Raw genomic sequence first — 115,343 nt, 5'->3', positions numbered from 1 at the left:
ATGCAATCGGACCAGGTGGCCTGATGGGAGTGGGGCTTGGAGAAAGTCTGCAAAAATACTTTTACCTGCCGGAACCGCAAACGGACTTTATTTTTGCAATCCTCGGAGAAGAACTCGGGTTTATCGGCGGGACATTTGTGATCGGGCTGTTTCTGTTGCTGTTCTGGCGCGGCATAAGAGTTGCTCTGGAAGCCCCGGACCCATTTGGGCGCTTCCTGGCGCTTGGGATTGTATCCATGCTGATCATCCAGGCAATGATTAACATCAGTGTGGTGATTGGGCTAATTCCGGTGACGGGGATTACCCTGCCATTTTTAAGCTATGGCGGTTCATCGCTTACACTCACCTTATGTTCGGTAGGTATTTTGTTAAATATCAGCAGAAATTCCAAAGTGTAACAGAACAAAAGCGGAAGCCTGTCTTAGCTGTCCCTATCCAAATACGTAATAGCTTATAACTTCCTAAGAACTGAAAAGAGACACTGGAAAAAATTTACCGGCAATTTTTCCGAAAAAAACTGAACAAACTGGGTAAAGAGCACTATCAGCCGTCAACCATTATGTGGTATAATTCAACTAACATCATAGAGGGGGCGGCAAGTGAATTTGCTTTTCACTCTATAATTTGGGGATAAAGGAAGAAATGGGGATGAGCGAAGAAAAAATTGTTTCGATTGAAGACCGAATTCCGAAATTGAAACAAGCCCGCAAAAAGAAGGCAAATCGGCGCCTGATCTTTTATCTGTCTATCTTTTTTATTTTAATAGCTGTGATCGTTTATTTACAGTCTCCTCTTAGTCATGTTCGTTCTTTTGATGTGACAGGCAATTCCTTTTTAACGGATGAAGAGGTGTTGAATCTCGCAGGAATGGCTGCCGGGACGAACATCTGGACAATTGACAGGGAGGCGATTTCCTCCTCTGTTTTGGAAAGTCCGATCATTGAAGAGGTTGAGGTAGACCGGCAATTGCCTTGGACGGTGCAGATCAAGCTCACGGAGCATGAACGCGTAGGCTACAAAGAAGAAGAAAACCATTTTTATCCGGTGTTGGGTAATGGAACGGTTCTAACAGAAATGGAACAAAACACCTATAATGGCGATGCCCCCCTATTAGTGGGGTTTTCGGATCAAGAAATGTTCAAGCAGATGACAGCCCAGCTTCAGGCATTGCCTGAGAGTATACTGGGTATAATCTCGGAAATTCACTGGCAGCCCTCAGACGGTGATAACCATTCCATAATGCTTTATATGAATGATGGATATATGGTCAGCGGAACGATCCGGGAATTTGCAGAAAAAATGCAAGTTTACCCTTCGATTGTTTCCCAGCTTGAGCCGGGGTCTGAAGGGATTATTCATATTGGTGTTGGAGCCTATTTTGAGGCATTCGGATCTGCAGAAGAGACTGCTGACTCGGAAAACGAGGCAGATGCGGAGGAAGACAGCACGCAGGATGAATAGTTTTCCAGTAAATAAATTTTAGATGAAAGTCAGCAAATCGAATGAACATACGAAAGGTATATTAAACCGGAGAGCCTTCGTTGTCCCGTGATTTTGCCATTTGTGCTTTAACCTTGGCAAAAAACCGGAAACTTGCAAATAAATTTAAGAAAAATAAAGGAAAATGCCGGTTTTATCTAGAATTACTAATTACATTTTCCTTTTTGAGCAAATTCCGATAGAATACTAGATAAAGAAAAAATAATAATGATGAATTGAAAAGTATTACCAGGTGACAGATGCTTAGGAATCAGGAGGTGCCTTTCTTTTGAACAACAGCGAAATACTAGTAAGTCTTGATATAGGTACGACAAACATTAAAGTAATTATTGGTGAAGTGCTGCAGGATTCACTTAACATCATTGGTGTCGGCACAGCGAAATCAAATGGAATGAAAAAAGGCGCAGTTGTGGATATCGACCAAACAGTCCATTCCATCCGAAATGCAGTGGAACAGGCGGAACGCATGGTCGGCATGCAAATTGACAGTGTCGTTGTCGGCATTAATGGAAATCATGTACAATTGCAGCCGTGTCACGGGGTTGTTGCTGTCCAGAGTGAAAATCGGGAAATTGAGGATGAGGATGTTACCAGAGTGATTGATGGCGCTCAGGTAATTTCCATGCCGCCGGAACGGGAAATCATTGATGTCATTCCCAAGCAGTTTATTGTGGATGGACTTGATGAAATCACCGACCCCCGCGGGATGATCGGTGTCCGCTTGGAAATGGAAGGAACGATTATCACCTGTTCCAAAACAGTTTTACATAATCTTTTAAAATGTGTAGAGCGTGCTGGACTGCAGGTTTCTGATATCTGTCTGCAGCCGCTTGCCGCAGGAACGATCGCCCTTTCCGATGACGAGAAAAATATGGGAGTTGCTCTTATAGACGTTGGCGGCGGATGTACAACGGTTTCCATTTTCCAAAATGATCAGCTTACAGCCACAAGTGTGGTCCAATTAGGCGGGGACAATATCACAAAAGATTTGTCTGTTGGTCTAAGAACCTCTACGGAGGATGCAGAGGATATCAAACTGAACCATGGTCATGCATTTTATGACACGGCACAGGAAGATGAAACATTCGATATCTCGATTATTGGAAGCAATGCAAAACAAACCTTTAACCAGGTTGAACTCGCAGACATGATTGAAGCAAGACTGGAAGAGATCTATGCTTATGCAGAAAGAGAAATCCGCAAGATGGGGTATCAGGGAATCCCGGGAGGCTATGTGCTGACAGGCGGCACGGTGTCCATGCCGGGAGCTCTGGAACTGGCCGAGGATTTATTTCCTGCCAATGTCCGGATTGCCATTCCCGATTATATCGGGGTCAGGGAAGCACAGTTTACCGCAGGGGTAGGAATCTTGAAATTTGCCTACCGCAATGCGAAAATACAAGGAAAAGAACTTTTTCCGGCAATCGGCATAAATGAAAATGAACCACAGCCGAAACCAAAAAGATCTAAGAAACAGGCGAACAATACAAAGGAAACAGCCGGGAACAAGAAAGATTCTAAAGTGGCTAATCTGTTTAAATATTTCTTTGACTAATATTATGCAGAGACAAGCAGTCATATTCCCGGAAACATCCGTTCATAATGCTCGTAATTTTGCAAAGTAGGAGGAACGCAGTATGTTAGAGTTTGATACGAATATGGAAGAACTTGCGACGATTAAAGTAATTGGAGTTGGCGGGGGCGGCAATAACGCCGTTAACCGGATGATTGAACATGGTGTCGAAGGGGTGGAATTCATTGCGGTCAATACAGACTCCCAGGCACTTAATTTATCCAAAGCGGAAGTCAAAATCCAAATCGGAGATAAGCTGACACGCGGGCTGGGAGCAGGCGCCAATCCGGAAGTTGGCAAAAAAGCAGCAGAAGAAAGCAAAGAACAACTGGAAGAAGTACTCCAGGGTGCAGACATGATCTTCGTTACCGCCGGTATGGGCGGAGGCACCGGTACAGGGGCAGCTCCGGTCATTGCACAAATTTCCAAGGATTTGGGCGCGTTAACGGTAGGCGTCGTTACCCGGCCATTTTCGTTTGAGGGCCGCAGACGCTCAACACAGGCCATTTCCGGTATTGACGCATTGAAGTCAAGTGTAGATACACTGATTGTTATTCCAAACGATCGGCTTCTGGAGATTGTGGATAAAAATACACCGATGCTTGAGGCATTCCGTGAAGCAGATAATGTTCTCCGTCAAGGGGTACAGGGTATTTCTGATTTGATCGCCAAGCCTGGTTTGATTAATGTCGACTTCGCGGATGTGAAGACGATCATGATTGACAAAGGGTCCGCGTTGATGGGCATTGGAATTGCCACTGGAGAGACAAGAGCTACGGAGGCTGCGAAAAAGGCAATCTCCTCCCCGCTCCTGGAAACTTCCATCGATGGAGCAAATGGTATTTTAATGAATATTACCGGCGGCACCAACCTGAGCTTGTATGAAGTGCAGGAAGCAGCTGATCTGGTAACTTCAGCTGCAGATACGGAAGTGAATGTCATTTTTGGTTCGGTAATCAATGAGAACCTGAATGACGAAATTATTGTTACTGTCATTGCGACAGGTTTTGATGAAACGATACAAAAGCCCGAAAATCAGCCAAGGCAGCAGCGACCGGTCATAAACCAGCAACAACAAGCAGCAACCAGGGAAGAACAGCCGCGTGAGCCAAGGCAGCAGCCGCAGCGTTCCAGACAAGAAGAAGACACCCTGGATGTTCCGACATTCTTGCGTAACCGCAATCGAAACAGATAATCAGAAGAAAGCTCTCTTCGTAAGTTTTGTTGCTTATTTATTTTGTAGTTGATGGGAAAATGTGACATAGGCTGCCGCTGCGGGGTCTCGCCTATGCTTTTCATCCCGTAGGAGTCTCGGGGTATTTCCTCCGCTAACGGTGTGCTTTTTAAAAGCAACCAATAGTTCCCACTCTGTTGGTGGTTGATGGGGGGGGGGTGACGATACTCGACTCCTGCGGGAGGAATGGCCTCGGTGAGACCTCGCAGTGCGATAGCACAAGGGGGCTCAACAGCCACCCTAAGGTGCGCGTAGTATATTTCCGCAGCGGCGATTATGAAACCCATTAATTTACGTAGCAGATATTGTGATAAAAACAACAAACTTTTTTCGATGGGGCGAGTAATCGCAGTCCCAATTCGTTACAAAACAGCATAAAAGAAAGAAAGCAAATGGATGGCCAAGCCGTCTGTTTGCTTTTTTTATATGCATTTTCGACTGCCCGGGTTTCCAAATCTCTTTCCGACAAAGTCCCCGATAACTAGTGGAAATTAGTTCCCCGTCTCATACAGGAAGTGACAGACTTTGCTTATGATGTCCGGTATACTACGGATAAATCAGAGAAATGGGAAAAGCGTTGGTCAGATTTGGTTGGTTTTATGTCAGGTCGACCAGTATTCACAGCTGCCCATTTTTACAGTCTGCCTGATTTTTACGCTGCTCTAAGTGGAAGTCAGAAGGGAAGGAAGAGTTCAGTGACTATTTATCTTGATGCGGTCTGGGCATTGAATTTTTTCCTGGATATGATGCTTTTAATGCTAACACAGGCACTGGCACGGGATGGCACCGGGAGAATCAGGATAGCTGCAGGTGCTTTGATCGCCTCGCTTCTGGTGCCGGTCACGATTTATTTTCCTGATTCCTTTTTCTCAAGCCCATTGGGAAAGTTTCTGTACTCCATTATTATTATTATTTGCGCCTTCGGATACAGCAACTTGTACCGAATGGCTAAGCTGCTTGGGTTATTTTATTTCGTCACATTTGCCATAGGGGGGGGATTAATCGCTGTCCATTTTTTATTTCGGAATCCGTTTGGTGTTTCGGCAGATGGCATTCTTACGTATAACAGTGGCTATGGAGACCCAATCAGCTGGCTGTTTGTCGCCGCCTGCTTCCCGGCCGCGTGGTATTTCACAAAATCCCGTATGGACAAGCATGGCAATGAAAAAATCCGCTATGATCAGCTCTGTCCGGTGACCATACAACTGAATAATCAGGGCTTTTCGACGACCGGCTATATAGACAGCGGCAATCAGCTGACAGATCCACTCACAAAAAAACCTGTCATTATCTGTGATCAGCCTTTTTTAAGCAGGTGGTTTACCGAGGAAGACTGGAAGCGGCTTCAGACAGCCCATGAAACATTGAGATTTGATCAGCTTCCGGAAAAATGGGAAAAACAGATTCAGCTTGTACCCTATCAAGGTGTGCAGGGATCAAGCATGTTTTTATTGGCGATTCGGCCCGAGCAAATCATCATCCACTATGGTGAAGAAAATATTATCACAAACAAAGTGCTGATTGGGATTCAGTTTGCCGATCTGTCAAAAGATGACAGCTATCATTGCCTGCTGCATCCGCAAATCATAAAATCAGCATCTGTATACTCGGCATAAAGGAGAGAGATTCTATGAAAGTATGGAAGTTGCGTCTAAGGTTATGGTGGTATAAACTGCTTTTCAAACTCGGCCTAAAATCCGATGAAATTTATTACATAGGCGGAAGTGAAGCTTTGCCGCCTCCGCTTTCTAAAGAGGAAGAAAGGGAATTGCTTATCCTCTTGCCAAAAGGAGATCCATCGGCAAGGTCTGTGCTGATTGAGCGCAACCTGCGTCTCGTCGTTTATATTGCCCGCAAGTTTGAAAACACCGGAATTAATATAGAAGATCTGATCAGCATCGGCACGATTGGACTGATTAAGGGAGTTAATACGTTTAATCCGGAAAAGAAAATAAAACTGGCAACCTATGCCTCCAGGTGTATCGAAAATGAAATTCTGATGTATTTGCGCCGGAATAATAAATTGAAGTCTGAAATATCGTTTGATGAACCATTGAATATTGACTGGGACGGCAATGAACTTTTGCTGTCTGATGTCTTGGGCACAGACGAGGATATCATTACCAGAGGACTGGAGTCTGATGTGGATAAAAGTTTATTGAAAAATGCTCTTTCCCAGCTGAATGACCGGGAAAAACAGATTATGGAACTAAGGTTTGGTCTGGTTGGTGAAGAAGAAAGAACCCAGAAAGATGTTGCCGATATGCTGGGCATCTCTCAGTCCTATATTTCACGTTTGGAAAAAAAGATTATTCGCCGCCTGAAAAAAGAATTTAATAAAATGGTTTAGCCCTAGAGGCACAAGCTAAGAGCGTCTTTTTGCCGCCCAGTACCGCCTTAGTATCCTGCATAAAAACCCTCCCGCCCGGAGATACTGTTCCTTGAACAGCATCACCAACTGGGAGGGTTGAACTTACATGACAAGACATAAGGTTGAGATATGTGGTGTTGATACATCGAAATTACCCGTTTTAAAGAATGAGGAAATGCGTGAACTATTTATCAGAATCCAACAGGATGGAGATTTATCAGCAAGAGAGGAATTGGTAAATGGCAATTTAAGACTGGTATTGAGTGTCATTCAGCGATTTAACAACCGTGGAGAATATGTTGATGACCTGTTCCAGGTAGGGTGCATCGGTTTAATGAAATCCATTGATAATTTTGACTTATCGCATAATGTCCGTTTCTCCACTTATGCTGTTCCAATGATTATTGGGGAAATCAGACGGTACCTGCGGGATAATAATCCGATTCGTGTATCCAGATCACTACGGGATATTGCCTACAAAGCTCTGCAGGTAAGGGAAAAGCTGATCAGCAAGACATCAAAAGAACCGACCCCGATGGAACTCGCCGAAGAAATGGGGATTTCCCATTCGGAAATTGTATTTGCACTGGATGCTATCCAGGATCCGGTCTCCTTATTTGAACCAATATATAACGATGGCGGAGATCCAATCTTTGTGTTGGATCAGATAAGTGATGAGAAGGATAAAGATTCCACATGGGCAGATAAACTCTCCCTGAAAGAGGGGATGTTCCAATTAAACGAACGGGAAAAAATGATATTAAATAAACGGTTTTTTCAAGGAAAAACCCAGATGGAGGTAGCTGATGAGATCGGTATTTCTCAGGCTCAGGTGTCAAGGCTGGAGAAATCGGCGATCAGCCAGATGAATAAAGAGATGTTTGAATAACTAACGTTTACGAAATAAAAAGGATACAAACGCTTTAAGGTTTGTATCCTTTTTATTTATGGAATAAACGCACGAACCGGGATTTCCATGAAATAATCAGCATCTGCCGCATATATTTTCTATAAAGGGGGATAAACATGGTGAAACTATCGGAACTGCAGTTGAAAGAAGTTATTATTGTAGATGATGGAAGCAGAATTGGCCATATCTCTGATCTGGAAATTGATGCAGACCGTGGTAAAATCTTGGCGATTGTCATTATGCTTAAGGAAAAAAAAGGCGGGCTTTTCGGAAAGCCGGATGAACTGCTGATTCATTGGGAGCAGATTGTCCGCATTGGGGCCGATGTGATTTTGGTCAAGGATGTGCAAGCGCCGGATTTGTATGCTGCTGCCTCTTTTTCAGATAAAGAGTAGCGATTAGCGCAAAATATGATAGAATAAGACAAAAGAGCAGTTTCAGGAGGGGATCCGATGCGGGAACCATTTCAACAAGAAAATCATGAATCTTTTCTAACGATCAAAAAATGGCAGGAGGCTGACCCCAGATTAAAAGCGGGTTTTACAACAAGAAACGGCGGGGTTAGCCCAGACCCTTTCACTACTCTTAATCTTGGACTGCATGTTTCTGATGAAAAAGAAAAGGTGCTCACAAACCGGCAGATGCTGGCAGAAAACCTGGAAATGCCACTCACAAACTGGGCGGCGGGGGAGCAGATTCATCAAACCAACGTGGAAAAACTAAGCCGCAGTGACCGGGGAAGGGGAAGCACGGATCATCAGCAGGCGATAAAGGGGACAGACGGATTTATAACAAAAGAACGGGGAATCCTCTGCACCGCCTTCTTTGCCGATTGTGTTCCGTTGTTCTTCTTTGACCCTGAGACTGGATTTATTGGCATCGCACATGCAGGCTGGAAAGGAACCGTCAACCGGATGGCGGAACAAATGGTTGAAAAGCTCACAGATGAAGGGGTGAACCTAAAAAGTCTGCTCGTTTGTATCGGTCCATGTATCTCCAGAGGTTATTATGAAGTGGATGAGCAGGTCATACGTCAGATTCCGGCAGCAGACCAGGAAAAAGTAATCACAGTGCAAGGGGAAGGACGGTTTTTACTTGATTTAAAACAATTAAATGTAGAAATTCTTTTACAAGCCGGGGTATTACGTAATAATATAGACGTAACAACTTATTGCACGTATCGGGAGGAATCTCTGTTTTTCTCGCATCGGCGGGATAAAGGGAAAACTGGAAGAATGCTTGGATTTATCGGCTATTCTAGGTAATTTTCTTTTAATACGGTCGGATATAAAGCAAGTTTTCTTAAGTGGAGGCAAAAGAGAAACATGACAGCAGCAGCAAATCTGGAACAAATTCGTCATCATATCAGAGAAGCCTGCGAAAAAAGCGGCAGAAATCCGGACGATATCACACTTATCGGGGTGACGAAATATGTTACAATAGAACGAACCGAAGAGATTATTCAGGCAGGTGTTGAGAATCTTGGCGAAAATCGTCTGGAAGGCTTTCTGGAAAAATACCAGCATTTTACAGACAGAGTAAACTGGCATTTTATCGGCACCCTGCAATCGAGAAAAGTGAAAGACGTAATCAATCAGATTGATATGCTTCATTCCCTTGACCGGAACTCACTCGCGAAGGAAATCAATAAGCGGGTGAATGAGCAGTTGGATTGCTTTATTCAGGTTAATGTCAGCGGTGAAGTCTCCAAGCATGGATTGGATCCGGAAGAGGTAGTGCCATTTGTGGAAGAGATGGCAGCATATGAAAATGTCCGCATCATCGGGCTGATGACAATGGCACCGCATATTAATGATGAGCTGCGCTTAAGAGAGATCTTCCGGACGCTGGCGAAGTTAAGGGATGAAGTCTCAAGCATGCAGCTTTCCCATGCCCCTTGTGCTTATCTTTCCATGGGGATGAGCAATGACTACCGGATTGCCATTGAGGAAGGGGCAACCCATGTACGAATCGGGTCAAGCCTGACAAATTCCTGATGTTTAGTGAGGTGAAACGATGAGTTTTAAAGATAAGCTTAAAAATTATTTTACCATGGACGATGAATATGAATATGTGGAAAAAGCGGAAGAACCGCCAAATAAAACGGCGGGAAAGCAGGCAGGTCAAAATGTCGTAAGCCTGACCAGCATGCAACAGGCTTCTTCCAAAATGGTGCTTTGTGAGCCGAGGTCGTACAATGAAGCCCAGGAGGTTGCCGATAATGTTGTTAACCGGCGGGCGGTGGTAGTTAATCTTCAGCGGGTGGACAACCATCAGGCAAAACGGATTATTGATTTTCTCAGCGGCACTGTTTATGCCCTGAATGGGGATATCCAGAAGCTGGGCGCAGAAACATTTCTGTGCACGCCGGATAATGTGGATGTTTCCGGGACAATTTCCGAGCTGTTCTCAGATGAAGAAGAAACAGGAAAAGGATGGTAATGAATAAATGTTTGAGTTATATACATTTTTGAGTATGGCATTAAACGTGTACAGTTTTGCGCTTATCATTTATATTTTAATGTCATGGTTCCCGGGGGCACGCGAGTCTTCTTTTGGGGAAATGCTAGGCAGGATATGCGAGCCGTATCTGGAAATATTCCGCAAATTCATCCCGCCGATCGGCATGATTGATTTGTCACCGATTGTTGGCATCTTTGTTTTGCAATTTGCAGGCATGGGCCTGGCAACCTTACTCTTATAGGGTGGCTGAAATGGATATTTATCAGCATTTTCGCAAAGAAGAACAGGGGTTTGTCGATCAGGCCCTCTCCTGGAAAGAAGAGGTGGAGTGGTCTTATCAGTCCAGACTGACGGATTTCCTTGATCCGAGAGAGCAGCAGATTGTCGAGATGCTCACAGGGACCAGACAGGATGAGTTGAAAATTTCCCTGTATGGCGGCGATCCGCATACGGAACGGTGTCGGATGATCATTGTCCCCTGGTATGAAGAGATCAGCGAGGACAGCTTTCAACTCACATTGCTTGAAGCTTCTTTTCCAGCGAAGTTTATTCGTCTGGAACATCGGGACGCAATGGGAGCATTTCTTTCCCTTGGCATCAAGCGGAGCAAGCTCGGCGACATCGTGGTTGGAGACGGTGTTGTGCAGATCATTGCGGCAGCAGAGATTGCTCCCTACATTCAAACCAACCTGACTTCCATAAAAAAAGCAAAAACTGATTTTCGAGAAAAACCGCTTTCCAGTTTACTGAAAAAGGAAATGAAGTGGGTTGAGACGGATAAGACGGTTTCCTCGTTAAGATTAGACGTTATACTGAAGGAAATTTATCCCATTTCCCGAAAAGAAGCAACAGAAGCGATCAGCAAGCTACAGGCTAAGGTAAATTTCCGGGTGGTTGATGACAGCAAATTTGAACTGCAGGAAGGCGACCTAATCTCTCTTAGGGGGAAAGGAAGAAGTAAGCTGGTCAGCATCAATGGCCGGACGAAGAAAGACAAATGGAAAATAACTGCAGCTGTTTTAGCAGATAATTAAATATTTTACTGTATAATCATGAATGCTGAGCGAAAAGTCATGCTTTCCCAAAATAACTTTCCTTGCTTGCAGGAATTTTGTCGTCTGATGGCGAATGAATAGGAACAGATCAATTTATTAGGAGGTGGCCTCTGTGCCATTAACACCGCTTGATATTCACAATAAAGAGTTCACCCGGGGTTTTCGCGGGTATGATGAAGATGAAGTGAATGAATTTTTGGATCAGGTGATCAAGGATTATGAAACGGCAATCAGAGAAAAAAAAGATCTGCAGGAAAAATTGGATCAGCTGAATGAAAAACTCGGACATTTCACCAATATCGAAGAAACGCTGAATAAATCGATTCTTGTAGCACAGGAGACAGCAGAAGAAGTGAAAGGCAGTGCGACAAAAGAATCCAAGCTGATTATCAAAGAAGCCGAAAAAAATGCCGATCGCATTATAAATGATGCTTTAAGTAAATCACGCCGCATTTCTATGGATGTGGAAGAATTGAAGAAACAGGCGAAAGTTTTCCGAACTCGCATGCGCATGCTCGTTCAGGCTCAGCTGGAAATGATTGACACCGATGACTGGGACAGGCTGTTTGACGAGGAAATGGGTGAAGATCTCGAATTACTCGAAACAGAGTCTTAAGCCTTGACGTATTAGGGATTTTTACATATAATTCATAAAGATAACAGGTAAAATAATAATGCAACCGCGTTGATGGAGCCAGTATAAAAACAATTGCTGCCTTAGCGAGCCGGGAAATGGTGGAAGCCTGGTGCAGAAATGTTTTTTGAAGATCACTCCCTGAGTTTCCATTCTGAAATGAGTAGGAATGGACGGCTAATCCCGTTACAGATATCAAGTGAATTCAGGACTGGAAACCGGGCCTGAATTTATAAGGGTGGTACCGCGAGTCTTCTCGTCCCTTTTGGGATGATGGAGGCTTTTTTTAATTTAGGGCTGTTTCATGAAAAATTTGTGGATAATCTCACAAATGTATATAGTCTGCGATGTAACCTACCGCTACGGAAATACATTCCGCTTTCCGCGGGCGGCCGGTGAGCCCCCTTGTGCTGTCGCACGGCGGTGTCTCACCTGTGCCTATCCCCCCGCAGGAGTCTCCATGTATTTCCTTCGCTGGTAAGAGTGTTTAAAATTAAACAACAGCGCCCCCTGTTGATGGTTGATTTTCGCTGTGAGTAGCTACTCCTGCGGTCTAGTCCTGAGCAGGAAGTGGATTTTAAACACAAAGTAGTTGAAAGATGGAAAACACAACAAGTCAGCGGAGGAAATACCCCGAGACTCCTGCGGGAAGAAAAGCTTAGGCGAGACCCGCAGTGCGATAGCACAAGGGGCTCGGCAGCTTCCCGCGGAAAGCGAGGGGTATTTCCGGAGCGGCGGGACAGAGGCTATGTCGCCGTTTCCATCAACTGCGAGATAAATAAGTAACTTTAATATTCAAATTCAATAATAGGAGGAAATAAAATGGATTATAAGGACACATTGCTAATGCCAAAGACCGCCTTTCCTATGCGCGGGAATTTGCCGAATAAGGAGCCGAAGCGGCAGGAGTATTGGGATGACACCAACCTTTATGAAAAGGTGCAGGAACGCACGAAAGGAAGACCGCTGTTTATCTTGCATGACGGCCCGCCATATGCCAATGGCGATCTGCATATTGGTCATGCACTGAACAAGATTCTAAAGGATTTTATCACCAGATATAGATCGATGTCCGGGTATCATGCCCCCTATATCCCGGGATGGGACACCCATGGGCTGCCGATTGAAACGGCGCTGACCAAAAACAAAAAAATCAAGCGCAAAGAAATGAGCATTGCCGAATTCCGGCAAAAATGTGCAGAGTACGCGCTCGGCCAGATTGACAGTCAGCGCAAGCAATTCAAACAGCTTGGCGTCCGAGGTGACTGGGACAATCCGTATGTTACACTAACGAAGGATTATGAAGCTGCCCAGATTAAGGTTTTTGGGGAGATGGCCAAAAAAGGCTATATCTATAAAGGGCTCAAACCTGTTTACTGGTCTCCTTCCTCGGAATCCGCGCTTGCTGAAGCGGAAATTGAATACAAAGATAAACGCTCTCCATCGATTTATGTTGCTTTTGAAGTCACTGATGGCAAAGGCCTCTTGGATGGCGGAGAGAAATTTATCATCTGGACGACGACCCCATGGACGATTCCGGCTAACCTCGGCATCAGTCTGCATCCGGAACTGCAATATGTGGTAGTGAAAGCACACGGAGAAAAGTATATCCTTGCTGAAGAACTGCTTGCTTCTGTGACAGAGGAATTAGGATGGGACTCACCAGAAGTGGTAAAAACCTTTACCGGCAAGGAAGCAGACAAAGTTGTAGCAAGGCATCCTTTCTATGACCGTGATTCGCTGGTGATGCTTGGGGAACATGTCACGACAGATGCCGGGACAGGATGTGTTCATACTGCACCGGGTCACGGGGAAGATGACTTTGCTGTATCCCGTTCTTATGGCATTGAACCATTATCCCCTGTAGATGACAAAGGTGTATTTACAGCAGAGGCTCCCGGGTTTGAAGGATTGTTCTATGATACGGCAAACAAAAATATTACCGAGAAACTGGAAGAAGTAGAAGCATTGTTGAAGCTCAGCTTTATCACACACTCCTATCCGCATGACTGGCGGACGAAAAAACCGACCATTTTCCGGGCAACTTCCCAATGGTTTGCTTCCATTAAGGATTTTCGCCAGGATATTCTTGACGAAATTAACCGGATCAACTGGTACCCATCCTGGGGGGAAACTCGGCTTTATAACATGGTTCGCGACCGTGAAGACTGGTGTATTTCCCGGCAGCGGGCATGGGGAGTGCCGATTCCTGTATTTTACGGCGAGGATCAGACGCCAATCCTAACCGATGAAACAATCAGCCATGTGTCTGACCTTTTCAGGGAGCATGGTTCCAACATTTGGTTTGAACGGGAAGCAAAAGATCTTCTTCCGGAGGGATTCACTTCTGAACACAGCCCGAATGGGGAGTTTACCAAGGAAATGGATATTATGGACGTATGGTTTGATTCCGGCTCCTCTCATGAAGCAGTGCTGACACAGCGCGAGGACCACCGCCGCCCTGCGGATGTCTATCTGGAAGGAAGCGATCAATACCGCGGCTGGTTTAACTCATCCCTGTCCACTGCTGTCGCTGTTACAGGCAAGGCGCCTTATGAGAATATTATCAGTCATGGGTTTGCTTTAGACGGAGAAGGAAGAAAGATGAGTAAATCAATCGGTAATGTAATCGTTCCTTCAAAAGTGCAAAAACAGCTGGGTGCCGATATTTTGCGTTTATGGGTTTCTTCCGTTGATTATCAGGCTGATGTCCGTATCTCTGATGATATTCTGAAACAAACATCGGAAGCTTACCGGAAAATCCGCAATACCTTCCGTTTTATGCTGGGTAACCTTGCTGATTTTGACCCGGCTCGTGACCGCGTTCCGGAAGCAGAGATGGAAGAAGTGGACCGCTATATGCTGCATCGTTTGCAGCAGGTGGTTAAGGATGTGCGAGCCAACTACGAGAAATACGAGTATTCGCCGATCTTCCATCAGATCCATAATTTCTGTACGGTGGATCTCAGCTCATTCTACCTGGATTTTGCCAAAGATGTGCTTTATATTGAAGCAAAAGATAATCATCGCCGGCGCAGCATTCAGACCGGGTATTATGAGATCCTTACAGCATTGGTCAAACTGCTTACCCCGATTATCCCGCATACTGCAGATGAATTGTGGGAGCATATTCCGGGTGCCGAGGAGGAAAGTGTGCAGCTCACAGATATGCCTGAGCCTCGTCAGGTTCAGCAAATGGATGAACTGGAAGGCAAATGGGATCATTTCATGCAAGTAAGAGATGATGTCCTGAAGGCGCTGGAAGAAGCACGAAATAAAAAAGTTATTGGAAAGTCGCTGGAAGCTAAAGTAACCATTGTTCCGCGGGATAAGGAGACCAAAGCGGTACTTGAGTCTCTCTCCTATTTGCAGCAGCTTCTGATTGTATCAGAAGCGAATGTCACTGACAGCAGCCCAGAGGCACAAGCATATAGATATGTGGACGTGGCGGTGGAAAAACACCCAGGCGAAAAATGTGAGCGCTGCTGGGTTGCATCCGATACGGTTGGAGAAGACAGCGACCATCCGGGACTGTGCTCCCGCTGTGCTGCGGTCGTTAAAGAAAATTATGCCAATTAAATGGCTAAAATATCCCTCTTGCAGCAAGAGGGATATTTTATCATTTTCAGTCATTCCTTCGTGCGCTATTGAAAGATCGTGAAGGAAGGACTAAGATATATCCATAAGATGCCGGGAGCAGAGAAAACGGAGGTACCTTCATGTTCAAGTATTATTTGCTTGCAGGAATCATCATAGCGATTGATCAGCTGACAAAATGGATTGTTGTCCGAACAATGGAAATCGGGGAGCGGATCCCTGTGTTTGAGAACTTTTTTTATCTGACTTCCCACCGAAACAGCGGGGCGGCATGGGGGATATTGGAAGGGCAGATGATGTTTTTCTATATTATTACGGTCATCTTTGTCATCGGTGCAGTTTATTATATGGAAAAATATGCCAGAGAAGACAAACTCCTGGCTATCTCCCTGGGGCTGGTTCTCGGGGGAGCGATTGGCAACTTTATTGATCGGCTTCTCCATCAGGAAGTGGTTGATTTCTTTGATTTTTATCTATTCGGCTATAATTTCCCTATTTTTAATGTGGCAGATTCCGCTTTAACCATTGGTGTGATTCTGGTGATCATTGCCACTATTTTCGACGAAACACAGAAAGGAAAAACGAAAAAATGACAGTTTTTCAGCATACCGTTACCAAAAAACAGGCATCTCAGCGCCTTGATAAATTACTGGCTAATCTCCAGCCGGAGCATTCCCGTTCCCAGGTGCAATCCTGGATCGCGAAAGAACTTGTAACCGTTAATCAAACTGTCGTTAAGGCAAATTACAAATGCCAGACAGGGGATGTGGTGCAGTGGGAGCTTCCGGAGATGGAGCCACTGGACATAACTGCGGAAAATATTCCTCTGACTATTTTGCATGAAGATTCGGACGTACTGGTTGTAAACAAACCGCGCGGTATGGTCGTGCATCCGTCTGCAGGCCATGCGAGCGGCACATTGGTCAATGCACTCGTTTACCACTGCAAAGATCTTTCCGGGATAAACGGAGTGGAGCGCCCGGGAATTGTCCATCGGATTGATAAGGACACAAGTGGCCTGCTGATGGTGGCCAAACATGATCAGGCTCATAAACATCTTTCCGAACAGCTTCAAGACAAGAAAATCACCCGAAAGTATGAAGCGATCGTTCATGGGGAAATCCCGCATGAAACCGGCATGATCGATGCGCCGATTGGCCGGGATCCGAAAGACAGACAGAAGATGGGAATCGTGGAAAATGGCCGACCAGCGATCACCCATTTCCGAGTATTAAAAGCATATCCGGATTATACGCATGTGGAATGTCAGCTGGAAACAGGGAGAACCCATCAAATCCGCGTGCATATGAAATATATCGGCTATCCTCTGGCAGGGGATCCCAAATACGGGCCGCGTAAAACATTGGATATCGAAGGCCAGGCCCTGCATGCGCGAACACTCGGTTTCACTCATCCGAGAACAGGGAAATGGATGGAATTTGCCGCAGAACCTCCTGCCTATTTTCAGGAAGTGCTGGATTATATAGAGAAAAAGTATTGACAGGTGCTCACTCGTCTGTAATAATAAAACAAATGCATAAGACCCTTTAACAATAGTCCCGTGAGGCTAAAAAGGTTACGGTAGCTGCAGCTATTCAGCGATGTATGTGAATCCCTTTTTTCCTTCGCGGAGAAAAGGGATATTTTATTTTTATGCTGGGTATGGAGGTAGAAAGATGAAGAAAAAAGCAGATATTCTCGATCAGCCTGCGATCAACCGAGCGCTGACACGAATTGCCCATGAAATCGTCGAGAAAAACAAAGGTGTGGACAACCTTGTGCTGGTTGGAGTGAAAACCAGAGGAGCGCCATTAACGAAAAGACTGCAGGAGAAAATCAAACAGATTGAAGAGGTCACCGTTCCAGTGGGAGAATTGGACATTACCCTCTACCGTGATGATTTGGAAAAGGCCTACGAGCAGGAGGATCCGCTTCTGAAATCTGTTGATATTGATACAAATATTTCCGGAAAACATGTTATCCTGATCGATGATGTACTGTACACCGGCAGAACAATAAGAGCGGCGATGGACGCAGTCATGGATACAGGCAGACCATCAGCTATCCAGCTGGGAGTACTGGTGGACCGGGGACACCGCGAGTTGCCCATCCGGGCAGACTATGTAGGAAAAAACATTCCCACCTCCGAACAGGAAGTGGTCGTTGTACATCTCAAAGAGACCGATGAAAAAGACCAGGTTTCCATCTATGAAAAGAACTAAACGTAATGGCGGATGCCAGTAAAATAAGCATCATGAATTAAATAAAAACCTTTAATTAAATCCAGAGAGATTCATAAGGTTGCAGCAGACGGCGTGTTTTTTAATGGACACGTATGCCTCTTTGCATCTTTATGCAAAGAGGCTTTTTTTGTGGAAAAATACAGGGAATGAATTCCCCCTGTGCAGATACATATCAGAACAATGGAGGGGTTAAGATGACACAACAAATGATCATGGACGTAAATGAAAGACCAAAGCGAAGCCAGTGGCTGCTTCTGAGCATTCAGCACTTGTTCGCCATGTTCGGCGCGACCATACTCGTTCCTTTTCTCACAGGATTATCTCCTGCGGTGGCGCTGATTTCCAGTGGAGCGGGAACGTTGGCCTATCTTTTGATAACGAAGGGAAAGATTCCTGCCTACTTAGGATCCAGTTTTGCGTTTATTGCGCCGATTATTGCGGCAAGTAGCGTGGCCGGTCCTGCCGGTGCAATGATAGGATCATTTTTTGCCGGTCTGCTCTACGGTCTGGTGGCACTGCTGATAAGACTTCTTGGCACCGACTGGCTGATGCGGATTCTCCCACCGGTGGTTGTTGGTCCGGTGATTATCGTGATCGGTCTCGGGCTTGCACCAACAGCGATTGACATGGCGATGAATCAGAATGGTGTGTATAACGGGGAATTTATTACAGTAGCTTTGTTTAGCCTTGCTGTCACCATTATTGCCTCGATTTTCATTAAAGGATTTTTTGGTCTGATTCCAATACTGCTGGGAATCACTGCAGGCTATCTGTTTGCACTTGGCCGCGGGATTGTGGACACTGCGCCGATACAGGCAGAATGGGCAGCCATCACCTCTGCTGGTTCGGTCGGTGAATTTTTGGGGGCTTTCTTTCAGGTCCCGGATTTTATCCTTCCATTTGTTGATTATGCACCTGGGGAAATCTTCTCCTTCCAGCTGCTAGCGATTATGGTGCCGATTGCCTTGGTTACGATCGCCGAGCATATTGGCGATCAGATGGTCCTGTCCAAAGTGGCAGACCGTAATTTTCTTAAAAAACCTGGTCTGCATCGTTCGATTATGGGCGACGGGGTTGCAACGATTATTGCTTCCTTTATCGGCGGACCGCCAAATACCACCTACGGGGAAAATGTTGGGGTGCTGGCGATCACCAGAATCTTCAGTGTGTTTGTGATTGCCGGAGCAGCGGTACTTGCCTTAATGTTTGGCTTCATTGGAATTGTAACAGCTTTGATCAGCTCAATTCCTGCACCGGTGATGGGCGGGGTCTCCATTCTTCTTTTTGGCATCATCGCCTCTAATGGTCTCCGAATGCTGGTGGATAACCAAATCGACTTAAGCGACAAGCGAAACCTGGTCATTTCCTCTGTCATTCTGGTAATCGGTGTCGGCGGGGCATTTATTCAAGTAACAGAAAATGTGCAGATTGCTGGTATGGCACTGGCTGCGATCATCGGAGTGGTGTTAAATCTGCTGCTTCCTGACAAAGAGAGTACAAGGAAGAAGAGCGGATTATTTACAGAAACCAAGCAGTCCGGCGTTAAGAAGCATGTATCTTAATCCAAAGGAGAGAGGGAAATGCGACATTTTCTTTCTGTTCAGCAGTTAACAAAGGAACAAATCATGGATATTTTGCAGTCAGCCGATACGATTAAGCAGGCTGTTCCTGCACTGCCACAGCAATTGTTTGCAGCAAATTTATTTTTTGAACCAAGTACAAGAACGAGGATGAGCTTCACCGCAGCAGAAAAGAGACTGGGGATGGAAGTGCTGGATTTCCAAGCGGCGGGGTCAAGCACCGAAAAAGGGGAGTCATTCTATGATACGGTCAAAACATTTGAAGCAATCGGTGCAAATCTTCTTGTCATCCGGCATCCATCTGATGACTGGGCCAGTGAAATTCCAGCCGATCTTTCCATTCCAGTAATCAATGGGGGAGCGGGAAAGAGAGAGCATCCGACACAGTGTCTGCTAGATTTGTTAACCATTTATCAGGAGTTTGGACGTTTTCAAGATTTGCAGGTTGTAATTGCCGGAGATATTAAACACAGCCGGGTGGCCCGCTCAAATGCGTTCGCTTTAAAAAGGCTCGGGGCGAATGTTCATTTATCGGCACCGCCAGGGATGGGAGACCCGGAGCTGTCGTTTCCCTATATATCCATGGACCAGGCAGTCAAGAACTGTGATGTCCTGATGCTGTTAAGGGTGCAGCGGGAAAGGCATGAGACAGAAGTTGAGACCGTGTCCTATTTGCAGCAGTACGGGCTAACACTTGAGCGGGAGGAGCAAATGAAAATACATGCGATCGTGATGCATCCCGCTCCTGTCAACAGAGGAATGGAGATAGACGCAACGCTGATGGAGTGCGGAAGGTCAAGGATCTTTAAGCAAATGGAGAACGGTGTGTATATCCGGATGGCCGTAATAGCAAACATTTTGCAGGAATGGGGGATATTGGATGAAACTGCTTTTAACAAATGCGAAGCTGCTGGAGGAAAAGGAAGGCCGTGACATTCTGATTGAAGGGGGAAAAATAAAGAAAATCGCCCCATCGATTGCCGGGGAAGCGGATGAGGTGATTGACTGTGAAGGGAAAATCGCCGTGCCCGGGTTCATCGATGTGCATATCCATCTAAGGGAGCCTGGCGGGGAACATAAGGAAACAATTCGAAGTGGAACATTGGCTGCAGCCAGGGGCGGATTCACCACAGTGTGCGCCATGCCCAATACCAACCCGGTGCCTGATAATCAGGAACACACCCAGGCACTCCTGGACAAAATAAAAAAAGATGCAAAGGTGCGGGTATTGCCTTATGCGGCGATTACCAAAGGATTAGAGGGCGAAGCATTAACCGATATGGCTGAACTTGCTGAGATAGGTGTCTTTGCTTTTACCGATGACGGGGTGGGCGTGCAGGATGCTGACCGTATGTACCGTGCCATGGAGCAGGCGGCTGCTTGCGGCAAGCCGATTATTGCCCATTGTGAGGAAAATTCGCTCGTATATGGCGGCGTGCTGCACGATGGAAAAATCAGCCGTAAGCTCAGTTTGCCTGGCATTCCTTCCTTAAGCGAATCTGTACAGATTGCCCGTGATGTCCTGCTTGCCGAGGCTGCTGGCTGTCATTATCATGTCTGCCATGTTAGCACAAAAGAATCTGTCCGGGTGATCAGGGATGCCAAAGAAGCCGGAATTAACGTGACGGCAGAAGTCACGCCGCATCATCTTTTACTAAATGAGGAAGACATTGCGCAAGATGACGCAGATTTTAAAATGAATCCGCCGCTCCGTTCCAAAGCGGATCAGGATGCACTGCTGGAAGGGCTGCTGGATGGAACCATTGACTTAATTGCCACTGATCATGCCCCACATGCCAAGGAGGAGAAAGAGCTTGGTTTTTTAGAGGCACCATTTGGCATCACAGGGCTGGAGACGGCATTTTCCCTGCTTCATACCAAGCTGGTGCTGCCAGGGACAATTACACTAAAGCAGCTGATCAATTGGCTGACGGTTAAACCCGCTAAAATTTTTCATCTGCCATACGGAGAATTAAAAGAGGGGGCGTCAGCTGATATAACGGTGCTGGATCTGCAGACAGAAACCGTCATTGACAGGGAAGGTTTGCTTTCAAAAGGAAAAAACACGCCATTTCACAACTGGAATGTCACTGGAATACCAGTATTGACGATTGCAAAGGGAAACACAGTATACAGGAGGGATGAACATGTCTAAGCGACAGATAGTGCTGGAAGACGGGACTGTTTTAATCGGGAACGGATTTGGCAGTGAAAAAGACGCCTTGGGTGAAGTGGTTTTCAATACAGGGATGACCGGCTATCAGGAGATTCTTTCTGACCCTTCATACTGCGGGCAGATCGTGATGATGACCTACCCGCTGATCGGAAATTATGGCATCAATCGTGATGACTTTGAAACGGTGAACCCGTTCATTCACGGAATGATCGTAAAAGAAGTGTGTGATGCTCCCTCCAATTTCCGTAAAGAGGAAAGTTTAGACACGTATCTGAAGAACAATAGCATTCCGGGGATTTCAGGGGTTGATACACGCAAGCTGACAAAGATTATCCGCAAACACGGAACGATGAAAGCAGCTATCACCTCACTTGAACATCGTGCTGAGGAGGTACTGGAATACATAAAAAACAAGCCGCTAAAGCGTGATCAGGTCTCGCATGTCTCTACTGTGAAACCATATGTTGTGCCAGGACGCGGCAAGCGAATAGTGGTTGTGGACTTTGGAATGAAGCACGGAATTCTCCGGGAACTGACCAAGCGCAGCTGCCACATCACTGTCGTTCCGTATAACTGCAGTGCCGAAGAAATATTGCGCTTGAAACCGGATGGGCTGATGCTGACTAATGGGCCTGGAGACCCAAAAGATGTGCCCGAAGCAATCGAAATGATTCAGAACATCCTTGGAAAGATTCCGCTGTTTGGGATTTGCCTTGGTCATCAGCTGCTCGCCCTGGCAGCAGGTGCAGATACCGATAAAATGAAGTTTGGCCACCGGGGCTCGAATCATCCGGTAGCTGATCTTTCCAGAGACAAAACATTCATGACTTCCCAGAACCACAGTTATGCTGTCAAAGCGACATCGCTTGTAGGAACGGAACTTGCCGTAACCCAGGTTGCGTTAAATGACCGATCTGTGGAAGGGATCAGGCATAAAATTCACCCTGCCTATTCCGTGCAATATCATCCGGAAAGTGCTCCAGGTCCTGAAGATACAAGTTTCTTATTTGATGAATTTCTCAACATGACGGCTCAGCATGAAAGGGAGGGGTTATATGCCTAAAAATAACGGCATCAAAAAAATTCTCGTCATCGGTTCTGGTCCGATTGTGATTGGGCAGGCAGCTGAATTTGATTATTCCGGAACTCAAGGATGTCAGGCGCTGAGGGAAGAAGGGTATACGGTCATTCTTGCTAATTCCAATCCGGCGACGATCATGACCGACCACACGGTGGCAGATAAAGTATACATGGAGCCGCTGACGGTAGAATTTCTAACCAAAATTATCCGTAAAGAGCAGCCGGATGCCCTGCTGCCGACATTGGGCGGCCAAACTGGACTGAATTTGGCAGTTGCATTGGATGAGGCGGGGGTCCTCGCTGAACATGATGTTACCTTGCTTGGTACCTCTTTGCAGGCAATCCAGCAGGCTGAGGACCGGGAGCAGTTCCGGGATCTGATGCTTGAGCTGGGGGAGCCCGTGCCGGAAAGCTCGATTGTCATGTCGGTTGATCAGGCGCAAAAATTTGCTGAGACAATCGGCTATCCTCTGATTGTCCGTCCTGCCTACACACTTGGCGGCACTGGAGGAGGAATGTGCTGGAGTGAGGAAGAACTGGTCGAGGTGACCCGGAATGGACTGGCGCTTTCCCCTGTTGGGCAATGTTTGGTGGAGAGAAATATTGCCGGTTATAAAGAAATCGAATATGAAGTGATGCGGGATAAAAAGGATCAGGCGATTGTCGTTTGCAATATGGAAAATGTCGATCCTGTCGGCATACATACAGGCGATTCAATTGTGGTTGCCCCCTCTCAGACATTAAGCGACAGAGAGTACCAGATGCTGCGCAACGCTTCATTGAAGATCATTCGCGCCCTCGAGATCGAGGGCGGATGCAATGTGCAGCTTGCACTGGATCCGCACAGTTTTAACTATTACATTATCGAAGTGAACCCTAGGGTCAGCCGCTCTTCAGCTCTTGCGTCCAAGGCGACCGGTTACCCGATTGCCAAAATGGCGGCAAAAATCGCGGTTGGTCTTACCCTTGATGAGATTATTAACCCAATCACCGGCAATACCTATGCCATGTTTGAGCCGGCACTGGATTATGTAGTTACCAAAATTCCACGTTTCCCTTTTGACAAATTCATCTTTGGCGACCGTTATCTGGGAACGCAAATGAAAGCAACAGGGGAAGTGATGGCCATCGGCAGAAGCTTTGAAGAATCACTGCTGAAGGGCATCCGCTCGCTTGATATCGGGACCGAAGAGCTTTGGCTGGACAGTCTGGCGGTGTTGCCGGGTGACAAGCTGAAAAAACATCTGAAAAAAGCAGGCGATGAGCGGATTTTCATGATCGCTGAAGCCTTCCGACGGGGCTTTAGTGTGGATGATATCGGACAGGTGACAAAAATTGACCGATTCTTTCTCGTTAAAATCGCCAAACTGGTGCAGATGGAACAGGAATTACAGGATAACCGGCTGTCATCTACTGTACTGAGAAAGGCGAAGGAGCTGGGAATTTCCGATGAACAAATCGCTCGTCTCTGGAACATCGATGCCGACGCTGTTTATCATGAGCGGATGAGGGAGCATATTTTCCCAGTTTACAAGATGGTGGACACTTGTGCAGCGGAATTTGAGTCCGCCACTCCATATTATTACAGTACTTATGAAGAGGAAAATGAAGTCCTGCCGAGCAAGCAGAAAAAGATCCTTGTGCTTGGTTCCGGTCCGATCCGCATCGGTCAGGGGATAGAATTTGACTATGCCACCGTTCATTCCGTCCTGGCTATTAAAGAAATGGGATATGAAGCAATCATTATGAATAATAACCCGGAAACGGTTTCGACGGATTTCAGTATTTCTGACAGGCTTTATTTTGAGCCGCTGACATTGGAAGATGTGATGCATGTCGCAGAACTGGAGAAGCCTGAGGGAGTTGTTGTCCAATTCGGCGGACAAACCGCAATTAATTTGGCAGAAGGGCTCGTCCGGCGCGGAATAAAAATTTTGGGCACCAACCTGGAAGCGATCGACCGTGCTGAAGACCGGGACAAATTCGAGGCGTTTTTAGAGGAACTGCACTTGATGAGACCTGCAGGCAAAACGGTGCGCGAGTTGAATGATGCGTTACAGGTGGCAAGTCGAGTCGGCTATCCAGTACTTGTACGCCCTTCCTATGTAATCGGCGGAAGCAGAATGGAAATCGTCTATAACGATGAAGAGCTGAAGGGATATTTGAAGAAGTCGGGAAATCAGAAGTGGACACACCCGATTTTGATAGATAAATATATTACCGGCATCGAAGTGGAAGTCGATGCAATCAGCGATGGTGAGAATGTGATCATTCCGGGGATTATGGAACATATTGAACGATCCGGTGTCCATTCAGGAGACTCGATTGCTGTCTGGCCGCCGCAGCGAATCAGTGAGCAGGTTAAAGAGCAATGTCTGGAGGCTGCCATTAAAGTAGCCCGTGGTCTGAAGGTAAAGGGTTTAATCAATATCCAGTTTATCGTACAAGGGGAAGAGGTCTATATCCTGGAGGTCAATCCGCGTGCCAGCAGAACGATCCCTTTCTTGAGTAAAATTACTGGTGTTACCATGGCCAATATTGCTACCAAGTGCATTCTTGGTTCAACGCTGAGTGAGATGGGTTATCAGACAGGGGTTCTGCCTGAAATGGAAGAGGTTGCCGTCAAAGTCCCGGTGTTTTCCTTTGAAAAACTGCGCAGTGTGGATACGATATTAGGACCGGAAATGAAGTCAACCGGTGAGGCTATTGGTTTCGATAAAACGCTGGAAAAGGCGTTATATAAGGGGTTGATCGCCTCGGGTCTTGAGGTTCCGCTTGAAGGTGCCGTCCTGTTGACTGTTGCAGATAAAGATAAACCGGAAATGCTCCAGATAGCCAGACGATTCCATCAGCTGGGCTTTAAAGTTTTTGCAACCAAAGGCACCGCAGCAGCGATTTCTGCATCGGGCTTGCCGGTAACGGAAGTGGCGAAGATTGGCGCAGGGGCCTCTCCGGATGTGCTTTCCGTCATCAAAAAAGGTGAGGTGCAATTCGTGATTAACACACTCACCTCCGGCCAGCAGCCGCGCTCCGACGGATTCATGATTCGCCGGAGTGCCGTGGAACATGGAATTGCCTGTTTAACCAATTTAGACACTGCTCAAGCAATTCTAAATGTAATCGATTCGACTACTTTTCATGCCAAACCGATGGAGAAAAAGGTGATTGCCCCATGATTAAAAAAGAAATGGTAAGGGTTGAATCTTCCAGTCTGGTAGCCCGGGACACTGTGAAAATGGTGTTAGAAAATGAGTATATCAGCAGGCTGGCTGTACCTGGCCAATTCCTGCATGTGGAGGCAGCTGGTCATACACTGAGGAGGCCAATCTCCATTGCGGATGCAGACAGGGAGATCGGGACGGTGACTATTATATTCAGGGTGACCGGCTCAGGCACCAAACAGTTGGCTTCATGCCAGCCTGGGATGACATTAACGGTACTGGGGCCAAACGGAAATGGTTTTCCTTTTATGCAGGCAGGGTCTCGTGTGCTGTTAATCGGCGGAGGAATTGGTGTGCCGCCACTCTACTATCTTGGCAGGTCTTTGGCAGTAAAGCCATGCACCGTTAAAGCAATACTCGGATTTCAATCAGCTGCCGATGTATTTTATGAAAAGGAGTTTCGGGAGTTTGCCGGGACGGTGATTGTGACCAATGATGGTTCTTTTGGAGAAAAGGGTCTGGTCACCGATGTCATCGAACAAGCGGGCAGTTTTGATTACTACTACACATGTGGACCGACCCCCATGCTCCAGGCAGTCACAAGAAAACTGAAAAGAAAGCCGGGATTTGTTTCCATGGAAGAATATATGGGCTGCGGAGTCGGTGCCTGCTTTGCCTGTGCCATCCCGGCCAGGGACGGCGGATACAAAAAAATCTGCAAAGATGGACCGGTCTTTCCCGCGGAGGAGGTGCGGTTATGACAAATTTGGCGGTAAAACTTCCCGGCTTAAGTTTGAAAAATCCTGTCATGCCTGCGTCAGGATGCTTTGGATTTGGCCGGGAATACAGTAAATTTTATGATCTGGGCAAATTGGGTGCGGTGATCATAAAGGCAGCTACAGGATCAGAGCTATTTGGCAATCCGACACCAAGAGTAGCCGAGACGCCTTCAGGTATGCTCAACGCGATCGGCTTGCAAAACCCGGGGGTTGAAAAAATTATTGAGCACGAACTGCCGTTTCTCAGTCAGTGTGAGATTCCCGTGATTGCCAATGTGGCAGGAAGCATTATAGACGAATATGAAATGGTAGCCAAAGCTTTTAATCAGACAGACATGGTAAATGCCCTGGAATTGAATATCTCCTGCCCAAATGTAAAACAAGGCGGAATGCAATTTGGAACTGATCCAAAAATGGCAGCGATGGTCACGGAGCGAGTAAAGAGGGTAAGCAATCTGCCGGTATATGTAAAATTATCTCCAAATGTCACAGATATCAAGAAAATGGCAAAGGCAGTGGAGGCGGCCGGTGCCGATGGTATTTCGATGATCAATACACTGACCGGAATGCAAATTGATTTAAAAAGCAGGAAGCCGCTGCTGGCCAATCAGACAGGCGGATTATCCGGTCCGGCGATTAAGCCGGTAGCTATCCGAATGATCGATGAGGTGAAACAACATGTCTCTATACCGATTATTGGAATGGGAGGTATCAGCTCTGCAGAAGATGTTCTGGAATTTTTGCTGGCTGGTGCCGATGCGGTTGCTGTCGGTACCGCAAATTTCCAAAATCCCCTGATCTGTCCGGAGATTATCGAGGAATTGCCAGGAGTGCTCCATCGGTTTGGTTTCGATTCCGTTGCTGACGCAGTCGGAAAGGGAGGTTCTCATGCCCATGTGTAAGACGATTTATCTGGCGCTGGATTTTCCTGACTGGAAGCATGCGAGTTATTTTCTGGAAAGCAATCAATTAAAAGGGGTGCCGGTAAAAGTAGGAATGGAACTGTTTTACCGGGAGGGCCCTCATGTGATTGAGAAACTGAAGGAAAATGGGCATCCGGTCTTTCTTGACTTAAAATTGCATGACATCCCAAATACGGTACAACATGCTATGCATAACCTGGCAAGTCTGGAAGTGGATATTGTTAATGTCCATGCACTGGGCGGGGGAGAGATGATTAAGCGGGCCAAAGAGGGGCTGGTCTCGGGAAAGAGGCATAGTCACGAGACAAAGCTAATTGCCGTGACACTTTTGACCTCCCATGATGAGATGACGATCAAGAATGAACTTAAGATGTCAGGGAAAATGGAAAACAACTCCAAGCATTTGGCACTAATAGCCAAAGAGAATGAAGCAGATGGCGCCGTCTGTTCGGCTTATGAAGCATCACTAATCAAGGAGGTCTGCGGGGCAGATTTTCTTGCCGTGACACCAGGAATCCGCTTGAAAGGAAGTACTCCTGATGACCAGAAAAGAATTGCCGACCCCGGTTTTGCCCGAAAAAATGGTGCAGATATCTTAGTTGTCGGCCGGAGCATTACACAGGCAGCATTACCATATACAGCCTATCAGCAGGCAGTAAAGGAGTGGAAGCATGGATTACCGCTATGAAATCGCCAATGACCTTTTGGCCATCAAGGCCGTACAAATTAATACAGATGATTATTTCACCTGGACATCCGGCATAAAGTCGCCAATCTATTGTGATAACCGTCTTACTATATCCTATCCTTCTATACGAAAAAGGATTGCTGAGGCTTTCGTGACGATGATCAGCGAGAAGGGGATAGAACCTGATGTGATAGCCGGCTGTGCAACTGCAGGCATTCCGCATGCCGCCTGGCTGGCTGAGGAACTTGGGATCCCCATGGTATATGTGCGCTCCAAACCAAAAGGGCATGGCAATGGGAAGCAAATCGAAGGGGAACTCTTGCCGGGTCAGCAGGTTATTGTCATCGAAGACCTGGTGTCCACAGGTGGGTCCTCACTTAATGCCGCAAAAGCCTTGCAGGAGCATGGTGCTGAGGTAATCGGTGTTTTGTCCATTTTTACATACGGTCTAAGGCAGACAGCAGAAACATTTGCTGGAGAAAATATAGCTTTAGATTCCATAACAGGCTTTGACCAGCTTATGAACGTACTGAAAGAAGCAGGCATAATGGATGAGAAAGAAAAAGCCGAAATGCTCACGTGGAGAGATCAGTTGCTGTAACAAAAGGCTTTTTTTAAAAGAATGTTGTTTTATCACAATATCCATAAACTGCGCCGTAAATCAGTGGGTTTCATGAACGCCGCTGCGGAAAGCGAGGGGTATTTCCGCAGCGGCAGCCTATCTCGCAGTTTCCCATCAACTACGAAATAAAAAGTAAAAAAACTTATTAAAATAGCCTGGCTAAAAAAGAATGCTCACATCAGTGATCATTCCTTTTTGCATAACACCATCCATTCATCAATGGTGAACCCGGCAATGCTTCCGTCTGTCATTTCAATTTGAAAATAGTCACGGATATGCTGGTCGGCATTTGTTATAAATGCAGTAATCTCCTGTTTCTCTTCCTCTGTATCCACTGTACGATTGAGCCATTCCTCATAAGGCAGCCGCTTCTTTCTCTCTTCACTTTTTGCAATAGTAAAATTGCTTTCCTGTAAAAGCTCTCTCCATTTACGGATCGTCAATGAACAGACATGGCTTGAATCTCGCTTTTCTTCCAACGTATTAATAAAGTAATTAAGCTCTGTGTTCTCTGCTGCTACATTGTCAATAAGCAGGAAACTTCCACCGGCTTTTAGTACCCTGTTCGCTTCCTGGAGAAACAAAGAGGGATTAGGAAAATGATGTGCTGCTATTCTGCATGTCACCACATCAAATGTCTCGTCCAGAAACGGCAAATCTTCTGCATCGCCAAGGACGTATTCGATATTCGAATAGGCAAGAAGATGCTGGGAAGTATGTGCAAGCATCTCCTTCGTTAAGTCACTGGCAATCACCTGCTTAACAAAGGGAGCAAGCTGTTTTGCCACATGCCCTCCCCCTGTTGCAATATCCAGTATCTTCATGTCTTGTTGCGGGTTGAGCCATTGGGTTAGTAACGGCAAATCTGCCCCTTTTGCATGTGTCGTGCTGGTGACGTACGCTGCTTTATTTTTGGCAAACTTCTGTTTTACAACTTCTTTTTCTCTCATCTGCTCGCTTCCCTTCCTAATCTATAATCACAGTATACGCTCACAGTCGCAATAAGGAAAATATTGATTTATAATTAATAGTGATAACAAAAACAAATCATAGAGGGAGAGCCTAATGAAAATTGACGACTACGCTTTGCTGGTTAAGCTGAGTGAGGTGGGGACCATCAGAGGTACGGCAAAAGCAGTACTGATTTCCCAGCCTGCGGTCACACAGCGGCTCAAATACATTGAAGAATACATGGGGCAGCCGATTTTTATCCGGACACCGAAGCGGCTGATCCCCACTCCCGCCGGGGAAATGATTTTAGAGCATGCACAGGCTGTCCTGGAACAGGAGCAGGCGATGAAAAACAGACTGGCTCAGTCGAGTACAGAGGTGCAGGGTACATTGTCTGTTGCCTGTTCCTCACTGATCAGCCAGCGGTTTCTGCCTGCCATTCTCCGGGACTTTACCACTGCCTACCCAAAAGTTGCGATTGATTTGGTGACAGGGATCAGTGAAGACATTAAACGCAATCATAAAAACTATCATGTTTGCATCATCCGCGGCGAGAAGCTGAAAGAAAGCACCTGCATCCGCTTATTTAACGATCCGCTGTACATGTTTGATACCGAGCCATTTCCAATGCATACATTGAAAAAGCGTCCGCTGATTTCCTTCAGCAGTGATGACAGCATGCATGAGCTGGTGGATAACTGGCTTTACCATCACCAAGGAGACATCAAGCCAATCCGAACCTTGACCGTGGACCAGATTGAGACCTGTAAGCAATTTATGAAACAGGGACTGGGTATGGCCGTGCTGCCGGAAAGTGTCTCTCATGATTTAAAAGATGACTATCCGAATGTCCCGCTGATGCTGGAAGGAAGGCCGGTGACAAGAGATACGTGGGTGTGTTATCAGGAAGGGGTGAGGGAATTGCCCCAGGTTGACCAGTTCATCCAGGCGATCTCCAGTAAATTATCTCTGTAATGTTTAATAAAAACCGAAATAAGGAATAACCTAGGTAGAAAAGAAAAAAGGAGCGTATCATAATGAGCGACGTACTATTTACATCAGCAGCAACAGCAAAAAACGGAAGAGATGGTCATGTAAAATCAAAAGACGGACAGCTTGATTTTAACCTGGTCAACCCTGCAGGAAATAAATCAGGTGAAGAAGGAGCAAACCCTGAGCAGTTTTTTGCCGCGGGTTATGCTGCCTGTTTCGACGGGGCATTAAATAATGTAGCAGGGAAGCAGAACAAAGAGGTTGAGTCGGAAACAACCGCAGAAGTCAGCTTTATGAAAGATCCGGAAGACGGCGGATTTAAACTTGGTGTAACCCTGACCATTGAAATGAAAGGGGTCAGTCAGGACGAAGCGGATAAATTAGCAAAAGATGCTCACGATTTCTGCCCGTATTCCAAAGCGACCAGAGGCAATATTGAGGTTAAATTGAATCCGAAAGCAGTGTAAACAAAAGCGGATGATTCTTCCCGGAATCATCCGTTTTGCTTTTTCCTTTTAAGTTTTTCAATTGTTTTTTCCTCCGGTGTCACAAACAACGTTTTCTGGTTATCATAGATAACATAGCCAGGCTTGGCACCATTTGGCTTTTTCACATGACGGATTTTTGTATAATCCACCGGAACAGACGAGGATCCTTTTGATTTGCTGAAATAAGCGGCAATTTCCGCTGCTTCTGCCAATGTTTCTTCACTGGGGTCGCTGTTTCGGATCACCACATGGGAACCAGGAATGTCCTTGGTATGCAGCCAGATCTCATCCTGGCGGGCAATCCTGTTGGTGACATATTCATTCTGTTTATTATTTTTCCCGACGAGAATTTCCGTGCCGTCTGTTGCCATATAGGTTTCTGGCACGGGCTTTTTCGGTTTGTTCTTTTTCTTTCCGGTCTTTTGTTTTTTCAGGTATCCTTCTTCCCGCAGTTCCTCGCGAATTTCTTCTATATCTTCCATAGCGGCTGAATCGATTTGCTGCAGCAGCTGGTCAAAATACCGCAGTTCCTCATTCGTTTTTGTTATTTCTTTTTCTACAGCCTGTTTGGATTTTTTCAGTTTTTGATAGTTTTTATAGAAGCTTTGGGCATTTTCGCTTGGTGTTTTATTCGGGTCCAGCTCGATCACAATCTCCTGCTGTTCCGGATGATAATAGTCGACGACGGTAACCGTTGCATCTCCCTGTTTGACAAGATGCATATGGGCTGTCAGCAGTTCGCCATACTTTTGATAGTGATCCGCACTTTCTGCTTTCTTCAGGGTCTGTGCATGTTTTTTCAGCTTTCGTTTGTTTTTATCTCTTTCATTTTTTAAAAATCGGTACAAATCCTTCGCTTGCTGTTTGACACGGTCGCGCTCCGCCTTGCCGGAATAAAAGGTGTCAAGCATGGTGCTGGCAGTAGTAAAATCTTCTATTTCTCCGCTAGTCTCCGTTAATGGCAGGACATGAAAATCTTCTTTTTTCCCGCGGTAGATGGCTGGAGCATACTGATCATGTGTGATTTGTTCCTGGACCTTAAGAAACTCGGTTTGATAGGTAGCTGATGTGCCGAGACTGGCTCTTTTTGCGATCTCCTTAGTAATCAATGGCGAGAAACCTTGCAACATCCCGACCATTTGCTTATCAAGCTGTCCGGCATTGAAATCCAGTTTGGCGATAAACTGCTTACCGCTCAGTGTCAATGGATTGGATTTGTTTTGCTTGGGCGGCTCGATATACGTATGTCCAGGGAGAATCGTCCGGTGACGGTTCTGGGCCATGGAGATATGTTTGAAGCTTTCAATAATATGCCCTTTGTCCTGATCGATGAGCATCACATTGCTGTGCTTGCCCATTAGCTCGATGATCAGCGTTTTGGAGGAGACATCCCCGATTTCATTCCGCGTTTTGACGGAAAAAGTGACAATGCGCTCCATTTCATCCTGCTCAATTGCTTCCACTATCGCCCCGGAAAGGTGTTTCCGGAGCACCATGCAGAACATGGGCGGCTCCAGTGGGTTTTTATAAGAGTCTTCGGTTAAATGAAAACGCGCATAGGAAGGATGAATCGACAAAAGCAGGCTGTGATTCTCTCCCTGGCTGCGGATTGTCAATATAAGTTCTGTATTGGTCGGCTGGTAGATTTTCGTTATCTTTCCCGGGACCAGTTTGTCTGCTAATTCTTTCGTTACGGCTCGTGTAACAATACCATCAAATGGCATAGGATCACCTCACCGGCAATTATAGCATTTTTCCGGACAAGTATGCATACATATTAGAGAGGATGTTCAAAAAGTCCGGTAGCAATGACGCGTCGAATTTCTTCTTTGGCTTGTTTCTCCGTTCCTTGGAAAAGAAAATCACTTTTCCTGCGTGCGAAAGCGTCTGCTCATGTATCTGAATGCATACATTTCGCTACTCGAAACTACGCCGCGATCTGAACTTCTCGGTCCTTGTTATCCTCCTTTTTGAACATATATTAGGTGAGAAGTCAGAAACGGCGAGCCTGCGGGGATTTGGAGGAATCAATATGAAATGGTACCAGCTAGACATTGATCGCATTGAACAAAAATTGCATGTGACTGCAAACAGGGGATTAAGTGAAAAGCAAGTAGAACAGCGGCGCAAACAATACGGGGAAAATCTGCTTGCCTCTCAGCAGCACACATCAAAATGGCTTACATTTATCAAACAGTTTCAGGATTTTATGGTGCTTGTCCTTTTGGCTGCCACGTTAATTGCCGGGCTTTTGGGTGAGTTCGTTGATGCGATTGCCATTATGGTGATTGTCCTTGTCAATGGGTTTATCGGTTTTTTTCAGGAACAGAAGGCGGAGAAATCGCTGGAAAAACTTAAAGAATTATCCGCTCCAATGGCCAATGTTTTTCGGGATGGGAAATGGGAAAAAATTTCCTCCCGTGATGTCGTAGTAGGGGACATTGTAAAAATTGTTAGCGGGGACCGGATTCCGGCTGATATCCGCGTCATTAAATCCAATAGTATGGAAACAGAAGAGTCGGCGCTTACGGGTGAGTCGCTGCCGGTAATGAAGCATGCCTCAGCAATTGTAAAGGACGAGCTAGAGGCACAGGATCAAGCAAATATGGGGTTTATGGGAACAATGGTCACACGAGGGTCCGGTACCGGCATTGTTGTTGGCACCGGGATGGATACGGTTATGGGACAAATTGCTACCCTGATGGTGCAAACCGAAAAGCAAGTGACCCCACTGGAACGCCGGCTTGCAGAACTCGGGAAAATCCTGATTGTCCTTGCTTTGATCCTGACCGCCCTTGTGGTTATGCTCGGCGTTTTTCAAGGTCATCCGGTCTACCATATGTTTTTGGCGGGCGTATCTCTGGCTGTTGCGGCAATACCTGAAGGACTGCCGGCAATCGTTACAGTAGCACTTTCTCTCGGTGTTCAACGGATGATCCGAAAAAAAGCAATCGTACGCAAACTGTCTGCGGTGGAAACACTTGGCTGCGCCTCCGTCATTTGCTCGGACAAGACTGGTACAATGACCGAAAACCAGATGACAGTGAAAGAAATCTACCTGAATGGCAAGCAGCTATATGTCACAGGTGACGGCTACAGCACACAGGGCGATTATTTTTTCAATCAGCGCAAAGTAAACGATGATTTCCCCAACTTAAATAACATGCTGCTTTATGGCATGCTTTGCAATCATGCAGAACTTCAAGTAAAAAAAGGCAAATACCGGGTGGAGGGTGACCCAACGGACGGGGCACTTCTGGTCGCTGCGCGGAAACTGGGACTGACACAAGAAACCGGGGAGAAATACCGGGTGATTAAGGAAATTCCGTTTGACTCGGATCGCAAGCGGATGAGTGTAATTGTGGAAGATGAAAACGATATGCGCTTTTTAATCACGAAGGGTGCCCCTGATGTGCTGCTCCCAAGATCGGAATTTTTTGTGGATGATACAGGAAGACAGCGGATCCAGCAAACCGACCGTGCGCGTATTGACGGGGCAGTGAGCCGGATGGCGGATAATGCGCTGCGCACGATTGCGGTGGGAATGAAGCCGATCACCAAGCAGGATACACTGGAAACGGAATTTCTGGAGCGTGATTTAACTTTCATCGGACTGTATGGGCTGATGGATCCGCCAAGAAAAGAAGTAAAGTCGGCAATTGCCGAGTGCCGCCAGGCCGGGATAAAGACGGTAATGATTACAGGCGACCATGTCAAAACAGCGAGGGCTATTGCACGGAATTTAAATCTTTTGCCGGAAAACGGTATGGTTCTCGAAGGACATCAGCTGAGCAAAATGTCATCAGCCGATCTGGGGGAAGTCATCGAGGATACGTATGTATTTGCCAGGGTTACACCGGAGCATAAGCTGAAAATCGTCAAAGCTTTTCAGGAAAAAGGGCATATTGTTGCCATGACAGGGGATGGCGTCAATGATGCACCAGCCATTAAGGCAAGTGATATCGGCATCAGCATGGGCAGGAGCGGTACAGATGTTACCAAGGAAGCTTCCTCATTGATATTAATGGACGACAATTTTGCTACGATAAAATCGGCGATCCAGGAAGGGCGGAATATATATGAAAACATCCGGAAATTTATCCGCTACTTGCTTGCATCCAATGTTGGTGAAATTCTCGTCATGCTGTTTGCGATGCTGCTTGCTCTCCCGCTTCCTCTTGTGCCGGTACAGATTCTTTGGGTGAACCTGGTGACAGACGGCCTGCCGGCGATGGCGCTCGGACTGGATCAATCAGAAGATGATGTAATGCGGCGCGGACCGAGGAATTCAAGGGAAGGCGTATTTGCCCGCGGGCTTGGCTATAAAATTGTCAGCAGGGGAATTTTAATCGGCGTGGTAACGTTAATTGCCTTTATGTTTGCGTACCAAAACAACCCGGACAATCTGGTTTATGCACAGACAATTGCATTTACTACACTGGTAATGACCCAGCTGATTCATGTGTTTGACTGCCGCAGCGAGACATCGGTATTTTCCAGAAATCCATTTGAAAATATCTATCTCGTCTTTGCCGTATTATCATCACTTTTGCTGCTTCTGGTAGTTATTTATTGGGAACCGCTGCAGCCTGTTTTTCATACAACCTTTTTAAGCATTCGAGACTGGGTGTTTATTGTCGCCCTGAGTGCCCTCCCTACAGTATTGTTTGGCTTTACAAAAAAATAGCACCAGTTGCCCGGACCGTTCATGACTTTATAGATCGGTCCGGGCATTGTTTTGGCTAAACTTTCTGCAGGCGGAGTAAATCAAGCCTTAGTTTTCATTTATGCTGAAAAAGCGTTATAATAAAAGTTACGCATGCAGGAGGTTCAGTAAGCCGGAGAAAAAGAGCGTGATTGCGAGCAAAATAAAGGATATTCAGAGAATCTTAAGTAAATAGTTGAATTTCGGCCATGATTATCCGTATAATAAACATATCCACAAAATAGAGAGAAAAGCTGGATAAAGAAAACTCAGGACTTAGCCACACTTAACGCGTGCGGCCATTGCCTGAATTTATACAGGATAAGAAAGCTTTTCTATTCTTATCTTGAAACAAAGGGGGAGCGAATTTGGGTCTGAAATTAATTAATATTGGATTTGGCAATGTCGTTTCAGCAAATAGGGTCATTTCCATTGTTTCACCGGAATCTGCACCAATCAAACGGATTATTACGATAGCAAGAGATAATAATAAATTAGTAGATGCTACATACGGGAGACGGACACGCGCCGTTATTGTGACGGACTCAGACCATGTTGTCCTGTCTGCTGTCCAGCCGGAGACCGTGGGACAGCGTGTAATCTCAAGTGAAGAAGAGGCCGACGAATAATCGTGGCGCATGATCGTTTTTGACAGACAGGTTCAAATAACTCCTGTTTTTAAAATGCGGAGGTTTTCCATAACTAGGAGGAAATACTTTGATTGATGAGAAAGGAATTTTATTTGTTTTATCCGGACCTTCCGGGGTCGGCAAAGGGACTGTAAGAAAAGCGCTTTTCGAACAGGATACCGATCTGCGCTATTCCATTTCTATGACAACAAGAAATAAGCGTCCCGGCGAAACAGAAGGAATCGACTACTTCTATAAGTCGCGTGAGGAGTTTGAACAGCTGATTGACCAAAATCAGCTGTTGGAATACGCAAAATATGTCAATAATTATTACGGGACACCAAGAAAGTATGTGGAAGAGACACTGGAAGCCGGTAAAGATGTTTTTCTAGAGATTGAAGTGCAAGGTGCTTTGCAGGTAAGGGAAAACTTTCCGGAGGGTGTGTTTATCTTTCTTTTCCCGCCGAGTCTGGATGAACTGAAAGAGCGGATCGTCAGCCGTGGTACAGAAACTTCCGATTTGGTGCTGAACCGGCTGAAGGAAGCGAAAAAAGAAATTGACTTAATGGATGCCTATGATTATGTGGTGGTGAACGATCAGGTTGACCTCGCAGTAGCCAAGATACAGGCAATCATTCAAAGCGAACATTTGAAACGCGAACGCATTGCAAAACAATACAAACGATTATTGGAGGCGGAATAATATGATGCTGGATCCATCGATTGATGAACTGCAGGAAAAAATCAAGTCAAAATACACAATCGTCACATTGTCAGCCAAACGGGCCCGGCAAATGAGCGAGACAAAGGAAACCCTGATCGATAACCCGAAATCCCATAAGTTTGTCGGCATGGCGCTGGAAGAAATTCTGGCAGAAAAGCTGACAGTAGATTAAAAAACTATTTATAGATGGTCCTTTTCTGATTTTTGCTGTGAAATAACATGCGCCGCGGAAAGCGAAGTGCATTTCCGGAGCGGCAGGCTAAGCTACTTTTTCATCAATTAATAACTGCAAATACAACAACAATCCCTGCTTAATTAAGCGGGGATTGTTGTTGTATTTGCCGTCTGCCTTTTTCTGGGCTGAGGGCAATCGAATTAGCATCAGAGCCATTTTATGTTATAACTAAGGGAGAGGAAAGATTGGGAGGCGGAAGAGAAAAATGTGGAAAGATAAAAATATTATGCTTGGTGTTTCGGGCGGAATCGCGGCATATAAAGCATGTGCGTTGACGAGCAAATTAACCCAGACAGGGGCTAATGTAAAAGTAGTTATGACCGAACATGCCGCTGAGTTTGTTTCTCCATTAACATTTCAGGCTTTATCACGAAACCCGGTTTATATAGATACCTTTGATGAAAAAGATCCGCAAAAAATTGCCCATATTGATGTGGCCGACTGGGCTGACATTGCCATCATCGCCCCTGCTACCGCAAACATTCTTGGGAAAATTGCAGGCGGCATTGCAGATGATATGCTGTCCACCATCATGCTTGCAACAAGTGCTGAAGTCTATATTGCCCCGGCAATGAATGTACATATGTATGCCCACCCCGCTGTGATCCGGAACATGAAACAGCTTGAGGAATGGGGGTATCATTTTATTGAGCCTGGAGCCGGCTATTTGGCATGCGGTTATGTAGGAAAAGGCCGCCTGGAGGAGCCCGAAAGCATCATCGAGGCGATTGGACGGCATCAATCCGCCTCAAGCATGCTCACAGGTAAGCGTGTGCTCATTTCCGCCGGTCCGACGAGGGAGCAAGTTGACCCTGTGCGCTTTTTCACCAACCGCTCATCAGGAAAAATGGGCTTTGCACTTGCAGAGGCTGCAGCTCTGTTTGGTGCGGAAGTAACTTTAGTTGCAGGGCCATCTGCACAGGCGGTTAATCACTCACGTGTTCGCCGTGTGGATGTAACCACAGCAGATGAGATGTATGACGTGATGCATCAATTTTTCCCGTCAAGTGATATTGTCATCAAGGCTGCAGCTGTTGCCGATTACCGGCCGAAACAGGTCTATCAGGAAAAAATGAAGAAACAGGAGAGCGACTGGCAGGTAGAAATGGAGCGGACGCGCGATATTCTGCAGTCACTGGGCGAGAAGAAAAAGCAGCAGTATCTTGTGGGGTTTGCTGCCGAAACGTCCAGCCCGCTGGAATACGGACTGCAGAAATTAAAGAAGAAAAACCTTGATGCGATTGTGATCAATAATATTGCCTCCAAGGGCTCCGGGTTTGACGGAGACACTAATGCCGTTACCTATGTAAATAAGCTGGAACAAAAAGAAGAAATCGAACTTGCTTCGAAACGGGAAGTGGCCGAAAAACTGCTGGGATTGATTGACCGGGACATGAAGGATGGATTTTCGTGAAGATAGCAAAAGTAATTGTCGACGTGCCGGCAAGTTCAATTAACCAGACGTTTGATTACCTCATTCCGGAGCGGTTTCAAGACATTTTGGCTGCCGGCATGCGAGTGATTGTTCCGTTTGGTCCGAGAAAAGTAATGGGATTCGTCGTCGGAAAAACGGATGAATCATCGTTCGGAAAATTAAAGGAAATCGAGGATGTGCTCGATTTAACACCAGCCCTGACTGGTGAATTGCTGGAACTCGGCAAATGGGTTGCCGAAGAGACACTGAGTCTTCATATCACTGCCCTGCAGGCCATGCTTCCACAGGTCTTAAAAGCACAATATAAAAAAGAACTCACGCGTATGGGAGAAGAGAGACTGCCGGATGCTCTGGAGGAGCTGTTTGCCGGCAGGGATGTTATTCTCTTTGAGGAATTCACTGCTTCATCTATCCCTTACAGTCAGCTGCAAAAGAGTGTCCAGGACGGGGTTATTTCGATTGAATACCTGGTGAAATCGAAAATTACCAAAAAGCAAGTTACGATGATCGAACCAGCAAAAGAGCCGCATCAGCTGGAGGAAGCAATGCAGGATTTGTCAAAAAACGCTAGAAAGCAGCAGCAGATGCTATTCTATTTTATCGATAACCCGGCTCCTGTAGAAAAAAAGCAGCTTTTAAAAATGCTTGATCTCACCGACAGTACGTTAAATACATTAATCAAAAAGCAATTACTTACAAGCAAGCGAAAAGAAGTATACCGCAATCCATACCGTGATGAAACATTCGCCGAAACTGTCGCACTTCCGCTGACTCCGCAACAGGAAGAAGCAATTGGGCTGATGAAAGACTCGATAGCTGACCGCCAGCATGATGTCTATCTTTTGCACGGGGTAACGGGAAGCGGCAAAACGGAAATTTACTTGCAGGCGATTCAGGATGTGATCGAGCAAGGGAAGGAAGCAATTGTGCTGGTGCCGGAAATTTCGCTTACCCCGCAGATGGTCAAGCGGTTTAAAGGCCGTTTTGCCGGCAATGTGGCTGTCATGCACAGTGCGCTGTCTGCCGGAGAGAAATATGATGAATGGCGCAGGATCCAGCGTAAAGAAGTTCAGGTGGTGGTGGGTGCACGGTCGGCCATCTTCGCCCCGTTTGAAAATATCGGCATCATTATCATTGATGAGGAACATGAAACGACGTATAAACAGGAAGACCAGCCCCGCTATCATGCCAGGGATGTTGCGATCCAGCGCGCCAAAACCCATGCCTGTCCCGTCGTGTTGGGCAGTGCCACTCCCACATTAGAATCTTATGCCCGCGCAAAAAAAGGAGTCTATAAGCTGGCTGTGCTCACCAAGCGGACAAATGAGCAATCAATGCCTGCGGTGGAAGTGGTTGATATGCGACAAGAGCTTCATGCAGGCAACCGGACGATGTTTTCCCGAAGACTGAAGGAGCAGATTGAAACACGCATTCAAAAAGGTGAGCAGGTGGTTCTCTTGTTAAACCGGAGAGGCTACTCCACTTTTGTCATGTGCCGGAACTGTGGCCATGTAAAGGAATGTCCGCATTGTGATATTGCTCTTACTTATCATAAGAACAGCAACCGGCTGAAATGCCATTATTGCTCCTATGAAGAACCAATGCCAATTAATTGTCCGGAATGTGCGAGCGATCTGATCCGCTATTTTGGTACAGGCACACAGCGGGTCGAAGAGGCGCTGACCCAACTTATCCCTGAGGCCAGCGTGATCCGCATGGATGTGGACACCACCAGACGAAAAGGAGCTCATGAAAAGCTGCTGAATCAATTTGCCAATAAACAGGCCGATATTTTGCTTGGAACCCAGATGATTGCCAAGGGACTGGATTTTGATAATGTGACGCTGGTTGGTGTGCTTACCGCTGATTCGATGCTGAATCTGCCGGATTTTCGTGCAGCGGAAAAAACATTTCAGCTTCTCACCCAGGTGAGCGGGCGCGCAGGCAGGCATGAGCTCTCGGGAGAGGTGACAATCCAAAGCTATACACCGGATCATTACAGCATTGAACTGGCAAGCGAGTATAATTTTCAGGAATTCTTTAAAAAAGAGATGGCCATGCGCAAAACGTTCTATTATCCGCCGTATGTATTTCTTGCCCTGCTGACCATTTCCCATGAAAATCAGGTCACAGCTGTGCAGACAACGCAAAAAGTGGTACAGATGCTTCTTGAAAAGGTGTCAGGTGATACAACGATCCTCGGTCCCACCCCTTCGGCCATCACGCGTGTGAAAGATAGATATCGCTACCAATGCATGGTAAAATATAGAAATGAACCAAACTTGCGTGAAAATATTAACGAAATCCTAGGGTCTTTTTCCGAAGAAATGCGCAAAAATGATCTGTTAATAACAGTGGATATGCAGCCATATCACCTCATGTAGCAAAATGCTCAGAAAGAAAGAAGGTATCGATCATGAAACGAATTGTGTTTATGGGCACCCCGGATTTTGCCGTCCCGGTTCTAGGGACACTGGCAGACTCGGCATATGAGGTCGTGCTTGTGGTTTCCCAGCCGGACAGGCCGAAGGGCAGAAAGAAAGTCATTACCCCACCGCCTGTAAAAGTGGAAGCGGAGAAGCGGCAAATTCCCGTGTTTCAGCCGGAAAAGTTAAAAAATGAATATGAAACCATACTGGAATATAAGCCTGATCTGATCGTGACAGCTGCGTATGGACAAATTCTCCCGAAAGCATTGCTCGATGTACCTGAATACGGCTGCATCAATGTCCATGCTTCCCTGCTGCCGGAGCTGCGTGGTGGAGCACCAATACATTACGCAATTCTTGAGGGGAAACAGGAATCAGGCGTTACGATTATGTACATGGAAGAAAAACTCGATACAGGTGATATCCTGACACAGCAGGCTATGCCAATCGAATCGGATGATCATGTCGGTTCCCTTCATGATAAACTCTCCCGGACTGGTGCCGATCTTCTTGCTGACACGCTGCCACAGCTGTTTGCGGGCAAATTGACGCCGGTTCCGCAAAATCAGGACAAGGCTACGTATGCCATGAACATAAAGCGCGAGCAGGAGAAAATTGACTGGAACCTGAGTGTACAAGAAGTCTACAATCACATTCGCGGCCTGCATCCATGGCCGGTTGCATTTACTTCATATAAAGGAAAGGTTATGAAAATCTGGTGGGGTGAACTGACTGCCCAGACCTTTTCCGGTAAGCCTGGAGAGATTGCTGAAAAAGAAGCGGATGCGTTTATCGTCATCTGTGGTAATAAACAAGCAATAAGGATAACCGACATTCAGCCAGCCGGAAAAAAGCGAATGACGGTCAAGGAATATCTGCGCGGCTCGGCCGATCGGATCGAAACTGGTGTTATCCTGGGGGAGCCACAAAATGAGTGATTTCACCGCAAGAAATGCCATGCTCGATATTCTGCTTCGGGTTGAGAAAGACAAAGGGTTCAGCCATCTTCTGATCGATCATCAGCTTCGTTCCGGCAAAGTGAATGTGAAAGATGAAGCCCTGCTGACAGAGGTTGTCTACGGAACACTGCAGCGAAAATATACGCTGGATTATTATCTGGAGCGTTTTGTCGATGCGAAAAAAAAGATCGCCCCGTGGGTGCGAATGCTGCTCCGTATGTCGGTTTACCAAATGGTGTTTCTGGATCGCATACCGGACCATGCGATTATTCATGAGGCTGTGGAGATCGCTAAAGAGCACGGTCACAAAGGCACTGCTTCGTTCGTCAACGGCGTGCTCCGCAATGTGCAGCGAAAAGGGGTGGCAGACCCGTCGGAAATCACCGATCAGGCAAAGAGGCTTTCCGTGATGACAAGTCATCCGATGTGGCTCGTTAAGCGCTGGATCTCTTTTTATGGATATGAGACGACAGAAGCGATGTGTCAAGCCAATCTGCAGCATAAAAACCAATCCATCCGCATTCAGCCGCTCCGGATCAACAGGGAAGAAGCGATGAAGCAGCTGCAGGAACAGCAATTTGACATTCGGCCTTCAAAGTTTTCAGCACAGGGCATCATCATTGACAAAGGAAACATATTAAAATCGAATTTGTTTAAAGAAGGTATGGTAACGGTTCAGGACCAGACATCCATGCTCGCTGCTGAAATGCTTGATCCCGAAACCGGCATGCAGATACTCGACGCATGCAGCGCCCCGGGAGGGAAAACTACGCATATTGCAGAAAAAATGAAAAACAAAGGAAAAATTCATGCCTATGACCTGCATCGTAAAAAGGTAAAATTGGTAGAGCAGAAAGCTGCTGAACTCAACCTGACGATCATTGAAGCAAAACCCGGCGATGCGAGAAATTTAAGGGAAGAGCATGAGGATGAGACGTTTGACCGGATTCTAATTGATGCTCCGTGTTCCGGACTTGGCGTAATCAGAGGAAAACCGGAGATTAAATATGATAAACAAGAAGAGGATGTAGAGCGGCTTGCTCAGATTCAGTTGGATATTATCCGTAGCGTCGCCCCTTTACTGAAAAAAGGCGGCAAACTGTTGTACAGCACATGCACGGTCGATATGAAAGAAAATGAAGACACAGTGAAACAATTTCTCGAGGGGAGCCCGGCATACGAGCTGGATCCGGATTTCCGTGCCAATCTGCCGGAAGAAATCAGAGATGCTCAGCCGTCGGGCAGGTACGGATTGCAGATTTTTCCCCAGACATTCGGGACAGACGGTTTTTTCCTAACGAGAATGATTCGAAAAAAATAAGTGATTCTTGTTCTTTTCCGGAGAAAATTGTGCAATACTTGAGACAGGAGAATCTTCAGGTTAAAGGGGTGATGGGATGAAAGGCCAATTTCTCACAGATACCGGCCAAGTCAGAGGACATAATGAAGATGCCGGGGGAATTTTTTACAATGCGGACGGTCAGTTTATGGCTGTGATTGCTGACGGCATGGGGGGACATCAGGCTGGTGACGTAGCCAGTCAGATGGCTTTAAAGCTGATTGGCGAAAAATGGCAGGAATGCAATGAGCTAAGTTCCCCTGAAGAGACGAAAGAATGGCTGGTTAAGGCGATTGCCGATGTGAACGAAACAGTCTATCAGCATGCACAGAACAACGAGGAATGTCATGGTATGGGCACAACAATTGTTATTGCCGTTTGCATTGATGATGTAGCCACAATTGCGCACATTGGCGATAGCCGCTGCTATATGTTTAATGAGGCAGGATTTCAGCAGATAACGGAAGACCATACTCTGGTAAATGCCTTGGTGCAATCCGGCCAGATTTCCAAAAAAGATGCCCAGGAGCACCCGCGCAAAAATGTGGTGCTAAAAGCATTGGGCACGGAGGATCAAGTCACAGCAGACGTTACTTCCATCGGGTTTGAACAAGGTGATAAATTATTATTATGTTCAGATGGATTAACCGACAAGATGGAGGACGAGGAAATAGCTGAACGCATCAAAGAAAACGATGGTGAGCTGCATGAAGCGGCTGAGCAGCTGATTAACCTGGCCAATGAACGCGGCGGAGAGGACAATATTTCCCTCATTATCATCGAGCATGGCCTTTTGGGGGAAGAAGGTGAAAGGGAATGCTGAACGGACACCTGTTAAATGACCGCTATCAACTGAACAAGACGATAGGCGGGGGCGGGATGGCCGATGTTTATTTGGCATGGGATACGATATTAAACCGGGAAGTTGCGATCAAAGTACTGCGGATGGAATACGCCAATGATGAGGAGTTCCTTGCCAGGTTTGACCGGGAAGCCCATTCCGCGATAAGTCTTGCCCATCCGAGCATTGTAAATATTTATGATGTCGGGGAAGAGGACAATATTTCCTATATAGTTATGGAATATGTAGAAGGGATGACGCTTAAGGAATACATACAGCAGCATGGCCCGCTTGATGTCCAGGAAGCGCTGGACATACTTAAACAGATTGCAGCCGCCATTGCCCACGCCCATGCAAATGATATTGTGCACCGTGATATAAAACCGCAAAATATCCTGATTGATTCCTATGGAGAAGTAAAGGTAACCGATTTTGGGATTGCTATTGCTTTAAGCGCCACTTCCCTGACGCAGACCAACTCGATTCTCGGGTCTGTGCATTATCTGTCACCAGAGCAGGCAAGAGGGGGAACAGCAACAAAAAAGTCGGATATTTATTCAATTGGAATTGTATTGTTTGAATTACTAACGGGGAGATTGCCTTTTTCCGGGCAGTCGCCTATTTCGATAGCCTTAAAACACTTGCAGAATGAAACTCCTTCTGTCAGGAAATACAATCCAGGGATCCCGCAGAGTGTGGAAAATATTGTACTAAAGGCCACTGCGAAAGATCCCTTCCACCGCTATGACAATGTCTATGACATTTCAGATACACTGGAGGGTGCGCTTGATCCGGACAGACAGAATGAGGCGGTATACACTCCGCCGGTTGAAGCAGGGGATGAAACAAAAGCTATCCCGGTGATTACGGATGACAGACTGGTGACAAACAATGATCAGGAAACCGTGGTTCACCAGGGAGACGCTGCCACAAAAAACTTTTCAGCAAAAGGGGAAACTTCTGCCCCTCCTGCAGACGGTAAGAAAGAAAAGAAGAAGAAAAAGAAGAAAAAACCGAAGCAGAAACGAAAGAAAAAATGGCTGATCGGACTTGCCGTGTTTGTATTGTTGCTTGCAGCCACCGTGACAGCACTGTTCGCTTATCCAGGGTTTCTGCTGCCGCAGGATGTAACCATTCCAGATGTAACAGAACTCGAGGCAGATGATGCCCAAGCACAACTGGAGGGTTTGAATTTACTTGTGGAACAAGAATCAGTCTTTTCCAATGAATTGGAAGAAGGACAGGTTACAAGAACCAGTCCCCAGGCGGGAGATACGGTAAAAGAAGAATCACAGGTTACTCTATATGTCAGCCAGGGCCCGGAAACCGTGGCGTTTGATGATTACGTCGGCAGGGATTTCAGCCAAGTGGACCGGCTGCTGGCCGGACAAGGATATGAAGTGATCCAGTATGAACAATACTCCGACAGACCTGCGGGGGAGATCATCACACAAATTCAGCCCGAGCCTGACAGTGAAGTGGTTCCAAGTGAGACAAGAGTTATTTTTGAGGTAAGCATGGGTCCGGAGCCGGTGACTTTGAGTAATCTGGTTGGTATGACAGAACAGGAAGCAAGGACATATTTGGAAAATAATAATCTGACCATGAATGTTACGCAAGAAAGTTCTGACACAGTCCCCGCGGGTGAAATAATCCGGCAAGACCCTGCCGCAAACGCGGAAATTGAAGATGGCTCAGCGGTACAGGTCTATATTTCCACAGGTCCAGAGGAATTGCCGCCTGCATCCCATACGATTACCTATACGGTACCTTATGAGCCCCCGGAATCGGAAGAGAACAATGGAGGAGAAGGATCTGGTGGAGAGTCTGAAGAAGGGTCCGAAGAAGGATCTGAAGAAGAATCCGCAGAACCGGTGGAGCAAACCGTCCGCCTCTATATTGGTGACATGAATAACGATATTTCAGAAGTCTTTCAGGAAGAAACGATTACCGAAGATACGGAGTTCACCTTTACACTGACTATTCCGTCAAACGAGACGGCAGAGTATTTAATAATGCGGGACGATGAAGAGCTTACCAGCCAGACAGTATCATATGAAGAGGGTGAATAAATGGCTGACGGCAGAATTATCAAAGCTTTAAGTGGTTTTTACTATGTGCAGTCCAGCGGGCAAATCTACCAGTGCAGAGGCAGAGGGCTTTTCCGTAATAAAAAAATCAGTCCCCTTGTCGGTGATTTTGTTGCATTTGATATCAGCGGACCAGAAGAAGGATATATAACAGAGATCAAGCCGAGAGAGAATGAACTGGTTCGCCCGCAGGTTGCGAATATTGACCAAGCGATTATTGTCAGCTCGGCCACCAGTCCGGACTTCAGTACGATGCTTCTGGATCGGTTTCTTGTACTGATTGAATCCAAGCAAATCAGGCCGCTCATATTCATTACAAAAATGGATACTCTCGCAGAAGAGGATAAAAAGGATATAGAAGCATACCGAAGCAGCTACCAGCAAATCGGGTATGAAGTAGAATTACTTTCCTCCAAAGAGCCGGATTTGCTGCCTGAAATGAAGAGCCATTTTAAAGATCGGGTGACAGTATTTGCGGGACAGTCAGGTGTGGGAAAATCTTCTCTGCTCAATGCGTTAAATCCCTCGCTCCTCCTGAAGACCGCGGAAATTTCGAAAAGTCTCGGCAGGGGCAAACATACAACAAGACATGTAGAGCTGGTGAGGGTTTACGACGGCTGGGTGGCTGATACGCCCGGTTTCAGTGCTCTGGAGTTCGGGGATCTGAATTCAGAGGAATTGCCGGATTGCTTTCCGGAGATGGAAGAGCGGAAGGGGGCATGCAAATTTCGCGGATGCCTGCATAACAAAGAGCCGAAATGTGCTGTCAAGCAAGCGGTGGAGGATGGAGAAATCCCCCGCTTCCGCTATGAGCATTATCTGCATTTTTTGGAAGAGATCCAAATGAGAAAGCCGAGGTATTAATGATGACGAAAATAGCTCCATCAATACTAGCAGCTGATTTTGCAAAATTAAAAGAAGAGATACAGGATGTAGAAAAAGGCGGGGCGGATTATATTCATGTGGATGTGATGGATGGTCATTTTGTTCCGAATATCACGATCGGTCCGCTGATCGTGGAGGCAGTCCGTCCGGTTACATCGCTCCCCCTTGATGTGCATTTAATGATCGAAAATCCCGATCAGTACATCGCAGCGTTTGCTGAAGCAGGTGCTTCGATTATCACGGTTCATCAGGAAGCGAGTGTGCACCTGCACCGGACTATCCAATTAATCAAAAGCAATGGAGTAAAAGCAGGGGTTGTCATTAATCCGGCAACACCGGCGGAATCCCTGCTGCCAATATTACCGGAAGTCGATTTGGTGCTGGTGATGAGTGTTAACCCAGGTTTTGGCGGACAACAATTTATCGAACAAAGTCTCTCGAAAATTGAAAAACTGGCTGCATGGCGCAAAAAAAATAATTTCTCCTATGAAATAGAAGTAGATGGCGGAATTAATGCGAGTACTGCCAGAACCTGTACGGCGGCGGGAGCCGATGTACTGGTGGCCGGAAGCGCGATTTTTAAACAATCCGACAGACATCACGCGATCCGTGAACTGGTGACGGCAGCAGAAGGGAAGTAACATCTATGACCAGTGTCGGAATTGTCGGCAGCGGGCCAGCAGGGCAGCTCCCTGATTTGCTTTTGTACACAGACGAGATTGATTACTGGATTGGTGCAGACAGCGGTGCCCTCTTGCTTATGGACCATCAAATTTCCGGAGATTATGCGGTGGGCGATTTTGATTCCGTTACAGAAAAGGAAAAAAAGCAGATTCGCTTACTTTTCACCCATATGGAAGAATATCCGCGGGAAAAAGATGAAACAGATCTGGAATTAGCGCTGCAACAGGCTTATGCCATGGAGTCTGATACCATTTATCTGTTTGGGGTCACCGGCGGCAGACTGGATCACGAAATAATCAACATCCAGCTTTTGTACCGAATGATGCGAGAGGGAATACGCGGTGTTCTGGTCGATGCATACAATCAACTGGAACTGACTGCTCCCGGCACCCATACGATTACCCGGGAGGAACGATTTCCTTATATTTCTTTTATCCCTTTTACACCGCATGTAAAAGGATTGTCGCTAACGGGCTTTCAATATCCGTTGGTCAATAAGGATATCACATGGGGATCCACCCTTTGTATTTCAAACAAGCTTCTTTCAAATAATGGTACTTTTTCTTATGAGGAAGGCATACTATTACTAATAAAGAGTCGTGACATTTGATTTTACCAGGCTTTGTTTGTAATCAGAGGAGGGGGAACTCATGAAATTTTATACTATTAAACTCCCAAGATTTATTGGCGGATTTGTAAAGATTGTAATTGGCACGTTTAAAAAAGATAAGTAGGCAAGAAAACCTGCAGGACAGAAAACGTATGTCCTTAACGCTGGATGAGGGAAAAAACGCCCGCTTCTGGGGGTTTTTTTTGCCGATGCTTTACAGCAAACAAGCTTTTGTCAGTACCTGACGGAAGCTTCTTTTTTTTGCAAAGCTTTATTCGTAAGCTTTGTTGCTTTTTATTACGTAGTTGATGGAAACTGTGCTGTAGCCCGCCGCTGCGGAAATACCCCTCGCTTTCCGCGGGAAGCTGCCGAGCCTCCTCGCGCTGTCGCGCTGTGGGGTCTCACCTATGCTCATCATCCCGCAGGAGTCTACGGGTATTTCCTCCGCTAATAGTGTGCTTCGTTGCTTTACTGCTTGCTAAATTTAAAAGAGCAAATCCACTTTTGATGGTTGATTTCCGCTGTGGGCAGCCGCGCACCTTACAGCCCCCTCGCGGTAAACCGCCGCTGCTGAGGTCTAGGCTCGTGCTGACTCCACAGGAGGCTGTTGCCGTCCGCTCCGATCAAGGATGCAGGCTTCTGTTAATTGATTTTAAAAAACAACACCATCAGCGAAGGAAATACATGGAGACTCCTGCGGGAGGAAAGGCCTAGGTGAGACCCCGTAGTGCGCCAGCACAAGGGGGCTCACCAGCCTCCCGCGGAAAGCGGAATGTATTTCCGTAGCGGCAGGAGTTATGTCACAGTCTAAAGATATTGTGAAAAACAATATTCTTTTAGAAAACAGCCCTTTGTAAAGGATTCAGGCAACGAAAAAAAGCACCTTGTCGGGTGCTTTTTCCAAGTAAGACTAATGTTATATTAGACACGCTCTACTTTGCCTGATTTAAGGGCGCGAGCAGAAACATAAACACGTTTAGGTTTTCCGTCCACCATAATACGCACTTTTTGTACATTAGCTTTCCAATTACGCTTGCTGGAATTCATAGCGTGAGAGCGATTGTTTCCAGTACGGGTTTTACGTCCAGTAACAACACATTTTCTAGCCATGGCAATCCCTCCTACTCTAACATGTGTCATTTTTCATTCTTACTTAATTTATCACAACTTCGGGGAGATTGCAATCTATTTTACCAGCTCAGAGGCTGCAGCTTGTCTTATACCGGAGATGCCGAATGTCTATAAAGAGAAATACCTTGACAGAACGCCTTTTTTCGTTCATGGTTAGAAGGGGCTGAATTACATAGCAAGCTTTTTTACTGAGGATGAAAATGGTTACATTTTTGCGGAAACAGATAAACATCGCTTTTAAAATCGGGTGACGTATAGTAAAATATGTTTATATTAGCGCAGGCGGTTAAGGAGGATTACGATGTCAATTGAACTGAATACAAATGATGGTCAGGTAACCATCACCAATGATGTAATCGCAACAATTGCAGGCGGTGCTGCAGTGGAATGCTACGGCATTGTCGGGATGGCATCCAAAAGCCAGATCCGGGACGGGATAGCCGAAATTCTGCGAAAAGAAAACTTCTCCAAAGGCGTCGTTGTACGCCAGGAAGAGGAACACTTGCATATTGATATGTACATTATCGTCAGCTACGGGACCAAAATATCCGAAGTGGCACATAATATGCAGGCACAGGTAAAATACACATTAAGCCAGTCGCTTGGGCTGGAAATTGACTCCGTAAATATCTATATTCAAGGAGTTCGAGTGGCAAAGGATTAACCTTTGCCGGTTTGTTTGTAAAGGAGGAAGCATAGTGACACTTCAACAATTGGATGGGAGCACATTTACAAAAATGGTACTCTCCGGGGCGCGTCATCTCTCAAACAATGCAGAAAAAATTGACGCATTAAATGTTTTCCCTGTGCCTGATGGAGATACCGGGACAAATATGAATTTATCAATGACTTCCGGGGCAAATGAGGTCAAAAATCTCGGCAGTGAGGATATATCTAAAGTCGCCAATGCCTTTGCAAAAGGGCTGTTAATGGGTGCCAGGGGAAATTCAGGAGTGATTTTATCACAAATCTTCCGCGGATTTGCCAAGGGAATGGACAAAAAGCAGACACTGACCGCTGGCGATTTGGCTCATGTCTTTGAAAGTGGAAGTGCTACGGCATATAAAGCGGTAATTAAGCCGGTGGAGGGAACCATACTTACCGTTGCCAAGGATGCTGCAGCCAAAGCAGCTGAATTGGGCGATGAAGAAACAGATATCATAACTCTTATGGAAGCCGTGCTTGCTGAGGCAAAGGCTTCACTGAAGCGCACCCCGGATTTATTGCCAGTACTGAAAGAGGTCGGAGTTGTGGACTCCGGCGGACAGGGCCTCGTAACGATTTATGAAGGATTTCTCGCCGCTTTAAAAGGGGAAGAACTGCCTGCAGCAGACTCAAGCGTTGATATGGACGAAATGGTCAATGCTGAGCACCATAAACATCAGGACTTCATGGATACATCAGAGATTGAATTCGGCTACTGCACGGAATTCATGGTGAAATTTGAAGAGGACAAGCTGGCTGAACATCCGTTTATTGAAGAAGATTTCCGCAATGAACTGTCCGGACATGGTGATTCGCTGCTGGTTGTCTCGGATGAGGATGTCGTCAAGGTACATGTACACGCAGAATATCCCGGCAGCGTTATGACCATTGGCCAGCGCTATGGCAGTTTGATCAATATGAAAATTGAAAACATGCGGGAACAGCATACAGCAATAGTCGGTGACAAGAAAGCCGGGCAGGCTCCAAAGGAAAAAGCAGAATATGCGATTGTCACGGTGGCGATGGGAAGCGGATTGAAGGAGCTCTTGGAAAGCCTAGGTGCAACAGTGGTCATCGAAGGCGGACAAACCATGAACCCAAGCACCCAGGACATCACGACTGCTATTGAAGAAGCCAATGCGAATAATGTTTTAATTTTACCTAATAACAAAAATATCATAATGGCTGCAGATCAGGCGGCAGAGCTTGCCGAGGGAAGTGTGCAAGTGGTGCCGACGACCACTATTCCAGAGGGCATCAGTGCGATGCTTGCTTTCCATCCCGATGTGGATATCACCGAGAATAAACAGGCGATGGAAGCTGCCGGCAAGCAGGTAAAAACCGGACAGATAACCTATGCTGTAAGGGATACTAAAATTGACGGCATGACCATTGAGAATGGGAATTTTATGGGAATTGCAGACGGGAAAATCAGGGCATCCCATCATGATAAGGCAGAAGCAGTAAAACAGCTCTTGAAAGAAATGATTACTGATGAGGATGAAATATTGACAATTCTTCGTGGTGAAGATGTGGATGAGCAGGAAGCGGACGAGCTCATCCGATATATCGAGGAAAATTTTTCCGATATTGAAGTGGAAATACATCACGGCAACCAGCCAATCTATTCTTATATTTTTTCCGTGGAATAAGGAACAAAAGCGGAAGCGACCGTTTAGCGACGTATGGGCTGGACTGAGCCGGAGGAGATAAAGGAAACACGGCGACCGGAGGGAGCCGATGTTGACTTATCGTACGGAGGTGAGGGAAGTCCACTAGTCGCTGGGCGCTGGAGCTGGACGTGGCATATCCTGATTCTGGCTATCCACTACGAACAGGAAGTTATAATTTTCTAAACATAAAAATTCGCCCTCGGCTTGAGGGCGAATTTTTATATACCTATAATCTTAATGAGAAAATCACCAAGAAACAAGAATGAAATAACTGCCAGTGGAACAGACAGCTCTTTCCATCTTCTCTGAGCAATTTTAGCAATTGGGTAGGCAATAAATCCAAATGCCATTCCGTCAGCAATGCTGTAGGTGAATGGGATCATAACGATGATCAAAAGACCCGGCAGTGACTCTGATAGGTTTTCCAGTGGAAGATGACGGATGCTCTGTGCCATCAGCATGCCTACAATAATCAATATCGGACTGATTGCTGTGTCCGGAATCATTGTAATCAAGGGAATGATAAAAATCGTTCCAAGAAATAGCACACTTGCTATGATGGCCGTGATCCCGGTTCTCCCTTTTGAGGCGATTACAGCAGCATTCTCCGCAGCAGATATCGTTGGAGAGGTGCCGAAAAACGCACAGCTCAGAGAAGAAAAAGCAGTCACCTGATAAGCTTTCCGGTAGCTTCCGTGCCTGTTCAGCATCTCCAGCTGTCCATGGAGGATCCCCATGTTTTCAAATATAAGAATCATCGCAAGCGGAAACACGCTGACCCAAAACGCCAGTTCACCGAGTGCTGAAAACGACGGCAGAAATAGCTGTGCCTCGGCAAGGATATTGCCTGTGTTTTCATCAGCCGGTTCAATAAGCCCGAAAAGATAAGCGATTAAAGTGCCTAAAACCATTGTAATAAGAAAATTGGCCGGGATGTTCCGGATAAACAAAAAGATGGCCAAAAACAATGTCAGGACTCCAGCAACTACCTGAGGAGAAGTAAAATTCCCAAGTGCAATCACTGAATTTTCACCGCTGACGACCAAGCCGTTTTTCTCCAGGCCAAGCAATATTAAAAACAAGCCAATTCCGGCGGTTATCCCGTGCTTCAAAGAATCAGGGATCGCATCGCGTAAAATACTCCCCAATCTGCTGAAGGCCGTAATCAAGAACAGCAGTCCGGCGACCAGCACCACAGCCAGTCCTTCCTGGAATGTCAGTCCGGATCCTTGCACAATCGAATAGGCGAACAATGCATTGATGCCCATTCCCGGAATAACGATCAGCGGGAGTTTGGCGAAGAGCCCCATTAACAGGGTCCCTGTAAAGCATGCCAAAATGGTCGCAATCATCCCGCTTTCAAGCGAAATGCCTGCTTCACTCAAAATGGAACCATTGACAATCACAATATATACGGTGGCAAGATAGCCGATGATCCCGGCTGTCCATTCTGTCCGCAGGTTCCCTTTCGCGTAAAGACCATTATGATGTTTTTCAGAAGACATATATTTTCCTCAATTATTTTGCTATCCCTCTCCCACCCGATTATAAATCTATAATCCACAAATGATTATTATAAACTTTTTTGTTATACTTTACAATAGAAGTTAAATTATACGAAGACTAGGCGGTGGCAATAATGAAATACAATTCGGTGTTTGATATTATTGGTCCGGTGATGATCGGTCCGTCCAGTTCACATACTGCAGGGGCTGCACGAATTGGCAAGGCGGCCCGCAATCTGTTTGGAAAAGAACCCCAATGGGCGAGAATTCATCTGTATGAATCCTTTGCCAAGACTTACAAAGGACACGGGACAGATTTTGCGCTGGCAGGCGGGCTGCTGGGATTTGAAACAGACGACACCCGCATGAGCCAAGCATTGGAGCTTGCTGAGAAAAAAGGGCTGGAAATTGAATTTATTGAAGACAGCGCTAAGGCAGACCACCCAAATACGGCCCGGCTGATTATCGGGGACGGGAGCGATCAGCTGGAACTGGTCGGCATCTCGATTGGCGGAGGTAAAGTGGAAATTACGGAACTGAACGGGTTTGAACTGCGGCTTTCCGGTAACCACCCGGCCATTTTGATTATGCATAATGACCGTTTTGGTGCAATCGCATCCGTTACAGAAATACTTGCAAAATACGAGATTAATATCGGGCATATGGAAGTGAACCGCAAAGATGTCGGAAAAGAAGCCCTGATGGTGATTGAAGTTGATCAAAATGTTAAGGACAGCATTTTAAAAGAATTGGAAAATGCGTCTCATATTATTCAGATTGCTAAAATCGCAAACTGACAGGAAGGGGAGTTTTATTATGTTCAGAACAGCTGCGGAACTAGTTGAAATGGCGGAAAAAGATAATATCGCCATTTCCGAGGTGATGATTCGCCAAGAAATGGAAGTCAAAGATAAAACACGCGAAGAAATTTTTGCAGAAATGGAGAAAAACCTCCAGGTGATGGAGAATGCGATTGAAGAGGCCCTGGAGGGAGTGGAGTCAGTTACTGGCTTAACGGGCGGGGATGCTGTCCTGATTCAAAACTACATGAGGGAAAAAACTCCGCTTTCCGGTAATTTGCTCATGGATGCGGTATCTAAGGCAATGGGCACCAATGAAGTGAATGCCGCGATGGGCACAATTTGCGCCACCCCGACAGCGGGCAGTGCAGGCTGTGTGCCGGGAACGTTGTTTGCGGTAAAAAATCAGCTGAATCCGACAAGGGAGCAAATGATCCGGTATTTGTTTACAGCAGGGGCATTTGGCTTTGTCACCGCTAATAATGCATTTATCTCCGGCGCGGCAGGCGGCTGCCAGGCTGAAGTGGGCTCAGCCGGAGCAATGGCCTCTGCAGCGATTGTGGAAATGGCGGGCGGCACACCACAGCAGTCTGCTGATGCATTTGCCATCACCCTGAAAAATATGCTCGGTCTTGTATGCGATCCGGTTGCCGGACTCGTTGAGGTGCCATGTGTTAAACGGAACGCGGCCGGATCCTCCCTGGCAATCGTGTCAGCGGATATGGCACTTGCCGGTGTAAAAAGCAGAATCCCATGCGATGAAGTAATTGGCGCTATGTACCGGATTGGCAAGCAGATGCCTACTTCCTTGAGGGAGACAGGAGAAGGCGGGCTTGCCGATACACCGACAGGGCGCCTCTTAAAAGAGAAAATTTTTGGAATGTCGGTATAGAGAGAGTGAAGGAATATGCTGGAAGATGCGGTAACAGCGGTAAACGGTGTCGGAGAAAAACTGGCAGAGGATCTGGCGGCAATGCATATTGTGACCATCCGTGATCTGCTCGACTATTTTCCATACCGTTATGACGTGTATGAGATAAAACCGCTTCGTGAATTAATTCATGACGATAAAGTAACCATTGAGGGAAGGGTTGTGCATGAACCCTCCCTCGCTTTTTATGGAAAAAAACGATCAAGGCTCTCCTTTACGGTAGAGACGGAAAATGTGGCGATTAAGGCGGTCATGTTTAACCGGGCGTTTGCCAAGAAGCAAATAAACCCGGGAGATACGGTTACCTTAACGGGAAAATGGGATGCACATCGCCTGCAGATTACTGTCAGCAATTATAAAAAAGGAGCGGCAGACCAGCAGGCAAAAATGCAGCCGATGTATTCGGTGAAGGGTGATGTGAGCAACTACAAACTGAAGAAGATCATCCAGCGGGCACTCGGGGATTATGGCAGAGAAATTGCGGAGATTTTACCGGAACGATATTTACGGGATTATAAACTGCCTGGCCGCCAAAAAGCATTGATGACCATGCATTTTCCAAAGAACCGAATAGCTTTAAAGCATGCACGCCGGCGGTTTATCTATGAGGAATTTCTGCTGTTTCAGCTGAAAATGCAGCTGCTTCGCAAACTAAAACGCGAGGCAACAAAAGGAAATGCTCAAAGGTATCAGGCCGATCAGCTGCAGGCATTTATCGCCGGATTCCCTTTTACCCTGACAAAAGCTCAGAAAAAAGCATTGAATCAGATTCTATCTGATATGAAGTCATCATATCGGATGAACCGGCTGCTGCAAGGGGATGTCGGGTCTGGTAAAACAGCGGTTGCTGCCATTTGCCTGTATGGCTCGATTACAGCGGGAAGACAAGGAGCACTGATGGTACCGACGGAAATCCTTGCTGAACAACATTATCAATCACTAACGGAATTATTCGGAGGAGATGCGAATATTGTGTTATTGACCGGCTCGGTAAAGGGGAAAAGGCGCAAGGAGCTGCTGGCTTCTCTGGAGAGTGGTGAGGTGGATATTGTGATCGGAACCCATGCCTTAATTCAGGATGATGTGTTTTTCTGTGATCTAGGACTGGCCATTGTGGATGAACAGCACCGGTTTGGCGTAGAACAGCGGCGGGTACTGAGGGAAAAAGGACTGAAGCCGGATGTGTTATTCATGACTGCTACCCCGATACCAAGAACCCTTGCGATTACCGCGTTTGGTGATATGGATGTCTCGGTGATTGATGAAATGCCGGCTGGCAGGAAAGCGGTGGAGACATTTTGGGCCAAGGAGAACACTTTTGAACGGATTCTTGGCTTTATCGAAAAGCGTGTTTCCGAAAAAGAGCAGGCATACGTCATTTGCCCGCTGATCGAGGAATCGGATAAATTAGATATACAAAATGCGGTGGACCTCTATCATCAGCTGCAGGAATTTTTCCCTCCTGAAGTGCGTGTTGGTTTGATGCATGGCCGGCTGCCGGCGGAGGAAAAAGAAGCGGTGATGAAACAGTTTGCGGAAAACGACATCCATGTGCTTGTTTCCACAACAGTCATCGAGGTCGGTGTGAATGTGCCAAATGCTACGATGATGGTCGTATATGATGCCGAGCGGTTCGGTCTTTCCCAGCTTCACCAGCTGCGCGGCAGGGTCGGACGAGGTGAAAAGCAAAGCTACTGTATTTTAATTGCCGATCCAAAAGGGGAAGTCGGCAAAGAAAGAATGCGGATTATGACCGAAACGACAGATGGCTTTGAACTGTCTGAACAGGATCTGAAATTAAGGGGGCCCGGGGACTTTTTTGGCAAAAAACAGAGCGGAATTCCGGAGTTCAAGGTCGCTGATATGATCCACGACTATCGTGCGCTGGAGACAGCAAGAAAGGATGCGGAAGAGATCATTGAAACGAATCTCTTGGCAAAGGATCCATCTTTCACCCCATTGGAGCATTATCTGGAAAACCAAATCCTTCTGACAGAAAAACTGGATTAACTGTATGCTTGCATAATTAATGCAGCTATTATATATTACTGTTAGTACCAAGTCTTAATTTCAGGAACGTTTTGGATGGGATCGGTCAAATTGAGAAAAAGCAAAGCAGAACGCCAGCAACTATTAAAACAAACCATTGATGAAACTCCATTCATTACGGACGAGCAGCTCAGCAGACGGTTTGGAGTGAGCATTCAAACCATCCGCCTGGACCGTTTGGAGCTTTCCATTCCGGAACTCCGTGAACGGATTAAAACAGTTGCCAGCAGTAATTGGAATGAGACAGTCAGGGCATTGCCGCTCGAGGAAGTCATCGGCGAGGTGATTGATCTGGAGTTAGACAAGCGGGCGATATCCATTCTTGATATCCGGCCGGAACATGTATTTTCCCGCAACCAGATTGCACGCGGGCATCATCTGTTTGCCCAGGCCAATTCGCTGGCAGTAGCGGTTATCAATGATGAACTCGCTCTGACAGCGAAATCTGAGTTAAAATTCACACGCCAGGTGAAAGAAGGAGAGCGTGTGATAGCTAAAGCGACAGTAAAAGGAAGAAATGAAAAAGGTTTAACTATTGTCATGGTAGACAGTTTTGTAGACAACGAGAAGGTGCTTGCCGGACAGTTTCACATGTATCAGGCAAATGAAAATAAAGGGGAATAACGCTTATGAGACTAGCAATTGATGCCATGGGAGGCGATCATGCCCCGAAGGAAATTGTGTCAGGCGCAATGGATGCTCTTGACCAGATAAAAGGATTAACGGTTACCCTGGTAGGGGATGAAAAGCAAATGAAGCCATACGTGAGTCATTCGGAGCGTGTGGAAATTATACATACAGATGAAGTGATCACCAGTGAGGACGAGCCGGTCAGAGCAGTAAGACGCAAAAAGAACGCCTCACTCGTGCTGATGGCAGAGGAAGTGAAACAAGGCAAAGCGGATGCCTGTATTTCCGCGGGAAACACTGGAGCACTAATGAGCGCAGGTCTGTTTGTTGTCGGCAGAATTCCAGGAATTGACCGGCCTGCCTTAAGCCCGACCCTTCCTACGATTGACGGAAAAGGGTTTTTGCTTTTGGATGTGGGAGCAAATGTTGACGCCAAGCCGGAGCACCTTCTGCAGTACGCTGTGATGGGCTCCATTTACACCGAAAAAGTTCGGGGAATTTCTAATCCAACTGTCGGTCTTTTAAACATCGGCACCGAAGATGGCAAAGGAAACGAACTCACGAAAAAAACCTTTGCGCTTTTGCAGCAAGCGCCAGTAAACTTTGCGGGCAATGTGGAAGCGAGAGATATTTTAAGCGGGACCGCGGATGTCGTGGTAACTGATGGATTCAGCGGCAATATTGCGCTTAAAACGATCGAGGGCACCGCAATGACGATGTTTTCTATGCTGAAGGAAACATTTATGTCTTCGATGAAAACCAAGCTTGCTGCCGGGATGGTAAAAAGCGACTTGAAAAACCTTAAACAAAAGCTGGACTACTCGGAATATGGCGGTGCGGGACTGTTTGGGCTGGCCGCACCCGTTATTAAAGCCCATGGATCATCCAATCGCAGAGCTGTACTTAATGCAATTAAACAGGCAAAACACATGGTGGATTACCGTGTTACCGATACTATCAGAAATACAGTGGAAACAATGAACAGGGAGAAGGAGGAATCCGAATGAAACGTGTAGCATTTATGTTTCCCGGCCAGGGTTCCCAGGCAGTTGGAATGGGTAAAGAATTTTATGATGAATTCCCGGGGATTAAGGAAATGTACAGGGAAGCCGATCAGGCACTGGGAAAAAGCATCACAGACATTATGTTTAACGGACCTGATGAAACATTGACAGAGACGGAGAATGCTCAGCCGGCTTTACTGCTCTCAAGTATCGCCGCTCATACCTTGCTGCTAAAAGATGAGGTGCAGCCTGTGATGACAGTAGGACACAGTCTTGGTGAATACAGTGCTCTGGTCGCAGCGGGCGCCATTTCACTGGAGGACGCATTGCCGCTGGTGGCGACTCGCGGAAGGCTAATGGAAGAAGCTTTTCCAAAAGGGCAGGGCACCATGGCAGCAGTCCTTGGCTTGAAGGAAGAGGAAGTTGCTGATGCTCTTCAAGAAGTGAAGGATGAAACAGTTGATCTTGCCAATTTAAATTGTCCGGGTCAGATCGTTATTTCCGGTTCCCAACAGGGCGTAGAACAAGCCGGCAGCATATTAAAAGAGCGCGGTGCCAAACGGGTGCTTCCACTGAATGTCAGCGGACCGTTTCATTCCAGGCTGATGAAACCGGCTAATCAGGAATTTGCCGAATATCTGAATGAAGTGGATATCTCCGATGCAAATATTCCCGTATATGCCAATGTATCGGCAGAACCAGTCACAGACAGTGAAGAGATGAAAGACTTGCTGTTGAAACAATTATATTCACCAGTGCAGTTTGAAGCGTCGATCCGCCGGATGCTTGATAAAGGTGTGGAAGCTTTTGTAGAGGTCGGAAATGGCAAGGTGCTCAGCGGCCTGGTGAAAAAAATCAGCCGGCGGACACCCGTATTTGCTGTACAGGATATCGAATCATTGAATAAATTCATCTCATGGTACCGGGAGGAGGAACAGTAATGCTGAACGGAAAAAATGCATTGGTAACCGGGGCTTCGCGTGGGATCGGCCGGGCGATTGCGCTGGAACTCGCCAGACAGGGTGCAAATGTCGCTGTCAATTATGCCGGCAGTGCCGAGAAGGCGCAGGCAGTTGTCGATGAAGTGACAGAGCTTGGAGGAAGCGCATTTAAAATACAGGCCGATGTAGCTAATGAGGCGGATGTCAAAGCGATGATGAAAGAGGTCGTCAGCGGGTTCGGCAGTCTCGATATTCTAGTGAACAATGCCGGTGTAAACCGGGATAATCTGCTGATGCGAATGAAAGAAGAAGAATTTGACCAGGTTATTAATACGAATTTAAAAGGCGTTTTTCTCTGCACCAAAGCTGTTACCAGGCAGATGATGAAGCAGCGTTCCGGCAGAATTATCAATGTCTCTTCTATCGTCGGGGTGAGCGGCAATCCCGGCCAGGCTAATTATACCGCAGCCAAAGCAGGGGTCATCGGGTTAACCAAAACCTCAGCCAAAGAGCTCGCTTCCCGGAATATTTTGGTCAATGCGGTAGCACCCGGTTTCATTTCCACAGATATGACCGATGCACTCTCAGAGGAACAACATGCGGGAATGCTCGGCATGATTCCGCTGGAGAGGCTGGGGAAACCGGAGGATGTAGCCAGAGTCGTGCGTTTTCTGGCAAGCGAAGATGCAAATTATATTACTGGCCAGACGATTCATATTGACGGCGGCATGGTGATGTAATAAATGAGCAGCCTTGAAAGGGGGTGAGGGCAAGTGGCAGATGTATTTGATCGTGTAAAAGCAATTATTGTGGATCAGCTTGACGTGGAAGAAGAAAAAGTAACCATGGAAGCATCATTCAAGGATGACCTGGAAGCTGATTCACTTGATGTAGTGGAGCTTGTAATGGAGCTTGAAGATGAATTCGATATGGAAATTGCTGATGAAGAGGCGGAAAAAATAAATACGGTTGGTGACGCTGTGAATTACATAAACAGTGTTCAGTAAAAAGATTATCCAACCATTGAAAATAGTTTTGTAAAACAGAGAGTCCTGCATTCGCAGGGCTTTCCGTATATTTTGACTAAAGGTGGCATTTAGCATGAATGTGACACAATTGGAAGAAACAACCGGCATTTCATTTAATAATCATGCTTTGCTGAAACAGGCATTTACACATTCATCCTATGTGAATGAGCATCGTGAAGAAGCGACTTCGGACAACGAACGGTTGGAATTTTTAGGAGACGCCGTTCTGGAATTGGCAGTATCGCAGTATCTGTTCCGGAAGAACCCCAATATGCCGGAAGGAGAAATGACCAAATTGCGTGCTGCAATTGTCTGCGAACCATCACTGGAGAATTTCGCCAGGGATTTGGGTTTCGGCGACCATATGCTGCTTGGCAGAGGAGAAGAGCAGACCGGCGGACGCGACCGCCCATCCTTGCTAGCAGATGTCTTTGAGTCATTCCTGGGAGCCTTGTATTTGGATCAGGGATTTGCCGTGGCGCTGGAGTTTTTTGAGACTCATGTATTTCCGAAGATAAAAACCGGTGCTTTTTCGCATGCGATGGATTATAAAAGCCAGCTGCAGGAACTGATTCAGCGGGACAAGAATCAGACGATCAAGTATGTGATTGCCGAGGAGAAAGGGCCGTCCCATGACCGGGAGTTTGTTGCAGAGGCTTCTTTGAATGGAGAAGTCGCCGGAAAGGGAACCGGACGCACCAAAAAAGAAGCGGAGCAGCGGGCAGCAAAGGCAGCATTGGATAATTATAATACCTGATGAAAAAAGGCTGTCCCTTTCATATAAAGGGAACAGCCTTTTACTTCATCCTTTCCTTACTTCACGCAATTCTTCAATAAATGCCTGGGTTTCTGCGGCACTCAGACTGCCTTTTTGCAGGATCAGATCATACATAAGCTTAATATCATCGTACTTATCGATATCATAATCTTCCGGGTCTAATAGACTCCGATTCACCACATTCAGTCGATCAGCCAGTTCATTAAGAATAAAAGCAAGATTTTCTTCCGATGGATATTCCAAATTCATATTAACACCTCTCCACTCTTCTTTTGCGGCTAAGTTTATGATAAAATAAATGCGGTAAAAAGCCAAATTATTTTTAGCATAAAAAATTATACACCCATACATACAATGAAGGCTTTTGCCATTAAAGCTTGGTGAACAGCCAGGTTTTTCCAAAATAGGAGAATGTATATGCATTTAAAACGATTGGAAAGTGTAGGCTTTAAATCATTTGCCGAGCGCATTAACGTGGAATTTGTGCCAGGAGTCACCGCAGTGGTCGGGCCAAACGGAAGCGGAAAAAGCAATATCACCGATGCCATACGCTGGGTGCTTGGAGAGCAGTCCGCCAAATCACTGCGCGGTTCCAAAATGGAAGACATCATCTTCCAGGGCAGCGACACGAGAAATGCGCTCAATGTAGCAGAGGTTACCTTGGTTCTTGATAATCAGGACGAAGCACTTCCGCTTGATTATGAGGAAGTAAGTGTTACGAGACGAGTCTACCGTTCCGGTGAAAGTGAATTTTATATAAATAAACAGTCGTGCAGATTGAAGGATATTATCGATTTGTTCATGGATTCCGGTCTCGGTCGGGAAGCGTTTTCGATTATCAGCCAGGGGAAAGTGGAAGAAATTTTAAGCTCAAAGGCCGAGGAAAGAAGGACCATTTTTGAAGAGGCGGCCGGTGTGCTGAAATATAAGCAGCGCAAGAAGAAAGCAGAATACAAGCTGGCCGAGACACAGGAAAATTTAAATCGGGTGGAAGACATTATCCATGAGATAGACCAGCAGATGGAACCACTTGAGGAACAGGCGGAAACGGCAAAAACATACAAACGGTTGAAAGCACAGTTAAAAGAAGAGGAAATCTCTCTATTAATTACAGAAATCGAATCCCTTCACGACCGGTGGCAATCATTATCCAACAAATTGGAAAGCGATAAAAATAAGGAAATAGCCATGAAAACAGAGATCCAGCAAAAGGAGGCCAAGCTGGAGAAAGAACGTCAGGAAATCCAGCAGCTGGATGAAGCGATTGATGCCTTGCAGGAACAACTGCTCACATCAACCCAATCGCTGGAAAAATATGAAGGAAAGAAACGGCTTTTCAACGAGCGGACAAAACATTTTACCGAGAATAAACAAAAGCTTGAGACACAAAAAGAGGAAACGGCCAAGCGTATCGGCAGACTGCATGAAGAAGTCACTGCAGAAAACAAAAAACTGCATGATTTAACGGAAGTGAAAAGTGCGACAAGCGAGAATGTCAAACAGTTAAAGTCAAGACTTACTGCAGATAAGCAGGATATTGCCGACAAACTGGAAGAACTAAAATCGGAATACATTGAAGAGCTGAATGAGCAGGCTGCCAAGCGGAATGAAAAGCAATCCATTCAGCAGCAGCTGACACAGCTGACAGGAAAAACGGACAGACAGACAGAGAAATTTGAAGGACTACTGCAATCAAGAAAAGAGCTAAACAGGCAAGGGGAAGAGCTTAAGCACGAACTGAACCAGCAGGAAAAGGCCTGTGAAGAAAAGGAAGATGATATCCGCAAGCTGAAAGAAGAACTGAAGAAAATGCGAGCGGCTTTTCAGGAGTCCCAAGCGAAACAGAATCAAGGGTACCAATATATCGAAAAACTGAAGTCGAAAAAAGAAATGCTGGAAGAAATGAAAGATGATTTTCAGGGCTTTTTCCATGGAGTGAAAGCTGTATTGAAAGCAAGAGAAGATCGGCAATTAACCAATATCCATGGCGCAGTTATTGAATTAATGGACATTCCGAAAAAGTATCTGAGAGCGATGGAGAGTGTATTGGGCGGGCAGGCACAGCACATTGTCGTGGATGACGATCAGGCGGCCCGGCAGGCAATTGCCTGGCTGAAGAAAACAAATAGCGGGAGAGCGACATTTCTGCCGCTGGCCTCGATTCAAGAGCGGTTTGTGACAAGGGGTGTGCTCGCTGACATCGAAAGTCATCCTGGTTTTATTGGGGATGCTGCCAGTTTAATTGACACACACCCTGACTATCAAAAAGCAGTGAAACATCTGATGGGACATGTCCTGATTGCTACAGAGCTAAAAAGTGCCAATGAAATTGCCAGACTTTCCGGCAGAAGATACCGGGTGGTTACCTTGGAAGGGGATGTGGTGAACCCGGGCGGCTCGATCTCCGGGGGTGCCCAGAAAAAAACCGGGCAGTCTTTGTTTACCAGAGAAAAAGATTTGCAGGAAGTAACAGAAAAGCTGAAAGATTTTCAGGCGAAAATGACCAACTTTGAAAAAAACGTCCAAAACCAAGAGCAGCAGATCAGCGAGAAGGAAAAACTGCTCACAAAGGAAGAAGAAGCGGAGAGAGAGGAAAACGAGAAGCTTGCCGATTTGCGTAATGTCTCGAAGGAACTGGATATGAAGTTAAGGGCATTGAATGATAATCTCACCCTGTATGATCAGGATAAACAGCAGTATGATGAGGACAGGCAAACCTTGAATGAGCGGGAAGAGCGATTAAATACGGAATTAAACGAACTGAAAGAAAAGCTGGAAGCGATGCAAAGCGAAATAAATGGATTAACCGAGCAGGAAAGCGCCTGGCAGGAGAATAAACAAAAATTGGAAACACAGCTTCATGAGCAGCAAGTAACACTCGCTGAACAGGAAGAGCGTGTAAAAAACCAGCGGGAACGTGCACGGGCTTCAGAAGAGGAACTGCAAAAAGCAGATCAGCAATATAACAGTGTTCATAATGATTTACAGGAATTGGAAGAAATGCATCATTCCGAAGAAACTGAAGAAGAAATGGAAGAAACGATTGCCAGAAAGAAACAGGAGAAAGCGGCATTCACTGCCGAGATCCAGGAGAAGCGTGCCGAACGCTCCACTCGTACTCGAGATTCAGAGGATCAGGAAAGGGAACTGAAGGAAGAAAACAAAAAGCATCAGCAATTTATTCAAAATATCCAACAGCGGGAAGTTCAAGTCAACCGGCTGGATGTTGATCTGGAAAACAGGCTGTCCCATCTGCAGACCGAGTATACCATCACCTATGAAAAAGCGAGCCAGCTATATGATAAGGCCGAAGATCCAGAAGCGGCTAAATCGGCTGTAAACGAACTGAAGCAAAAAATTGATCGTCTGGGAACGGTTAACCTCGGGGCAATCGAGGAATTTGACCGCATTACAGAGCGGCACGATTTTCTCATCGAACAGAAAAATGACTTGGTGGATGCAAAAGAAACACTCTTTGCAGTGATTGCAGAGATGGATGAGGAAATGATTACGCGATTTGATGATACATTCAAGCAGATTAAAGAGGAATTTGCTCACGTTTTCCGCCAGCTGTTTGGCGGCGGCCGAGCGGAATTGAAATTGACGGATCCGAACAACCTTCTTGATACCGGGGTGGACATTGATGCCCAGCCTCCAGGGAAAAAGCTGCAGCATCTCGGGCTTTTATCGGGAGGCGAGCGTGCCCTGACAGCCATCGCTTTGTTGTTTGCCATTCTAAGGGTGCGCCCTGTGCCATTTTGTGTCTTGGATGAGGTGGAAGCGGCCCTGGATGAAGCAAATGTAACCCGGTTTGCAAAGTATGTCAGACTGTACAGTGAGAAAACCCAGTTTATTGTGATTACCCACCGAAAAGGCACGATGGAAGAATCGGATGTCCTCTACGGTGTAACCATGCAGGAATCCGGAGTGTCAAGACTGGTATCCGTCCGTCTCGAGGAAACAAAAGAACTCATTGAATCCTAAGGAGGAATAGCCATGAGCTTCATGGATAAATTGAAAACCAGGTTCAAGAAAACGGAAGAAACCGAAGAGGTCTCCACAAAGTATAAGGAAGGGATGAAGAAATCAAGAAATTCTTTTTCCGGAAAAATAAATGATCTGATTGCCCGCTATCGAAAAGTCGATGAAGAGTTTTTCGAGGAGCTGGAAGAAGTGCTGATCGCAGCAGATACCGGTGTCATGACGGTGATGGATCTGATTGACGAACTGAAGATGGAAGTGAAACGACAGAACATCAAGGACACGAAGGATATCAAAGATGTCATTTCAGAAAAACTCGTGGAAATCTATTACGGTGATGACGATGAAGAGGTGGAAACACTCAATCTTAAGGAAAATGAATTGTCGGTTATCCTGGTCGTTGGCGTAAACGGTGTGGGGAAAACCACCTCTATCGGCAAATTGGCCTACCAGCTGAAACAGGAGGGCAAAAGGGTAGTCCTGGCTGCCGGAGATACATTCCGTGCCGGTGCGATTGAACAGCTGGAAATATGGGGAGAACGTGCGGATGTCGATGTGATCAAGCAGGGGCCGGGAAGCGATCCTGCTGCCGTGATCTATGACGGGATTAAAGCAGCCAAATCCAGAGAGGCAGATGTACTGATCTGTGATACTGCCGGCAGACTTCAGAATAAGGTCAATTTGATGAATGAGTTAACGAAGGTAAAAAGGGTGATTGAGCGTGAAGTCCCCGGAGCTCCGCATGAGGTTCTGCTCGTATTGGATGCTACTACCGGCCAGAACGCGTTGAATCAGGCCAAGACTTTCTCCGAAGCAACCAACGTATCCGGGATTGTATTAACAAAACTGGATGGAACAGCTAAAGGCGGGATTGTGCTTGCCATCCGCAATGAATTACAAATCCCGGTCAAATTTGTCGGACTCGGCGAACAAGTGGAAGATCTGCAGAAATTTGATGCCCATGCCTTTGTATACGGGCTGTTTGCTGATATGCTGGAAGAGGCATAGCTGCTGGGAACCCGCTGGAACCCTTCTTGACAAAACAGCAGGATGTCCGTTATGCTTTTGTAAAGGAATTTCACTTAACAAGAGGTGAAAGATTTGCTTGAAAAAACAACAAGGATCAATTACTTGTTTGATTTTTACCAGAATCTGCTGACAGCCAAACAGCGAAACTATATGGAGATGTATTATGCAGATGATTATTCATTAGGTGAGATTTCCGAGCTGTTTGAAATCTCCAGGCAGGCGGTTTATGATAACATCAGACGAACCGAGAGTATGCTTGAAGCCTATGAAGATAAACTGCAATTATACGAGAAATTCCGCGAGCGTGAGTCACTGATCAGCAGAATCGAACAAGCTGTTACGGAGGTCCGGGTACGCGAATGGCTCCATCAATTAAAAGAACTGGATTAGGGGGACACCTTCTATGGCATTTGAAGGATTGGCCGACCGTTTACAAGGAACAATAAAGAGAATTACAGGCAAGGGGAAGGTTTCCGAGCAGGACGTAAAAGAAATGACTCGTGAAGTCCGGCTCGCCCTCCTGGAAGCCGATGTCAATTTTAAAGTTGTCAAACAATTGATTAACCGCATCAAAGAACGGGCGGTGGGGCAAGAAGTAATGGAAAGCCTGACACCCGGTCAGCAGGTTATTAAAGTCGTCAAAGAAGAACTGACGGAATTAATGGGCGGCGAGCAGAGCAAGATTGCCGCTTCAGACCGTCCGCCCACTGTCATTATGATGGCGGGTTTGCAGGGTGCCGGTAAAACAACAACTGTTGGTAAGCTGGCCGCCCATCTGCGCAAGAACCATAACCGCAAACCACTGCTCGCAGCCGCGGATATTTACCGCCCTGCAGCGATTCAGCAGCTGGAAACACTTGGCAAGCAGCTGGATATGCCGGTCTTTTCGATTGGAACGGAAGCGAACCCTGTGGATATTGCCAAAAAGGCGATCGAAAAGGCAAAAGAAGAACATTACGACTATGTCATCATCGATACCGCTGGCCGGCTCCATGTAGACGAGGATTTAATGGATGAACTGGCGCAAATCAAAACCGCCGTGACCCCGGATGAGATTTTTCTCGTAGTGGATGCGATGACCGGGCAGGATGCGGTGAATGTTGCGGAAAGCTTTAACGAACAGCTGGACGTTACCGGGGTAGTATTGACCAAGCTTGATGGGGATACGCGCGGTGGTGCGGCTCTGTCCATCAAAGCTGTCACCGGGAAACCAATTAAATTTGCCGGTATGGGGGAGAAACTCGATCAGCTCGAAGCCTTTCATCCGGAACGCATGGCCTCACGGATTCTCGGGATGGGGGACGTCCTTTCCCTGATTGAGAAGGCCCAGACCAATGTCGATGAAAAACAGGCAAAGGATCTGGAAGAGAAGATGCGCACCATGTCGTTTACCTTTGATGACTTCCTGGAACAAATGGGACAGGTAAAGAATATGGGGCCGCTGGATGAACTGATGGCCATGATTCCTGGTTCAGGCAAAATGAAAGGACTGAAGAATGCGCAGCTTGATGAAAAACAGCTCGTACATGTCGAGGCGATCATTCAGTCGATGACGAAGAAAGAACGTCAGGATCCCGGTCTTATGAATGCAAGCAGGAAGAAACGGATCGCCAAAGGTTCGGGGACTTCGGTTTCCCAGGTCAACCGTCTGCTGAAGCAATTCGACGAGATGAAGAAAATGATGAAGCAAATGACTAATATGCAAAAAGGCAAAAAAGGGAAAGGAATGAATCTTCCCTTCATGTAATGGAAAAACCCTTTACAGACTAAAAAGTTTCTGTTAGAATTTAAATCTGTGAGAAACATTGAATGGAGGTGCAAGCAAATGGCAGTTAAAATTCGTTTAAAACGCATGGGATCCAAACGGAATCCATTTTACCGCATTGTTGTTGCCGATTCCCGCGCTCCGCGTGACGGCCGGTCTATTGAACAAATTGGGACCTACAATCCTGTAGTGAATCCAGTTGAAGTTAAAATAGATGAAGAAAAAGCGCTTGACTGGATGACAAAAGGCGCGAAGCCAAGTGATACTGTCCGCAATCTTTTCTCAAAAGAAGGCATCATGAAGAAATTTCACGACCAAAAAAATCAATAAAGCAGTGGTGATATCATGAAAGCCCTAATAGAATCGATTGTCACGTCGCTTGTGGACCATCCGGATGACATCGTCGTGACAGAAACAGAAGAGGAAGCGAAAATTGTCTATCATTTAACGGTGAACCCGGAGGATGTCGGCAAGGTTATCGGCAAAAATGGCCGTATTGCCAAGGCCATCCGCACTGTTGTATATGCAGCCAAGGCGGATGGCAACAAGCGGATTTATTTGGATATTATGTAAAGGGGAAGGGAAAACCTTTCCCTTTTTACACAGTTAAGAAAGTATAACTGCTTTCTTACTGCATAAGTGCAACGAAGGCATTCACCCAAAGGCTAAGGTATTTGCCAAGTTTTCTAATAAAATCAGGAGTTTTTTAAGCTGCTATGAATGGTGCCGAACGGATGCATTTTTTGAGAGCGGGGAAAAACAGTGCAGATAATTAAGCGGATCCAGATCAAACAGATTGTTACGGAAAAGAGCAAGAAAAAATTATATGAGAACTTTTATGAACATAAAATGCGGCTTGAACAAGAGTGTCAACAACTAAGGTTTGAACAGCGGAAGATGCAGAATAAAGCCGGGGTATCCAAACAGGAGATAGCCCAGCGCTTTGGTCAGGAGCTCGACAACCGAAAAGAAAAAATGAAGCTGATCGACTTCAAAATCGAGCAGCTGGAACTGCTGGAAATGGGCAGTGAGATTACGGAAAAAGAAGTTGAAGCTCTTGTTGAGGTGGAAGAAGGTTCGCATTGGGAACAGATAATGAGTGAACAAGCCATTGTCATTAAAGACGGTATAGTGGTACGAATTGAGAATTAGCAGGTGATAAAATGACAGAGAAATGGTTTAACACAGGAAAAATTGTCAATACACACGGGGTGCGAGGTGAAGTGAAGGTACTTCGCATCAGTGATTTTGAAGAGCGTTTTGAGCCAGGTAATGTCCTGTGGGCAGTAATGGAGGATAAGGAGCCAGTGCAGCTTGTCATCTCCGGACATCGAAAACATAAAGGATTTGATCTGCTTCAATTTGAAGGCTATGCCAATATTAATGATGTTGAAGTCTTCAAAGGAGCAAATTTAAAAATAACAGAAGAACAGCTGACTGAATTGGAAGAGGATGAATTTTATTACCATGAAATTATCGGCTGTGCAGTCTCAACGACAGAGGAGCGGGACCTTGGTGTGATTAAGGAAATTCTCTCACCAGGAGCGAATGATGTCTGGGTGGTAAAGCAGCCCAGGGGAAAGGATATCCTGATCCCCTACATTGGCGATGTGGTCAAACATGTAGACACAGAGAATAAAAAGGTAGTCATTGAACCAATGGAGGGACTGCTTGACTAATGCATATCGATATATTAACCCTGTTTCCCGAAATGTTTACAGGGGTATTTCAATCCTCGATTCTGAATAAAGCTCATGAAAAAGAGAAATTCAGCTATGATCTGGTGAATTTTCGCGACTATACCGAAAACAAACACCAAAAAGTTGACGACTATCCGTATGGCGGGGGTGCTGGGATGGTCTTGACTCCTCAACCGGTCTTTGACGCGGTGGACGCTGCGGTAAATAACAGGCAGACGAAGCCGAAAATTGTCCTAATGTGCCCACAAGGGGAGACCTACTCGCAAAAAAAAGCGGAAGAACTCGCACAAGAAGAGCATCTGATTTTGATATGCGGGCATTATGAAGGCTATGATGAGCGAATACGCGAACACCTGGCTACAGAGGAACTGTCGATTGGTGATTATGTTTTGACCGGCGGTGAACTGGGGGCAATGGTGGTCGTTGACAGTGTGGTCCGCCTGCTGCCGGATGTGCTTGGGAATATGGACTCCGCACCGGAGGACTCGTTTTCGACAGGGCTGCTGGAACATCCTCATTATACCCGCCCGTCAGATTTCCGCGGTATGAAAGTTCCTGATGTGCTGACATCAGGTGATCATGAAAGAATACGGCGATGGCGCAGAAGCGAGGCATTGCGGCGCACCTATGAACGGCGACGGGATTTATTGGAGAAACACCCTCTCACGGATGAGGATGCCCGGCTGCTGGAGGCTATCCGAGAAGAGGATTAGCATTTTTGGCAGACGGTTTGGCGAAAAGTTAAGTTTTCTTAGATTGACAGTTGAAGTCTCACTTGCAGTATGGTATATTAATTGTTGTGCTTAGAGTTTCGGCTTTAAGTGAAAAACGATGTTCCGCTGTTCCCTAGAGAATAATGAGCATTGGTTTGGAAGGAGTGAAGCAGGATGCAAAAACTAATTGCAGACATCACAAAAGATCAACTTCGTACCGATCATCCTGATTTCCGTCCTGGTGATACGCTGAAGGTTCACGTGAAAGTTGTTGAGGGAACCCGCGAACGTATCCAGGTTTTCGAAGGCGTGGTTATCAAGCGTCAAAACGGAGGAATCAGCGAAACATTTACGGTAAGAAAGATTTCCTATGGAGTTGGGGTTGAACGTACATTCCCATTGCATTCCCCAAGGATTGACAAAATCGAAGTGAGCCGCCGCGGTATTGTGCGTCGTGCGAAGCTGTACTATCTTCGCAATCTGCGTGGAAAAGCAGCGCGGATCAAAGAACGCCGCTAATCGGCAGAACCGCATAAAGAACAGGAAAGGAGCTTGGCAATTCGCACAGGCTCCTTTTTGTATTTTGTTGTTTCCTGAGAGAATGTTTCTGTAGACTGCGACGTAAATCAGTGAGTTTCATGATGGCCGCTGCGGAAATATACTACGCGCACCTTAGGGTGGCTGGTGAGCCCCCTTGTGCTGTGCACTGCGAGGTCTCACCGAGGCCATTCCTCCCGCAGGAGTCTCCGTATATTTCCTCCGCTGACTGATGTGGTTTTTGACTCTAATGCTGTTTAAATCAACTACTACTCTTAATAGTTGATTTCTGTTGCTGACAGTGGCTTTCCCGCAAGAATCCACTGCCGTCAGCTCCAATCAACCATCAACAGAGTGGGGAGCTATTTGATTGCTTTTAAAAAGCACACCGTTAGCGGAGGAAATCCCCCGAGACTCCTGCGGGATGAAAAGCATAGACGAGACCCCGCAGCGCGACAGCGCGAGGAGGCTCGATAGCTTCCCGCGGAAAGCGAGGGGTATTTCCGCAGCGGCAGGGTAAGTCGCAGTTTTCCATCAACTACGAAGGTTATAAGCAATAAAACTTACGAAAAAACCTTTTTCTGCTTCCTTCCTGATTTCACAGAAGGAAAAGTTGAATGATTGAATCGAACTGGATAAAATAAAGGGAGACTGCAGTCGCCTGGAGGGGAATAGATGGCTGAGAAAAAGAAAAGCGAGTTGTTTGACTGGGTAAAAGCGTTACTGATTGCATTTGGGATTGCTTTCATCGTTCGAATGTTTTTCTTTGCGCCGATTGTTGTGGACGGACCGTCGATGGCGCCGACATTGACAGATGGCGACCAGATGATTGTGAACAAATTTATTTATAATGTCAGTGAACCGGAACGATTTGATATTATTGTTTTTCATGCCTCTGCTCAGCAGGATTTTATTAAACGGGTGATCGGCTTGCCTGGTGAGCATGTCGCCGTTGAAGACAATGTATTGTACATTAATGGTGAAGAGGTGGAAGAGCCATTTATGGAAACGAAAGACGGAGCCAAGCATTCCATGACAAGTGATTTTTACCTGGAACAATTGCCCGGCGGATATGAGACAATTCCGGAGGGGCATTTGCTCGTGCTTGGCGATAATCGGGAAAACTCGACAGACTCCAGGATGCTCGGGCTTATCTCTATGGACCAGATGGTTGGCAAAGCCAGTCTGATTTACTGGCCGCTGGACCGGATTCAGATCATCCGCACTCAGGAAAATGAAGGAGCAGGATAACAATGGCGATACAATGGTTTCCAGGCCATATGGCGAAAGCAAAAAGGGAAGCGGAAGAAAAGCTGAAGCTGGTTGATTTCGTAATGGAATTGGTGGACGCGAGAGCCCCTGTATCTTCTCAGAATCCCATGCTGCAAAAGGTGCTTAAAGATAAACCGAAAATGATGGTTTTAATGAAGAAAGATTTAGCCGACAGTCGTGAAACAGACAGGTGGATTGCTCGCTTTAAGGAAAAAGATATTCCGGCCATTGCTATCAATGCGGGTAACAAAGCAGATATCAAACAGGTAGTTCAGCTGGCCAAAGAACTTGGCCAGGAAAAGATGGATAAACTTCGGAAAAAGGGTATCCAGCCTCGTCCATCCCGAGCGATGATTGTGGGCATCCCCAATGTTGGCAAATCCACCTTGATCAATCGACTGGCGAACAAAAAGATTGCCAAAACCGGAGACAAACCGGGAGTGACCAAACAGCAGCTCTGGATTAAAGTAAGGAAGGATTTTGAACTGCTGGACACTCCGGGGATCCTGTGGCCGAAATTTGAAGATGAAATGGTTGGCTACCGGCTGGCTGCAATCGGTACGATCAAGGACAGCATCCTGGCAATAGAGGATATTACTGCTTTTGCCCTCATGTTTCTGCAACAACATTATCCAAGGCTGCTGGAAAACCGGTATGGAGTAGATCCGGAAACAGAAGATATGGCAGAGCTGTTTGAGACGATCGGACAAAAACGCGGAGCATTGGAAAGCGGAGGCCGTGTGAATTTCACGAAAGTGTCAGAACTGGTGCTTGAGGACCTCCGTTCAGGGAAAATCGGCAGCATAACCCTGGAGACCGTTTCCGGCTGATGGCATGCACCTCCTGAGGGGCATGCCTTTATTCACGCTTTTTTGTTTTAAGGAAAGCCGGAGTATGCCGATAATAGAAAGAGAGACAGGTGGCAGGAATGGAAAAATCAACAATTAAAGCAATCAAAGAACGATTCCATACGGGAAATATCAATGAGGAATGGTTGAGCCATTTGAGACAGGATGGGAGAAAAGGGGTACAGCAGCTGATTCGCTCGTATGAAAGGCAGCAGGCAAAAGCGCAGGAACTGAAAAATAAATTTTTACATATGACTCGTTATGAGCAGCACGGTTATGCAAACGGAAAGCGCCTGATCGCCGGGGTTGACGAAGTAGGGAGAGGACCGCTCGCCGGCCCTGTGGTTGCCGCAGCTGTGATTCTTCCTGAAGATATCAACCTGCTTGGACTCGATGACTCCAAACAGCTGTCGGAGGTGGCACGAAATAAATTTTATTCCCTGATCAAGCAGCAGGCAGTCTGTTATGGGATAGCTGTTGTAGGCAATGAAAAAATTGATCAAGTAAACATCTATGAAGCTGCAAAACTGGCAATGCATGAGGCCTTGGGTCAGCTGGACCCTCGACCGGATCATGTATTAGCAGATGCAGTCCCGCTTACAGGACTGCCCTGCAGCTCGGAAGCCATTATAAAAGGAGATGCCAAAAGTATTTCCATCGCCGCAGCCAGTGTCCTGGCAAAAGTTTACCGGGATGAATTAATGAAAGAAATCCACCACTCATACCCCGCCTTTGATTTTGCCTCCAATATGGGCTATGGTACGAGAAATCATATGGAAGCATTAAAGCGGCAAGGGGCTTCTCCGTTTCACAGGAGATCTTTTGCACCAGTACGGGAAGTGTTGCAGCGATAATTCGAGAGGGGGATCCGGATGGGTGTTTATGAAGTCAGTGGGAATCGGCTTTCCAGCGTGCAGCAAACCGGGCTGACTCTTCGTCCCGGGCAAATCATTCAAGGGAAAATTCTTAAGCTTTATCCGGGAAACAAGGCGCAGATCCAGCTTGGCGCGCATAAAATGACCGCCCAGCTGGAAGCTTCTCTGTCGGCAGGGAATGCGTATCACTTTCAAGTTCAATCGACTGGCAAGATGGTGCATCTGAGTGTGCTTGGCGAGTCGGGGAGGAACAAGGAGCGGGAAGGTATCAACCATCTGCTCAAACAGCTGAATTTGCCAATGGGAAAAGCCAATGCAGTGTTTGTAGAAGGATTGGTCCGAGCAGGTATTCCGTTTGATAAACAGCAGCTTGTCCGTGCATTTGGGTTTCTCGGAGGTACTGCCAATAAATCAGCTGCTCAGCAGATACTTCAGCAGATGGTCCTGCACAAATACCCGATGACACAAGGAGTTTTTCAGGCATTGTCAGCTGTTCAAACCGGCAGTTTAACCAATCATACGCAGGCACTGCTTGAGCAAGTTGACCGGCAGCCCGGGCAGCAGCAGCTTGCCGGACAATTGCGAAGCATTCTGGGTGGAGGCACTTCGGGAGACAGTGCTTTCCTTGTACAGAATATTAGGCAGGAAGCCATTCAGAATAACCAAACTTTATTTACCATATTAAGGGCTGCAGGGGCCATAAAAAGCGGTATCCCTTTTTCCCAATGGAAAACTGCTTGGCAATCATCAGCCGGCCAGGCTCCAGTCCAGTTTTCTCAAGCAAGCGCGATTTCCGGGCTTGAGCAGCTGCAGGCAAGCAGGCCAGAGCTGCAGGTCGAAGCAAAGCAGTTTCTCCAAACTTGGGGAGGCAGGATTGCCGAATCAGTTCGGGCTAATGCTCCGCTTGCCGAAGCAGATTTCATCCAGTTAAAACAGCATGCTGCCACACTCACAGCACAGGGAGCAAAGCAGGTGGCACAAGCGCATTTGCAGAACACATCAGCATCCATACAGCAGCTGATGCAAATGATGGAAACCCTGGGAGATGACACATCGTATGCCAGAATCGCAGAAAATTTAGTAAACGGAAGCCAGAGTCAGCTCCTGCCAGCGACTGCATTGCGCCAAAATTTGATCACCCATATGAATCAGATACTGCTTTTTACCGGGCTTTCTTATGAACATCAGATTGCAAATGATCAGCTTCCCTCCCAGCTTCCGGTAAAAGCAATGCTTATGCAGTTGCTGCAGCAAGGAGATGGAGGTACAGAGCAAGCCCGAAATCTGCTGAACTTTATTAATGGTATGCAATTGCAGTCCGTCCAGGAGACAAGCCATTACATCCATGCGAGCCTGCAGCTTCCGCATGAACCACTTGGTCTGAATGAGGATTTGCTTCTGGAATTTGAGGGAAGAAAAACAGAGGATGGAGAAATTAGTCCAGACCACTGCCGCATATTGTTCTATCTCGATTTGCAGCATGTAAATAAAACGGTAATTGATATGCATATCCAAAAACGATCTGTTTCTGTTGCCGTATTTAATGATAATGCATCATCCGGGCACCGGTTCAAGGAGTTAGAACAGCAGTTAAAATCAGGCTTGGATTCGTTGAATTATCAGCTGGGTGCGGTCACTTTTAAACCCCTGACCGAGGAGTTTAAAGGGGAAACGGGGAGCAGCCGAAAGCAGGCCGTGTTCAACTATAAAGGAGTTGATTACCGCGTATGACAGAGAAAAGAAAAAAAGCAGCAGCACTAAGGTATGACGAAACCCGGGAGCATGCCCCGGTTGTATCCGCTGCAGGAAAAGGGCTGCTTGCTGAACGCATTCTTGAAAAAGCGACAGAAAATAATGTGCCGGTAATGGAAGATGCATCACTGGTTGAATTGCTTGCAGAATTAAACATTAATGAAGCGATCCCTGAGGAATTATATCAGGCCGTAGCAGAGGTTTTTGCCTTTGTATACCAGGCAGACCGGAAAATTGGAAAACAATAGCAGTCCGAATTTAGTTTGCGTCTTTCTCAATATGTTGTGAAATGTGTCGGTTTTTAATACAATAGAAATGCAGTGAATTTTGATGGGAGGATTAAGGATGAACATTCATGAGTATCAAGGCAAAGATATTTTGCGTGAGTATGGAGTAAACGTTCCCAATGGACATGTTGCCTATACGGCAGATGAAGCCGTAGAAGCTGCCAAGAAGCTGGACAGTGCGGTTACCGTGGTAAAAGCACAAATCCATGCTGGCGGCCGGGGAAAAGCCGGCGGTGTTAAAATTGCGAAAAACCTGGATGAGGTGCGTACATACGCGGAAGAAATTCTGGGCAAAACCCTGGTGACCCACCAAACAGGACCAGAAGGGAAAGAAGTTAAGCGGTTACTAATTGAAGAAGGTTCCGACATTCAAAAAGAATATTATATCGGTGTGGTTCTCGACCGTTCGACTTCCCGTGTCGTTATGATGGCATCAGAAGAAGGCGGAACGGAGATCGAGGAAGTGGCAAAAGAAACACCGGAAAAGATTTTCCGCGAGGTGATTGATCCGGTTGTTGGTCTGGCAGGCTATCAAGCTCGCAGACTGGCATTCAATATCAACATTCCCGATGAATTAATCGGCAAAGCAGCGAAGTTCATGGTTAAATTGTATGAGGCATTTGTTGATAAAGACTGCTCGATTGCGGAAATTAACCCGCTGGTAACTACCGGAGACGGAGAAGTGCTTGCACTGGATGCAAAACTCAACTTTGACGAAAATGCTATGTATCGTCAAAAGGATATTCAGGAATTGCGTGACTTGGATGAGGAAGATGAAAAGGAAATCGAAGCATCCAAATATGATTTAAGCTATATTTCCCTTGATGGAAACATTGGATGTATGGTAAATGGCGCAGGACTGGCTATGTCGACCATGGATATTATCAAATATACCGGCGGCGAACCGGCTAACTTCCTTGATGTTGGGGGCGGTGCGACTGCAGAAAAAGTGACGGAAGCTTTTAAGATCATTTTGTCCGATTCCAATGTAAAAGGTATTTTTGTAAATATTTTCGGTGGCATTATGAAATGTGATGTGATTGCTGAAGGGGTAGTGGAAGCAACCAAACAGGTCGGCCTGGAGATCCCGCTCGTTGTTCGTCTGGAAGGAACCAATGTCGAACAGGGCAAGAAAATTCTCGAGGAATCCGGTCTGAACATTACATCAGCAAGCTCGATGGCAGACGGCGCCGAAAAAATTGTTTCCTCGGTGAAATAGGTTTATCATTCGCAGGTTAAAAGTGGCTGAAAAATTGGACAGAACATACAGAAAGGGCGGACGAAAATGAGTATTTATATTGATAAAGATACAAAAGTGATTGTCCAGGGGATTACTGGCGGCACGGCTAAATTTCATACCAAGCAGATGCTTGAGTATGGCACAAAAATTGTTGGCGGCGTGACACCGAAAAAAGGCGGCACAGAGGTCGAAGGAGTACCAGTGTTCAATACTGTAAGAGACGCAGTCGAACAAACAGGAGCGAATGCATCGGTTATTTATGTGCCTGCTCCCTTTGCTGCAGATGCGATAATGGAAGCCGTGGATGCAGAACTGGATCTGGCTATCTGCATTACCGAACATATTCCTGTAATGGATATGGTGAAAGTCAAGCGGTATATGGAAGGGAAGAAAACACGGCTGGTCGGACCAAACTGCCCAGGTGTGATTACAGCAGACGAAAGTAAAATTGGCATTATGCCGGGATACATTCATAAAAAAGGCCATATCGGCGTCGTTTCCCGCTCTGGCACATTGACCTATGAAGCGGTACACCAGCTGTCTGAAGCAGGCTACGGACAAACTACAGCAGTAGGCATCGGTGGCGACCCGGTCAATGGCACCAACTTCATTGATGTACTGGAAGCCTTTAACAAGGATTCGGAAACAGAAGCGGTAATCATGATCGGTGAAATTGGCGGTACGGCAGAAGAAGAGGCAGCTGAGTGGGTCAAAGCGAATATGACCAAACCTGTTGTCGGCTTTATCGGCGGGGCTACGGCACCCCCAGGGAAACGGATGGGACATGCCGGCGCTATTATTTCCGGCGGCCAGGGAACTGCGGATGAAAAGAAACGCATTATGCAGGAGTGCGGAATTGCTGTTGCCGAAACCCCTGCCGTAATGGGAGAAACGATGATTAAGACATTGGAAGAAAATGGCCTGAAGGAAAAATGCAAAACACATTAAGATAACTGGGGGCCGCCTCCTCTTGGGGAGGGGGCAGTTCCCCAATAAACAAAGGAAGTGATGAATTGCAGGAAATGCGCGATCGATTGATCCACCTCAGCAGGTGCCGCGGCATAGGCCGTCGCACAATAAGAAGGATGCTCCAACATGACCCCACACTAAAGCAGGTCTATTACTTATCTTCCAGCTATATCAGCCAGCTTTACGGAATCCCGCATAAAAAGGCTAAAACTTTTTACTCCGATCTTCACAACAGTCATCTCATGCAGCAAATCACGTCGGAACCGTGTACGATTATTACAATAGTTGACGAGAATTATCCAAATGTGTTAAAAACAATAAAAGATGCGCCACTTGTTCTTTATGCCAGAGGAAATACCGCTCTCTTGGATCGCATGCCCGCTTTAAGCGTAATCGGCACCAGAAACCCATCCCCTGAAGCTCTGCCAAAAACCGAACGTATACTGGGACCTCTGATAAACAGCGGCTGGACAATCATCAGCGGTATGGCCAAGGGAGTAGACAGCCATGCCCATCAATGTACACTAAGCGGACGCGGTAAAACCATTGCCGTACTCGGCGGGGGCTTCGGTCATATTTATCCGAAACAAAACATTTCGTTGTTTCAGCAGATTTCCGAACAAGGCCTCGTTCTATCTGAATATGCTGCCAGCGTCCCTCCCCAAAAGCATCATTTCCCCGAACGCAACCGCATTATCAGTGGATTAAGTTTCGGCACCCTGGTTATTGAAGCTAAAGAGCGAAGCGGCACCCTGATTACCGTGGATCAGGCGCTTGACCAGGGAAGAGAGGTGTTTGCCGTACCTGGATCTCCGCTTATTCCCCAGACAAAGGGCAATCATCGGATGATCCAGGATGGGGCGAAGCTAGTTTTGGAGGCAGAGGATATTCAGGATGAGTGGGAAACTGCAGGGAAATACTTAATGCAGGTTAACAGGCAGTGAAATCCCTTCCAAGAAGGCTAGACCACCGGTTTGTGACTTTTAATTTTTCACAGTGGATGGAAAACTGCGACGTAGGTTGCCGCTGCGGAAATACATGTGATTTTCATAGTAGGTCATTTTAATTCTCCCAGTTGTGAATTCGAGATGTGTGCTCGTTGATTTCCGCTGCGGACAGCCGCTTTCCGAGGGCACGGCCTCAGCCTCCTCGGAAGAAGACCATTTCCTGCGGGGTCTTCAGACTCGTGCTGTTCCCGCAGGAGTTGGCTGCCCTCCGTTCCAATCAACCATCAACAAAGTGGGTAGATGCTGTTTAATTTTAACAAGGGTAAAGATAAAAAACACAATAGCTAGCGGAGGAAATACCCCGAGACTCCTGCGGGATCATAGTCATAGGTGAGACCCCGCAGCGCGTTAGCGCGAGGAGGCTCACCAGACGCCCGCGGAAAGCGAGGGGTATTTCCACAGTGGCGTTCATGAAACCAACTGAGTTACGTCGCACTTTATGGATAAAACAGCAAACGCTTTTCGATGGGACTAGTAACCGCAGTACCATTCGTTTAGTAAACAGTCTTCAAGTAAAAGAACACGAATAAAATAGTTTGTTCAACTAACATACGAGGACCATAGTTTTTTGGGGGCCCGGGTCCCTGCGAAATAAAGTTTCACTTAATATCATTCTTCATAATTCAGGAAAAACCACATACCATAGCATTAATCTTGCGCACAGTTTGTTTGACAAATAGAAGGTATGTATTTAATATTAGTGACGATTTCCAATTTTTTATTACAGGGTAACAGATAAGTAAGCCCCCACATTAAAAAAGAAGACGTGGGATAAATGCCTGTAATAAACCGATCTTAGGAACAAAGACTAAGAACGCCACGTTGTGTGGCAACATCTTTATGACCCACATCGTGTGGGCCGTAACTGCCATTTAGCTGAAATACGCCGCGAAATGAAATTTCACTTTATTGCAGGTTAACACGCAGTAACCCTCCACTTCCAAATATGGAAGGAAAAATTAATATTTTTAGGTGGAGGCTAACTGCCTGTAAAAGCCCTATTGGTTCAACTAACATTCAGTGAGGCCCCGAAGAACACGGGGATCCCACTGAATGAAGTTTCACTTTATCGCAACCTCATTCTGGGAGGAAATGGAATGTCAGATTATCTAGTGATCGTTGAATCGCCGGCAAAGGCGAAAACGATAGAACGCTATTTGGGAAAAAAATATACAGTGAAAGCATCCATGGGCCACATCCGGGATCTCCCGAAAAGTCAGATGGGTGTGGATACAGAAGATGAGTATAAACCGAAATATATTACCATACGCGGTAAAGGCGATGTACTGAAAGAGCTGCGCAAAGCCGCAAAGAAAGCTAAAAAAATCTATCTTGCAGCTGACCCGGACAGGGAAGGGGAAGCGATCGCCTGGCATTTGGCACATATACTTGATATAGATGAAGAGTCAAAATGCCGTGTCGTATTTAATGAAATTACTAAAGATGCCATCAAGGAATCTTTTAAACACCCAAGATCCATTGATGTCGATTTGGTGGATGCCCAGCAGGCAAGGCGGATACTTGACCGGCTTGTCGGCTACAATATCAGTCCACTGTTATGGAAGAAAGTGAAAAAAGGATTAAGTGCAGGCAGGGTTCAGTCTGTCGCACTGAAGATGATTATTGACCGCGAGAAAGAGATCGAGAATTTCAAGCCGGAAGAATACTGGTCCATTGATGCCGGTTTTCTGAAAGAGAAAGACCGGTTTGAGGGCTCTTTTTATGGCGTGGACGGTAAAAAACGAGAATTAAAATCCGAAGAGGAAGTAAAGGAAGTCACCGCCCGCCTGAAAGGGAAAAACTTCTCAATAGACAAAGTTGCCAAACGGGAGCGCAAACGCAATCCAGCACAGCCATTCATCACCTCTTCCCTGCAGCAGGAAGCAGCTAGAAAGCTCAACTTCCGGGCGAGAAAGACAATGATGGTTGCTCAAGCATTGTATGAAGGAATTGATTTAGGGAAAAAGGCGGGCGGCATTACAGGGCTAATCACCTACATGCGTACCGATTCCACCCGAATTTCCGATACCGCCAAACAAGAAGCAAAACAATATATTGAAGAAAAATACGGCGAAGAATATCTAGGACAGAATAAGTCAGCAAAGAAAAAAGAAGGCGCACAGGATGCACATGAAGCAATCCGCCCAACTTCAGCACTCAGAGATCCTAAAACATTGAAAGACATCTTGTCCAGAGATCAGTATCGCCTGTATAAGCTGGTATGGGAGCGGTTTATGGCAAGTCAGATGGCTCCCGCTGTGATGGATACGATGACTGTCCATCTGCTGAATAACGGGGTGGAATTCCGGGCCACCGGTTCAAAAATCAAATTTAAAGGTTTCATGAGAGTATACGTCGAGGGAACGGATGACAACAAAAAAGAAGAAGATAAAACCTTGCCTGATCTCGAAGAAGGAGGAGAAGTGAAGGCAGAGGAAATCACACCAAACCAGCACTTCACCCAGCCGCCTCCCCGTTATACGGAAGCGAGACTTGTCCGCACCATGGAAGAACTGGGTATTGGACGCCCATCCACTTATGCACCGACACTTGATACCATTCAGCGCAGGGGATATGTCAGCTTGGACAATAAGCGCTTTATTCCAACAGAGCTTGGCAGCATTGTCAGCGAAATGGTGGAAGAGTTTTTCCCGGAAATCATTGATGTGGATTTCACGGTCAAAATGGAGGGTGACCTTGATTCGATTGAGGAAGGAAAGAACGAATGGGTAAACATTATCGATTCGTTTTATCAGGATTTCGAGAAGCGTCTCAAGACAGCGGAAGAAGAAATGGAGAACGTGGAAATCAAGGATGAGCCCGCCGGTATCACCTGTGAAAACTGCGGACATGAAATGGTGTATAAAATGGGCCGCTACGGGAAATTCCTGGCATGCTCCAACTTTCCGGAATGCCGCAACACCAAGCCGATTCTTAAGGAAATTGGCGTGAAATGTCCCAAGTGTAAAGAAGGAAATGTCGTGGAGCGCAAATCCAAGAAGAAAAGGACATTTTACGGATGTGACCGCTTTCCGGAGTGCGATTTCGTTTCCTGGGATAAACCAATTGCCCGGCCTTGTCCAAAATGCGACTCTTTGCTGGTTGAGAAAAAGAAGAAAAAAGGCACACAGGTTCAGTGCACCAATTGTGACTATGAAGAAACTCCACAAAGCTAAAAGATCAGCTGCTCGTGTTGCAACGGGCAGTTTTCCTTTGGATGTATACAAATGCTGGAAATTATTTAGTTCTTCCTGATCTCTGTCTGTCTAAGCTTCCACCATGAAAGTTTCAACAGAATGAAATAGGGGAAACATTTTGACAGGGAGGGAAATCACATGGAGAAAAAACACTATTTTGTTACCATAGATACCCAGGAAATCAGGGAGATCTCCATCCCCGACTCGGGTGTAGAATATGAAATTACAGCAAACCATAAGGAGATAGAAGAACTTCAGGAACTGTTTATGAAAAAAAATAAAGATGCCACGAACGCGACGGAATATATCGGCAAGCCATTTGATGAATGGGGAGCGGATGAAGAAAGAGGAGCTTACAATGACCACATGCTGCAGATTCACAAGAAAATTTTTCAGCTGGGGACAGAGGAAACCAAAGCAAAAATCAGTGAACTGGGCATAATTTGATGCAAAGTTGTTAATACCAGTACTAGCTTTTCACAAACTTTTCACAGAATCTAATTTTTCTAAAATAAACGAATTGTTTTGTGTTGACTAATTAATCTGCAACAGATATAATATTGCATTGGTAAGGGTGTTTACTTGACACTTGTACCGCATAAAAAGTCTGCCTGTTTTCAGAAATAAATGTAATGAAGCATGACAAAAGACATTTTTATGTTATAATAAAAACGGGATTTGTTTCAGAATTTTGTTTTAATTATTGAGCTGTCTGCAGATAATACGATGTGCTTGGAAGGTGAGGAATTGGATGCGTACGCTGCTCAGTTTGCAGAATATCTGCAAATAGAAAAGAATGCCTCCCCATACACGGTAAAGTATTATTTGGATGATTTGGAAACCTATCACCGCTTTTTGGCTGCCGAGGGAATTGCGGAGCCAGGGGATGTGGATCAGCGAATTGTTCGTTCGTTTTTAACTGGCTTGTATGAACAAAACTTAAGCAGAAGATCCGTGTCCCGCAAAATTTCATCATTGAGGGGCTTTTACCGGTTTCTTGAGCGGGAAGGTCACCTCAGCATCAACCCGTTCGCCCATGTCTCCATGCCGAAAGCAGATAAACCGATTCCCGGATTTTTATACGAAGAGGAATTGGAACAGCTTTTTGAGGTGAGTAATCTTGAAGAACCACTTGGGCAGCGAAATCAGGCGCTCCTGGAAGTGCTGTATGCCACCGGAATGCGGATTGGTGAATGCAAGGGGTTGAAGCTGGGAGACATTGATTTTTCCATTGGCACCATGTTTGTGAGGGGCAAGGGCAGAAAAGAACGCTATCTTCCATTTGGGAGGTTTGCTGAAATTGCTCTGGAAACCTACATACATGGCGGGCGGGCTGAACTCTTGGAAAAAGCTAAATCAACATCCGATGCTGTTTTTCTGAATGCTCGCGGCCAGCCATTAACGGACAGAGGTATGCGGCTGATTTTAAACAAGTTAGTTGAAAAGGCAGCGCTGACCGTCCGGCTTCATCCGCATAAACTGCGCCATACATTTGCAACCCATATGCTGAATGAAGGTGCTGACCTTCGCACCGTGCAGGAGCTGCTGGGTCATGAAAGTTTAACTTCCACTCAGATCTATACACATGTGACAAAGAATCATATGCGTGACGTTTACATGAACAGTCATCCGCGTGCAAAAGGCTGACGATGAAGGGAAGGGGTGAAGAAAATGGCGAATGAGATGCATGCCACCACAATTTTTGCTGTCCGGCATAAAGGGCAGTCCGCGATGTGCGGGGACGGCCAGGTTACACTTGGCAATGCGGTTGTCATGAAACACACCGCAAAAAAAGTCCGCACATTGTTTAACGGCCAGGTGCTGGCAGGATTTGCAGGCTCTGTCGCAGATGCGTTTACACTGTTTGAAAAATTTGAAGGCAAGCTGGAGACCTACAATGGCAATTTGACCAGAGCTTCTGTGGAGCTGGCGAAGGAGTGGCGCAGCGATAAGGTGCTGCGCAAATTGGAAGCGATGCTTATTGTCATGAACAAAGAGAGCATGCTGCTGGTATCCGGAACGGGGGAGGTTATTGAACCCGATGATGGGATATTGGCGATCGGTTCCGGCGGCAATTATGCGCTGAGTGCCGGGCGGGCACTTGTCCGCCATTCGGAGCAAATGTCCGCCAGGGAGATTGCTCAGTCTGCCATGAAGATAGCCGGGGAAATTTGTGTGTTTACAAATGACCATACCACCCTGGAGGTACTTGACTGATAAGGAGGCCTGTTAAACTCGATGGGAATTGATTTTACGCCAAAGCAAATTGTGGGTCAATTGGATGAGTATATAATCGGGCAGAACAATGCCAAGCGTTCTGTTGCTATTGCTCTTCGGAATCGCTACCGGCGAATGAGGCTTGAGGAATCGATCAAAGATGAGATCGTTCCGAAAAACATTCTGATGATCGGACCAACCGGTGTCGGTAAGACAGAAATCGCCAGAAGGCTGGCCAAGATGGTGGGAGCCCCATTCGTTAAGGTGGAGGCAACCAAGTATACAGAAGTCGGCTATGTCGGCCGGGATGTCGAAGCAATGGTCCGCGACCTGGTGGAGATGTCGCTCAGAATGGTGAAAGAGGAAAAAATGAATCAAGTAAGGGGCAAGGCGGAACAGGAAGCAAACAAGAAACTCGTCAGCTTGCTTGTCCCCAAAGTGAAAAAGCAAAACAGTGTCAAAAATCCTTTCGAAATGCTTTTCCCTGGCCAGAATGATGAAGAAGACGACAATGGGGAAAAGGAAAAGGATGAAGAAATTCGCAGCAAACGAAAGCGCATCGAACACCAACTGGCACTAGGAGAGCTTGAGGATCACATGGTCAGTGTAGAGATTGAAGAAATGCCGCCATCTATGTTTGACATGATGCAGGGTTCGGGTATGGAACAGATGGGCATGAACATGCAGGATGCCTTTAGTCAGTTCATGCCAAAGAAAACGAAAAAGCGAAAACTGCCGGTCAGTGAAGCAAGGAAGGTGCTTATCCAGCAGGAGGCACAAAAACTGGTCGATATGGAGGAAGCTGCACAGGAAGCCATCCAGCTTGCCGAAGAATCCGGTATTCTGTTCATTGATGAGATGGATAAGGTTGCGGTCAAACAGGAGAATTCCGCGAATGTCTCCAGAGAAGGCGTGCAGCGCGATATTCTGCCAATTGTGGAAGGTTCTACAGTTGTGACCAAACATGGACCTGTTAAAACTGATCACATGCTTTTCATCGCAGCCGGTGCATTTCATATGGCAAAACCATCTGATCTGATCCCCGAGCTTCAGGGAAGGTTTCCGATCAGGGTGGAACTGGAAAAACTGACTGTAGATGATTTTAAGCGAATTCTGAAGGAACCATCCAATGCATTGTTAAAACAATATCAGGCGCTTCTGAAAACGGAAGGTATAAATGTTGTTTTTACTGACGATGCTATAGAAAGACTCGCAGAAGTAGCTTACGAGGTCAATCAGGAAACTGATAATATCGGTGCACGAAGGCTCCATACCATATTGGAAAAATTGCTGGAAGATCTATCGTTTGAAGCGCCGGAAATCAGCATGGAGAAGGTGGAAATCACACCGGCCTATGTGGATGAGAAATTGAGTTCAATTGTGAAAAATAAGGATTTAAGTCAATTTATCTTATAAAAATAGTAAAATCGAATGGAGGATTATCATGGAACTATTAGATCGTGCAAGAAAAATTAACGCAATGCTGCAGACAGCAACAGGAAAATCGGTGAATTTTAATGATATGTCCGCTACACTTCGGGATGTTATCAAAGGAAATGTGTACATCGTAAGCAGAAGAGGGAAGCTTTTGGGATTTGCTGTTAATCAGGAAATCGAGAATGAGCGCATGAAGGGAATGCTGGAAGAAAGACAATTCCCGGAAGAGTATATCCAAGGTCTTGCCAACATTCATGAAACAACTTCTAACCTGGATATTGACAGCCCGCAAACCGTTTTCCCTGTAGAGAACCGCGAATTGTTTCAAAATGGTCTGACAACCATTGTGCCGATCATCGGTGGCGGTGAAAGACTTGGTACGCTTGTACTGGGACGAATCAAGGAGAGCTTTAATGAGGATGATCTCTTGCTTGCAGAGTATGGCGCAACCGTTGTCGGAATGGAAATCCTTCATGAAAAAACCGCAGAAGTTGAGACTGAAGCGAGAAGCAAAGCGGTTGTGCAAATGGCAATCAGCTCCCTTTCCTACAGTGAACTGGAAGCTATCGATCATATTTTTGAAGAGTTAAATGGAAATGAAGGCCTGCTTGTAGCGAGTAAAATCGCAGATCGGGTTGGCATCACGCGCTCAGTGATCGTAAACGCACTGAGAAAACTTGAAAGTGCCGGAGTCATTGAATCAAGATCGCTGGGTATGAAAGGAACATATATTAAAGTTCTTAACAGCAAATTTCTTGTGGAACTGGAAAAACTCCGTTCAAGATAAGCACTTGAAGATATTATAATACAGAGCTGCGGCATAAGCTGCGGCTCTTTTTGTTTGCTTCTTATTCAATTCCTTGCTCTTTACACACTCGCCCTGTCGAAAAATTTCTCTGTCATTTTTCAGCACAAAACCCGGAAATTTTTAAAGAAAACACAAAAATGGAAATAAATTCCAGTAAAAATAGGTACTTTGTATTATTTGTCATCTAGTTCATTTTAACTATTTATTTTACCCATTGCGGAAATCATCGAAAATAGATAGACTTTGTAAGCTAGATAACTTACAATATTCGTAGGTGAGGTTAAATTTTTGACCGTGCTTGAAATTGGAAAGGAGTGGAAGGCTTGGACTTATTTGCTGGAACGATTCGCACGCTGGAAAATTCACTGGATTATGCATCAGCTAAAAATCGGGCAATTTCCAATAATATCGCCAATATTGATACACCGAATTATAAATCAAAAGAGGTAGTATTTAAGGATGTATTAAATAACGCACGCCAATCTTCGTTTGCAGCAAAGCGCACAAATGAACAACACCTTTCATTTTCCGGCACTCTGGGAACCCCTTATCGCGTCGTTACCGATAACAGCACAGTGTATAACCATAATGGCAACAATGTAGACGTTGATAAAGAAATGGCGGAACTGGCAAAAAACCAGATCTATTACCAGGGGCTGGTTGATCGGATCAGTGGCAAATTCAGCAGTCTGCAGACGGTTCTCAGGGGAGGTAATTAACAATGTCGCTTTTTAATGCTATTAATACCAGTGCAAGTGCTCTCACAGCCCAGCGGCTTCGGATGGATGTTGTTTCTTCCAATATTGCGAATGCCCAGACAACCAGGGCAACAGTGAATGAGCAGGGAGAATTCGAGCCATACCGCAGAAGAATGGTTGTAATGGAGCCAAAAGAAGGCAGTTTTCAGTCTTATTTACATCGTGCAGCTCAGACAGCGGATGTTTCAGGCGGGGTAAAAGTGACAGCCATCACAGAAGACGAAACACCATTTAAGCTTGCCTACAACCCTTCTCACCCGGATGCAAATGAGGATGGGTATGTCGAATTGCCAAATGTGGATCCATTAAAGGAAATGGTAGATTTAATGAGTGCAACAAGATCCTATGAAGCAAATATTACATCCATGAATGCCAGTAAAAATATGCTAATGAAGGCATTGGAAATTGGAAGATAGTGAAGGAGAGGAAAAACAATGATGAATCAAGCAATCAATCCGGCAACACATGCTCAGTTACCCGATTTCTCCATAACAAAACCTGAAATGTCCCCTGCAAAGGCGCAGGAAAACTTCGGCAATATGTTAAATAACGCCATTGATGGAGTAAATGAGACGCAAATCGCATCTGACCGAAAAACACAAGCGCTGGCTCAAGGGACAGTCAATGATTTGCATGATGTGATGATCGCCTCTCAGAAATCAAGCGTTACCCTGGAAGCTGCGGTGCAAATTCAGAAAAAAGTTATCGATGCATATAACGAAGTCATGCGCATGTCTATCTAACATTAGGATAAATACATAGTAACAGCAATCGATAGCATGTTGGCGGGGGAATATATGAAAGAGAAAATGATCCATTGGAAAGATGCTGTGTTCTCATATTGGAAAAAACGGTCCAGGACACAGAAAGGAACGTTTATCGGTTCCGTTCTGATTGTAATCCTGCTCATAGCGGGGGTCGTTATTTTTACAGCAGCTTCGGCGTTTGTACCGCTGTACAGCAATCTTTCCATGAATGAAGTAGGACAGATAAAAGCAGAATTGGACGCAAGGGGTGTTGCCTATGAAATTACGGACGGCGGCACCACCATTCATGTTCCCGAAGAGCAGGTGGACGGTCTTCTGGTTGATTTGGCCAGTCAGGGCATCCCCAACAGCGGGAATATTGATTATTCGTTTTTTAGTGAAAATACTTCTTGGGGAATTACCGACAATGAGTTCAACATCATGCGTCTGGATGCCATGCAAACAGAACTTGCCAACCTGATTCAGGGAATTGAGGGAATCGGAAGCGCAGAAGTGATGCTCAATATGCCTGAGGAGCCAGTGTTTGTCAACGAATCGGCACAGGAAGCAAGTGCATCTATCGTGATTAATACGCAACCGGGCTATCAGTTTCAGGGCAATCAAATCAATGGGCTCTATCATTTGATTTCTAAGGCGGTGCCGAATTTGCCCCCTGATAATATTGTGGTTATGAACCAGTACTCTGAGTATTATGACCGGAATACGCAAACTGGCAACGGGGGATCCCCACAGAATGTACATACATATCAGCAGCAGGTGAAAGATGATATTGAGCGGGATCTTAAGCGCAGGCTGCAGCAAATGCTCGGCGCAATGGTCGGCATGGAAAATGTCATTGTTTCTGTTACTTCGGATATTGATTTTACTCAGGAAAACCGGACAGAGGAATTGGTGGAGCCTGTTGACATCGAAAATATGGAAGGTCTCCCTGTCAGTATTGAAACTGTTCAGGAGACATATTCCGGAAACCCGCCTGTTGGTGGCGAGGGAGGAACGGGTGAAGGGGATGTTCCCAATTACCCGGCTGATGCAGAAGGAACAGACGGTGAATATGAACTCGAACGTGAGACAATTAACAACGAATTCAACCGTATCCGCAGGGAAATTGTTGAAAGTCCCTACAAGGTACGGGATATCGGAGTTCAGGTAGCGATTGACCAAGTGCAAAGCCGCACAAGTGATGAGATAGAGTATTTAACCCAGCAGGAGCAAAACACAGTAGAGGCAGGAATTTCTTCCATCCTTGATTCTATTATAAGCACGACTATTGGTGAGGAATTCGGCGATGATTTGGTCCCAGAAGAAAAGTTTTCTATTGTGTTTCAGGAATTCAGCGGTGATCCGGATTCATCTGCTCCCACATCTCCTGGGATCCCAGGCTGGCTGTATGCGGCAGGTGCTGCACTTATTTTAATCATTATCATTCTCGCTATTCTTTTATTCCGGAACCGAAAAACGGAAGAAGAATACGTGGAAGAAGCCTTTACAACAGAGCCGGCTATTGAGCAAGAGGTGCCGGGAATGGAAGAGCCGAAAGATTCAGAGTCCGTTATCCGCAGAAAACAGCTGGAAAATATCGCAAAAGATAATCCGGAAGAGTTTGCTAAACTGCTGCGCAGCTGGATCACAGAAGATTAGGGGGAAACAGGATGCCAAGACAACAAGAAGCATTAACAGGCAAACAAAAAGCAGCTATTCTTTTAATCTCGCTGGGTCCGGATGTTTCTGCCCAGGTTTACAAGCACCTGTCCGAAGAGGAAATTGAGAAACTGAGTTTGGAAATATCTTCTGTGAAGAAAGTAGATTCCAGTGTTAAAGAAGATGTTGTCGATCAGTTTCATCAAATCGCTCTGGCTCAAGATTATATCTCCCAAGGTGGGATTGGTTATGCAAAAACAGTTTTGGAAAAAGCGTTTGGCTCAAGCGAGGCATCGACTATCATGGAGCGGCTCACTTCCTCATTGCAGGTGCGGCCATTTGATTTTGCCAGAAAGGCCGACCCGCAGCAGGTCCTGAATTATATTCAAAATGAGCACCCGCAGACCATCGCGCTGGTTCTTTCCTATCTGGGTGCAGATCAGGCGGGACAAATTTTATCCGATTTGCCTCAGGAGATGCAGGCTGATATCGCCAAACGAATAGCTACAATGGATTCTACCTCACCGGAAATTATCAGCCAGGTGGAACATGTGCTGGAGAAGAATATTTCCGCTTCCTTTACCGAGGATTATACACAGACTGGTGGAATTCAGGCAGTTGTTGAGGTGCTCAACGGCGTGGACCGGAGCACCGAGCGGACAATCCTTGATGCGCTGGAGATTCAGGATCCCGAACTGGCTGATGAAATTAAAAAGCGCATGTTTGTCTTTGAGGATATTGTCGTTCTGGATAACCGCGCCATTCAGCGGGTCATCCGTGAAGTGGAAAACGAAGATCTGCGCCTATCTCTGAAGGTAGCCAGTGATGAGGTGAAGGAAATTGTCTTTAAAAATATGTCCCGGCGCATGGCTGAAACCTTCCAGGAAGAAATGGAATACATGGGGCCGGTACGCTTGAGGGATGTGGAGGAAGCACAGACAAGGATTGTGACTGCTATTCGCAGGCTGGAAGACATTGGAGAAATCGTGATTGCTCGTGGCGGAGGTGACGATATCATTGTTTAAAGAAAGCAGCCAAGAGCAAAAAATAATTAAAGTGCGCCCGATTCAATTAAAACAAGAGGTTCAGCTGGAAGAACAGAAAAGCGAAAGATGGAAGCAACAGGCAGCCGAAGCAAAAAAAGAACTGGAACTCACACAGAGAGAAAAGGAAAAGATGCTGGCAGATGCAAGGGAAGAGATTGAAGCCGATAAAGAAAAATGGCAAGCAGAGAGAGCAAACTATGTCGAACAAGCCAGAAAAGAAGGCTTTTCCAAAGGTTTCGCGGAAGGTGAAGAAGAGGGGGCTGCTCAATATCAAGCAGCCATCAACAACATAAATATACTCGCCGAACAGGCGCGCACAGAATATGACGCCACCATCGAAAAAAGCGAGCAAGCCATTCTGGAGCTCGCTATCCATACGGCGGAAAAAATTATGAAGCAAACATTGACAGAAGATCCAGGTGCTTTTCTCTATATCGTAAAAGCGGCGATAAAAGAACTGAAAGACCAGTCTGTAATCTCGATTTACCTGCATCCGGAAAACTATCAGCATGTCGTGGAGCAAAAAGATGAACTGGAACGGATTCTTGAGCATGAGACAAGGCTGTCTATCTACATAAAACAAGAAATAGCCCGAGGTGGCTGTATTATTGAACATCCATTCGGGAAAATAGATGCAGGGATTGATACCCAACTGGAAGAGATCCGCACCGTACTTCATGACATATGCAATGGGGAATTGCCATGAATCTAAAAAACTATATCACTGCATTGGATCAATCAGATACATATAAACGTTACGGGAAGGTGCTTCGGGTTGTCGGTTTAATGATTGAATCACAGGGGCCGGATGCAAATATCGGGGAAGTGTGCTGCATTCATGCTGCGGCAAAAAACAAACCGCCGATTTTATCAGAGGTTGTTGGCTTTAATAACGAGAAGATTATCCTCATGCCCTATTCAGAGGTTGCAGAAATCGGCCCCGGCTGTCTGGTGGAATCCACTGGCAAACCGCTGACAGTAAAAATTGGCCGCGGATTGATTGGCAAGGTTGTCGATTCCCTTGGCAAACGGCTTGATCAATCAGCCCTGCCAAAAGGTCTGTCCGGTAAGGTAACCGAGCAGGCACCGCCAAATCCGATGTTGCGGCCATCAATTTCCGAGCCGGTACAGGTTGGAGTTAAAGCGATTGATTCCCTGCTGACAGTAGGCAAGGGTCAGCGAATCGGTATTTTCGCAGGGAGCGGAGTCGGCAAAAGCACATTGCTTGGCATGATTGCCCGCAACAGCAGTGCCGATGTCAATGTCATAGCGCTGATCGGGGAGCGTGGCAGGGAAGTGCGCGATTTTATTGAAAAAGATCTTGGCGAAGAAGGATTGAAGAAATCCATTGTTGTTGTGGCAACATCTGACCAGCCGGCCTTAATGCGGATAAAAGGAGCCTATACAGCTACTGCGATAAGTGAGTATTTTCGTGATTTAGGCTATGAAGTCAATTTGCTGATGGATTCCGTAACAAGGGTGGCCATGGCGCAACGGGAAGTGGGGCTTGCCATAGGTGAGCCGCCTACGACCAAGGGATACACTCCGTCTGTTTTTGCTGCCCTGCCAAAACTGCTGGAACGCAGCGGAACCAACCCCCACGGGGTGATCACCGCCTTTTATACGGTACTTGTGGATGGGGACGACATGAACGAACCGATAGCAGATGCGGTCAGAGGTATTTTGGATGGGCACTTTGTAATGGACCGCAAACTGGCCGAACGCGGACAATATCCCGCCATTAACGTACTCAAGTCCGTCAGCCGTGTGATGAATCAGGTTACAGATAAACCGCATCAGGATTTCGCCAGACAAATTCGTTCTCTAATGGCAGTGTATGAGACAAATCGGGAAATGATCCAGATTGGGGCCTACAAACGTGGCACAGATCAGGAGATTGACCGGGCGATGACTTTTTATCCAAGCATTCAGCGCTTTTTGCAGCAGGATACATATGAATACAAAACACTGGATGAATCAATTGAATTGATGAAAGCAGTGCTGAATGGGGGAGTTAACCATGGCTGAAACTGCAGCTTTAACGAAGATTCTGCATGTCAGGGAGAATGAGAAGAAGGACGCCCAGATGGCTTATCACCAGGCGATGTATGTGTTCGAGGAAATTGCCACAAAGCTGTACACGCTGCTTAAGAAAAAAGAAAAAGCCGAGGAGTCCTATGAAAGCTACTTGCATACACCTGCTTCACTTGATGTGATCAAACAGCAAAGCGCCTATATTGAAAGACTCAACAGACAAATAATGGACTTGCAGCAGGATGTGCTAGAGGCAAGATCCCATATGGAATCCAAGCAGCATGTACTGAAAGATGCCCACATCGAAGTAAAGAAATTTGAGAAGATCATCGAAACGAGAAAACAATCCGAAGCAGAAGTCCTAAAGAAAACCGAGAAAGCTTCCATGGATGAAATATCGCTTCAGCAATTCCGAAGTGGCAGATACAGGTGAGAGAGATGCAAAAACAGCTTAAAAAAGAAAAGAAAATGAACCCTGCACTCTGGTTTCTCTTTGCAATCATTATTCCGTTCTTTGTACTTCTTGCCATCGCGGTTGTTATATTGTCCGTCTCCGGTGTGAACGTGGCGGATTGGGCAAAGGAGAAAGGGAATCAGGTTCCGGTTTTAGCCTCAATGATCGATACAGAAGAGGAACAGAATATGCAGCAGGAGGAGGAACGGATGCAGGCAGCTATGGCTGAAAAGGATACAGAAATTGAAACACTAAGCCAGGAAATCGCAAGCCAAGAATCTGTGATTGAACAGCTGGAACAGGAAATTGTCAAGCTGGAGAACCGCAACATGAGCACGGAGCAGGAAGAAGATGCAGAAGAGGAACAAGCGCCAATGCAGAATATTTCCAGTTCATTTCAGGAAATGGATACCGACCAGGCTGCATTGATCATGGAAAACCTGGAAGAAGAAACAGCACTGTCGATTTTGCAGCATATGTCCACTCAGGATCGCGGGGCCGTTCTGGAAGCGATGAACCCGGAAACTGCTGCTAATTTGACCCAATTATTTATCAATGAAAATGAATAAAGCGAAACACTCGAAAGGAGGTGAGAAAATTGAACGCAATCGGAATGTTATTTCAGCACATGCCGCAGCCAAGACCGGCAATTGGATCAACCGGTCCGGCAAATAAAGAAGGAGCGATTGCTGTTTTTCAGGCAGTTCTTTCTAAACAGCTGCCAGAGAAGCAGGGGCTGATGAAGCAACTTTTCCCTGGTTCTTTACCTTTAGAGGGAGCAAAGCCAATGCCTGAAAAGGCAGACAGCGAGGAATCGGAGTCACTGCCAATGGAACTAGAGACGGTATTATTGCAGTGGATGAGGCAGCCGGTCAGCAGTCAAGATCCCCAGGCTCAGCTAATCATGGAATCAGCAGCAGAGGCTCCTCATGCTGGACAGGTCATCCATCAGTTGAGTGCTGCAGCAAATCAACCTATCCCTGGTTCTGCTAATACGGAAGGGGGCACCTCCAATCCGTTCGCCGAGATTGCCGGAAAACTAAAAGCCTTATTGGTCTCTCTTAATGGTCAGGGAGACGTGCAGCGTGCTTCTCCTAAAATTCTTGAATTGCTCGAGCAATGGACAGCCTTGGAGAAAAAGGGCGGATTGATGCAAGGAAATCCGGAAGCCATCCTGAAAAGTGAAAAACCTCATTTTTTGCAGGAACTGCTTTTGGCCTATCAGAAACGTGAGCAGCTGGCAGGCAAGCTGCAATACAACCAGGAAGCAAAAGTAACCAGTAACGATGTAGCCAAGTGGGTAGCAAAAGCCTTTGATAAATACCAGGTGATTGATAAATCGTTCAGCCCGCATCCAACGGTTATTTCAACGAACACGCCGATCGGTAAACTGGAACAGTATGTCATTCATTTGCAGCAGACACAGAATGCGCCGGCTCCTGACAAGCAATTAATCGAACAGTTCCAGAATGCGGTAAAATCGAGCAGGTTTTTGGCAGGGCAAAATGGCATGAATCAGCTGCAGGTCGCTTTTCGGCCGGAGAATCTTGGAGAAATGATGGTACGGCTGACACAGATCAATGGGGAAATGACCGTGAAGATCATTGTATCTTCTCAAGCAGCAAAAGAAATGCTTGAGGGTAACCTGCATCAATTAAGAAATATGTTCTCCCCGCAGCAGGTAGTCATTGAAAAAGAGGACGTGCAATTCCAACAGGGAAATTCCCTAAGTAAGGAAGAAGAAGCTGAACAGATGAATGACCGGGATCAGGAGCAGCCACAGCAGTCCGAATCTGGAGAAGATGAGCAGAATCACAGCGAAAGTGACTTTCAGGCACAATTTCAGGAATTACTGATGAATGAGAAAGTGTAGGTGTTGAGCATGGCAAAAATTGACCCATCGATGTATTTGCACAACAAACCGGAAACAAGGACGCCAAGTCCGGAGCTTGGCAAGGATGAATTTTTGAAGATCCTGATGACGCAGTTACAGAACCAGGATCCGACAAGTCCAATGAATGACAGGGAGTTTATTTCCCAGATGGCAACCTTCTCCTCGCTGGAACAAATGACGAATATGACCAATTCGATTAATACCCTTGTAGAGAGCCAGCTTGTTTCGCCGGTTATCGAGTACAGTCATATGCTTGGCAAGCAAGTTTCCTACCAGTCTTCAGAGGAGGGAGCAGAGGAAGTCATATCAAGTCGTGTTGTTTCCGTCAGCCAGAAAGATGGCTGGGCTATTTTACAGTTGGAAAACGAGGAAGAGATTTATGCAGATTCTGTACTGTCAGTAAGTGATCCGGATTAATTGGACTAAGGGTAAGCGGATAAGGAAGTGAAACCATGGATCATCGTATACATCAAGTTCCGCAGCATCAGGCATTGCAGCTGCCCGCACAGCAAAAGCCTAAGAACACCGCCCAGAGCACCGTTGATTTTCAGTCGATTCTCGCCAAAGAACAGGAGCTAAAGGTCAGCAAACATGCAACCGAGCGGATGAATGAGCGAAACATACATTTAAATGATAAACAGTGGCAGGCCATCAGTGAAAAAATGCAGGAAGCGAAACAAAAAGGGGTAACGGATTCCCTTGTGGTGACAGACCAGGCAGCACTCGTTGTCAGTGCGAAAAATAATACCGTGGTAACCGCGATGGCAAGAGAAGAGGCGACAAGCCGCATTTTCACCAATATCAATGGAACCATTTTAATTAACGACTAGGCTGGACCCTTTTTGGGAGGCCAAAAAAGCTGTTGACCGATAGATACAGCAAATTCTATAAATAAAAGGGGATGCATGAATTATGCTACGTTCCATGTATGCAGGAATATCAGGAATGCAGAATTTTCAAACAAAATTGGATGTAATTGGAAATAATATTGCCAATGTAAACACCGCTGGATTTAAAAAAGGGCGGGTCACATTTCAGGACATGATGAGCCAGACAACATCCGGGGCTCAGGGTGCAACAGCAGAGCGCGGCGGAATCAACCCCACACAGGTCGGGCTCGGTTCCCAGCTGGGAAGCATCGATAACATCCAAACCCAGGGCTTCAGGCAAACAACCAATAATCCATTGGACCTGGCATTGCAGGGAGATGGAATGTTTGCATTGCAAGGAAATGGCACTACGTATTACACGAGAGCGGGAAATTTTTACTTGGATGATGAAGGCAGCATTGTCAATCCGGACGGTTACTATCTAGTTGGAGAAGATGGGGCTTATCCGATCAGCATTCCAGACAATGCGCAAAGCTTCAGCATTCAGACAAACGGAACGGTTAATTATGTTGATGCAGCTGGTGATACACAAGAGGCCGGACAGATCGGCGTCGCTAATTTTTCCAATCCGTCCGGTCTGGAAAAGAGTGGAAGCAGTTTATTTTTAAACAGTGAGAATGCCGGCTATACCGGACTTGTTGTACCGGAAGAAGATGGCGCTGCTCAAATAATCAGTGGTTCATTGGAAATGTCCAATGTTGACTTGTCCGAAGAGTTCACCGAAATGATTACAGCACAGCGCGGTTTTCAGGCAAACACAAGAATCATTACCACGTCTGATGAGATACTGCAGGAACTTGTGAACTTAAAACGATAGCAGGGAGGTAGGGGGCCACTCATTAATTTCAGAAAGAGGCCCCCGCCATATCATGATCCAATTAATCCGACTGAATGGGGAAACATTTTTCCTCAATGCCCTGATGATTGAACAGGTAGAGGCATTGCCGGACACTACTATTACTCTCGCAGGCGGAAAGAAACTTGTGGTGAGAAACTCAGAATCGGAATTAACCGCACTTATTACGGATTATTATCAACAGATTGGTCTGCAGGCCATCATAAATAAGGCTGGTGGAAGCAATGAGTAAATTACTGAAGACAATGGGCATCTCTTTGGCGGTCCTGCTTCTCGGAGGAGCGGCAGCCACGGTGGTTATATTGAATGTAAGTGGTGAATCAAAAGAAGGAGAGGCCATAACGATTGATGAAATGGTGAATTATTCCTATCAATCTCCTGAAGTGACAACAGACCTGAAGGGTGGCAGCTTTGTCCGCATCCAGTTTCAAATTATAACCGATGGAAAAGCGGCACAGGAAGAGATCAGCAAACGCGATTTTCAGCTGAGCAACATCCTGATTAAGGAACTGGCTACAATGGAAGAGAAAGACTTTCAGGAAGGTCTTGGCGAACTGGAGAATACGGTTAAGAAAAAATTAAATGAAGTGATGACAGAGGGAACGATTACGGATGTGTATACCATTAATAAAATCATGCAATAGTCATCCGTGGACCTTTTTTCTAAGGGAGGTGAGTGGTTTTGGCAGATGAAGTCCTTTCACAAAATGAAATTGATGCACTTTTATCTGCAATTTCTTCAGGGGAAATGGATGCAGAGGAATTAAAAAAAGAAGAAGAGGAAAAAAAGGTCCGCGTATATGATTTCAAACGCGCACTCCGATTTTCCAAGGATCAGATCCGCAGCATTTCGCGAATTCATGAGAATTTTGCCCGCTTATTGACTACCTTTTTCTCCGGAAAGCTCCGGACCTATGTAAATATTTCCGTTTCTTCTGTGGATCAGGTTCCTTATGAGGAATTTATTCGGTCTATTCCAAAGCAGACGGTAATGAATGTGTACAGTGCTGCACCACTCGATGGAAGGATGATTATGGAAGTCAATCCGAATATCGCTTATGCGATGCTGGATAGGACGCTTGGCGGAAGTGGGAACGGCAAGACAAAAAGGTTGGAAAGTCTGACGGAAATCGAGACGATCCTCATGTCCCAGTTGTTTGAAAAAGCAGCGATAAACTTGCAGGAAGCCTGGTCGCAGATAGCCGAAATTGATCCGGTGCTTGAAGACTTTGAGGTCAACCCGCAGTTTTTGCAGCTGGTTTCCCCGAATGAAACTGTCGTGGTTGTTTCCCTGAACTCAACGATTGGAGAAGCAAGCGGCATGATCAACATATGTATCCCGCATATTATTCTGGAGCCAATTATCTCCAAACTGTCGGTCCATTACTGGATGCAGACCGTGACAAAAAAACGGGATGAGGGCGCCTATCAGAAAATCGCTGAAAATATTCAAGAGGCAAAGCTCGATACAAAAGTGCTGCTTGGAGAAGCCGAGATCGATATCCAGCAATTTCTGCAGCTGAATAAAGCCGATGTGATTGCCCTTGATCAGTCCATCGATGAACCGCTGAAACTGCAAGTGAATGATACCGCGAAGTTTTATGTACAGCCGGGCAGACATAAACAGAAAATGTCCGTGCAAGTATTGGAAGATATAAAAGGGGTGAAGAGAAATGACGAATGACGGAATGCTTTCCCAGGATGAGATTGATGCTCTTCTGCAGGTTAGCGAAGACGAGGATACCGAAAGCCGGCCAGAACCAGCCAATCAATCCCTGTCCACACTGGAAAAAGACACACTCGGGGAAATAGGAAACATCTCATTTGGCAGTTCAGCTACCACCCTGTCAACGCTGCTTCATCAAAAAGTGGAAATTACCACACCGAGGGTTTCGGTGATCGGGCAGGAAGAACTGGAAAAGGAAATTACATATGAACCTGTCACCATTGAAGTGAACTTCACGGAAGGTTTCCGGGGGAGAAATGTGTTTGTTATAAAAGCAGATGATGCCTCCATTATTTCTGACATTATGCTCGGAGGTGACGGGACTTCACCGGAAAAAGAGTTGAAGGAGATTCATTTAAGTGCGGTTCAGGAAGCAATGAACCAGATGATGGGTTCAGCGGCCACCAGCATGTCTGCTTTTTTCAATAAGAAAATTGATATATCTCCACCGGAAATAAAATATGAGGACGACTTCGGGGTGATTGCTGAACAGGACGCCTATGTAAAAGTCTTTTTCAACTTGCGGGTAGGGGATCTGATAGACTCCAGCATAGTGCAGATTCTTCCATTTACCTTCGCAAAAGAGATGGCAGATGAACTGCTGCAGCCGAATGAACCCACACTAATGGAAGATGTTCAAGCGGATGACTCGCGACATGAACAGCCCCGTAAGCAGGAGGGCAGGAGCCGGCAAATTCCGCCAGAAGCTAGTCAGGAACATAAGCCGCAGTATTTGGGAAATTCATTTGACCAGCAAACTGCAGCTGTACAGCAAGCTCACTTTTCGGAATTTGATCAAGTGCCGTTAAATCGGACAGAACAGCGCAATTTGGATATGCTGCTGGATATACCACTAAAAGTCACCGTGGAACTGGGACGTACAAAGCAGACGATTCAGGATATCCTGGAGCTCGCATCCGGATCGATCATCGAACTTGATAAATTGGCCGGAGAACCTGTGGACATCCTTGTCAATGACAAATTGATCGCCAAAGGAGAAGTAGTGGTGATTGATGAAAACTTCGGAGTCCGAGTCTCCGATATAATCAGCCAGAGCGACCGGCTGATGAAACTCAAATAAGGGGGGATCCGAAATGGCCCATCGTATTTTAATTGTAGATGATGCAGCATTTATGCGAATGATGATTAAGGATATTTTGACGAAAAATGGTTTTTCTGTCGTGGGGGAAGCACTGGACGGGGAGGAAGCGGTGGCGAAATACAAAGAGCTCACTCCTGATTTGGTAACGATGGATATCACGATGCCAGAAATGGACGGCATCACCGCATTAAAGGAAATCAGGCAATTCAACGACCAGGCAAAGATCGTCATGTGTTCAGCGATGGGGCAGCAAACGATGGTAATCGAAGCGATTCAGGCAGGTGCAAAGGACTTCATCGTCAAACCCTTCCAGGAAGACCGTGTGATTGATGCGATTCAAAAGGTGCTAAATTAAGAAACGAGTGTGTATGGAAATGAAAAAAATATGTTTTTATCTTTTGATGGTGTTTGTCTTTTCGGCCATCGCTCAGCCAATTGCTGCTGCTCCGGCAAATGTGCTTGACTGCCTGGAAAACAATCAGGGGTGTGAAGAGGAATTAAATGAAGCACCCGGCGGACAGGAACGGGGAGAGGAGACAGCGGGGGAGAGTCCGGCAGGTGGATTTCTGTTGTTTGATCTGGTTAAAATGTTTTTTGCCTTGCTGTTAGTTTTGGCCCTGATTTTTCTGCTGCTGAAGTTCTTAAATAAGCGCAATAAATTATTTCAGCAGGTAAAGGGTCTTGAAAATCTCGGCGGTGTTTCTGTCGGCCAGAATAAATCCGTGCAGATAATCCGTATTGGCACCAAGTTTTATATGATTGGTGTGGGAGAAAATGTGGAGATGCTCGGAGAAGTTACCGACGAACAGACAGTGGAAGAACTGCTTCATCGAAATAGAGAAGAAGCTGATCAGACCACTGCAGGACAATTACTGCCGGCATTTCTCAAGCAAAAGCAATCTGAGAACGGCAAAACACCAGGTCAGTTTAAAAAGCTGTTTGCCTCTGAATTGGACAGTCTGAAACAAACAAGAAAAGCAATCATTAATCAGCGTGGACAGAAGGAAGATCAACATGAATGAATTTATTGATATGTTTTCCAGCAGTGATCCTTCTGCAGTATCGACATCGGTAAAACTGCTTTTATTATTAACGGTTTTGTCACTGGCACCGGGGATTTTAATTCTGATGACCAGTTTTGCCCGGATCATTATCGTGCTTTCTTTCGTAAGGACATCCCTTGCAACCCAGCAAATGCCGCCGAATCAGGTGCTAATCGGGCTTGCTTTGTTTTTAACCTTTTTTATTATGGCACCGACGTTTTCCGAGGTGTATGATGAGGCGCTCGAGCCGCTGTTTGCTGAAGAAATCACCTTGGATGAGGCTTACGAGCGCGCCAGTATGCCAATGAAGGAATTCATGGCCGGACACACCAGGCAAAAAGATCTGATTCTATTTATGGAATACGCGGAGATGGAACCTCCGGACAGTGTGCAGGATATTCCAATGACCACGTTAGTCCCTGCATTTGCCATAAGCGAGTTGAAAACAGCATTCCAAATGGGTTTTATGATCTTCGTTCCCTTCCTGGTTATCGACATGGCGGTCGCCAGTGTTTTAATGTCCATGGGGATGATGATGCTGCCGCCGGTGATGATCTCCCTGCCGTTTAAAATATTATTGTTTGTATTAGTTGATGGATGGTATTTGATTACTCATTCATTACTGGAAGGTTTTTAAATGTCCTTCCATAAAGGAAAGGGGTTAAAAACTCATGGGCAGCGAATTTGTATTGTCGCTTGCAGAACGAGGTATATACACAGTTTTGCTCGTATCAGGTCCTTTACTCATTCTGGCACTTGCTGTCGGTCTTCTGGTCAGTATTTTTCAAGCAACAACCCAAATACAGGAGCAGACGCTTGCTTTCATTCCAAAAATCGTTGCAGTGCTTGTCGGGCTGGTGTTCTTTGGACCCTGGATGCTGACCACCATGGTGGAATTCACAGCCAATATATTTCAGAATTTAAATCAGTTTACAGGTTAATCCATGCTTGAGTATATTGATATCAATTCTTTGCCTGTATTTCTATTGATTCTTGTCCGGGTGGCAGCCTTTTTTGTGACCCTGCCCTTATTCTCTTATCGAACGATCCCGATGCAATTTAAAATTGGTTTCAGTTTTTTTCTTGCATATCTGATGTTTTATACGGTGGACGCCCCTGTAATTGCAGTGGATGATATGTTTTTGTTTCTCTTGATGAAAGAAGCACTTGTGGGTCTTTTAATCGGACTGATTGCGTTTATTCTTATTTCCGCATTGCAGGTGGCGGGTGGATTTATTGATTTCCAGATGGGCTTTTTCCTGGCCAATGTGATTGATCCGCAGACAGGTGCCCAAAGCCCGTTGACCGGCCAGTATTTTTATGTTTTTGCACTTCTTTTTCTATTATCGGTCAATGGTCACCATTTGTTAATAGACGGGATTTTTAATAGTTTTCAGCTAATACCTGTTGAATCGTTTATCCCGCTTGGAGAAGAGCGGATTGCAGATTTGGTGATTGAAACATTTAATCAAATGTTTGTGATAGCCTTTCAGATTGCTATTCCGATTGTAGGCTGTTTATTTCTTGTCGATGTGGCGCTTGGTATCATTGCCCGGGCAGTACCGCAGCTGAATGTGTTTGTTGTCGGTCTTCCGCTGAAAATTCTGGTAGGTTTTATCGTGATACTGTTCTTCCTGGTACTTTATATCGCGCTGGTGGAGAATTTGTTTACAGCAATGTTTGATGTGATGCAGCAGCTGATGAGATTGTTCGGAGGTGCTTAGTTTGCAAATGAAATTGGATTTGCAGTTCTTTGCCGGGGAGAAAACGGAAAAAGCCACTCCGAAAAAGCGGCAGGATGAACGGAAAAAGGGAAAGGTCGCCAAAAGCCAGGATGTAAATACGGCATTTATGCTGTTGTTCTGTCTGCTGATTTTGTTTGTATTTGGCGGGTTTATGCTTGACAGTATGCTTACGATGTTTGAACACACCTTCAGTGAATTTATTCATTGGGAGGTGACGGAAAACACCGTGCATCAGATCTTTTCCGGAGCAGCAACCGAAGCTGCCATCATGCTGGCCCCGCTGCTCTTAATTGCCATGGTTGCCGGAGTCGGTTCGAATTTGCTGCAGATCGGTTTTTTGTTCACAGCGAAGCCGCTAAAGTTTGATTTGAAAAAAATAGATCCGATTCAGGGGGCCAAGCGGATCTTTTCCATAAGGGCCCTGGTGGAATTGCTTAAATCATTTTTGAAAATTGTTTTTATCGGTGCGATCACCTTTCTGGTGATCTGGATCTACAAAGATGACATGATGATGACCGCCTTTAAAACTGCCGAGGACGCGCTGGAATTTTTTTCGCAGGTCACCATTGTGATGGGGGTTGCTGCAACAGTGGCACTCTTGTTTTTATCGGTATTTGACTATGCCTACCAGCGCTACGACTTTGAAAAGAATATGAAAATGTCCAAGCAAGACGTAAAAGATGAGTATAAAAATATCGAGGGAGACCCGCTGATTAAATCAAAAATCAAAGAAAAACAGCGTCAGATGGCACAAAGGAGAATGATGAGCGAGGTGCCGCAAGCGGATGTGGTTATTACCAATCCGACTCACTTTGCTGTCGCAATCAAGTACGATGAAGCAAAAGCTCAAGCTCCTTATGTTGTTGCCAAAGGAACCGATCACCTCGCTCGGAAAATAAAAGAAGTGGCAAAGGCAAATGATGTGCAGACAGTAGAAAACAAGCCGCTTGCCCGCTCCCTAAATAAGGAACTGGAAATTGGCGATGTCATCCCGGAAGAGTTTTATAAAGCGGTGGCAGAGATCCTCGCCTATGTGTATCAGTTGGGGAAGAAGGTATAAGAATGAAGGGAGACAGCCATGAAAGCACGTGATTTATCCGTACTGTTAGGTGTTATTCTAATAATAATTATGCTTGTCGTGCCGCTGCCTGGATGGATATTAAGCATTCTCATCCTGTGCAATATTACGTTAGCACTGATCGTTATTCTTGTGGCTATGAATACCCAGGAAGCGCTCCAGTTTTCTGTATTCCCTGCACTTATCTTGTTAATGACACTTTTTCGGCTCGGGTTGAATGTATCAACAACCAGATCGATTCTTGCAGAAGCCGATGCCGGCGGTGTGGTCGCTACATTCGGAAGCTTTGTCATCGGCAATAATGCGCTCGTCGGGTTCGTTGTATTTGTTATTTTAGTCATTATAAATTTTCTCGTTATTACAAAAGGGTCAGAACGTGTCTCTGAAGTTGCTGCGCGGTTTACCCTTGATGCCATGCCCGGTAAGCAAATGAGTATTGATGCTGACTTGAATGCAGGGCTGATTTCCGAGCAGCAGGCAAAGGAACGCCGGGAAAAAGTGGAAAATGAAGCCGATTTCCACGGGGCAATGGATGGTGCGAGTAAATTCGTGAAAGGGGATGCGATTGCCGGGATCATTATTGTACTGGTCAATATTATTTTTGGCCTGATCATCGGCATGGTACAGATGGGGATGTCCTTTCAGGAAGCGATTGATACATTTATGCGGCTCACTGTGGGTGACGGACTTGTCAGCCAAATCCCGGCCTTATTGATTTCCACAGCAATGGGGATCGTGGTAACGAAGACAACCAGTAAGGGCAACTTGGGCACAGAGGTTACAGGACAGCTGCTGCAGTACCCGAATCTGTTGTTTATCGCCGCAGGAACAATATTTTTGCTTGGACTTACTCCAATTAACTTTTTCCTGACTACGGCACTTGCCGGGCTTTTGGCATTAAGCGGCTATCTGCTGATGAGACGTGTCAGGGAACCGGAAGCCCCGGATGAGACGGAAGAAGATCAGTCCGAAAGCAATGCAATGAAGGCACCGGAAAATGTTGTTTCATTAATGAATATGGATCCGATTGAGTTTGAATTCGGCTACGCGTTAATCCCCTTGGCGGATGCCAATCAGGGAGGAGATCTTCTGGACCGGATAATTATGATCCGCCGGCAGCTGGCTATTGAACTGGGACTGGTTATTCCGGTCGTCCGCATCCGGGACAATATTCAGCTAGAGCCAAATGAATATCGCTTGAAAATTAAAGGCAATCAGTCGGCAACTGGTGAGCTGCTGCTTGACCATTATCTGGCAATGGCGCCTGATTTGGATGATGACCCAATCGAAGGAATTTCAACAAAGGAACCTGCTTTTGGTCTGCCGGCAAAATGGATTACAGCAGGAAACAAAGATGAGGCGGAACTTTCCGGCTACACGGTGGTGGACCCGCCGTCCGTAGTCTCCACCCATATTACGGAGGTAATCAAGCAGAATGCCCATACCCTCCTGGGAAGACAGGAAACAAAGCAGCTTATTGATCATTTGAAAGAAACATATCCGATCCTTGTAGAAGAGGTAACACCAGAGCCTATGGCGGTCGGCGACGTTCAGAAGGTGCTTGCCAAACTGCTAAGGGAGAATATATCGATCCGCAATCTGCCGGTGATTTTTGAAACGTTAGCAGATTTTTCCAAAATGACCAATGACACGGAACTGCTTGCAGAATATGCGCGGCAGGCGTTATCGCCGCAGATAACCAAACAATATGCCAAAGATGGTCAGTCGTTAAATGTGATAACTGTCTCACCAAAAGCAGAGAAAATGATTGCAGAAAATATCCAGCAGACGGAGCACGGCAATTATCTGGCACTTGATCCGGAGGCACAGCAGGCCATTATCAAAACAATCCATGATGAAGTGGAAAAGCTGACACTTCAGGAGGAATCAGCTGTAGTTCTATGCTCTCCAGCGATCCGGATGTATGTGAAACAGCTGCTGGACCGGTTTCTGCCGCAAGTTGTCGTCCTTTCCTATAACGAGCTGGAGCCGACAGTGCAAGTGCAAAGTGTTGGGGTGGTGAATGTAGCATGAAGGTGAAAAAATATGTAGCGCCGACCATGCCGGAAGCAATGAAGCAAGTGCGCAAAGATTTTGGTTCAGAGGCTGTGATCCTCAACTCCAGAGAGGTGCATAGCGGCGGTATATTTGGTCTGTTTAAAAAAGTAAGCATTGAAGTAGTTGCAGGACTTGACAAGGAGCCATACAGAGATGCCTCCAGAAAAACAGGGGAAGTCAAACCAATTTCCCAAACCAATCGCCAGGAACGGGGTTCATCTCTGAGCAATGAATTTTTATCCGAAATGAAACAGTTAAAGAAAATGGTCGAATATCAGACTTCGCGTCTTCCAAAGGAATACGAAGGCGGATATCAGTATCTATATGAACATTTGCTCGAACAGGAAGTGGAGCAGAAATTAGCCACGGAAATTACAGAGTCGCTGCAAAAAAAGCATGCAGGATCAGGTAAACGACCAGACTCCGAGACGATTATGCAAGACGCAGCCGCACATATAAAAGCCCAGCTAGACAGCATGTCATTTCAGGGAATCTGCGGAGAGAAACGGATCATTCAATTTATCGGTCCAACTGGGGTAGGAAAAACAACCACACTTGCAAAGCTGGCAGCCAGAAGCATGCTTCGTGATGATAAAAAGGTTGCTTTTATCACGACAGATACATACCGGATTGCAGCGATTGAACAATTAAAAACTTATGCAGAAATCCTTGATATTCCCGTTGAAGTGGCATATACCATGAACGACTATCGGGAGGCTGTTAAACGACTGAATACGTATGATTTAATTTTTGTTGATACAGCGGGGAGAAATTTCCGGGAAGAAAAATATGTGAGAGAACTTGAGCAACATCTGGACTTTGGAGGCGGAGTAGACAGCTACCTTGTATTATCTATGACTGGCAAGCCAAAAGATCTTGAGGAAATTTATCAGCAGTTTGCCGATTTTCCGTTAACTTCTTTGATTTTCACGAAGATGGATGAAACAACACGATTTGGGAGCTTGCTGAACATGTTATTGCGGCATCAGATTGGTGTGGCATACCTGACAAACGGGCAGGAAGTCCCTGATGATGTGATATTCGCCACCCCTGAGAAGATCGCAGAACTGGTGGCAGGTGCGAATGATGCATAGTGATCAGGCAGCAGAGCTCAGGCGCCGGCTGGGCAAGGAAACTGCTGTAAAACAGGCAAGGACCATTGCTGTAGTTAGCGGTAAGGGCGGGGTCGGTAAATCAAGCATCGTCATCAATTTTTCACTGGAATTGATCAAAAACGGTAAAAAAGTTCTGCTGATTGACTTGGATGTCGGTATGGGGAACATTGATATTCTCTTAGGATTTTATGCTAGCAGGTCTTTTGCCGATCTGTTCTCAGGAGATGTCAGCATGCATGATATTATTGAAAGAGGACCTGAAGGCTTGGCATACATCGCCGGCGGAAAAGGCCTTGGCTCATTATTTTCCCTGGATGAAGAGAAGCGGGACTATTTTTATGCAGAGTATAGGGAACTCGCGAAGCAATATGACTATATCCTGTTTGATATGGGAGCAGGGGCTAGTGAAGACAGCATCTTTTTCATTCTGGCGGCAGATGAGTGTATCGTAGTTACCACCCCGGAGCCGACAGCTATCACGGATGCCTACAGTATGGTTAAACAAGTAGTTGCGAAAGAGCCAAAGATGCCTTTTCACATTATCATGAATCGTGCATCTTCCTTTAAAAGCGGCAGTAAGGCAACGGAGCGATTCCAAAAAGTGGTCTTACGGTTCTTATCGGCAGATGTGCAGCGGATGGGAATTATCCCGGATGATAAAGCCGTGGCAACAGCTGTTATACGGCAGATTCCCTTTACAATAATGAATAGTAAATCACCTGCTTCCAAAACAATGAAGCAGCTCACACGGGATTATCTCATGGAGGAAACGGAGACAGAAAACAATGCATCAACATTTTTGCAGAAACTGAGACGATTCATGCCCTGAGCGGCATGGAAGTTAACCTATCAGGAGGAGTGGCCGTGGCAGCAGAGGAAAAAGAGAAACGAAAAGTTATTGTTTTTCGGCTTGGAGACATGGATTATGCGGTGCCAATTAAACAGGTGACATCAATTGAAAAAATGCTGCCTTTGACAAGGATGCCTAAGGTCCCTGGTTTTGTTAAGGGTGTTATGAACCTAAGGGGGGTCGTAATGCCAGTTATTGATCTGCGCCTCAGGTTTGGTATGGAAGAGGCGGACCATCCCCCTTCTGCACGGATTATGATGGTCAGCTCAAAGGACAAAGAAGCCGGGTTGATTGTGGATGCTGCCAGGGATGTGCTGGACATCCAGGAAGATCGAATAGAGTATGCATCAGATGTCAATGGCTATTCAGGTCAAGAGGCGATGGAAGGTATCGTGAAGATGGAGAACCGTCTGCTCATTTTGCTTGATCTGACTGTGATTCTATCAGATAAAGTCCGGCCGACAACCATGCCGGCACTCAATCGTTAATTAAACAATATCCAAAGAGAGCAAAATAGGCATATTCAGAGAGAAGAGAAGATCAATGAAAGATAAACACATTATTAAAGTAGGAATTTCATCTGCAGCTATCGCGCATTCTCCGGACCTTTTACGAACGACAGGATTAGGTTCTTGTGTCGGAGTGGTACTGTATGATGAAGCGAACGAAAGGGCTGGACTTGCACATATTCTGCTTCCTGATTCCAGTCTTGCCAAAAGTGAGCCGATCCATATTTTCAAATATGCGGACAGTTCGATACCCTGGCTGATCGATAGATTAACAGCTGCCGGAGCCAACAGAAATGCACTAAAAGCCAAAATAGCCGGAGGTGCGCAAATGTTCCCCTCCTTCTCAGGCTCTGACACGATCCGTATCGGTGAGAGGAATATTGAAGCGGTTTCCCATTTGCTGAAAAAAGCCGCTATTACGGTAACAGGATCCGATGTTGGCGGCGTCACTGGCAGGACGATTGAATTTAACCCGCAAACACAGCAGCTGAGAATCCGGAAAATTAACGAACCAGTAATTTATATTTAAGGCTATTTTCTAAAAGATTGGGACTGCGTTTACTCGTCTCATCAAAAAGCGTTTGTTGTTTTTATTACAAAATCTATAAACTGTGACATAACTCAGTGGGGTTTATGATCGCCGCTCCGGAAATACCTTTCGCTTTCCGCGGGGGCTGGTGAGCCCCCTTGTGCTGTCGCACTTCGGGGACTCACCTAGGCTTTTCTTCCCGCAGGAGTCTCCATGTATTTCCTTCGCTGGTGGTGTTGTTTTTAAAATCAATTAAGACAGAAGCCTACACTGTTAATTGGAGTGGGAGTTAGCACGAGCCAGGGCCTGTGCAGCGGTGGTTTCCCGCGAGTAGTTAGCCGTGCCCTAAGGTGTGCGGTTGACAACAGCGGGAGTCAACCCTCAAAAGTGAATGTATGCCTTTTTAAATTTAATAAGCAGTAAAGTAACAAAGCACACCGTTAGCGGAGGAAATACCCTGAGACTCCTGCGGGATGGTAAGCATAGGTAAGACCCCGCAGCGCGTCAGCGTGAGGAGGGCTTACCAGCGCCCGCGGAAAGCGAAGGGTATTTCCGCAGCGGCGACCAGAGGTTACGACGTATTTTCCATTAACTGCGAACTAAAATAGCAACAAAACTTATGAAAAGAGCCATATTTAAGGAAGAAACCGATGGCAAGGAGGACGACTGGAATGTCCACAAAAAAATTGCTTCATGAACAAAAATTATGGGAAAACTGGATAGCAAAGGGAGATAATCAGGCTGCCAATGAGTTAATCCAGCATTACATGTATTTAGTCAGTTTTCATGTGGAACGAATCTCCAGCCATTTGCCAAACAATATAAGTAAAGAAGATATCAAGAGTCTTGGTTTATTTGGACTCTATGACGCATTAAAGAAATTTGATACAGGGAGAAACCTGAAATTTGATACATATGCTTCCTTTCGCATACGTGGAGCGATCATGGATGGCCTTCGAAAAGACGATTGGCTGTCAAGGTCAGTCAGAGAAAGAGCGAAAAAGGTGGATCAGGTTACGCAGGAACTGGAACAAACATTGAGGCGGGCGCCGACCGCTCAGGAAGTAGCAGAACAGACTGGTATGACTACAGCGGAAGTCGAAGCTGCCATGAATGATTCCCTGTTTGCCAACATTCTGTCCATGGAAGAAAAACCGAAGGATGGCAAAGGCGATAAAAAAGAAGGGATCGGCTATACAATAGCAGACAGTGCCGCACTGAGACCGGAAGAAGATCTGCTTGCCAATGAATTAAAGGAAGAATTAATTGCGGGGATTAAAATGCTGAGTGAAAAAGAACAGCTGGTAATCAGTCTTATTTATCAGGAAGAATTGACCCTTACCGAGATAGGGGAAGTGATGGGGCTGACAACATCAAGAATTTCCCAGATACATAAAAAAACGATTTTTAAATTAAGAAAAACACTGAGTAAAATTCAGGAATCGACGTAAAGGCCTTGCCAGAGAAATATTCGAATGAAAAGGGGTTATATCTGATGGTATCATTCCTCCTTATTATCAGTTTTCTGCTTCATATTGTATCACTGTTTGCCATCTTCAAGCTTTTGCAAAAGAATCAAGGAAACGGGCAGGAACAAAACGATCCTCGGGAATGGATGGAGCTTTTTGATACATATCTCAAGGAAATAAAGGAAGAAAATGCACGTTTGGAGCGGAAAATATCCGGCCGCAGCAAAGAAGAAATAACGGTGAATCCGTCTTTCTCCAGCTCTTCGGCCAAGACGGAACCCGATCAGACAGGCGGCTATTCTCCGCCTCCAATTGAGGAAAAAGATGAGGTGGAGGCCTCTTTGCAGTCACGGATTCTGCAGCTGCATCATAAAGGGTATTCTGAGACAGATATAGCAAGATTTTTGAACTGCGGAAAGACGGAAGCGGCTCTCGTTATTAAATTGCATGCATAATAACGAATTAATGCTTGATTCCATCTGCCCTATATGATATATTAATTTTTGGTGTAAACACTATTGTTTCCTGTATTAGGAAGTATAGAACACAACACACGCGCCGTAATTTGCATAACGGTTGCCGGGAACACCTGGTCATTATGCAAAAATGATCGGAGCGGAGGAAAAAAACCAAGGAGGAATTATTATGGCAGCAATATCCATGAAGCAATTGCTGGAAGCTGGTGTGCATTTTGGCCATCAGACCCGCCGCTGGAACCCGAAGATGAAAAAATACATCTTTACCGAGCGTAACGGGATTTACATCATCGACCTGCAAAAAACAGTGAAAAAGGTAGATGAAGCTTACAACTATGTAAAAGATCTGGCTGCAAACGGCGGTACGGTTCTTTTCGTAGGAACAAAAAAACAGGCACAGGACTCTGTACGCGATGAAGCGACCCGTTCTGGCATGTTTTATATCAACCAGCGCTGGCTGGGAGGCACTTTGACTAATTTCCAGACGATCCGCAAGCGTATTAATCGCCTGAAAGACATTGAGCGGATGGAAGAAGATGGAACATTTGATGTATTGCCGAAAAAAGAAGTCGTTGATTTGCTGAAAGAAAAAGACCGTCTTGTTAAGTTTCTCGGCGGAATCAAAGAAATGAACAAACTTCCGGATGCTCTGTTTGTTGTGGATCCGCGCAAAGAGCGCATCGCAATTGCAGAAGCACATAAATTGAACATTCCAATCATCGGGATTGTTGATACAAACTGTGATCCAGATGAAATCGATTATATCATCCCGGCAAATGATGATGCCATCCGGGCTGTTAAACTGTTGACTTCCAAAATGGCTGACGCTATTTTAGAAGTGAAACAAGGGGAAGAAACCGAAGAAGTTCCAGCTGCTGAAACCGAAAAAGCAGATGGACCGGAGGAAAAAGCCGAAGCTGGCTCAGAATCCCAAGCAACTGAAGCATAATTGTGAAAAAGGTGGGTGATAAAGGATAAGAGCCTTTTATCACCCTTTTTTACGAAAACCGGTGAACTCATGATTGGGACAGGCAGGTTTTCATAAAGACGAATAAGGAGGAATCACTATGGCGATTACTGCAAAAATGGTAAAAGAATTGCGTGAACAAACTGGTGCCGGTATGATGGACTGCAAGAAGGCCTTGCAGGAAACGGACGGGGACATGGAAAAAGCAATTGATTTTCTGCGAGAGAAAGGCATGTCCAAAGCTGCGAAAAAAGCAGACCGGATTGCCGCAGAAGGAGCAGCTTATGCTCTGGTGGATAACAACACGGCAGTTTTAATTGAAGTGAACTGTGAAACAGATTTCGTTGTGAAAAATGAACAATTCCAGCAGCTGCTTTCCGAGCTTGCCAAGCATATTGCTAAAGAGGAGCCTGGGACGGTGGAAGAAGCGCTTCAGCAGCAGCTTCATGGAGAAGGCGATACGCTGGAAGTTTATATTAATTCGGTTATCTCCAAAATCGGAGAGAAAATTTCGCTGCGCCGTTTCCAGCTACTCAATAAAACAGACAATGATGTGTTCGGATCTTACCTTCATATGGGCGGCCGTATTGGTGCTCTTACATTACTGGAAGGAACCCAAGACGCGCAGCTGGCGAAAGACATTGCTATGCATGCAGCAGCTGTCAATCCGCGCTATGTTTCCCGGGATGAGGTTGCTCAGGACGAAGTGGAGCGGGAACGCGAAGTACTAACCACCCAGGCATTGAATGAAGGAAAGCCGGAAAAAATTGTCGAAAAAATGGTAGAAGGACGTCTCGGCAAATTCTTTGAAGAAATCTGCCTGCTTGAACAAAATTTCGTTAAAGATCCTGATCAAAAAGTAAAAAAATATGTAAGTGATAAAGGCGCTTCTGTGAAGGCATTCGTACGCTATGAAGTGGGTGAAGGCATGGAAAAGCGTGAAGAGAATTTTGCTGACGAAGTAATGAGCCAAATTAAAAAATAAACAGGCTGCTGGATAGGGGACACGTGTTGTTCCCTATTTCTCCATCAGCACACAGCAGACAGCAGAGCCAATCGCTGTATACAAAGATTGACCAAAATTATATCAAATTTTTCTCTGGAGGTTATTATGACAACAGCTCGTTACCGCAGAATTGTTCTCAAACTTAGCGGGGAAGCTTTAAGTGGCGAACAGGGGTATGGCATTGAACCCAAAATTATCCAGTCTGTTGCCAGCCAGGTGAAAGAAGTCGCGGATCTTGGAGTGGAAACAGCGATCGTTGTCGGAGGCGGAAATATCTGGCGCGGCAAGGTTGGCAGTGAAATGGGGATGGACCGGGCTACAGCGGACTACATGGGGATGCTTGCAACGATTATGAACGCACTGGCATTGCAGGACGGGCTGGAGACGATCGGCATACCTACAAGGGTGCAGACATCCATTGAAATGCGCCAAGTTGCAGAGCCTTACATAAGAAGAAAGGCCATCCGCCACCTGGAAAAGAAACGCGTGGTGATTTTCGCTGCCGGCACAGGCAACCCATTTTTCTCTACAGATACAACGGCAGCACTAAGAGCAGCAGAAATTGAAGCAGATGTAATTCTGATGGCGAAAAATAATGTCGACGGGGTCTATACTGATGACCCGAAAATTAATAAAGATGCCGAGAAGTATGATAACCTCTCCTATCTGGAAATGCTCAATGAGGGACTTGGAGTAATGGATTCCACTGCTTCCTCATTATGTATGGATAATGACCTTCCGCTGGTCGTGTTTTCGATTACAGAAGAAGGAAATATTAAACGGGTTGTTCAAGGGGAGACCATTGGAACAACTATAAGGGGGAAATAACCATGTCAGACGCTATATTGAAAGAAGCACGTGAAAAGATGCAGCAAGCAGTGCAGGCTTTTTCCAAAAACCTGGCCACTGTAAGAGCGGGAAGAGCAAATCCAAACATTTTGGACAGTGTGTACGTTGATTACTACGGTGCCAATACACCGTTGAACCAGCTTGCGAATATCGGGGCACCGGAAGCAAGGCTCTTAGTCATCACACCATATGATAAATCTGCCCTTAGTGATATGGAAAAAGCAATTCAAAAGGCAGACCTCGGCTTATCTCCATCGAATGACGGCAATGTCATTCGGATCAGTATCCCGGCTTTGACGGAAGAACGCCGCAAAGATCTGGTGAAAGTTGTTGGGAAATATGCCGAAGAATCCCGCGTGCAAGTACGCAATAACCGTCGTGATGCCAATGATCAGCTGAAAAAAGCAGAAAAGAGCGGTGACTTGACGGAAGATGACCTGCGAGATCTGCAAAATGACGTCCAGAAGGCAACGGATGATCATATTGCTAAGATTGACCAGCTGGCAAAAGAAAAAGAAAACGAAATAACGGAAGTATAACCCGGTACTTTTCTCTACCCTGTTGAAATGTTAAAAACCTGTTAAGATACCGGCCGCCCTCTTCTTTAAGAGGGCTTTTGTGTTTTTGGCGCATAATCGTTATAATAAAGAATGGTTTTAAGTGCGTGTTCAAAAAAGAGGATGAAAAGAACCAAGATGTTCAGATCGCGGCGTAGCTTTGACGGGTGGAACGTATGCAATTAATACGTGAGTAGCGGAAAAGCAAGCCAACGAGCTTCTCGTGTGTGTGGTGATTTCTGCAGTTGGCAATTGATGTGGGCGGTTTTAGCAATCTTTTATTTGCGCCAAGTAACCGCAGGTACAGAAGTCATCCTGTGAAGTGTCATTTTCACCGGACTTTTTGAACATCATCTTTAATGGTATAATAGGGATTCATCTATACAAACGGGGTGGAATGATCATCCCCCTTCGTTCATAAAGATAGATGAATGGTTAGAATTTACGGGTATTTGGAGGACGAATGATGTCAATGAGACTTCCGTTTATGAAAAACAAACAAAAAGAGGAACCGGAACAATTGCCGCCTGAG

The 115,343-nt window shown here is 46.0% G+C and carries 118 protein-coding genes and 1 other annotated feature (2 of these 119 only partly in view); of the genes, 113 read left to right on the top strand and 5 right to left on the bottom strand.

Annotation, left to right across the window (positions count from 1 at the left end; genetic code table 11):
* The 27 genes from spoVE to pyrE form a co-directional block, all read left to right on the top strand.
* On the top strand, positions 1-398 hold the 3' portion of the coding sequence (gene spoVE, locus CEG13_RS06405) for a stage V sporulation protein E (protein WP_100011045.1). The gene continues 709 nt to the left of window position 1, outside the view; 398 of the gene's 1,107 nt are visible here — the last part of the coding sequence; its start codon lies off the left edge, out of view; it ends in the stop codon at positions 396-398.
* Between the two features lie 250 nt (positions 399-648).
* Positions 649-1,461 (top strand): cell division protein FtsQ/DivIB, encoded by an 813-nt coding sequence (locus tag CEG13_RS06400; protein WP_100011044.1) that lies wholly within the window; start codon positions 649-651, stop codon positions 1,459-1,461.
* A 307-nt stretch (positions 1,462-1,768) separates the two neighbouring features.
* Entirely contained in the window at positions 1,769-3,055 is a 1,287-nt protein-coding gene (ftsA, locus tag CEG13_RS06395; RefSeq protein ID WP_100011043.1) for a cell division protein FtsA, read from the top strand.
* Between the two features lie 82 nt (positions 3,056-3,137).
* Entirely contained in the window at positions 3,138-4,268 is a 1,131-nt protein-coding gene (gene ftsZ, locus CEG13_RS06390) for a cell division protein FtsZ (RefSeq protein ID WP_100011042.1), read from the top strand.
* Between the two features lie 734 nt (positions 4,269-5,002).
* On the top strand, positions 5,003-5,923 hold the full coding sequence (gene spoIIGA / locus CEG13_RS06385) for a sigma-E processing peptidase SpoIIGA (protein ID WP_100011041.1): 921 nt from the start codon (positions 5,003-5,005) through the stop codon (positions 5,921-5,923).
* Positions 5,924-5,937: 14 nt separating this feature from the next.
* Complete coding sequence (gene sigE / locus CEG13_RS06380) at positions 5,938-6,657, top strand: RNA polymerase sporulation sigma factor SigE (protein WP_100011040.1); 720 nt, start codon at positions 5,938-5,940, stop codon at positions 6,655-6,657.
* A 127-nt stretch (positions 6,658-6,784) separates the two neighbouring features.
* Positions 6,785-7,567, top strand: coding sequence for an RNA polymerase sporulation sigma factor SigG (sigG, locus tag CEG13_RS06375; protein WP_100011039.1), 783 nt, complete (start codon positions 6,785-6,787; stop codon positions 7,565-7,567).
* Between the two features lie 137 nt (positions 7,568-7,704).
* Complete coding sequence (locus CEG13_RS06370; protein WP_100011038.1) at positions 7,705-7,983, top strand: YlmC/YmxH family sporulation protein; 279 nt, start codon at positions 7,705-7,707, stop codon at positions 7,981-7,983.
* A gap of 57 nt (positions 7,984-8,040) precedes the next feature.
* A complete protein-coding gene (pgeF, locus tag CEG13_RS06365) occupies positions 8,041-8,853 on the top strand; it encodes a peptidoglycan editing factor PgeF (RefSeq protein ID WP_100011037.1) in 813 nt (270 codons plus the stop codon).
* Between the two features lie 60 nt (positions 8,854-8,913).
* A complete protein-coding gene (locus CEG13_RS06360) occupies positions 8,914-9,585 on the top strand; it encodes a YggS family pyridoxal phosphate-dependent enzyme (protein WP_100011036.1) in 672 nt (223 codons plus the stop codon).
* A 19-nt stretch (positions 9,586-9,604) separates the two neighbouring features.
* Positions 9,605-10,030, top strand: coding sequence for a cell division protein SepF (locus CEG13_RS06355; protein ID WP_100011035.1), 426 nt, complete (start codon positions 9,605-9,607; stop codon positions 10,028-10,030).
* A gap of 7 nt (positions 10,031-10,037) precedes the next feature.
* Positions 10,038-10,292 carry a YggT family protein gene (locus tag CEG13_RS06350; protein WP_100011034.1) on the top strand — a complete coding sequence of 85 codons (255 nt, stop codon included), beginning with the start codon at positions 10,038-10,040 and terminating at the stop codon, positions 10,290-10,292.
* A gap of 10 nt (positions 10,293-10,302) precedes the next feature.
* Entirely contained in the window at positions 10,303-11,085 is a 783-nt protein-coding gene (locus CEG13_RS06345; protein WP_100011033.1) for a YlmH family RNA-binding protein, read from the top strand.
* 133 nt (positions 11,086-11,218) lie between these two features.
* Positions 11,219-11,722 (top strand): DivIVA domain-containing protein, encoded by a 504-nt coding sequence (locus CEG13_RS06340; protein ID WP_100011032.1) that lies wholly within the window; start codon positions 11,219-11,221, stop codon positions 11,720-11,722.
* Positions 11,723-11,782: 60 nt separating this feature from the next.
* Positions 11,783-12,007: a binding site (T-box leader), on the top strand.
* A gap of 555 nt (positions 12,008-12,562) precedes the next feature.
* A complete protein-coding gene (gene ileS, locus CEG13_RS06335; RefSeq protein WP_100011031.1) occupies positions 12,563-15,319 on the top strand; it encodes an isoleucine--tRNA ligase in 2,757 nt (918 codons plus the stop codon).
* A 140-nt stretch (positions 15,320-15,459) separates the two neighbouring features.
* Positions 15,460-15,930: a signal peptidase II gene (gene lspA / locus CEG13_RS06330; RefSeq protein ID WP_100011030.1), complete on the top strand. Its 471-nt coding sequence runs from the start codon at positions 15,460-15,462 to the stop codon at positions 15,928-15,930.
* Entirely contained in the window at positions 15,927-16,838 is a 912-nt protein-coding gene (locus tag CEG13_RS06325; RefSeq protein WP_100011029.1) for an RluA family pseudouridine synthase, read from the top strand. Before lspA ends, CEG13_RS06325 begins: the two co-directional genes overlap by 4 nt.
* A gap of 175 nt (positions 16,839-17,013) precedes the next feature.
* Positions 17,014-17,559, top strand: a complete 546-nt coding sequence (gene pyrR, locus CEG13_RS06320) for a bifunctional pyr operon transcriptional regulator/uracil phosphoribosyltransferase PyrR (protein WP_100011028.1) — start codon at positions 17,014-17,016, stop codon at positions 17,557-17,559.
* A 215-nt stretch (positions 17,560-17,774) separates the two neighbouring features.
* The gene (locus tag CEG13_RS06315; RefSeq protein WP_143469652.1) at positions 17,775-19,142 is read left to right on the top strand and encodes a solute carrier family 23 protein; all 1,368 of its coding nucleotides are present in this window, start codon (positions 17,775-17,777) and stop codon (positions 19,140-19,142) included.
* An 18-nt stretch (positions 19,143-19,160) separates the two neighbouring features.
* Positions 19,161-20,093, top strand: a complete 933-nt coding sequence (locus CEG13_RS06310) for an aspartate carbamoyltransferase catalytic subunit (RefSeq protein WP_100011026.1) — start codon at positions 19,161-19,163, stop codon at positions 20,091-20,093.
* A complete protein-coding gene (locus CEG13_RS06305; RefSeq protein WP_100011025.1) occupies positions 20,041-21,315 on the top strand; it encodes a dihydroorotase in 1,275 nt (424 codons plus the stop codon). Before CEG13_RS06310 ends, CEG13_RS06305 begins: the two co-directional genes overlap by 53 nt.
* Complete coding sequence (locus CEG13_RS06300) at positions 21,308-22,399, top strand: carbamoyl phosphate synthase small subunit (RefSeq protein WP_100011024.1); 1,092 nt, start codon at positions 21,308-21,310, stop codon at positions 22,397-22,399. Before CEG13_RS06305 ends, CEG13_RS06300 begins: the two co-directional genes overlap by 8 nt.
* Entirely contained in the window at positions 22,392-25,592 is a 3,201-nt protein-coding gene (gene carB, locus CEG13_RS06295; protein WP_100011023.1) for a carbamoyl-phosphate synthase large subunit, read from the top strand. The genes CEG13_RS06300 and carB overlap by 8 nt, the downstream gene beginning before the upstream one ends.
* Positions 25,589-26,338, top strand: a complete 750-nt coding sequence (locus CEG13_RS06290; protein ID WP_100011022.1) for a dihydroorotate dehydrogenase electron transfer subunit — start codon at positions 25,589-25,591, stop codon at positions 26,336-26,338. The genes carB and CEG13_RS06290 overlap by 4 nt, the downstream gene beginning before the upstream one ends.
* Positions 26,335-27,258 carry a dihydroorotate dehydrogenase gene (locus CEG13_RS06285; RefSeq protein ID WP_100011021.1) on the top strand — a complete coding sequence of 308 codons (924 nt, stop codon included), beginning with the start codon at positions 26,335-26,337 and terminating at the stop codon, positions 27,256-27,258. Before CEG13_RS06290 ends, CEG13_RS06285 begins: the two co-directional genes overlap by 4 nt.
* Positions 27,251-27,967, top strand: a complete 717-nt coding sequence (gene pyrF / locus CEG13_RS06280; RefSeq protein WP_100011020.1) for an orotidine-5'-phosphate decarboxylase — start codon at positions 27,251-27,253, stop codon at positions 27,965-27,967. Before CEG13_RS06285 ends, pyrF begins: the two co-directional genes overlap by 8 nt.
* Positions 27,951-28,568 carry an orotate phosphoribosyltransferase gene (gene pyrE, locus CEG13_RS06275; protein ID WP_100011019.1) on the top strand — a complete coding sequence of 206 codons (618 nt, stop codon included), beginning with the start codon at positions 27,951-27,953 and terminating at the stop codon, positions 28,566-28,568. The genes pyrF and pyrE overlap by 17 nt, the downstream gene beginning before the upstream one ends.
* Before the next feature lie 206 nt (positions 28,569-28,774).
* Here the strand turns inward: pyrE and CEG13_RS06270 are convergent, their stop codons facing one another.
* Positions 28,775-29,539, bottom strand: a complete 765-nt coding sequence (locus CEG13_RS06270) for a class I SAM-dependent methyltransferase (RefSeq protein WP_100011018.1) — start codon at positions 29,537-29,539, stop codon at positions 28,775-28,777.
* Between the two features lie 115 nt (positions 29,540-29,654).
* Here CEG13_RS06270 and CEG13_RS06265 point away from each other — a divergent pair, with 115 nt between their 5' ends.
* Entirely contained in the window at positions 29,655-30,515 is an 861-nt protein-coding gene (locus CEG13_RS06265; protein ID WP_100011017.1) for a LysR family transcriptional regulator, read from the top strand.
* A gap of 62 nt (positions 30,516-30,577) precedes the next feature.
* Positions 30,578-31,000 (top strand): organic hydroperoxide resistance protein, encoded by a 423-nt coding sequence (locus CEG13_RS06260; protein WP_100011016.1) that lies wholly within the window; start codon positions 30,578-30,580, stop codon positions 30,998-31,000.
* 26 nt (positions 31,001-31,026) lie between these two features.
* Here CEG13_RS06260 and CEG13_RS06255 read toward each other — a convergent pair whose 3' ends face one another.
* A complete protein-coding gene (locus CEG13_RS06255) occupies positions 31,027-32,745 on the bottom strand; it encodes an Rqc2 family fibronectin-binding protein (RefSeq protein ID WP_100011015.1) in 1,719 nt (572 codons plus the stop codon).
* Between the two features lie 308 nt (positions 32,746-33,053).
* Here CEG13_RS06255 and CEG13_RS06250 point away from each other — a divergent pair, with 308 nt between their 5' ends.
* The 14 genes from CEG13_RS06250 (at position 33,054) to spoVM (ending at position 48,710) form a co-directional block, all read left to right on the top strand.
* On the top strand, positions 33,054-35,708 hold the full coding sequence (locus CEG13_RS06250; protein ID WP_100011014.1) for a calcium-translocating P-type ATPase, SERCA-type: 2,655 nt from the start codon (positions 33,054-33,056) through the stop codon (positions 35,706-35,708).
* Positions 35,709-36,094: 386 nt separating this feature from the next.
* Positions 36,095-36,355, top strand: coding sequence for an extracellular matrix/biofilm regulator RemA (gene remA, locus CEG13_RS06245; protein WP_100011013.1), 261 nt, complete (start codon positions 36,095-36,097; stop codon positions 36,353-36,355).
* 88 nt (positions 36,356-36,443) lie between these two features.
* Positions 36,444-37,058, top strand: a complete 615-nt coding sequence (gene gmk / locus CEG13_RS06240) for a guanylate kinase (RefSeq protein ID WP_100011012.1) — start codon at positions 36,444-36,446, stop codon at positions 37,056-37,058.
* Position 37,059: 1 nt separating this feature from the next.
* Positions 37,060-37,251, top strand: coding sequence for a DNA-directed RNA polymerase subunit omega (gene rpoZ, locus CEG13_RS06235; protein ID WP_100011011.1), 192 nt, complete (start codon positions 37,060-37,062; stop codon positions 37,249-37,251).
* 268 nt (positions 37,252-37,519) lie between these two features.
* Positions 37,520-38,728, top strand: coding sequence for a bifunctional phosphopantothenoylcysteine decarboxylase/phosphopantothenate--cysteine ligase CoaBC (gene coaBC / locus CEG13_RS06230; RefSeq protein ID WP_100011010.1), 1,209 nt, complete (start codon positions 37,520-37,522; stop codon positions 38,726-38,728).
* Positions 38,725-41,133 (top strand): primosomal protein N', encoded by a 2,409-nt coding sequence (gene priA / locus CEG13_RS06225; protein WP_100011009.1) that lies wholly within the window; start codon positions 38,725-38,727, stop codon positions 41,131-41,133. The genes coaBC and priA overlap by 4 nt, the downstream gene beginning before the upstream one ends.
* 32 nt (positions 41,134-41,165) lie before the next feature.
* Complete coding sequence (fmt, locus tag CEG13_RS06220) at positions 41,166-42,116, top strand: methionyl-tRNA formyltransferase (protein WP_100011008.1); 951 nt, start codon at positions 41,166-41,168, stop codon at positions 42,114-42,116.
* Positions 42,109-43,458, top strand: coding sequence for a 16S rRNA (cytosine(967)-C(5))-methyltransferase RsmB (gene rsmB / locus CEG13_RS06215; RefSeq protein WP_100011007.1), 1,350 nt, complete (start codon positions 42,109-42,111; stop codon positions 43,456-43,458). The genes fmt and rsmB overlap by 8 nt, the downstream gene beginning before the upstream one ends.
* Before the next feature lie 76 nt (positions 43,459-43,534).
* Positions 43,535-44,299, top strand: a complete 765-nt coding sequence (locus tag CEG13_RS06210) for a Stp1/IreP family PP2C-type Ser/Thr phosphatase (protein WP_100011006.1) — start codon at positions 43,535-43,537, stop codon at positions 44,297-44,299.
* Positions 44,293-46,389, top strand: coding sequence for a Stk1 family PASTA domain-containing Ser/Thr kinase (gene pknB, locus CEG13_RS06205; RefSeq protein WP_100011005.1), 2,097 nt, complete (start codon positions 44,293-44,295; stop codon positions 46,387-46,389). Before CEG13_RS06210 ends, pknB begins: the two co-directional genes overlap by 7 nt.
* Complete coding sequence (rsgA, locus tag CEG13_RS06200; protein ID WP_100011004.1) at positions 46,390-47,271, top strand: ribosome small subunit-dependent GTPase A; 882 nt, start codon at positions 46,390-46,392, stop codon at positions 47,269-47,271.
* Between the two features lie 2 nt (positions 47,272-47,273).
* Positions 47,274-47,933: a ribulose-phosphate 3-epimerase gene (gene rpe / locus CEG13_RS06195; protein WP_100011197.1), complete on the top strand. Its 660-nt coding sequence runs from the start codon at positions 47,274-47,276 to the stop codon at positions 47,931-47,933.
* A 5-nt stretch (positions 47,934-47,938) separates the two neighbouring features.
* Positions 47,939-48,586 carry a thiamine diphosphokinase gene (locus tag CEG13_RS06190; RefSeq protein ID WP_100011003.1) on the top strand — a complete coding sequence of 216 codons (648 nt, stop codon included), beginning with the start codon at positions 47,939-47,941 and terminating at the stop codon, positions 48,584-48,586.
* A 40-nt stretch (positions 48,587-48,626) separates the two neighbouring features.
* Complete coding sequence (gene spoVM, locus CEG13_RS06185) at positions 48,627-48,710, top strand: stage V sporulation protein SpoVM (protein ID WP_100011002.1); 84 nt, start codon at positions 48,627-48,629, stop codon at positions 48,708-48,710.
* A gap of 797 nt (positions 48,711-49,507) precedes the next feature.
* On the opposite strand, the gene rpmB is transcribed toward spoVM, so the two are convergent.
* Positions 49,508-49,696, bottom strand: a complete 189-nt coding sequence (gene rpmB, locus CEG13_RS06180; protein WP_100011001.1) for a 50S ribosomal protein L28 — start codon at positions 49,694-49,696, stop codon at positions 49,508-49,510.
* A 322-nt stretch (positions 49,697-50,018) separates the two neighbouring features.
* On the opposite strand from rpmB, the gene CEG13_RS06175 reads away from it, so the two are divergent.
* Both CEG13_RS06175 and CEG13_RS06170 read left to right on the top strand, forming a co-directional pair.
* On the top strand, positions 50,019-50,381 hold the full coding sequence (locus tag CEG13_RS06175; protein WP_100011000.1) for an Asp23/Gls24 family envelope stress response protein: 363 nt from the start codon (positions 50,019-50,021) through the stop codon (positions 50,379-50,381).
* 34 nt (positions 50,382-50,415) lie between these two features.
* A complete protein-coding gene (locus CEG13_RS06170) occupies positions 50,416-52,074 on the top strand; it encodes a DAK2 domain-containing protein (RefSeq protein ID WP_100010999.1) in 1,659 nt (552 codons plus the stop codon).
* Between the two features lie 239 nt (positions 52,075-52,313).
* Here CEG13_RS06170 and CEG13_RS06165 read toward each other — a convergent pair whose 3' ends face one another.
* Complete coding sequence (locus CEG13_RS06165; RefSeq protein ID WP_100010998.1) at positions 52,314-53,600, bottom strand: NCS2 family permease; 1,287 nt, start codon at positions 53,598-53,600, stop codon at positions 52,314-52,316.
* A gap of 134 nt (positions 53,601-53,734) precedes the next feature.
* Between CEG13_RS06165 and sdaAB the strand changes: the two genes are divergently transcribed.
* The 9 genes from sdaAB to rnc all read left to right on the top strand — a co-directional run bounded on the left by sdaAB (position 53,735) and on the right by rnc (position 61,740).
* The gene (sdaAB, locus tag CEG13_RS06160) at positions 53,735-54,397 is read left to right on the top strand and encodes an L-serine ammonia-lyase, iron-sulfur-dependent subunit beta (protein ID WP_100010997.1); all 663 of its coding nucleotides are present in this window, start codon (positions 53,735-53,737) and stop codon (positions 54,395-54,397) included.
* Between the two features lie 19 nt (positions 54,398-54,416).
* A complete protein-coding gene (gene sdaAA / locus CEG13_RS06155) occupies positions 54,417-55,292 on the top strand; it encodes an L-serine ammonia-lyase, iron-sulfur-dependent, subunit alpha (protein ID WP_100010996.1) in 876 nt (291 codons plus the stop codon).
* Between the two features lie 15 nt (positions 55,293-55,307).
* A complete protein-coding gene (gene recG, locus CEG13_RS06150) occupies positions 55,308-57,341 on the top strand; it encodes an ATP-dependent DNA helicase RecG (RefSeq protein WP_100010995.1) in 2,034 nt (677 codons plus the stop codon).
* Positions 57,342-57,416: 75 nt separating this feature from the next.
* Entirely contained in the window at positions 57,417-58,004 is a 588-nt protein-coding gene (gene fapR, locus CEG13_RS06145; protein WP_420843790.1) for a transcription factor FapR, read from the top strand.
* Positions 58,005-58,009: 5 nt separating this feature from the next.
* Complete coding sequence (gene plsX, locus CEG13_RS06140; protein WP_100010994.1) at positions 58,010-59,017, top strand: phosphate acyltransferase PlsX; 1,008 nt, start codon at positions 58,010-58,012, stop codon at positions 59,015-59,017.
* Positions 59,014-59,955, top strand: coding sequence for an ACP S-malonyltransferase (gene fabD, locus CEG13_RS06135; RefSeq protein WP_100010993.1), 942 nt, complete (start codon positions 59,014-59,016; stop codon positions 59,953-59,955). Before plsX ends, fabD begins: the two co-directional genes overlap by 4 nt.
* Positions 59,955-60,695, top strand: coding sequence for a 3-oxoacyl-[acyl-carrier-protein] reductase (gene fabG / locus CEG13_RS06130; protein ID WP_100010992.1), 741 nt, complete (start codon positions 59,955-59,957; stop codon positions 60,693-60,695). The genes fabD and fabG overlap by 1 nt, the downstream gene beginning before the upstream one ends.
* Before the next feature lie 33 nt (positions 60,696-60,728).
* Positions 60,729-60,962 (top strand): acyl carrier protein, encoded by a 234-nt coding sequence (acpP, locus tag CEG13_RS06125; RefSeq protein WP_100010991.1) that lies wholly within the window; start codon positions 60,729-60,731, stop codon positions 60,960-60,962.
* A 94-nt stretch (positions 60,963-61,056) separates the two neighbouring features.
* Positions 61,057-61,740 carry a ribonuclease III gene (rnc, locus tag CEG13_RS06120; protein WP_100010990.1) on the top strand — a complete coding sequence of 228 codons (684 nt, stop codon included), beginning with the start codon at positions 61,057-61,059 and terminating at the stop codon, positions 61,738-61,740.
* 45 nt (positions 61,741-61,785) lie between these two features.
* Here the strand turns inward: rnc and CEG13_RS06115 are convergent, their stop codons facing one another.
* Positions 61,786-62,010: a DUF1128 family protein gene (locus tag CEG13_RS06115; RefSeq protein ID WP_100010989.1), complete on the bottom strand. Its 225-nt coding sequence runs from the start codon at positions 62,008-62,010 to the stop codon at positions 61,786-61,788.
* A 168-nt stretch (positions 62,011-62,178) separates the two neighbouring features.
* Here CEG13_RS06115 and smc point away from each other — a divergent pair, with 168 nt between their 5' ends.
* The 59 genes from smc to CEG13_RS05820 all read left to right on the top strand — a co-directional run.
* Positions 62,179-65,745 carry a chromosome segregation protein SMC gene (gene smc, locus CEG13_RS06110; RefSeq protein WP_100010988.1) on the top strand — a complete coding sequence of 1,189 codons (3,567 nt, stop codon included), beginning with the start codon at positions 62,179-62,181 and terminating at the stop codon, positions 65,743-65,745.
* A 12-nt stretch (positions 65,746-65,757) separates the two neighbouring features.
* Positions 65,758-66,750 (top strand): signal recognition particle-docking protein FtsY, encoded by a 993-nt coding sequence (gene ftsY, locus CEG13_RS06105; RefSeq protein WP_100010987.1) that lies wholly within the window; start codon positions 65,758-65,760, stop codon positions 66,748-66,750.
* Between the two features lie 93 nt (positions 66,751-66,843).
* Complete coding sequence (locus CEG13_RS06100; protein ID WP_100010986.1) at positions 66,844-67,161, top strand: putative DNA-binding protein; 318 nt, start codon at positions 66,844-66,846, stop codon at positions 67,159-67,161.
* A gap of 13 nt (positions 67,162-67,174) precedes the next feature.
* Entirely contained in the window at positions 67,175-68,518 is a 1,344-nt protein-coding gene (gene ffh, locus CEG13_RS06095; RefSeq protein ID WP_100010985.1) for a signal recognition particle protein, read from the top strand.
* A gap of 78 nt (positions 68,519-68,596) precedes the next feature.
* Positions 68,597-68,866, top strand: a complete 270-nt coding sequence (gene rpsP / locus CEG13_RS06090; protein WP_100010984.1) for a 30S ribosomal protein S16 — start codon at positions 68,597-68,599, stop codon at positions 68,864-68,866.
* Between the two features lie 15 nt (positions 68,867-68,881).
* A complete protein-coding gene (locus CEG13_RS06085; RefSeq protein ID WP_100010983.1) occupies positions 68,882-69,109 on the top strand; it encodes a KH domain-containing protein in 228 nt (75 codons plus the stop codon).
* A 189-nt stretch (positions 69,110-69,298) separates the two neighbouring features.
* A complete protein-coding gene (locus CEG13_RS06080) occupies positions 69,299-69,688 on the top strand; it encodes a YlqD family protein (RefSeq protein ID WP_100010982.1) in 390 nt (129 codons plus the stop codon).
* An 11-nt stretch (positions 69,689-69,699) separates the two neighbouring features.
* On the top strand, positions 69,700-70,215 hold the full coding sequence (gene rimM / locus CEG13_RS06075; protein WP_100010981.1) for a ribosome maturation factor RimM: 516 nt from the start codon (positions 69,700-69,702) through the stop codon (positions 70,213-70,215).
* Positions 70,215-70,949 carry a tRNA (guanosine(37)-N1)-methyltransferase TrmD gene (gene trmD / locus CEG13_RS06070; RefSeq protein ID WP_100010980.1) on the top strand — a complete coding sequence of 245 codons (735 nt, stop codon included), beginning with the start codon at positions 70,215-70,217 and terminating at the stop codon, positions 70,947-70,949. Before rimM ends, trmD begins: the two co-directional genes overlap by 1 nt.
* Positions 70,950-71,123: 174 nt before the next feature.
* Positions 71,124-71,468 (top strand): 50S ribosomal protein L19, encoded by a 345-nt coding sequence (rplS, locus tag CEG13_RS06065; RefSeq protein ID WP_100010979.1) that lies wholly within the window; start codon positions 71,124-71,126, stop codon positions 71,466-71,468.
* A 693-nt stretch (positions 71,469-72,161) separates the two neighbouring features.
* Positions 72,162-72,737 (top strand): signal peptidase I, encoded by a 576-nt coding sequence (lepB, locus tag CEG13_RS06060; protein ID WP_100010978.1) that lies wholly within the window; start codon positions 72,162-72,164, stop codon positions 72,735-72,737.
* A 2-nt stretch (positions 72,738-72,739) separates the two neighbouring features.
* Entirely contained in the window at positions 72,740-73,588 is an 849-nt protein-coding gene (ylqF, locus tag CEG13_RS06055; protein WP_100010977.1) for a ribosome biogenesis GTPase YlqF, read from the top strand.
* A 98-nt stretch (positions 73,589-73,686) separates the two neighbouring features.
* On the top strand, positions 73,687-74,460 hold the full coding sequence (locus CEG13_RS06050; protein WP_100010976.1) for a ribonuclease HII: 774 nt from the start codon (positions 73,687-73,689) through the stop codon (positions 74,458-74,460).
* 18 nt (positions 74,461-74,478) lie between these two features.
* The gene (locus tag CEG13_RS06045; protein ID WP_100010975.1) at positions 74,479-76,212 is read left to right on the top strand and encodes a hypothetical protein; all 1,734 of its coding nucleotides are present in this window, start codon (positions 74,479-74,481) and stop codon (positions 76,210-76,212) included.
* Positions 76,209-76,481 (top strand): EscU/YscU/HrcU family type III secretion system export apparatus switch protein, encoded by a 273-nt coding sequence (locus CEG13_RS06040; RefSeq protein WP_100010974.1) that lies wholly within the window; start codon positions 76,209-76,211, stop codon positions 76,479-76,481. The genes CEG13_RS06045 and CEG13_RS06040 overlap by 4 nt, the downstream gene beginning before the upstream one ends.
* Positions 76,482-76,578: 97 nt before the next feature.
* On the top strand, positions 76,579-77,739 hold the full coding sequence (gene sucC / locus CEG13_RS06035) for an ADP-forming succinate--CoA ligase subunit beta (protein ID WP_100010973.1): 1,161 nt from the start codon (positions 76,579-76,581) through the stop codon (positions 77,737-77,739).
* A 66-nt stretch (positions 77,740-77,805) separates the two neighbouring features.
* Positions 77,806-78,708: a succinate--CoA ligase subunit alpha gene (sucD, locus tag CEG13_RS06030; protein WP_100010972.1), complete on the top strand. Its 903-nt coding sequence runs from the start codon at positions 77,806-77,808 to the stop codon at positions 78,706-78,708.
* A gap of 74 nt (positions 78,709-78,782) precedes the next feature.
* Positions 78,783-79,673, top strand: a complete 891-nt coding sequence (gene dprA / locus CEG13_RS06025) for a DNA-processing protein DprA (protein WP_338033005.1) — start codon at positions 78,783-78,785, stop codon at positions 79,671-79,673.
* Positions 79,674-80,833: 1,160 nt separating this feature from the next.
* Positions 80,834-82,912, top strand: a complete 2,079-nt coding sequence (gene topA, locus CEG13_RS06020; protein WP_100010970.1) for a type I DNA topoisomerase — start codon at positions 80,834-80,836, stop codon at positions 82,910-82,912.
* 159 nt (positions 82,913-83,071) lie between these two features.
* Complete coding sequence (locus tag CEG13_RS06015) at positions 83,072-83,380, top strand: hypothetical protein (RefSeq protein ID WP_100010969.1); 309 nt, start codon at positions 83,072-83,074, stop codon at positions 83,378-83,380.
* A 279-nt stretch (positions 83,381-83,659) separates the two neighbouring features.
* The gene (gene xerC / locus CEG13_RS06010) at positions 83,660-84,580 is read left to right on the top strand and encodes a tyrosine recombinase XerC (RefSeq protein ID WP_100011195.1); all 921 of its coding nucleotides are present in this window, start codon (positions 83,660-83,662) and stop codon (positions 84,578-84,580) included.
* A 24-nt stretch (positions 84,581-84,604) separates the two neighbouring features.
* Positions 84,605-85,150, top strand: a complete 546-nt coding sequence (gene hslV, locus CEG13_RS06005) for an ATP-dependent protease subunit HslV (RefSeq protein ID WP_100010968.1) — start codon at positions 84,605-84,607, stop codon at positions 85,148-85,150.
* A gap of 21 nt (positions 85,151-85,171) precedes the next feature.
* A complete protein-coding gene (gene hslU, locus CEG13_RS06000) occupies positions 85,172-86,566 on the top strand; it encodes an HslU--HslV peptidase ATPase subunit (RefSeq protein WP_100010967.1) in 1,395 nt (464 codons plus the stop codon).
* Between the two features lie 28 nt (positions 86,567-86,594).
* Positions 86,595-87,374: a GTP-sensing pleiotropic transcriptional regulator CodY gene (codY, locus tag CEG13_RS05995; RefSeq protein ID WP_100010966.1), complete on the top strand. Its 780-nt coding sequence runs from the start codon at positions 86,595-86,597 to the stop codon at positions 87,372-87,374.
* Between the two features lie 344 nt (positions 87,375-87,718).
* Positions 87,719-88,114, top strand: coding sequence for a flagellar basal body rod protein FlgB (gene flgB, locus CEG13_RS05990; RefSeq protein ID WP_100010965.1), 396 nt, complete (start codon positions 87,719-87,721; stop codon positions 88,112-88,114).
* A gap of 2 nt (positions 88,115-88,116) precedes the next feature.
* A complete protein-coding gene (gene flgC, locus CEG13_RS05985; protein ID WP_100010964.1) occupies positions 88,117-88,569 on the top strand; it encodes a flagellar basal body rod protein FlgC in 453 nt (150 codons plus the stop codon).
* A gap of 21 nt (positions 88,570-88,590) precedes the next feature.
* Positions 88,591-88,896: a flagellar hook-basal body complex protein FliE gene (gene fliE, locus CEG13_RS05980; protein WP_192869521.1), complete on the top strand. Its 306-nt coding sequence runs from the start codon at positions 88,591-88,593 to the stop codon at positions 88,894-88,896.
* A gap of 54 nt (positions 88,897-88,950) precedes the next feature.
* Positions 88,951-90,558 carry a flagellar basal-body MS-ring/collar protein FliF gene (gene fliF, locus CEG13_RS05975; protein WP_100010962.1) on the top strand — a complete coding sequence of 536 codons (1,608 nt, stop codon included), beginning with the start codon at positions 88,951-88,953 and terminating at the stop codon, positions 90,556-90,558.
* 11 nt (positions 90,559-90,569) lie between these two features.
* The gene (fliG, locus tag CEG13_RS05970; RefSeq protein ID WP_100010961.1) at positions 90,570-91,583 is read left to right on the top strand and encodes a flagellar motor switch protein FliG; all 1,014 of its coding nucleotides are present in this window, start codon (positions 90,570-90,572) and stop codon (positions 91,581-91,583) included.
* Positions 91,555-92,310: a flagellar assembly protein FliH gene (gene fliH / locus CEG13_RS05965; RefSeq protein WP_239984589.1), complete on the top strand. Its 756-nt coding sequence runs from the start codon at positions 91,555-91,557 to the stop codon at positions 92,308-92,310. The genes fliG and fliH overlap by 29 nt, the downstream gene beginning before the upstream one ends.
* Positions 92,307-93,632 (top strand): flagellar protein export ATPase FliI, encoded by a 1,326-nt coding sequence (gene fliI / locus CEG13_RS05960; protein WP_100010959.1) that lies wholly within the window; start codon positions 92,307-92,309, stop codon positions 93,630-93,632. The genes fliH and fliI overlap by 4 nt, the downstream gene beginning before the upstream one ends.
* Complete coding sequence (gene fliJ / locus CEG13_RS05955; RefSeq protein ID WP_100010958.1) at positions 93,625-94,071, top strand: flagellar export protein FliJ; 447 nt, start codon at positions 93,625-93,627, stop codon at positions 94,069-94,071. The genes fliI and fliJ overlap by 8 nt, the downstream gene beginning before the upstream one ends.
* Before the next feature lie 5 nt (positions 94,072-94,076).
* Positions 94,077-94,661 carry a MotE family protein gene (locus tag CEG13_RS05950; protein ID WP_100010957.1) on the top strand — a complete coding sequence of 195 codons (585 nt, stop codon included), beginning with the start codon at positions 94,077-94,079 and terminating at the stop codon, positions 94,659-94,661.
* Positions 94,662-94,690: 29 nt separating this feature from the next.
* Positions 94,691-95,965 carry a flagellar hook-length control protein FliK gene (locus CEG13_RS05945; RefSeq protein WP_100010956.1) on the top strand — a complete coding sequence of 425 codons (1,275 nt, stop codon included), beginning with the start codon at positions 94,691-94,693 and terminating at the stop codon, positions 95,963-95,965.
* 9 nt (positions 95,966-95,974) lie between these two features.
* On the top strand, positions 95,975-96,403 hold the full coding sequence (gene flgD / locus CEG13_RS05940; protein ID WP_100010955.1) for a flagellar hook assembly protein FlgD: 429 nt from the start codon (positions 95,975-95,977) through the stop codon (positions 96,401-96,403).
* 35 nt (positions 96,404-96,438) lie between these two features.
* On the top strand, positions 96,439-96,816 hold the full coding sequence (locus tag CEG13_RS05935) for a TIGR02530 family flagellar biosynthesis protein (RefSeq protein WP_100010954.1): 378 nt from the start codon (positions 96,439-96,441) through the stop codon (positions 96,814-96,816).
* An 82-nt stretch (positions 96,817-96,898) separates the two neighbouring features.
* Positions 96,899-97,693: a flagellar basal body rod protein FlgG gene (gene flgG / locus CEG13_RS05930; protein ID WP_100010953.1), complete on the top strand. Its 795-nt coding sequence runs from the start codon at positions 96,899-96,901 to the stop codon at positions 97,691-97,693.
* Positions 97,694-97,745: 52 nt separating this feature from the next.
* On the top strand, positions 97,746-97,964 hold the full coding sequence (locus tag CEG13_RS05925) for a flagellar FlbD family protein (protein ID WP_100010952.1): 219 nt from the start codon (positions 97,746-97,748) through the stop codon (positions 97,962-97,964).
* The gene (gene fliL, locus CEG13_RS05920) at positions 97,957-98,376 is read left to right on the top strand and encodes a flagellar basal body-associated protein FliL (protein WP_100010951.1); all 420 of its coding nucleotides are present in this window, start codon (positions 97,957-97,959) and stop codon (positions 98,374-98,376) included. Before CEG13_RS05925 ends, fliL begins: the two co-directional genes overlap by 8 nt.
* A gap of 38 nt (positions 98,377-98,414) precedes the next feature.
* On the top strand, positions 98,415-99,416 hold the full coding sequence (gene fliM / locus CEG13_RS05915; protein WP_100010950.1) for a flagellar motor switch protein FliM: 1,002 nt from the start codon (positions 98,415-98,417) through the stop codon (positions 99,414-99,416).
* The gene (gene fliY / locus CEG13_RS05910; protein WP_100010949.1) at positions 99,406-100,539 is read left to right on the top strand and encodes a flagellar motor switch phosphatase FliY; all 1,134 of its coding nucleotides are present in this window, start codon (positions 99,406-99,408) and stop codon (positions 100,537-100,539) included. The genes fliM and fliY overlap by 11 nt, the downstream gene beginning before the upstream one ends.
* Positions 100,540-100,552: 13 nt before the next feature.
* Positions 100,553-100,915 carry a response regulator gene (locus CEG13_RS05905; protein ID WP_100010948.1) on the top strand — a complete coding sequence of 121 codons (363 nt, stop codon included), beginning with the start codon at positions 100,553-100,555 and terminating at the stop codon, positions 100,913-100,915.
* 19 nt (positions 100,916-100,934) lie between these two features.
* Positions 100,935-101,582 carry a flagellar biosynthetic protein FliO gene (locus CEG13_RS05900; RefSeq protein WP_158234653.1) on the top strand — a complete coding sequence of 216 codons (648 nt, stop codon included), beginning with the start codon at positions 100,935-100,937 and terminating at the stop codon, positions 101,580-101,582.
* Positions 101,575-102,240 (top strand): flagellar type III secretion system pore protein FliP, encoded by a 666-nt coding sequence (fliP, locus tag CEG13_RS05895; RefSeq protein WP_100010946.1) that lies wholly within the window; start codon positions 101,575-101,577, stop codon positions 102,238-102,240. The genes CEG13_RS05900 and fliP overlap by 8 nt, the downstream gene beginning before the upstream one ends.
* A gap of 34 nt (positions 102,241-102,274) precedes the next feature.
* The gene (gene fliQ / locus CEG13_RS05890; protein WP_100010945.1) at positions 102,275-102,544 is read left to right on the top strand and encodes a flagellar biosynthesis protein FliQ; all 270 of its coding nucleotides are present in this window, start codon (positions 102,275-102,277) and stop codon (positions 102,542-102,544) included.
* A 3-nt stretch (positions 102,545-102,547) separates the two neighbouring features.
* Positions 102,548-103,327: a flagellar biosynthetic protein FliR gene (gene fliR / locus CEG13_RS05885; protein ID WP_100010944.1), complete on the top strand. Its 780-nt coding sequence runs from the start codon at positions 102,548-102,550 to the stop codon at positions 103,325-103,327.
* Between the two features lies 1 nt (position 103,328).
* Positions 103,329-104,408, top strand: a complete 1,080-nt coding sequence (flhB, locus tag CEG13_RS05880) for a flagellar biosynthesis protein FlhB (protein ID WP_100010943.1) — start codon at positions 103,329-103,331, stop codon at positions 104,406-104,408.
* Positions 104,409-104,426: 18 nt separating this feature from the next.
* Positions 104,427-106,460, top strand: coding sequence for a flagellar biosynthesis protein FlhA (flhA, locus tag CEG13_RS05875; RefSeq protein WP_100010942.1), 2,034 nt, complete (start codon positions 104,427-104,429; stop codon positions 106,458-106,460).
* Positions 106,457-107,578 (top strand): flagellar biosynthesis GTPase FlhF, encoded by a 1,122-nt coding sequence (gene flhF / locus CEG13_RS05870; protein ID WP_100010941.1) that lies wholly within the window; start codon positions 106,457-106,459, stop codon positions 107,576-107,578. Before flhA ends, flhF begins: the two co-directional genes overlap by 4 nt.
* Entirely contained in the window at positions 107,568-108,428 is an 861-nt protein-coding gene (locus CEG13_RS05865) for a MinD/ParA family protein (RefSeq protein ID WP_239984581.1), read from the top strand. Before flhF ends, CEG13_RS05865 begins: the two co-directional genes overlap by 11 nt.
* 35 nt (positions 108,429-108,463) lie before the next feature.
* The gene (locus tag CEG13_RS05860) at positions 108,464-108,937 is read left to right on the top strand and encodes a chemotaxis protein CheW (RefSeq protein WP_275661791.1); all 474 of its coding nucleotides are present in this window, start codon (positions 108,464-108,466) and stop codon (positions 108,935-108,937) included.
* A gap of 55 nt (positions 108,938-108,992) precedes the next feature.
* The gene (locus tag CEG13_RS05855) at positions 108,993-109,487 is read left to right on the top strand and encodes a chemotaxis protein CheD (protein ID WP_100010939.1); all 495 of its coding nucleotides are present in this window, start codon (positions 108,993-108,995) and stop codon (positions 109,485-109,487) included.
* 671 nt (positions 109,488-110,158) lie between these two features.
* Positions 110,159-110,938 (top strand): FliA/WhiG family RNA polymerase sigma factor, encoded by a 780-nt coding sequence (locus CEG13_RS05850; protein WP_100010938.1) that lies wholly within the window; start codon positions 110,159-110,161, stop codon positions 110,936-110,938.
* 44 nt (positions 110,939-110,982) lie between these two features.
* Positions 110,983-111,411: a DUF6115 domain-containing protein gene (locus CEG13_RS05845; RefSeq protein ID WP_100010937.1), complete on the top strand. Its 429-nt coding sequence runs from the start codon at positions 110,983-110,985 to the stop codon at positions 111,409-111,411.
* A 190-nt stretch (positions 111,412-111,601) separates the two neighbouring features.
* The gene (gene rpsB, locus CEG13_RS05840) at positions 111,602-112,381 is read left to right on the top strand and encodes a 30S ribosomal protein S2 (protein WP_100010936.1); all 780 of its coding nucleotides are present in this window, start codon (positions 111,602-111,604) and stop codon (positions 112,379-112,381) included.
* A 118-nt stretch (positions 112,382-112,499) separates the two neighbouring features.
* Entirely contained in the window at positions 112,500-113,384 is an 885-nt protein-coding gene (gene tsf, locus CEG13_RS05835; RefSeq protein WP_100010935.1) for a translation elongation factor Ts, read from the top strand.
* A gap of 126 nt (positions 113,385-113,510) precedes the next feature.
* Entirely contained in the window at positions 113,511-114,233 is a 723-nt protein-coding gene (pyrH, locus tag CEG13_RS05830; protein ID WP_100010934.1) for a UMP kinase, read from the top strand.
* A 2-nt stretch (positions 114,234-114,235) separates the two neighbouring features.
* Positions 114,236-114,793: a ribosome recycling factor gene (gene frr / locus CEG13_RS05825; protein WP_100010933.1), complete on the top strand. Its 558-nt coding sequence runs from the start codon at positions 114,236-114,238 to the stop codon at positions 114,791-114,793.
* Positions 114,794-115,277: 484 nt separating this feature from the next.
* Positions 115,278-115,343 carry the 5' end (the start) of an isoprenyl transferase gene (locus CEG13_RS05820; protein WP_100010932.1) on the top strand. Its footprint extends 696 nt past the window's final position, so 66 of the gene's 762 nt are visible here — the first part of the coding sequence; its start codon is at positions 115,278-115,280; its stop codon lies off the right edge, out of view.

The organism is Lentibacillus sediminis, from assembly GCF_002763455.1.
Lineage (GTDB): Bacteria > Bacillota > Bacilli > Bacillales > Amphibacillaceae > Lentibacillus_D > Lentibacillus_D sediminis_A.
The sequence above is the reverse complement of the archived record's forward strand: the minus strand, read 5'-3'. Positions and strand labels throughout refer to the sequence as shown.

What these genes read in the sequence shown, in the direction of transcription:
- fliP (WP_100010946.1), top strand. Translation starts at nt 101,575, where the DNA reads ATGAATGAATTTATTGATATGTTTTCCAGCAGTGATCCTTCTGCAGTA.
- fliQ (WP_100010945.1), top strand. Translation starts at nt 102,275, where the DNA reads ATGGGCAGCGAATTTGTATTGTCGCTTGCAGAACGAGGTATATACACA.
- CEG13_RS06400 (WP_100011044.1), top strand. Translation starts at nt 649, where the DNA reads ATGAGCGAAGAAAAAATTGTTTCGATTGAAGACCGAATTCCGAAATTG.
- ffh (WP_100010985.1), top strand. Translation starts at nt 67,175, where the DNA reads ATGGCATTTGAAGGATTGGCCGACCGTTTACAAGGAACAATAAAGAGA.
- spoVM (WP_100011002.1), top strand. Translation starts at nt 48,627, where the DNA reads ATGAAATTTTATACTATTAAACTCCCAAGATTTATTGGCGGATTTGTA.
- recG (WP_100010995.1), top strand. Translation starts at nt 55,308, where the DNA reads ATGCTGGAAGATGCGGTAACAGCGGTAAACGGTGTCGGAGAAAAACTG.
- plsX (WP_100010994.1), top strand. Translation starts at nt 58,010, where the DNA reads ATGAGACTAGCAATTGATGCCATGGGAGGCGATCATGCCCCGAAGGAA.
- codY (WP_100010966.1), top strand. Translation starts at nt 86,595, where the DNA reads ATGGAACTATTAGATCGTGCAAGAAAAATTAACGCAATGCTGCAGACA.
- carB (WP_100011023.1), top strand. Translation starts at nt 22,392, where the DNA reads ATGCCTAAAAATAACGGCATCAAAAAAATTCTCGTCATCGGTTCTGGT.
- CEG13_RS06325 (WP_100011029.1), top strand. Translation starts at nt 15,927, where the DNA reads ATGACAGTTTTTCAGCATACCGTTACCAAAAAACAGGCATCTCAGCGC.
- fliJ (WP_100010958.1), top strand. Translation starts at nt 93,625, where the DNA reads ATGGCTGAAACTGCAGCTTTAACGAAGATTCTGCATGTCAGGGAGAAT.
- CEG13_RS05865 (WP_239984581.1), top strand. Translation starts at nt 107,568, where the DNA reads ATGATGCATAGTGATCAGGCAGCAGAGCTCAGGCGCCGGCTGGGCAAG.
- rimM (WP_100010981.1), top strand. Translation starts at nt 69,700, where the DNA reads ATGACAGAGAAATGGTTTAACACAGGAAAAATTGTCAATACACACGGG.
- rpe (WP_100011197.1), top strand. Translation starts at nt 47,274, where the DNA reads ATGACGAAAATAGCTCCATCAATACTAGCAGCTGATTTTGCAAAATTA.
- CEG13_RS06040 (WP_100010974.1), top strand. Translation starts at nt 76,209, where the DNA reads ATGACAGAGAAAAGAAAAAAAGCAGCAGCACTAAGGTATGACGAAACC.
- rpsP (WP_100010984.1), top strand. Translation starts at nt 68,597, where the DNA reads ATGGCAGTTAAAATTCGTTTAAAACGCATGGGATCCAAACGGAATCCA.
- flhF (WP_100010941.1), top strand. Translation starts at nt 106,457, where the DNA reads ATGAAGGTGAAAAAATATGTAGCGCCGACCATGCCGGAAGCAATGAAG.
- CEG13_RS06210 (WP_100011006.1), top strand. Translation starts at nt 43,535, where the DNA reads ATGAAAGGCCAATTTCTCACAGATACCGGCCAAGTCAGAGGACATAAT.
- CEG13_RS06265 (WP_100011017.1), top strand. Translation starts at nt 29,655, where the DNA reads ATGAAAATTGACGACTACGCTTTGCTGGTTAAGCTGAGTGAGGTGGGG.
- lspA (WP_100011030.1), top strand. Translation starts at nt 15,460, where the DNA reads ATGTTCAAGTATTATTTGCTTGCAGGAATCATCATAGCGATTGATCAG.
- CEG13_RS06085 (WP_100010983.1), top strand. Translation starts at nt 68,882, where the DNA reads ATGAAAGCCCTAATAGAATCGATTGTCACGTCGCTTGTGGACCATCCG.
- CEG13_RS06370 (WP_100011038.1), top strand. Translation starts at nt 7,705, where the DNA reads ATGGTGAAACTATCGGAACTGCAGTTGAAAGAAGTTATTATTGTAGAT.
- rpsB (WP_100010936.1), top strand. Translation starts at nt 111,602, where the DNA reads ATGGCAGCAATATCCATGAAGCAATTGCTGGAAGCTGGTGTGCATTTT.
- CEG13_RS05935 (WP_100010954.1), top strand. Translation starts at nt 96,439, where the DNA reads ATGGATCATCGTATACATCAAGTTCCGCAGCATCAGGCATTGCAGCTG.
- fapR (WP_420843790.1), top strand. Translation starts at nt 57,417, where the DNA reads ATGGGATCGGTCAAATTGAGAAAAAGCAAAGCAGAACGCCAGCAACTA.
- rnc (WP_100010990.1), top strand. Translation starts at nt 61,057, where the DNA reads ATGAATGTGACACAATTGGAAGAAACAACCGGCATTTCATTTAATAAT.
- trmD (WP_100010980.1), top strand. Translation starts at nt 70,215, where the DNA reads ATGCATATCGATATATTAACCCTGTTTCCCGAAATGTTTACAGGGGTA.
- CEG13_RS05905 (WP_100010948.1), top strand. Translation starts at nt 100,553, where the DNA reads ATGGCCCATCGTATTTTAATTGTAGATGATGCAGCATTTATGCGAATG.
- CEG13_RS06165 (WP_100010998.1), bottom strand. Translation starts at nt 53,600, where the DNA reads ATGTCTTCTGAAAAACATCATAATGGTCTTTACGCGAAAGGGAACCTG.
- CEG13_RS06260 (WP_100011016.1), top strand. Translation starts at nt 30,578, where the DNA reads ATGAGCGACGTACTATTTACATCAGCAGCAACAGCAAAAAACGGAAGA.
- CEG13_RS06255 (WP_100011015.1), bottom strand. Translation starts at nt 32,745, where the DNA reads ATGCCATTTGATGGTATTGTTACACGAGCCGTAACGAAAGAATTAGCA.
- sigE (WP_100011040.1), top strand. Translation starts at nt 5,938, where the DNA reads ATGAAAGTATGGAAGTTGCGTCTAAGGTTATGGTGGTATAAACTGCTT.
- fabG (WP_100010992.1), top strand. Translation starts at nt 59,955, where the DNA reads ATGCTGAACGGAAAAAATGCATTGGTAACCGGGGCTTCGCGTGGGATC.
- rpmB (WP_100011001.1), bottom strand. Translation starts at nt 49,696, where the DNA reads ATGGCTAGAAAATGTGTTGTTACTGGACGTAAAACCCGTACTGGAAAC.
- pyrF (WP_100011020.1), top strand. Translation starts at nt 27,251, where the DNA reads ATGTGTAAGACGATTTATCTGGCGCTGGATTTTCCTGACTGGAAGCAT.
- CEG13_RS06355 (WP_100011035.1), top strand. Translation starts at nt 9,605, where the DNA reads ATGAGTTTTAAAGATAAGCTTAAAAATTATTTTACCATGGACGATGAA.
- pgeF (WP_100011037.1), top strand. Translation starts at nt 8,041, where the DNA reads ATGCGGGAACCATTTCAACAAGAAAATCATGAATCTTTTCTAACGATC.
- CEG13_RS06360 (WP_100011036.1), top strand. Translation starts at nt 8,914, where the DNA reads ATGACAGCAGCAGCAAATCTGGAACAAATTCGTCATCATATCAGAGAA.
- pyrE (WP_100011019.1), top strand. Translation starts at nt 27,951, where the DNA reads ATGGATTACCGCTATGAAATCGCCAATGACCTTTTGGCCATCAAGGCC.
- flgG (WP_100010953.1), top strand. Translation starts at nt 96,899, where the DNA reads ATGCTACGTTCCATGTATGCAGGAATATCAGGAATGCAGAATTTTCAA.
- xerC (WP_100011195.1), top strand. Translation starts at nt 83,660, where the DNA reads ATGTGCTTGGAAGGTGAGGAATTGGATGCGTACGCTGCTCAGTTTGCA.
- flhA (WP_100010942.1), top strand. Translation starts at nt 104,427, where the DNA reads ATGAAAGCACGTGATTTATCCGTACTGTTAGGTGTTATTCTAATAATA.
- fliG (WP_100010961.1), top strand. Translation starts at nt 90,570, where the DNA reads ATGCCAAGACAACAAGAAGCATTAACAGGCAAACAAAAAGCAGCTATT.
- CEG13_RS06285 (WP_100011021.1), top strand. Translation starts at nt 26,335, where the DNA reads ATGACAAATTTGGCGGTAAAACTTCCCGGCTTAAGTTTGAAAAATCCT.
- pyrR (WP_100011028.1), top strand. Translation starts at nt 17,014, where the DNA reads ATGAAGAAAAAAGCAGATATTCTCGATCAGCCTGCGATCAACCGAGCG.
- rpoZ (WP_100011011.1), top strand. Translation starts at nt 37,060, where the DNA reads ATGATGCTGGATCCATCGATTGATGAACTGCAGGAAAAAATCAAGTCA.
- CEG13_RS05845 (WP_100010937.1), top strand. Translation starts at nt 110,983, where the DNA reads ATGGTATCATTCCTCCTTATTATCAGTTTTCTGCTTCATATTGTATCA.
- sigG (WP_100011039.1), top strand. Translation starts at nt 6,785, where the DNA reads ATGACAAGACATAAGGTTGAGATATGTGGTGTTGATACATCGAAATTA.
- ftsZ (WP_100011042.1), top strand. Translation starts at nt 3,138, where the DNA reads ATGTTAGAGTTTGATACGAATATGGAAGAACTTGCGACGATTAAAGTA.
- CEG13_RS06290 (WP_100011022.1), top strand. Translation starts at nt 25,589, where the DNA reads ATGATTAAAAAAGAAATGGTAAGGGTTGAATCTTCCAGTCTGGTAGCC.
- smc (WP_100010988.1), top strand. Translation starts at nt 62,179, where the DNA reads ATGCATTTAAAACGATTGGAAAGTGTAGGCTTTAAATCATTTGCCGAG.
- CEG13_RS06345 (WP_100011033.1), top strand. Translation starts at nt 10,303, where the DNA reads ATGGATATTTATCAGCATTTTCGCAAAGAAGAACAGGGGTTTGTCGAT.
- flgD (WP_100010955.1), top strand. Translation starts at nt 95,975, where the DNA reads ATGGCAAAAATTGACCCATCGATGTATTTGCACAACAAACCGGAAACA.
- CEG13_RS06190 (WP_100011003.1), top strand. Translation starts at nt 47,939, where the DNA reads ATGACCAGTGTCGGAATTGTCGGCAGCGGGCCAGCAGGGCAGCTCCCT.
- rsmB (WP_100011007.1), top strand. Translation starts at nt 42,109, where the DNA reads ATGAGTGATTTCACCGCAAGAAATGCCATGCTCGATATTCTGCTTCGG.
- fliR (WP_100010944.1), top strand. Translation starts at nt 102,548, where the DNA reads ATGCTTGAGTATATTGATATCAATTCTTTGCCTGTATTTCTATTGATT.
- pknB (WP_100011005.1), top strand. Translation starts at nt 44,293, where the DNA reads ATGCTGAACGGACACCTGTTAAATGACCGCTATCAACTGAACAAGACG.
- CEG13_RS06050 (WP_100010976.1), top strand. Translation starts at nt 73,687, where the DNA reads ATGGAAAAATCAACAATTAAAGCAATCAAAGAACGATTCCATACGGGA.
- CEG13_RS06300 (WP_100011024.1), top strand. Translation starts at nt 21,308, where the DNA reads ATGTCTAAGCGACAGATAGTGCTGGAAGACGGGACTGTTTTAATCGGG.
- rplS (WP_100010979.1), top strand. Translation starts at nt 71,124, where the DNA reads ATGCAAAAACTAATTGCAGACATCACAAAAGATCAACTTCGTACCGAT.
- sdaAA (WP_100010996.1), top strand. Translation starts at nt 54,417, where the DNA reads ATGTTCAGAACAGCTGCGGAACTAGTTGAAATGGCGGAAAAAGATAAT.
- rsgA (WP_100011004.1), top strand. Translation starts at nt 46,390, where the DNA reads ATGGCTGACGGCAGAATTATCAAAGCTTTAAGTGGTTTTTACTATGTG.
- CEG13_RS06310 (WP_100011026.1), top strand. Translation starts at nt 19,161, where the DNA reads ATGCGACATTTTCTTTCTGTTCAGCAGTTAACAAAGGAACAAATCATG.
- fliE (WP_192869521.1), top strand. Translation starts at nt 88,591, where the DNA reads ATGAATCAAGCAATCAATCCGGCAACACATGCTCAGTTACCCGATTTC.
- sucD (WP_100010972.1), top strand. Translation starts at nt 77,806, where the DNA reads ATGAGTATTTATATTGATAAAGATACAAAAGTGATTGTCCAGGGGATT.
- dprA (WP_338033005.1), top strand. Translation starts at nt 78,783, where the DNA reads ATGCGCGATCGATTGATCCACCTCAGCAGGTGCCGCGGCATAGGCCGT.
- fliY (WP_100010949.1), top strand. Translation starts at nt 99,406, where the DNA reads ATGACGAATGACGGAATGCTTTCCCAGGATGAGATTGATGCTCTTCTG.
- topA (WP_100010970.1), top strand. Translation starts at nt 80,834, where the DNA reads ATGTCAGATTATCTAGTGATCGTTGAATCGCCGGCAAAGGCGAAAACG.
- coaBC (WP_100011010.1), top strand. Translation starts at nt 37,520, where the DNA reads ATGTGGAAAGATAAAAATATTATGCTTGGTGTTTCGGGCGGAATCGCG.
- ileS (WP_100011031.1), top strand. Translation starts at nt 12,563, where the DNA reads ATGGATTATAAGGACACATTGCTAATGCCAAAGACCGCCTTTCCTATG.
- fliI (WP_100010959.1), top strand. Translation starts at nt 92,307, where the DNA reads ATGAATCTAAAAAACTATATCACTGCATTGGATCAATCAGATACATAT.
- ftsY (WP_100010987.1), top strand. Translation starts at nt 65,758, where the DNA reads ATGAGCTTCATGGATAAATTGAAAACCAGGTTCAAGAAAACGGAAGAA.
- CEG13_RS06175 (WP_100011000.1), top strand. Translation starts at nt 50,019, where the DNA reads ATGTCAATTGAACTGAATACAAATGATGGTCAGGTAACCATCACCAAT.
- CEG13_RS05850 (WP_100010938.1), top strand. Translation starts at nt 110,159, where the DNA reads ATGTCCACAAAAAAATTGCTTCATGAACAAAAATTATGGGAAAACTGG.
- CEG13_RS05900 (WP_158234653.1), top strand. Translation starts at nt 100,935, where the DNA reads ATGAAAAAAATATGTTTTTATCTTTTGATGGTGTTTGTCTTTTCGGCC.
- CEG13_RS06250 (WP_100011014.1), top strand. Translation starts at nt 33,054, where the DNA reads ATGAAATGGTACCAGCTAGACATTGATCGCATTGAACAAAAATTGCAT.
- frr (WP_100010933.1), top strand. Translation starts at nt 114,236, where the DNA reads ATGTCAGACGCTATATTGAAAGAAGCACGTGAAAAGATGCAGCAAGCA.
- pyrH (WP_100010934.1), top strand. Translation starts at nt 113,511, where the DNA reads ATGACAACAGCTCGTTACCGCAGAATTGTTCTCAAACTTAGCGGGGAA.
- CEG13_RS05950 (WP_100010957.1), top strand. Translation starts at nt 94,077, where the DNA reads ATGCAAAAACAGCTTAAAAAAGAAAAGAAAATGAACCCTGCACTCTGG.
- CEG13_RS06115 (WP_100010989.1), bottom strand. Translation starts at nt 62,010, where the DNA reads ATGAATTTGGAATATCCATCGGAAGAAAATCTTGCTTTTATTCTTAAT.
- fliF (WP_100010962.1), top strand. Translation starts at nt 88,951, where the DNA reads ATGAAAGAGAAAATGATCCATTGGAAAGATGCTGTGTTCTCATATTGG.
- lepB (WP_100010978.1), top strand. Translation starts at nt 72,162, where the DNA reads ATGGCTGAGAAAAAGAAAAGCGAGTTGTTTGACTGGGTAAAAGCGTTA.
- CEG13_RS06045 (WP_100010975.1), top strand. Translation starts at nt 74,479, where the DNA reads ATGGGTGTTTATGAAGTCAGTGGGAATCGGCTTTCCAGCGTGCAGCAA.
- fmt (WP_100011008.1), top strand. Translation starts at nt 41,166, where the DNA reads ATGAAACGAATTGTGTTTATGGGCACCCCGGATTTTGCCGTCCCGGTT.
- hslU (WP_100010967.1), top strand. Translation starts at nt 85,172, where the DNA reads ATGGGAATTGATTTTACGCCAAAGCAAATTGTGGGTCAATTGGATGAG.
- ylqF (WP_100010977.1), top strand. Translation starts at nt 72,740, where the DNA reads ATGGCGATACAATGGTTTCCAGGCCATATGGCGAAAGCAAAAAGGGAA.
- CEG13_RS06315 (WP_143469652.1), top strand. Translation starts at nt 17,775, where the DNA reads ATGACACAACAAATGATCATGGACGTAAATGAAAGACCAAAGCGAAGC.
- flgC (WP_100010964.1), top strand. Translation starts at nt 88,117, where the DNA reads ATGTCGCTTTTTAATGCTATTAATACCAGTGCAAGTGCTCTCACAGCC.
- CEG13_RS06305 (WP_100011025.1), top strand. Translation starts at nt 20,041, where the DNA reads ATGAAACTGCTTTTAACAAATGCGAAGCTGCTGGAGGAAAAGGAAGGC.
- CEG13_RS06015 (WP_100010969.1), top strand. Translation starts at nt 83,072, where the DNA reads ATGGAGAAAAAACACTATTTTGTTACCATAGATACCCAGGAAATCAGG.
- CEG13_RS06350 (WP_100011034.1), top strand. Translation starts at nt 10,038, where the DNA reads ATGTTTGAGTTATATACATTTTTGAGTATGGCATTAAACGTGTACAGT.
- fliL (WP_100010951.1), top strand. Translation starts at nt 97,957, where the DNA reads ATGAGTAAATTACTGAAGACAATGGGCATCTCTTTGGCGGTCCTGCTT.
- CEG13_RS05925 (WP_100010952.1), top strand. Translation starts at nt 97,746, where the DNA reads ATGATCCAATTAATCCGACTGAATGGGGAAACATTTTTCCTCAATGCC.
- tsf (WP_100010935.1), top strand. Translation starts at nt 112,500, where the DNA reads ATGGCGATTACTGCAAAAATGGTAAAAGAATTGCGTGAACAAACTGGT.
- sucC (WP_100010973.1), top strand. Translation starts at nt 76,579, where the DNA reads ATGAACATTCATGAGTATCAAGGCAAAGATATTTTGCGTGAGTATGGA.
- sdaAB (WP_100010997.1), top strand. Translation starts at nt 53,735, where the DNA reads ATGAAATACAATTCGGTGTTTGATATTATTGGTCCGGTGATGATCGGT.
- CEG13_RS06270 (WP_100011018.1), bottom strand. Translation starts at nt 29,539, where the DNA reads ATGAGAGAAAAAGAAGTTGTAAAACAGAAGTTTGCCAAAAATAAAGCA.
- CEG13_RS05855 (WP_100010939.1), top strand. Translation starts at nt 108,993, where the DNA reads ATGAAAGATAAACACATTATTAAAGTAGGAATTTCATCTGCAGCTATC.
- fabD (WP_100010993.1), top strand. Translation starts at nt 59,014, where the DNA reads ATGAAACGTGTAGCATTTATGTTTCCCGGCCAGGGTTCCCAGGCAGTT.
- hslV (WP_100010968.1), top strand. Translation starts at nt 84,605, where the DNA reads ATGGCGAATGAGATGCATGCCACCACAATTTTTGCTGTCCGGCATAAA.